General features: G+C 71.4%; 84 protein-coding genes, 1 tRNA gene and 4 pseudogenes (2 of these 89 running past the window's edge). 54 read left to right on the top strand and 35 right to left on the bottom strand.

Features of this window, described 5'->3' with window-relative positions; genetic code table 11:
- A protein-coding gene (locus QK442_RS09010; RefSeq protein ID WP_282693337.1) for a DNRLRE domain-containing protein crosses the window boundary here: on the bottom strand, positions 1-1,608 show its 5' portion. Its footprint begins 1,557 nt before the window's first position; only the first 1,608 of its 3,165 coding nucleotides appear in the window; it begins with the start codon at positions 1,606-1,608; its stop codon lies beyond the left edge, outside the window.
- Positions 1,609-2,252: 644 nt separating this feature from the next.
- Between QK442_RS09010 and QK442_RS09005 the strand changes: the two genes are divergently transcribed.
- Together QK442_RS09005 and QK442_RS09000 are read left to right on the top strand one after the other, a co-directional pair.
- Positions 2,253-10,025, top strand: a complete 7,773-nt coding sequence (locus QK442_RS09005; RefSeq protein WP_282693394.1) for a ricin-type beta-trefoil lectin domain protein — start codon at positions 2,253-2,255, stop codon at positions 10,023-10,025.
- 16 nt (positions 10,026-10,041) lie between these two features.
- On the top strand, positions 10,042-10,467 hold the full coding sequence (locus QK442_RS09000) for a hypothetical protein (RefSeq protein ID WP_282693336.1): 426 nt from the start codon (positions 10,042-10,044) through the stop codon (positions 10,465-10,467).
- A gap of 212 nt (positions 10,468-10,679) precedes the next feature.
- Here QK442_RS09000 and QK442_RS08995 read toward each other — a convergent pair.
- The 3 genes and pseudogenes from QK442_RS08995 to QK442_RS08985 form a co-directional block, all read right to left on the bottom strand.
- Positions 10,680-10,971, bottom strand: a pseudogene (locus QK442_RS08995) (hypothetical protein).
- 17 nt (positions 10,972-10,988) lie between these two features.
- Positions 10,989-11,711 (bottom strand): TetR/AcrR family transcriptional regulator, encoded by a 723-nt coding sequence (locus tag QK442_RS08990; protein WP_282693335.1) that lies wholly within the window; start codon positions 11,709-11,711, stop codon positions 10,989-10,991.
- Between the two features lie 40 nt (positions 11,712-11,751).
- Positions 11,752-12,687: a diiron oxygenase gene (locus tag QK442_RS08985; protein ID WP_282693334.1), complete on the bottom strand. Its 936-nt coding sequence runs from the start codon at positions 12,685-12,687 to the stop codon at positions 11,752-11,754.
- A 159-nt stretch (positions 12,688-12,846) separates the two neighbouring features.
- Between QK442_RS08985 and QK442_RS08980 the strand changes: the two genes are divergently transcribed.
- Positions 12,847-13,962, top strand: a complete 1,116-nt coding sequence (locus QK442_RS08980; RefSeq protein ID WP_282693333.1) for a ferritin-like domain-containing protein — start codon at positions 12,847-12,849, stop codon at positions 13,960-13,962.
- Positions 13,963-13,968: 6 nt separating this feature from the next.
- Here the strand turns inward: QK442_RS08980 and QK442_RS08975 are convergent, their stop codons facing one another.
- The 6 genes from QK442_RS08975 to QK442_RS08950 form a co-directional block, all read right to left on the bottom strand.
- A complete protein-coding gene (locus QK442_RS08975) occupies positions 13,969-14,265 on the bottom strand; it encodes an antibiotic biosynthesis monooxygenase (RefSeq protein ID WP_282693332.1) in 297 nt (98 codons plus the stop codon).
- 13 nt (positions 14,266-14,278) lie between these two features.
- Positions 14,279-15,841: a penicillin-binding transpeptidase domain-containing protein gene (locus tag QK442_RS08970; RefSeq protein ID WP_282693331.1), complete on the bottom strand. Its 1,563-nt coding sequence runs from the start codon at positions 15,839-15,841 to the stop codon at positions 14,279-14,281.
- The gene (locus QK442_RS08965; RefSeq protein ID WP_282693330.1) at positions 15,838-17,250 is read right to left on the bottom strand and encodes an FtsW/RodA/SpoVE family cell cycle protein; all 1,413 of its coding nucleotides are present in this window, start codon (positions 17,248-17,250) and stop codon (positions 15,838-15,840) included. Before QK442_RS08965 ends, QK442_RS08970 begins: the two co-directional genes overlap by 4 nt.
- Positions 17,251-17,337: 87 nt before the next feature.
- A complete protein-coding gene (locus QK442_RS08960; RefSeq protein ID WP_282693329.1) occupies positions 17,338-18,642 on the bottom strand; it encodes a HAMP domain-containing sensor histidine kinase in 1,305 nt (434 codons plus the stop codon).
- Positions 18,639-19,394, bottom strand: a complete 756-nt coding sequence (locus tag QK442_RS08955) for a hypothetical protein (RefSeq protein ID WP_282693328.1) — start codon at positions 19,392-19,394, stop codon at positions 18,639-18,641. The genes QK442_RS08960 and QK442_RS08955 overlap by 4 nt, the downstream gene beginning before the upstream one ends.
- Before the next feature lie 161 nt (positions 19,395-19,555).
- Complete coding sequence (locus tag QK442_RS08950; RefSeq protein ID WP_282693327.1) at positions 19,556-21,703, bottom strand: PBS lyase; 2,148 nt, start codon at positions 21,701-21,703, stop codon at positions 19,556-19,558.
- 622 nt (positions 21,704-22,325) lie between these two features.
- Between QK442_RS08950 and QK442_RS08945 the strand changes: the two genes are divergently transcribed.
- From QK442_RS08945 to QK442_RS08920, 6 genes are all read left to right on the top strand, one after another.
- Positions 22,326-23,813 (top strand): M4 family metallopeptidase, encoded by a 1,488-nt coding sequence (locus tag QK442_RS08945; protein WP_282693393.1) that lies wholly within the window; start codon positions 22,326-22,328, stop codon positions 23,811-23,813.
- 593 nt (positions 23,814-24,406) lie between these two features.
- Positions 24,407-25,909 (top strand): aldehyde dehydrogenase family protein, encoded by a 1,503-nt coding sequence (locus tag QK442_RS08940; RefSeq protein ID WP_282693326.1) that lies wholly within the window; start codon positions 24,407-24,409, stop codon positions 25,907-25,909.
- 126 nt (positions 25,910-26,035) lie between these two features.
- Positions 26,036-27,580 carry a GMC oxidoreductase gene (locus tag QK442_RS08935; RefSeq protein ID WP_282693325.1) on the top strand — a complete coding sequence of 515 codons (1,545 nt, stop codon included), beginning with the start codon at positions 26,036-26,038 and terminating at the stop codon, positions 27,578-27,580.
- Complete coding sequence (locus QK442_RS08930) at positions 27,580-28,881, top strand: glycine betaine/L-proline ABC transporter ATP-binding protein (RefSeq protein ID WP_282693324.1); 1,302 nt, start codon at positions 27,580-27,582, stop codon at positions 28,879-28,881. Before QK442_RS08935 ends, QK442_RS08930 begins: the two co-directional genes overlap by 1 nt.
- A complete protein-coding gene (locus QK442_RS08925; RefSeq protein ID WP_282693323.1) occupies positions 28,878-30,872 on the top strand; it encodes an ABC transporter permease subunit in 1,995 nt (664 codons plus the stop codon). Before QK442_RS08930 ends, QK442_RS08925 begins: the two co-directional genes overlap by 4 nt.
- A 34-nt stretch (positions 30,873-30,906) precedes the next feature.
- Positions 30,907-31,866 (top strand): ABC transporter substrate-binding protein, encoded by a 960-nt coding sequence (locus QK442_RS08920; RefSeq protein WP_282693322.1) that lies wholly within the window; start codon positions 30,907-30,909, stop codon positions 31,864-31,866.
- A gap of 67 nt (positions 31,867-31,933) precedes the next feature.
- Here QK442_RS08920 and QK442_RS08915 read toward each other — a convergent pair whose 3' ends face one another.
- Positions 31,934-32,380: a hypothetical protein gene (locus tag QK442_RS08915; RefSeq protein WP_282693321.1), complete on the bottom strand. Its 447-nt coding sequence runs from the start codon at positions 32,378-32,380 to the stop codon at positions 31,934-31,936.
- Between the two features lie 112 nt (positions 32,381-32,492).
- On the opposite strand from QK442_RS08915, the gene QK442_RS08910 reads away from it, so the two are divergent.
- A complete protein-coding gene (locus QK442_RS08910; RefSeq protein ID WP_282693320.1) occupies positions 32,493-33,053 on the top strand; it encodes a TetR/AcrR family transcriptional regulator in 561 nt (186 codons plus the stop codon).
- A gap of 27 nt (positions 33,054-33,080) precedes the next feature.
- Here QK442_RS08910 and QK442_RS08905 read toward each other — a convergent pair whose 3' ends face one another.
- On the bottom strand, positions 33,081-33,983 hold the full coding sequence (locus QK442_RS08905) for an NADP-dependent oxidoreductase (RefSeq protein WP_282693319.1): 903 nt from the start codon (positions 33,981-33,983) through the stop codon (positions 33,081-33,083).
- A 168-nt stretch (positions 33,984-34,151) separates the two neighbouring features.
- Here QK442_RS08905 and QK442_RS08900 point away from each other — a divergent pair, with 168 nt between their 5' ends.
- The 6 genes from QK442_RS08900 to QK442_RS08875 all read left to right on the top strand — a co-directional run bounded on the left by QK442_RS08900 (position 34,152) and on the right by QK442_RS08875 (position 39,334).
- The gene (locus tag QK442_RS08900; RefSeq protein WP_282693318.1) at positions 34,152-35,093 is read left to right on the top strand and encodes a helix-turn-helix transcriptional regulator; all 942 of its coding nucleotides are present in this window, start codon (positions 34,152-34,154) and stop codon (positions 35,091-35,093) included.
- Between the two features lie 16 nt (positions 35,094-35,109).
- Positions 35,110-35,805, top strand: a complete 696-nt coding sequence (locus QK442_RS08895) for a SapC family protein (protein ID WP_282693317.1) — start codon at positions 35,110-35,112, stop codon at positions 35,803-35,805.
- Between the two features lie 75 nt (positions 35,806-35,880).
- A complete protein-coding gene (locus tag QK442_RS08890; RefSeq protein ID WP_282693316.1) occupies positions 35,881-36,606 on the top strand; it encodes an HNH endonuclease family protein in 726 nt (241 codons plus the stop codon).
- 58 nt (positions 36,607-36,664) lie between these two features.
- Entirely contained in the window at positions 36,665-37,018 is a 354-nt protein-coding gene (locus QK442_RS08885; protein ID WP_282693315.1) for a hypothetical protein, read from the top strand.
- A gap of 265 nt (positions 37,019-37,283) precedes the next feature.
- Positions 37,284-38,945 (top strand): cytochrome c oxidase subunit I, encoded by a 1,662-nt coding sequence (gene ctaD / locus QK442_RS08880; protein WP_282693392.1) that lies wholly within the window; start codon positions 37,284-37,286, stop codon positions 38,943-38,945.
- A complete protein-coding gene (locus QK442_RS08875; RefSeq protein WP_282693314.1) occupies positions 38,942-39,334 on the top strand; it encodes a cytochrome c oxidase subunit 4 in 393 nt (130 codons plus the stop codon). The genes ctaD and QK442_RS08875 overlap by 4 nt, the downstream gene beginning before the upstream one ends.
- A gap of 16 nt (positions 39,335-39,350) precedes the next feature.
- Here the strand turns inward: QK442_RS08875 and QK442_RS08870 are convergent.
- Positions 39,351-40,980, bottom strand: a pseudogene (locus QK442_RS08870) (cytochrome bc complex cytochrome b subunit).
- Between the two features lie 220 nt (positions 40,981-41,200).
- Here QK442_RS08870 and QK442_RS08865 point away from each other — a divergent pair.
- Complete coding sequence (locus QK442_RS08865; protein WP_282693313.1) at positions 41,201-41,785, top strand: hypothetical protein; 585 nt, start codon at positions 41,201-41,203, stop codon at positions 41,783-41,785.
- A gap of 28 nt (positions 41,786-41,813) precedes the next feature.
- On the opposite strand, the gene hpnR is transcribed toward QK442_RS08865, so the two are convergent.
- The 3 genes from hpnR to QK442_RS08850 form a co-directional block, all read right to left on the bottom strand.
- Complete coding sequence (hpnR, locus tag QK442_RS08860) at positions 41,814-43,310, bottom strand: hopanoid C-3 methylase HpnR (RefSeq protein WP_282693312.1); 1,497 nt, start codon at positions 43,308-43,310, stop codon at positions 41,814-41,816.
- A gap of 112 nt (positions 43,311-43,422) precedes the next feature.
- On the bottom strand, positions 43,423-44,562 hold the full coding sequence (locus tag QK442_RS08855; RefSeq protein WP_282693391.1) for an aromatic ring-hydroxylating dioxygenase subunit alpha: 1,140 nt from the start codon (positions 44,560-44,562) through the stop codon (positions 43,423-43,425).
- A gap of 259 nt (positions 44,563-44,821) precedes the next feature.
- Entirely contained in the window at positions 44,822-46,633 is a 1,812-nt protein-coding gene (locus tag QK442_RS08850; RefSeq protein ID WP_282693311.1) for a glycoside hydrolase family 15 protein, read from the bottom strand.
- Positions 46,634-46,770: 137 nt separating this feature from the next.
- On the opposite strand from QK442_RS08850, the gene QK442_RS08845 reads away from it, so the two are divergent.
- Both QK442_RS08845 and QK442_RS08840 read left to right on the top strand, forming a co-directional pair.
- Positions 46,771-47,799: an SDR family oxidoreductase gene (locus QK442_RS08845; protein ID WP_282693390.1), complete on the top strand. Its 1,029-nt coding sequence runs from the start codon at positions 46,771-46,773 to the stop codon at positions 47,797-47,799.
- Between the two features lie 36 nt (positions 47,800-47,835).
- Complete coding sequence (locus QK442_RS08840) at positions 47,836-50,790, top strand: FAD-binding and (Fe-S)-binding domain-containing protein (RefSeq protein WP_282693310.1); 2,955 nt, start codon at positions 47,836-47,838, stop codon at positions 50,788-50,790.
- 29 nt (positions 50,791-50,819) lie between these two features.
- Here QK442_RS08840 and QK442_RS08835 read toward each other — a convergent pair whose 3' ends face one another.
- From QK442_RS08835 to QK442_RS08815, 5 genes and pseudogenes are all read right to left on the bottom strand, one after another.
- Entirely contained in the window at positions 50,820-51,731 is a 912-nt protein-coding gene (locus QK442_RS08835; protein WP_282693309.1) for an enolase C-terminal domain-like protein, read from the bottom strand.
- Positions 51,728-53,548 carry a thiamine pyrophosphate-requiring protein gene (locus QK442_RS08830; protein WP_282693308.1) on the bottom strand — a complete coding sequence of 607 codons (1,821 nt, stop codon included), beginning with the start codon at positions 53,546-53,548 and terminating at the stop codon, positions 51,728-51,730. Before QK442_RS08830 ends, QK442_RS08835 begins: the two co-directional genes overlap by 4 nt.
- A 101-nt stretch (positions 53,549-53,649) precedes the next feature.
- Positions 53,650-54,123 (bottom strand): nuclear transport factor 2 family protein, encoded by a 474-nt coding sequence (locus QK442_RS08825; protein WP_282693307.1) that lies wholly within the window; start codon positions 54,121-54,123, stop codon positions 53,650-53,652.
- Positions 54,120-54,668, bottom strand: a pseudogene (locus QK442_RS08820) (NAD(P)H-dependent oxidoreductase); the annotation flags it as partial. The pseudogene QK442_RS08820 and the gene QK442_RS08825, both read right to left, overlap by 4 nt.
- Before the next feature lie 12 nt (positions 54,669-54,680).
- Positions 54,681-56,324, bottom strand: coding sequence for a transposase (locus QK442_RS08815; protein ID WP_282693305.1), 1,644 nt, complete (start codon positions 56,322-56,324; stop codon positions 54,681-54,683).
- Between the two features lie 246 nt (positions 56,325-56,570).
- Between QK442_RS08815 and QK442_RS08810 the strand changes: the two genes are divergently transcribed.
- Together QK442_RS08810 and QK442_RS08805 are read left to right on the top strand one after the other, a co-directional pair.
- Positions 56,571-57,752, top strand: coding sequence for a tetratricopeptide repeat protein (locus QK442_RS08810; protein WP_282693304.1), 1,182 nt, complete (start codon positions 56,571-56,573; stop codon positions 57,750-57,752).
- 126 nt (positions 57,753-57,878) lie between these two features.
- Positions 57,879-58,577, top strand: a complete 699-nt coding sequence (locus QK442_RS08805; protein ID WP_282693303.1) for a TetR/AcrR family transcriptional regulator — start codon at positions 57,879-57,881, stop codon at positions 58,575-58,577.
- A gap of 144 nt (positions 58,578-58,721) precedes the next feature.
- Here the strand turns inward: QK442_RS08805 and QK442_RS08800 are convergent, their stop codons facing one another.
- The 8 genes from QK442_RS08800 to QK442_RS08765 form a co-directional block, all read right to left on the bottom strand.
- Complete coding sequence (locus QK442_RS08800; protein WP_282693302.1) at positions 58,722-59,486, bottom strand: SDR family oxidoreductase; 765 nt, start codon at positions 59,484-59,486, stop codon at positions 58,722-58,724.
- The gene (locus QK442_RS08795) at positions 59,479-60,684 is read right to left on the bottom strand and encodes an MFS transporter (protein ID WP_282693301.1); all 1,206 of its coding nucleotides are present in this window, start codon (positions 60,682-60,684) and stop codon (positions 59,479-59,481) included. Before QK442_RS08795 ends, QK442_RS08800 begins: the two co-directional genes overlap by 8 nt.
- A 3-nt stretch (positions 60,685-60,687) precedes the next feature.
- Positions 60,688-61,278 carry a quercetin 2,3-dioxygenase gene (locus QK442_RS08790; protein ID WP_282693300.1) on the bottom strand — a complete coding sequence of 197 codons (591 nt, stop codon included), beginning with the start codon at positions 61,276-61,278 and terminating at the stop codon, positions 60,688-60,690.
- 12 nt (positions 61,279-61,290) lie between these two features.
- Positions 61,291-62,343 carry a formyltransferase family protein gene (locus QK442_RS08785; protein WP_282693299.1) on the bottom strand — a complete coding sequence of 351 codons (1,053 nt, stop codon included), beginning with the start codon at positions 62,341-62,343 and terminating at the stop codon, positions 61,291-61,293.
- A 115-nt stretch (positions 62,344-62,458) separates the two neighbouring features.
- Complete coding sequence (locus tag QK442_RS08780; RefSeq protein WP_282693298.1) at positions 62,459-63,652, bottom strand: acyl-CoA dehydrogenase family protein; 1,194 nt, start codon at positions 63,650-63,652, stop codon at positions 62,459-62,461.
- Positions 63,653-63,679: 27 nt separating this feature from the next.
- A complete protein-coding gene (locus QK442_RS08775) occupies positions 63,680-65,164 on the bottom strand; it encodes an FAD-binding oxidoreductase (protein WP_282693297.1) in 1,485 nt (494 codons plus the stop codon).
- A gap of 83 nt (positions 65,165-65,247) precedes the next feature.
- Positions 65,248-65,712: a chorismate mutase gene (locus tag QK442_RS08770; protein WP_282693296.1), complete on the bottom strand. Its 465-nt coding sequence runs from the start codon at positions 65,710-65,712 to the stop codon at positions 65,248-65,250.
- Complete coding sequence (locus tag QK442_RS08765; RefSeq protein ID WP_282693295.1) at positions 65,709-66,242, bottom strand: flavin reductase family protein; 534 nt, start codon at positions 66,240-66,242, stop codon at positions 65,709-65,711. The genes QK442_RS08770 and QK442_RS08765 overlap by 4 nt, the downstream gene beginning before the upstream one ends.
- Positions 66,243-66,386: 144 nt before the next feature.
- Between QK442_RS08765 and QK442_RS08760 the strand changes: the two genes are divergently transcribed.
- Complete coding sequence (locus tag QK442_RS08760) at positions 66,387-67,856, top strand: amino acid permease (protein ID WP_282693294.1); 1,470 nt, start codon at positions 66,387-66,389, stop codon at positions 67,854-67,856.
- A gap of 85 nt (positions 67,857-67,941) precedes the next feature.
- On the opposite strand, the gene QK442_RS08755 is transcribed toward QK442_RS08760, so the two are convergent.
- On the bottom strand, positions 67,942-68,127 hold the full coding sequence (locus QK442_RS08755) for a DUF397 domain-containing protein (RefSeq protein ID WP_282693293.1): 186 nt from the start codon (positions 68,125-68,127) through the stop codon (positions 67,942-67,944).
- Entirely contained in the window at positions 68,124-68,981 is an 858-nt protein-coding gene (locus QK442_RS08750; protein WP_282693389.1) for a helix-turn-helix transcriptional regulator, read from the bottom strand. The genes QK442_RS08755 and QK442_RS08750 overlap by 4 nt, the downstream gene beginning before the upstream one ends.
- Before the next feature lie 188 nt (positions 68,982-69,169).
- On the opposite strand from QK442_RS08750, the gene QK442_RS08745 reads away from it, so the two are divergent.
- From QK442_RS08745 to QK442_RS08700, 10 genes are all read left to right on the top strand, one after another.
- Positions 69,170-69,364, top strand: a complete 195-nt coding sequence (locus QK442_RS08745) for a hypothetical protein (RefSeq protein WP_349239636.1) — start codon at positions 69,170-69,172, stop codon at positions 69,362-69,364.
- 521 nt (positions 69,365-69,885) lie between these two features.
- Positions 69,886-71,697 carry a reverse transcriptase/maturase family protein gene (locus QK442_RS08740; RefSeq protein WP_282693292.1) on the top strand — a complete coding sequence of 604 codons (1,812 nt, stop codon included), beginning with the start codon at positions 69,886-69,888 and terminating at the stop codon, positions 71,695-71,697.
- A gap of 71 nt (positions 71,698-71,768) precedes the next feature.
- Positions 71,769-72,101: an ATP-binding protein gene (locus QK442_RS08735; RefSeq protein ID WP_282693388.1), complete on the top strand. Its 333-nt coding sequence runs from the start codon at positions 71,769-71,771 to the stop codon at positions 72,099-72,101.
- A gap of 89 nt (positions 72,102-72,190) precedes the next feature.
- Positions 72,191-74,317, top strand: coding sequence for an N-6 DNA methylase (locus QK442_RS08730; protein ID WP_282693291.1), 2,127 nt, complete (start codon positions 72,191-72,193; stop codon positions 74,315-74,317).
- Between the two features lie 89 nt (positions 74,318-74,406).
- A complete protein-coding gene (locus QK442_RS08725) occupies positions 74,407-76,401 on the top strand; it encodes a class I SAM-dependent DNA methyltransferase (RefSeq protein ID WP_282693290.1) in 1,995 nt (664 codons plus the stop codon).
- Between the two features lie 29 nt (positions 76,402-76,430).
- Positions 76,431-77,663, top strand: coding sequence for a restriction endonuclease subunit S (locus QK442_RS08720; protein WP_282693289.1), 1,233 nt, complete (start codon positions 76,431-76,433; stop codon positions 77,661-77,663).
- Positions 77,660-80,887, top strand: a complete 3,228-nt coding sequence (locus QK442_RS08715) for a type I restriction endonuclease (protein WP_282693288.1) — start codon at positions 77,660-77,662, stop codon at positions 80,885-80,887. Before QK442_RS08720 ends, QK442_RS08715 begins: the two co-directional genes overlap by 4 nt.
- A gap of 247 nt (positions 80,888-81,134) precedes the next feature.
- A complete protein-coding gene (locus tag QK442_RS08710; RefSeq protein WP_282693287.1) occupies positions 81,135-82,700 on the top strand; it encodes a serine/threonine-protein kinase in 1,566 nt (521 codons plus the stop codon).
- A gap of 72 nt (positions 82,701-82,772) precedes the next feature.
- On the top strand, positions 82,773-84,950 hold the full coding sequence (locus QK442_RS08705; RefSeq protein ID WP_282693286.1) for an AIPR family protein: 2,178 nt from the start codon (positions 82,773-82,775) through the stop codon (positions 84,948-84,950).
- A gap of 22 nt (positions 84,951-84,972) precedes the next feature.
- The gene (locus QK442_RS08700) at positions 84,973-87,105 is read left to right on the top strand and encodes a UvrD-helicase domain-containing protein (protein WP_282693285.1); all 2,133 of its coding nucleotides are present in this window, start codon (positions 84,973-84,975) and stop codon (positions 87,103-87,105) included.
- Positions 87,106-87,211: 106 nt separating this feature from the next.
- Here QK442_RS08700 and QK442_RS08695 read toward each other — a convergent pair whose 3' ends face one another.
- From QK442_RS08695 to QK442_RS08685, 3 genes and pseudogenes are all read right to left on the bottom strand, one after another.
- Positions 87,212-88,633, bottom strand: coding sequence for a hypothetical protein (locus QK442_RS08695; protein WP_282693284.1), 1,422 nt, complete (start codon positions 88,631-88,633; stop codon positions 87,212-87,214).
- Positions 88,634-88,745: 112 nt separating this feature from the next.
- Positions 88,746-89,089, bottom strand: a pseudogene (locus QK442_RS08690) (DNA-binding protein).
- Between the two features lie 593 nt (positions 89,090-89,682).
- Positions 89,683-89,754: transfer RNA gene (locus tag QK442_RS08685), tRNA-Arg, on the bottom strand.
- Between the two features lie 159 nt (positions 89,755-89,913).
- Between QK442_RS08685 and QK442_RS08680 the strand changes: the two genes are divergently transcribed.
- The 14 genes from QK442_RS08680 to QK442_RS08615 all read left to right on the top strand — a co-directional run bounded on the left by QK442_RS08680 (position 89,914) and on the right by QK442_RS08615 (position 105,344).
- On the top strand, positions 89,914-90,387 hold the full coding sequence (locus QK442_RS08680) for a response regulator (protein WP_282693283.1): 474 nt from the start codon (positions 89,914-89,916) through the stop codon (positions 90,385-90,387).
- A 109-nt stretch (positions 90,388-90,496) separates the two neighbouring features.
- The gene (gene nrtL / locus QK442_RS08675; RefSeq protein WP_282693282.1) at positions 90,497-91,459 is read left to right on the top strand and encodes an ArgS-related anticodon-binding protein NrtL; all 963 of its coding nucleotides are present in this window, start codon (positions 90,497-90,499) and stop codon (positions 91,457-91,459) included.
- A 15-nt stretch (positions 91,460-91,474) separates the two neighbouring features.
- Complete coding sequence (lysA, locus tag QK442_RS08670) at positions 91,475-92,866, top strand: diaminopimelate decarboxylase (protein WP_282693281.1); 1,392 nt, start codon at positions 91,475-91,477, stop codon at positions 92,864-92,866.
- 136 nt (positions 92,867-93,002) lie between these two features.
- A complete protein-coding gene (locus QK442_RS08665; RefSeq protein ID WP_282693280.1) occupies positions 93,003-94,295 on the top strand; it encodes a homoserine dehydrogenase in 1,293 nt (430 codons plus the stop codon).
- A 6-nt stretch (positions 94,296-94,301) separates the two neighbouring features.
- Positions 94,302-95,372 carry a threonine synthase gene (thrC, locus tag QK442_RS08660; RefSeq protein WP_282693279.1) on the top strand — a complete coding sequence of 357 codons (1,071 nt, stop codon included), beginning with the start codon at positions 94,302-94,304 and terminating at the stop codon, positions 95,370-95,372.
- Positions 95,373-95,714: 342 nt separating this feature from the next.
- Entirely contained in the window at positions 95,715-96,632 is a 918-nt protein-coding gene (gene thrB / locus QK442_RS08655) for a homoserine kinase (RefSeq protein WP_282693278.1), read from the top strand.
- 427 nt (positions 96,633-97,059) lie between these two features.
- The gene (gene rho, locus QK442_RS08650; RefSeq protein WP_282693277.1) at positions 97,060-99,063 is read left to right on the top strand and encodes a transcription termination factor Rho; all 2,004 of its coding nucleotides are present in this window, start codon (positions 97,060-97,062) and stop codon (positions 99,061-99,063) included.
- 220 nt (positions 99,064-99,283) lie between these two features.
- The gene (locus tag QK442_RS08645; protein ID WP_282693276.1) at positions 99,284-100,372 is read left to right on the top strand and encodes an LCP family protein; all 1,089 of its coding nucleotides are present in this window, start codon (positions 99,284-99,286) and stop codon (positions 100,370-100,372) included.
- A 155-nt stretch (positions 100,373-100,527) separates the two neighbouring features.
- On the top strand, positions 100,528-100,752 hold the full coding sequence (gene rpmE, locus QK442_RS08640) for a 50S ribosomal protein L31 (RefSeq protein WP_030761597.1): 225 nt from the start codon (positions 100,528-100,530) through the stop codon (positions 100,750-100,752).
- A gap of 97 nt (positions 100,753-100,849) precedes the next feature.
- A complete protein-coding gene (gene prfA / locus QK442_RS08635; RefSeq protein ID WP_282693275.1) occupies positions 100,850-101,926 on the top strand; it encodes a peptide chain release factor 1 in 1,077 nt (358 codons plus the stop codon).
- Positions 101,927-102,009: 83 nt separating this feature from the next.
- The gene (gene prmC, locus QK442_RS08630) at positions 102,010-102,855 is read left to right on the top strand and encodes a peptide chain release factor N(5)-glutamine methyltransferase (RefSeq protein WP_031006266.1); all 846 of its coding nucleotides are present in this window, start codon (positions 102,010-102,012) and stop codon (positions 102,853-102,855) included.
- Between the two features lie 37 nt (positions 102,856-102,892).
- Positions 102,893-103,540 (top strand): L-threonylcarbamoyladenylate synthase, encoded by a 648-nt coding sequence (locus QK442_RS08625; RefSeq protein ID WP_282693274.1) that lies wholly within the window; start codon positions 102,893-102,895, stop codon positions 103,538-103,540.
- Entirely contained in the window at positions 103,537-104,181 is a 645-nt protein-coding gene (locus tag QK442_RS08620; RefSeq protein ID WP_282693273.1) for a protein-tyrosine-phosphatase, read from the top strand. The genes QK442_RS08625 and QK442_RS08620 overlap by 4 nt, the downstream gene beginning before the upstream one ends.
- A 357-nt stretch (positions 104,182-104,538) precedes the next feature.
- Positions 104,539-105,344, top strand: a protein-coding gene (locus QK442_RS08615) for an IS5 family transposase (protein ID WP_282693387.1) whose coding sequence is annotated in 2 segments (ribosomal slippage) — positions 104,539-104,884 and positions 104,884-105,344 — 807 coding nt in all. Because the reading frame shifts where the segments join, the coding sequence is not laid out codon by codon here.
- A gap of 899 nt (positions 105,345-106,243) precedes the next feature.
- Here QK442_RS08615 and QK442_RS08610 read toward each other — a convergent pair.
- Positions 106,244-107,608: an IS1380 family transposase gene (locus tag QK442_RS08610; protein WP_282693386.1), complete on the bottom strand. Its 1,365-nt coding sequence runs from the start codon at positions 107,606-107,608 to the stop codon at positions 106,244-106,246.
- A gap of 276 nt (positions 107,609-107,884) precedes the next feature.
- On the opposite strand from QK442_RS08610, the gene glyA reads away from it, so the two are divergent.
- The 8 genes from glyA to atpA form a co-directional block, all read left to right on the top strand.
- Positions 107,885-109,114: a serine hydroxymethyltransferase gene (gene glyA, locus QK442_RS08605; RefSeq protein WP_282693385.1), complete on the top strand. Its 1,230-nt coding sequence runs from the start codon at positions 107,885-107,887 to the stop codon at positions 109,112-109,114.
- Positions 109,115-109,222: 108 nt separating this feature from the next.
- Positions 109,223-110,530, top strand: coding sequence for an MraY family glycosyltransferase (locus tag QK442_RS08600; RefSeq protein WP_282693272.1), 1,308 nt, complete (start codon positions 109,223-109,225; stop codon positions 110,528-110,530).
- Positions 110,531-110,790: 260 nt separating this feature from the next.
- Complete coding sequence (locus QK442_RS08595; protein WP_282693271.1) at positions 110,791-111,204, top strand: hypothetical protein; 414 nt, start codon at positions 110,791-110,793, stop codon at positions 111,202-111,204.
- Between the two features lie 225 nt (positions 111,205-111,429).
- Positions 111,430-112,239 (top strand): F0F1 ATP synthase subunit A, encoded by an 810-nt coding sequence (gene atpB / locus QK442_RS08590; protein WP_282693270.1) that lies wholly within the window; start codon positions 111,430-111,432, stop codon positions 112,237-112,239.
- 91 nt (positions 112,240-112,330) lie between these two features.
- Positions 112,331-112,561, top strand: coding sequence for an ATP synthase F0 subunit C (gene atpE, locus QK442_RS08585; RefSeq protein ID WP_006346597.1), 231 nt, complete (start codon positions 112,331-112,333; stop codon positions 112,559-112,561).
- 44 nt (positions 112,562-112,605) lie between these two features.
- Positions 112,606-113,151, top strand: coding sequence for a F0F1 ATP synthase subunit B (locus tag QK442_RS08580; protein WP_282693269.1), 546 nt, complete (start codon positions 112,606-112,608; stop codon positions 113,149-113,151).
- Positions 113,148-113,963 (top strand): F0F1 ATP synthase subunit delta, encoded by an 816-nt coding sequence (locus QK442_RS08575; protein ID WP_282693268.1) that lies wholly within the window; start codon positions 113,148-113,150, stop codon positions 113,961-113,963. The genes QK442_RS08580 and QK442_RS08575 overlap by 4 nt, the downstream gene beginning before the upstream one ends.
- 134 nt (positions 113,964-114,097) lie before the next feature.
- On the top strand, positions 114,098-115,343 hold the 5' portion of the coding sequence (gene atpA / locus QK442_RS08570) for a F0F1 ATP synthase subunit alpha (protein ID WP_282693267.1). The gene runs 350 nt beyond the window's last position; only the first 1,246 of its 1,596 coding nucleotides appear in the window; it begins with the start codon at positions 114,098-114,100; the stop codon falls past the right edge of the window.

Below are 115,343 nucleotides of genomic sequence, written 5' to 3'. Positions count from 1 at the left end.
GCCGCCGGGGGACGAGGTGCCGTTGGTGGGCTCGTTCGGCTTGCGGTTGTAGTCCACCTCCATCACGGCGGAGGTGGCCTTGAACTTGCGCCAGGTGTAGGTGCTGGTCTCGGTGGTGGCGCGCAGGCCGAAGGTGATGTTCGGCCAGCCGTTGTCGGCGGCCTTCTGCGCGGCGGTCTTGACGTCGATCGACTCGTACGCGTCCGGGCAGGACGAGTTGTAACCGTGTGCGAAGGACCACTTCTTCACCAGCGTCGACCAGGACGGCTGGGCGTTCCAGGTCGTGCCGGAGGAGATCGAACCCGTCAGGTAGAACTGGAACTCACGGGTCTCGCAGGACCACGAGTGGGTGTTGAGCACCTTGAAGTGGGCCTTGGAGACCGTCGCGCCCTTGATGGTCTTGTCGAAGCCCATGCGCCAGAAGGACCGGGCGGTGAGGCCCGTGTCGTTCTCGTGGCCGACGCGGGCCTCGGAGGTGCCGCCGTTGAAGTTGGTGCCGTTGTAGAAGCTGGAGTTGGCGAAGTTCTTGACGACCAGCGACCAGGCCTGGGTGCCCGGGTTGATCGACGGGTCGACGAAGACCGGATAGGCCACGTCCTTGGCGGACAGCAGGCCGGTGCCGGCCACGTCCAGCGAGATGCGGGCCGTGCCGGACTTGTCACCCTCCAGGGAGAAGGGCAGCTGAGCGCTCTTCGCCCCCGGCTCCATGCCGGACAGGCCGGACAGCTTCAGCACGTCCGCCGGGGTGGCGGTGGAGGTGCGGGGCGTGGTGCCCTCGGGGAGCTCGGCGTCGCGCCCGTTCGCGTCCCAGCCGAAGGGCGTCGGGACGGAGGCCACCTCCTGGCCGGCCTTGTTCAGGACGAGGACACGGTTGGCCTCGGGGTCGTTGTGGAAGGTCGCGGTCGCCGACCGGAGTCCGTAGCCGATCCGGGCGAGGGCGGGGTTCTTGGCGGCCTCGGGCGTCTTGACGATCAGGAGCTGACCGAAGCCTCCCTCCTCGCGCGCGACCAGGAGCAGGTCGACGCCGGGCAGCACCTCGGAGTAGAGGGCGCGCGGACCGTCGAGCACCGGCTCGGGCAGGGCGCCGGGCCAGGTGAAGGCGATGGTGTGGCCCTCGAACTCGACCTCCGCCAGGACCGTCTCGCCGGGCTGCGGGGCGCGGACGTACGAGCGGTCCGCTCGCGCACCGTCGGCGTCGCCGCTCGAGAACCGCAGGGGCACGGCCGCGTTGACCGGTGCCACGCCGAGCCCGCGCGGGGCCTTGGCGGAGCGCTTCAGCGTGGTGTCGATCGGAGCCCAGCGGCCTTCGGCGTTCTTCGCCCGCTGCGGCAGCGCGTGCGTCCGGGTGCGGAGTTGGCCGTCGGGCAGCGCCCAGGTCAGGGCCGTGGCCGTGGTGGCCGTTTCGACGAGGACCTGCTTGCCGGTGCGAACGGCCTCGGCCCTCGCCGTGGCCTCGTCCTTCGGGCCGGTCGACGCCTGCTTGGCGTCCACCGCTCCCGAACCGGTGGTCGTGGGCGGGTTCGTGGGCTGCCACCAGGGCAGCAGGGCAGCGGTCAGGGCGGCCAGTACGAGGCCGAGAGTCAGGGACAGCCGTGTGCGCGTGCGCACGAAGGGGCTGAGATATCGGGGCGGCGCGGTCACGGCGGTCTACTCCCGTGGGAACCATGTGGATGGGGACAGCACAGACAGCCCCGGACGGCAGGCCGCGGGGCATAGGGCGCGCACACGATCACACATGCGAAGCACCACGTCCACGCGGGATGCTTTTATGAATTCGTTACGGGGAAGCGAAGTCCGGCCGAGATGGCGTCAACAGCACCCGATTCGGGGCATTCTATGGGCGCATTGTCATGATCAGGAAGAATATCCGATCAATTTGATTGATCATGGTCGGGGATCTTCCGTCCCGATTTCCCTTGTGATCGAAATCACTTTCACTTCGTCGTCGATCTCTGACCGATCTTGAAAAAGGCACCGGACATGACAGATGGTGCGCACGCACGCGCCTGAGGCAGGCGTGTGCCTTTTGGTGTTTCCGCACCTCGATCAGTTGTCTGAATCTGCCAGGGTGGGAGTCGACGCGTATGCGTGCTTCAGGTCCGCTGTCATGGCTGGGGCGGGGACGCCTAGCCTTGACGGAGTCACAACGACGGCGTCGGCGGCGAAGCCGCACGGCGACCGTTCTCCTCTTGTCCTCGACGCTGACGGTGACGAGCCTGGGCGCGGAGGCGCTGGCCGTCCCGGGTCCGGGCATGAGCCGCGAGAAGTCGATCTCCGAGGTCGACCTGCCCGACCTGCCGAAGGCCACGGAGGCCGAAGGCGACGAAACGGCCGACACGAAGCTGAGCCTCGCGCCGCAGGTCCCGATCGACCCCTACACCCCGAAGAACGCGGTCCCGTGGACGGCGGGCGAGGGTTCGGCGACGCTGTCGTCGACCAGCGAGCCGGGCACGACGGTGCCGCTGTCGAACGACCTGCCCATCGCCATCGGCGTGCCGGAGGGCACCGACCCCGCGATGCTCGCCGGTGACTGGACGGTCGACCTCCAGGCCCCCGAGACGTCCCAGGACGCGGGCGTGGCCGGTCTGATCATGAAGGTCACGCCGCCGGCGACCGCCGACCCGCAGGCTCAGCTCGCGCTCACCGTCGACACCACCGGTTTCGAGGACCTCTACGGCCCGCAGGCCGCCCAGCGGTTCGGCCTCGTCCTGCTGCCCGACTGCGTCATCGGCGCCATGGGCGTGGGCGACTGCGAGGTCGACGGCGGCATGCAGGCCATGTCGGGCCCGGACGACTCGGACACCGAGGGCAAGTTCGAACGGCTTCCTTCCACCGTCGAGACGGTGTCGGCCGGGGAAGCGCCCACGCGCGCCAAGGCCGCCAAGACGGCGAAGACCCGTACGGTCGTCACCGGCACCATCCCGCTGGCGAAGCTGCTGGACGAGTCCGCCGAGTCCGCCGAGGCCGGCGACACCGGGGCCGGCGGCGCTTCGGCGCGCAAGGCGTCGTTCAGGACCGCCGGCAGCACGGGTGGTTCGGGCGCGGTCGGCATGCTGGACACCGGTGCGTCGGTGTCCGGTGACTTCACCGCCGCCCCGCTGCTGTCCTCGGGTTCCTGGTCGGCCGGCTCCTCCTCGGGCGCCTTCACCTACTCGTACCAGGTGCAGACGCCGGAGACGGCCGGCGGCCTGATGCCGAAGATCGCCCTGTCGTACTCCTCGCAGTCGGTGGACGGCCGTACCTCCGCCAGCAACAACCAGGCCTCCTGGATCGGTGACGGCTGGGACTACAACGGCGGCTCCATCACCCGTACGTACAACAACTGCCGCCAGGACTCCAAGAAGGCCGGCGCCAACAACACCACCCACCGCACCGCGGACCTGTGCTGGGGCTCGAACAACGCCACCCTCTCCCTCGGCGGCATGACCACCGAGCTGGTGTGGGACGAGGGCAAGAAGCAGTGGTTCACCGCCAACGGTGACGGATCCAAGATCGAGCAGATCAGGGGCCAGGACACCGGCAACGGTGCCAAGGACGGCGAGTACTGGGTCGTCACCACCAAGGACGGCACCAAGTACCACTTCGGCCTGAACAGGCTGCCGGGCTGGACCTCCACCAACCCGACCACCGACTCGGTCCTCACCGTCCCCGTCTACGGCAACCACCCGGGCGAGGACTGCTACCAGGGTCCGACGGTCGAGGACTGGAAGAAGTCCTTCTGCAACCAGGGCTGGCGCTGGGGCCTCGACTACGTCGAGGACGTCCACGGCAACGCCATGTCGCTGTGGTGGAAGAAGGACCAGAACTACTACGCCCGGAACCTGTACTTCAAGGGCCCGGTCGTCTACGACCGCGACGGCTGGCTGGACCACATCGACTACGGTCAGCGCAAGGACAACATCTTCAGCGCGACCGCCCCGGCCCGCGTCGGCTTCACCGTCGCCGAGCGCTGCTACACGGTCGGCTCGGTGAGCTGCACCGAGGCCAACTTCACGTCGAAGGACCCCGGCAACTACCGCATCTGGTTCGACACTCCGGCCGACCTGCGCTGTGAGAAGGGCAAGATGTGCTGGAACGCGGGCCCGACCTTCTGGTCCCGCAAGCGCCTGGACAAGATCACCACCTCGGCCCAGCGCCGCACCGACACCAGCGCCCGCCAGGTCGTCGACGTGTACCAGCTCAAGCAGAGCTTCGCCGAGCTGAGGACCGGCCCGAACACCGCCCTGTGGCTGGAGTCCATCCAGCGCACCGGCTACGCCCGCAACGGCTCGACCGACGCGAGCGTCACGCTCAACCCGGTCCGGTTCGAGCCCAACGCCGAGGACATGCCGAACCGCGTCAAGGCGTACCACCCGGAGCGCCCCGGCTTCTCCCGGCTGCGCGTCGCGCGCGTCATCAACGAGTACGGCGGCGAGACCATCGTCACGTACAAGCCGATCGAGGGCGGCTGTGCCACCGGCAGCCTGCCCGGCAAGACGGACACGGCCGCGCTGAAGTCCAACAACCGTCTCTGCTACCCGACGTACTGGAACCCGGACCCCGACGTCGAGGACATCGACTGGTTCCACAAGTACGTGGTCGAGTCGATCGAGGAGCTTCCGAACGTCGACGGCGCCTACGCCACCAAGACGGCGTACGCGTACAAGAACGCGGGCTGGAAGCTGGCCGAGGCCGAGTTCACCAAGAAGTCCACGCGGACCTACTCGCAGTTCGCGGGCTTCGAGCAGACCACGGTCCTCACCGGCACCGACGACGCGGCCGTCGGCAGCAAGCGCTCCAAGGCCGTGACGCGTTACTTCCGCGGCATGGGCGACACCGTGTCCGTGAAGGACATCACGGGCGCCGAGATCGCCAAGGACGCCGAGCCGTTCGCCGGCCGCATCGCCGAGGAACTCACCTACTCCAACGCGACCGACGCCGACACCGACTGGCTGAGCCGCAGCGTCACCAAGCCCGAGGCGACCGAACTCGCCCGGCGCGACCGCGGCGACGGACTGAGCCCGCTGCGGGCCTGGCGCGTCACGGAGCCCGAGGAGATCGCGTACACCAAGTCGTCCGGCACCAACACCGACGACCCGCGGACCGTGCGCACGGTCAGGACGCTGACGACGTACGAGCCGACGCACGGCCTGCCCGTCCAGGTGGAGTCGTTCGGTGACACCGGCAAGACGGGCGACGAGTCCTGCACCAGGCTGGAGTACCTGCACCAGACGACCAAGAACCTCATCGGTCTGACGAAGCAGGCGCTCACCTCGCCGACCACGTGCGCGAACGCGAACTTCGCCGACCTCGCGTCCCTCGCCGGAGGCGTGCGCACGGCGTACGACGGCACGGCCTACGGCACCGCGCTCGGTGCGAGCAGTCGTGCTCTGGCCACCGAGTCCTGGTCGCTGAACGGTGACGGCACCGGCTTCCAGACCAACGGCACCACGGGCTTCGACGCCATTGGCCGGGTCATCCGGCAGACCGACCCGAATCAGCAGTCGAACACGATCACCTACGACCCCCCGACGGGCCAGGTCTTCAAGGTGATCCAGAAGAACCCGCTGGCGCACGAGACCGTCATCGAGCTGGAGCCGGGCCGCTCGGTCACCCTCAAGACGACAGACCCGAACAACAACGTCAGCCAGGCCGTGTACGACCCGCTGGGTCGCCTGGCCGAAGCCTGGGCCCCCGGCCGCACCCCGGGCTCCGGTGTGCCGGACTTCCGCGCGGTCTACACCGTTCCGAAGGAGGAGACCGACCCCGAGGACGCCAACCTCAAGATCCGCAAGCCTCCGTACGTCACGACCTACTCGCGCGGCTACGAGGACCGGATCGAGACCTCGGTCACGCTGTACGACGGCCTCGGCCGTGAGCGGCAGTCGCTGGAGGAGGCGGACAACGACGCCGGCTGGCTCGTCACCGACACGCTGTACAACAGCTCCGGTGAGGTCTGGCAGACCAACAACGCCTACCTGACCAAGGACGCCAAGCCGGGCGAGTTGTTCACGCCGCTGTCCGACACGACCGTCCCGAACATCACGCGCTACACGTACGACGGTCTGGGCCGCGTGGTCCAGGAGACCCCGTACCTGATGTACGTGGACCCGGCCACCAAGGAGGGCACGTCCAAGGCGTACCCGGAGCGGGCCGTCCGCTACGAGTACGGCGCGGACTGGTCGAAGGTCATCCAGCCGCAGGGCGACTCGTCCTACCGCGTGTGGACCGACGCGCTCGGCCGGACCGTCCGCACGGACACCTTCAACCCGGCGGCGCCCGGCGGCTTCACGTCGACGCGCTACGAACACGACATTCGCGGTCAGGTCGTGAAGGCGACCAGCTCCACCGACCCGACCCACCCGTGGACGTGGACCTACGATCAGCGCGGCCGCATCAAGACGGTCACCGATCCGGACTCGGGCACGACCCAGACCACGTACGACAACATGGACCGCCCGCTGACCATCACCAACGCCCGCGGGGTGAAGGTGTGGAATGGCTATGACGCGCTGTCGCGGCCGATCCAACAGCGTCTGGGCGGTTCCACCGGCACTGTCCTGACCGACTACACGTACGACACCGTGCCCGGTGCCAAGGGCATGCCCGCCACCGCCACTCGCTACACCGACGGCCTGGCGTACACCCAGAAGGTCAACGGCTACACGAAGGACTACCAGCCGACCTCGACCACCCAGTCTCTGCCGCAGTCCATCGTCGACACGTGGGGCTTCGCCAAGGACTACACGTACGACTACGTGTACTCCGACAACGGCATGCTGGAGGGGTCCACGCTTCCGGCGATCGGCAAGTTCGGCGCGGAGAAGCTGGTCGTCCGCTACAACAAGGACGGTAAGCCGCTTTCCGTCTCCGGCAAGGACTGGTACGGCTCTGAGACGGTCTACGACCCGTACGGCCAAGTGCTCCGTTCCACCCTCGGCTCCCAGCCGTACCGGGTGTGGACGCAGAGCTCGTTCGACGAGGGCAGCGGCGCGCTCCTGGAGCAGTCGGTCTACCGCGAGAAGAGCGACGCCAGTCTGGTCGGCGGCAACCTGGTGTCGAACCGGGCGTACACCTACGACCCGGCCGGCAACGTCACCTCGATCCAGGAGAAGTCCGTCGGGATCGCGGAGCGCCAGTGCTTCACCTACGACCCGCTGGGTCAGCTGAAGAAGGCGTGGACCAACAAGTCCCAGACCTCGTGCTCGGCCGACCCGAAGAACACCGACGGCACGGTCAACGTCGCCTCCGGCGCGGACGGCTCCGGCTACTGGCAGGAGTACGAGTACGACCTGCTCGGCAACCGGACCAAGCTGTCCGAGAAGGACCTCTCCGGCAACACCGCCAAGGACGCTGTCAGCACCTACGCCTACGGCAAGACCGATGGCAGTCAGCCGCACACGCTGACCAAGGTGACGAAGGCCTACACCACCCCCGCGGGTGCGCAGATTACGGCCGAGGCCACGCGTCTGTACGAGCTGACCGGTGAGACCAAGTCGATCACCTCGATCCAGAACGGCGACAAGCAGGACCTGACCTGGACCTATGACGGTCAGGTGGACCGGATCACCGGCGCCGGGACCGACGGCAAGACCCCGTACGTGGGTCTCGGCCAGAAGTGCCTCGACCTGAAGTCGGGTCTGGCGGCCGCCGGTCAGCCGATCCAGCTCTACAGCTGTAACGCCACGGTCGCGCAGGCATGGCGCTTCACCCCGGCCCCGGGCCAGGCGAACGCCGACCTGGGCACGCTGTCGGTCTACGACACCTGGTGTCTCCAGCCGGCGGCCAACACCGCGGGCTCCGCGGCCCAGCTGCAGAAGTGCAACGGCACCACCGCTCAGCAGGTCAAGCGCAACGCGGCCGGCCAGCTGACGCACGTTGCCTCGGGCCTGTGCCTCGCGGTGCAGGGTGCGGTGAACGCCAACGCGACACCGATCGTGCTCGCCACCTGTGACGCGGCCCAGGTCGCCCAGCAGTGGCTGCCGCAGAACGACACCCGTCACATCTACGGCCCCGACGGCGCCCGTCTGCTGACCATCCAGGGCAAGCAGGCCACGTTGAACCTGGGCGAGGCGCAGGTCACCGTCCAGCAGGGCGGCGTCCTGGTCCGCACCGAGCGCACCTACGCGACCCCCGGTGGCGCGGTCCTGCGCTACGCCAACGGCACGAGTGGCGACGCGCTCAACGCGCTCACCATGGACCACCAGGGCAGCGTGTACGCGGAGGTCGCGCTCTACTCCGGGATGCCGGTCCGGGTGCGCAAGCAGGACCCGTTCGGCAACCAGCGCGCGGCCGACACGGCGGGTCAGAACCTCCAGACCCACAAGGGGTTCCTGGGCAAGACCAGGGACGACGCCTCCGGCTTCCAGCCGCTGGGCGCCCGTCTCTACGACCCGGTGGTCGGACGCTTCCTGTCCGCCGACCCGCTGCTCGACCTGAACGACCCGCTGCAGGCCAACGGCTATGCCTACGCGCAGAACAATCCGGTCACGTACTCGGACCCGTCCGGTCTCGCCGTCAGCCTGACCGCCTCCGAGAAGGCCGCGGCCCTCGCCGGCGCGGGTCTGTCCGCCGCACAGGTCGCGCAGGCGCAGTCCACCATGGGCAAGTCCCTCTCCTCGGTGATTCTCGCTGTGGCGTGGGAGACGCTGAAGGACTTCATCGGCATCAACGACGCCATGGCCTGCTTCGGCGGTGACATGTGGTCCTGCGGCAGCCTGATCATCGGCGCGATCCCGTGGACCAAGCTCGGCAAGATCCCGTCCGTCATCAAGGCGGTCAACCGCACCATCAGCGCGATCCAGTCGTTCAAGGCGGCGAAGAAGGCCGCCGAGGCCGTCCTCAAGGCAGCCAAGGCCGCCGAGGCGGCAGCCTTGAAGGCCAAGAAGGCCGCCATCGAGAAGGCCAAGAAGGAGGCCGCTCAGAGAGCGAAGAAGAAGGCTGCGGAGGCAGCCAAGAGAAAGGCCGATGCGGCGGCCGCCGCGAAGAAGAAGACGGGTAACCCCACTCAGAAGCAGGCCCAGACCAAGTCCGCGCCCAAGTCCTCCTCCCAGTCCGGTGGCGGCACCAAGGGCGGAGGCAAGAGCTCCGGTGGTGGAGGCGGAGGCAAGAGTTCCGGTGGTGGAGGCGGCGGCAAGTCCGGTGCCTCCGCCCGCAGCAACGGTGGCAGCAGTGGCAGCGGCGGTGCCGGCAAGGCCGACCCGCCCGGCTGCAACAGCTTCGTGCCCGGCACGATGGTCCTGATGGCCGACGGCTCCGCCAAGCCGATCGAGAAGGTCAAGGCCGGCGACAAGGTTCTCGCGACCGACCCGGCAACCGGGGAGACCCGCGTTGAACCGGTCACCGCCGAGATCAAGGGTCAGGGCCTCAAGCACCTGATCAAGATCACCGTCGACACGGACGGCAAGGCAGGCGCGAAGACGGACCGGATCACGGCGACCGCCGAGCATCCGTTCTGGGTTCCCGAGCTGGGCCAGTGGGTCGATGCCACCGATCTCGAGCCTGGTCAGTGGCTCAGGACCAGCGCTGGTACGCACGTCCAGATCACTGGCGTCCAGCGCTGGACGGCGACGGACGCCACGGTCCACAACATGACCGTCGGCGATCTGCACACGTACTACGTGCTGGCGGGTGCGGCGCCTGTCCTGGTCCACAACGACACCTGCCCGGCCAACGGCGGCGCCGACAGCGCTCCGTCCTACGTGGGCACGCCCTCGGACCCCGGAGTTCCTGAGCTCGTCGCCGCTATCGAGGCCCGATACCCTGGCCACGTGAGGGCTGTCGAGATCAAGATCGTCGGCTCCGACGGGAAGCACATCACCGACTTCGACATCGTGACGCGTAACGCGGTGATCCAGGTGAAGACCGGCGGAGGCAACGGCTCCATGAAGGATCACACTCGCTATGAGTCGGCGACCGATTACCCGGTCATCAGCTTCATCTGGCCGAGCAAGAGGTTGAAGCCGTCGGTCGTCCGGGGGCAGGAGCGGGCCGGTCAGATGGTCACGACCGATCTCGAAGAGCTCCTGGCGGTGATCGCCCCATGAGAAGGGGGAGGTAACGGTGTCCTGGCCCTCTGTCGTCCTGCTGGCGAGCACACAGGAGTGTGCTGCCATCGAGACCAAGGTGCGGTCCCTCGGGACCGAGGAGGACCCGCTCAGTGAAGGAGACTTCCTCCACTGGAACGGGAACTCATACGCTCTCGATTTCTCGGGCGATGTCCTCTCGGACTTCGAGCCCGAGGAGATCGAAGAGGCGAGGCGGAGGACCGGGGCGGAACCCCATGCGATCTACGTGTCCTGTCAGTCCATGGACGCGGCGCGCATGTTCTTGTCCTACGTGCTCCGGGGCTTCTCCGGTCTCATCGACACGGACTACGGCGATGTCATCGAGTTCGCCGAGTTCCTCGATCTGATCGAGAAGTATCCTCAATGGGATTGGCGCCGAACCGAGGTCGCCGAGCTTCTCGGGCAGGCGGGCGACGCCTAGAGCCCCGTGAGGCTTCGGGGAAACGAGGAAGGCCCCGCCGAATGGAGACATTCGGCGGGGCCTTCCGGCATGAGGAGGCAGACGAGGGACGACTCGTCAGCCGTTGCCCGTGACTCCGTTGCCCGCGGCGCCCCGATGATCCGGAGCTGCTGCGGGAGGCGGCGGCCGACCTGCTCTGCTTCGGTCCTGACATGGAGGAGAGCGCCGACTGGTCAGGGCTCATCCTGGGGCCGAAGTCGGACTTCGCCCCCAGGATGGCACCCGCAGCGCCGTGTCGTCTTCAGCTCGCGCCGCCCGCGCCCCCCCCGGGGGGCGTACTCGTAGACCCAGCCGCTTGGTGTACCCGGCGGGCTCGCGCCGGTACGCGTACACCATGGGCGGTCGGCCGTCGTGGGCCGGCACCGGCGCCTCGTACCACTTCGGCAGGCGGCCGGTCGGGCCGAGCGGGATCGGCAGGACCCGCCCGTCGAGCGGGCCGCCACGGAAGGGGAGCTCGTTTCTCACCCCCCCACCACGGGAGGTCACAGCAGCCGGGCCGCCTCGCCGACGAGCGGCAGCAGGCGCCGCGCCAGGTCCGCCACGGGCCCGCCGGGTCGCTCCTGGGCGAGCAGCCGCCGCACCACCCCGGCGGTCTCCTCGTCCCCTGCCGCACCCGCGACGAGCACGGCGACGAGCTGGTCGACCAACCCGTCCCGCAGCTCGGAGGCGGAAGGTGACTTCCCCTCGTCGAGCCAGATGAGCGAGGCCGCCTCGACGGCCGCGATCCACGTACGGACCAGCATCCCGAGCCGCCGCCCCGGCCGCTCCGCCCCCAGGTGCAGGAAGATCTGCTCGGCCGCGGCCCGCCGCACCTCGTCCACGATCGCCGTGGTCGCGGAGGTCTCCACGACGCTCCCGCCCCGCAGCAGCGCACTGAACCCAGCGTCGTGCCCGTCCACGAAGTCCAGATACCGGTCGAGCACCCGCCCGAGCCGCACGGTGGGCGGCCCCTCCTGCGGCTCGGCGAAGCACCGGTGCAGCGCGTCGGCGGAGGACCGCAGCGCCGCCTCGTACAGCTGCTGCTTCCCGCCGGGAAAGTACCTGTACACCAACGGCCGCGAGACTCCGGCCGCCTCGGCGACGTCGTCGAGCGACACGTCCTCGGGCGCCCGGTGAGCGAAGAGCCCGAGCGCCGCCTCCAGGAGCTGGCCGCGCCGCTCCTCGACACTGAGCCGTCGGTACGCGGGAGAGGCGGCGCTCGTCATACCGGCAGCGTAGTCCCGGCCCGGGGGCTTTGCGTGTCGCTCAGGCCAGCAGCCCGGACGAGCGCCACAGGCGGCGGCCCGGGCCGCGCAGGACGCCGATGTCGTCGAGGAAGTCCGTCAGGCGTTCGGCGCCGGCCTGCATGACCTCGCGGCGGTGGGCGCTCGTTTGGACCTGGGCCACCGCCTGGCGGCGGTCCAGGCCCACCGCGTCGTAGACGGCCGGGTTGACGAAGCAGGTGGAGAAGACGCGGGCGGCCTCGCCGCAGCTGAGGCGGGTGAACTCCCGCTCCCAGCGCGGTGCCGTCACCATCTGGCGGCGCAGTTCCTCGCGGGCGTAGCGCACGTGACGGGCCTCCTCGACCACGTGGATGCGGGTCACGCCGCGTACCAGGGGCTGGACCCGCTCGTCCGGGAAGGTCAGGCGCTGCATCCAGTCGAGGATCTCCTCGCCGAGGAGGGTGGCGGCGAAGGAGCCGGGGGTGGTGGAGACGGTCTTCAGGACGCGGGCGAGGTTGTGGTAGACGCGGGGGACCGGGTATTCGCCGGTGCCGCTCTTACGGATCAGGCGGGCGAACATCATCGAGTGCCGGCACTCGTCGGCGATCTCGGTGAGGGCGTAGCCCACGTGATGGCTGGTCAGCTGCTTGTCGTAGATGTGCCGGACCAGCAGCTGCATCAGGATGACCTCGAACCAGATGCCGAGCGAGGCGAGCGAGGCGGCCTCGTGGCGGGAGAGGGCGATCCGCTGCTCCTCCGGCATCCGGTCCCACAGGGGGGTGCCGTAGAGGGAGACCAGTTCCGGTGGCCAGTACCACGTGCCATCCTCGAAGGGGGCGTCCCAGTCGAGGGCGGTGTCGGGGTCGTAGGAGTGCTTGCGGGAGGACTCCAGGAGCCGTTCGGCGAGCCGCTCGCGGTCGCGGAGCGGCCCCAGAGCATCCCGCAGGAGGGTGAAGTCGGGCTCGGTGGAGGGGGTCATGGCGGGGACACCTCACTGGGGTTACCTTCGGTCACCTCTTATCAGACTGCCCGTCAGCAAGGCCGTCAATCCCCTGTGCGCGACTTGTTGACGCTTCGTCAAGGAGCGTGTGAGCCTGCTGGGGGCGGCCGGGAGGCCGGCGGCCGGAAGGAGTGGTCGGTGTCGACGCACGAGCTCTACGTGAGGCCCCCGTCCGGGCCCGGCCGGGAGATCCCGGCCACCGGCGAGGCCCGCTTCTCCTGGGAGTACGACATGGCCGGCGCCGGCCGGGAGCGGCTCCTCGCCCTCTACCAGAAGGGGAAGGACAAGCAGTGGGACGGCGCCCGTCGTATCGACTGGGCGCTTGAGGTCGATCCGTACGATCCGCTCGGCACCCCCGACGAGGCGCTCGCCCTGTACGGCACCCGGTACTGGGCCAAGCTCAGCGAGAAGGACAAGGGCGAGCTGCGCCGCCACTACGCCTCCTGGAACTTCAGCCAGTTCCTCCACGGCGAGCAGGGCGCCATGGTCTGCGCGGCCCGGATCGTCGAGTCCGCGCCCGACCTCGACGCCAAGTTCTACTCGGCCACCCAGACCATGGACGAGGCCCGGCACGCCGAGGTCTACTCCCGTTTCCTCCACGAGAAGATCGGGATGCTCTATCCGATCAACGGCGATCTTCAGTCCCTCCTCGACGACACCCTCCGCGACTCCCGCTGGGACATGCCCTACCTGGGCATGCAGGTGCTCATCGAGGGCCTGGCGCTCGCCGCCTTCGGCATGATCCGCGACACCACCGACAAGCCGCTGCCCCGGCAGATCCTCGCGTACGTCATGCAGGACGAGGCCCGGCACGTGGCCTTCGGGCGGATGGCCCTGCGCGACCACTACCGGCAGCTCGGCGACGCCGAACTGCGCGAGCGCGAGGAGTTCGTCATCGAGGGCTGCCACCTGATGCGGGACCGGCTGCGCGGGGTCGAGGTCCTGGAGAACTTCGGCGTCGGGCGGAAGGAGGCCGAGGAGTTCAGCGAGCGGAGCGAGTTCCTGCACCTCTTCCGGAAGCTGCTGTTCAGCCGGATCGTGCCCTGCGTCAAGGACATCGGGCTGTGGGGCGAACGCCTCCAGAAGGCCTACCTCGACATGGGCGTCTTCGACCTCGGCGACTCCCGCCTCGACCTGCTCATGGCCCAGGACGAGGAGATCGCGGAGCGGCTCGACGCCGAACGCTTCGCGGCGGAGGAGCGGGCGCGGGTCGCGGAGGTGGCCGAGGCGATCGCGGAGGGTGGGGTGGAGTAGGAGGGCTCAGTCCAGGGGTGCGACCGTGAAGTGGCGCAGTTCGAGCGGGCCGAGGAGGTACTCCTCCTCGCCGGGCAGGACCACCGGCTCGTCGCGCCAGTTCTTCCCGGCGTACGCCACCAGGTCCTCCTCGGACCGCCAGCGGCTCACGTACAGCAGCGAGTGCGGCGGTGCGACCAGCACCTCGTGGGCGACCAGGCCGGGGTGGCGGGCCGGGAAGCCGCGTACCGCCGAGACGATCGACTCCCTGAACTCCTCGAAGCGTTCGGGACGGACGCGGGCCTCGCTCACTCGGACGATCATGCCCGGCACCCTCTCAGGGTGCCGGGCGCGCCGTCATCCCCGGCGGGCCGGCAGGCCGGGGCGCGGGGCTCTTCCGGGGCCGTTCGCCGCGCGGGCCCGGGGTCCCCCGGGCCTCCGCCTCCAGGCGCAGCGCCTCGCGCATCACGTCGCGGGCGATGGGGGCCGCGCTGCCGCCGCCGCTGATGTCCGTGCGGGACGCTTCCGCGTCCTCCACGACGACCGCCACCGCGACCGCCGGGCGGCCCGAGTCCTCCGCCTGCGCCCAGGCGATGAACCAGGCGTACGGGGTTCCCGTGTTGCCGAAGCCGTGCTGGGCCGTGCCCGTCTTGCCGCCGACCCGGGCGCCGGGGATCGCCGCGTTGGTGCCCGTGCCCTCCTCCACCGCCCGCACCATCAGGCGCTGGAGCTGGAGGGCCGTCGACGGGCTCATCGCCTGCCGGTAGCTGCGGCGCGGGGTGCGGTCCACGGTCGCGCCGCCGGAGGTGGTCGTCCGGTCGACGAGGTACGGCTGCGCGATCTCGCCGGTGTTGGCGACCGCCGCCGCCACCATCGCCATCTGGAGCGGCGTGGCCGTCGTGTCGAACTGGCCGATCGAGGAGAGCGCCAGCTGGTCCGGGCTCATCTCGCGGTCGAAGTGGGACTTCGCCACCCAGGACGGCACCCGCAGCGTGGTGTCGTCGAAGCCGAACCGTTCCGCCGTCTCCACCATCGTCTCCAGGCCGACGTCCACGCCGAGCCCGGCCATCACCGTGTTGCACGACCACTGGAGGGCGTACGCGAGCGAGGCGTCCTCGCAGCCCTTCGCCTCGTTCGGCAGCACCTGCCGGGTGCCGGGCAGCACGAAGGGGTCGGGCGTGTCCGTCGGCGCGTCCACGTCCCGCACCACCTCCGAGTCCAGGGCCGCCGCGGCCGTCACGATCTTGAAGGTGGAGCCGGGTGGATACGTCTGTCGCAGTGCGCGGTTGAGCATCGGCTGGTTCGGGGAGGTCGTCAGCCGGGTCCAGGCGTCCTTCACGTCCGCGCCGGTGCCGGAGAGCACGCCGGGCTCGTACGAGGGGGAGGAGACGAGCGCCAGGATCCGGCCGCTCGACGGCTCAAGTGCCACGACCGCGCCGCGCTTGCCGTCGAGGCCCCGGTAGGCGGCCTCCTGCATCGACGCGCGGATCGTCGTCACCACGTCGCCGCCGGGGGAGCGGCCCCGGGTGAGGTCGTTCCACAGCGGCAGCGGCGCGAGCATCGGGTCGGCGCCGGAGAGGATCGCGTCCTCGGCGTGCTCGACCATCGTGGTGCCGTACGTCTGGGAGGCGTGGCCGGTGACCGGCGCGTACAGCGGGCCCCGGAGGTAGGTCCGCTCCCAGCGCAGCTGCTGTCCGCTGTCCCGGGAGCCGGTGACCGGCTTCCCGTCGACGACGATCTCGCCGCGCGGCTCGGCCCAGCGGGCGATGGAGCCCCGCCGGTTGGCCGGGTTCGCGTCCAGCTCGCCGGCCTCGACCAGCATCACCCGGACCGCGTTGACCAGGAGTGCCGCGAGGAGGACCAGGCAGAGGGCGGCGGCCCGCCGGATGTAGCGGATCACCGGTCGGCCTCCACCTTCGCCAGTTCGCCGGTGTCCGCCGTCTCCGGCCGCGGCGCCCGCGCCGAGTCGCTGACCCTGACGAGGAGCGCGACGATCACCCAGTTGGTCACCACCGACGAGCCGCCCTGCGCCAGGAACGGCATCGCCATGCCCGTCAGCGGGATCAGGCCCATCACCCCGCCCGCGATCACGAAGACCTGGAGCGCCACGATCGACGCGAGTCCGGTCGCGAGCAGCCGGCCGAAGGGGTCGCGCAGGGCGAGGCCGGCCCGGTAGCCGCGCGCCACGAAGAGGGCGTACAGGAGGAAGAGGGCGGTGAGGCCGAGGAGGCCCAGTTCCTCGCCGGCCGTCGCCAGGATGAAGTCCGACTTGGCGGCGAAGCCGATGAGGACCGAGTGGCCGAGGCCGAGGCCGGTGCCGAGCATCCCGCCGGCGGCGAAGGCGAAGAGCGACTGGGCGAGCTGGCCGGGGCCGTGGCCCGCGCGGATGGAGGCGTACGGGTCGAGCCAGTCCTGCACCCTGCTGTGCACGTGCGGTTCGACCGAGCCGATGAGGAAGGCGCCGGCGGCGGCGAGCAGCAGGCCGATCGCGATCCAGCCGGTGCGTCCCGTCGCCACGTACAGCATGATCACGAAGAGGCCGAAGAAGAGCAGCGAGGTGCCGAGGTCCCGCTCCAGGACGAGGACGCCGACGCTCAGCAGCCAGATCGCCACGATCGGCCCGAGCACCCGCCAGGTGGGGAACTGGAACCTCCAGATCCGGCGGCCGGCGTACGCGAGCGCGCTGAGGTTGGCGGAGAGGTACGCGGCGAAGAAGACCGCGAGCAGGATCTTCGCGAACTCGCCCGGCTGGAAGGAGAGCCCGCCGAGCCGGATCCAGATCCGGGCCCCGTTCACCGCGGGGAAGAAGATCGGCAGGATCATCAGGGCGAGCGCGGCGGCGACGGAGACGTACGCGTACCCCTGCAGGGCGCGGTGGTCGCGCAGCACCAGGACCACCACGATGAAGAGCGCGACGCCGAGCGTCGACCACACCAGCTGGGTGGTCGCCGCCTGGTCGTGGGGGGTCTCCAGGTCGAGCCGGTAGATCAGGACCAGGCCGAGGCCGTTGAGCAGGACGGCGATGGGCAGCAGGAGCGGGTCGGCGTACGGGGCCCGGAAGCGTACGGCGAGGTGCGCGAGGAGCGCGAGGAGGCCGAGCCCCGCGCCGTACCGGGCGGCGTCCGGCGGTACGGCCCCGTCGTGGGCGAGGCCCACCTCGGCGTAGCCGCAGACGGAGATGAGGACGGCGCCGAGGAGCAGCACCAGTTCCACCCCGCGCCGCTTCGGGACGCGGGCACCGGGCGGAGGCGCGTCCCGGGCTTCCGTCCGTGCCCCCGCGCGTGCCTCCGTGCGGCGAGGTGCGGTCATGGTCGGCAACGTAGCAAGCCGTATGCCGTATGTCCCTTTTGTGTGACGGTGTGCCGTGAGGGGTGTTCAGCCGTGCGGAGGGGGCGTTCACTCCGCCGGGGCGTCGGCGTCCTCGAACCGTACGTACTCCGGCAGCAGGATCCGCGCCTCGGCCCCGCCGCCCTCGGCCGCGCCGTTTTGGGCATTGGCGAAGACCAGCTCGGCGCCGATCACCTCCGCCTGCCCCACCGCGATGGTCAGGCCCAGGCCGTGCCCCTTGCCGCCGCTCTCGGTGCGGAACCGCTGCGGGCCCGAGGCGAGGAGGTACTCCGGGTAGCCCGGGCCGTGGTCCCGTACCGTCACCGTCGGCCCGTCGACGGTCACCACCACCGGCGGGCGGCCGTGCCGGTGCGCGTTGGCGACCAGGTTGCCGAGGACCCGTTCGAGGCGCCGCCGGTCCGTCTCGACCGTCGCGTCCCGCACGATCCGCACCTCCGTGTCGGTGCCCGAGGCGCGCACCACCCGCTCGACGAGCGGCCCGAGTCCGTGCACGGCCAGGTCGACGGTCTCGTTGCGGGCGTCGAGCCGGGAGATCTCCAGGAGGTCCTCGGTCAGCCCCCGCATGGCCTTCACCCTGTCCCGTACGAGCTCCGCGGGGCGCCCCTCCGGCAGCAGTTCGGCGGCGGCCGAGAGGCCGGTCAGCGGGGTGCGCAGCTCATGGGCCACGTCCGCGGTGAACCGCTGCTCGCTCTGGAGCTTGCGCTGGAGGGTCGAGGCCATGGTGTCCAGGGCCCCGGAGACCGTCGCCACCTCGTCCTGCGGGCGCCGGGGGTCCTTCGTCCTGGGGTCGTCCACGCGCGCGTCCAGGTCTCCGGCGGTGATCCGGCGGGCCACCTGCGCGGTGGCGTGGAGCCGGCGGGTGACCCGGGTGACGGCGGCGGCGCCGACGGCCAGGGTCGCCGCGATCGCGAGGATCGAGGAGCCGACGATCGACCGGTCCAGGGCGTCGATGGTCCCGGCGCCCAGGCTGTGGTCGACCCGGACGGCGAGCGCGTGCCCGTCCGCCGGGCCCGCCGCCCACATGGTGGGCCGCCCCTGGTGGTCGGCGACCATCGTGCCGCGCTCGCCGTGCGCGGTCAGCCGCCGCAGCGGCTCCGGCAGCCCCTCGGGGTCGAGTCCGGCGAACGGCGGCAGCGGTTCGCCCGCCTCGTACAGCCGGGTGACGTCCCCGAGCTGGGCCAGTGCCTTCTCCCGGGCGTCCCGCACGGTCTGCCCGGTCACGGAGACGTGCACCAGGGTGCCGAGCAGCGCGGCGAGCGCGCAGCACATCACGGCGATGAAGACCGCGGCCTTCCAGGTGAGCGTCGCGGTCCAGGCGGGCGCCCGCGGCCGGCGGGCACGGGGCGGCGTCATGCGGCCGGTCCCGGGGGCGTGGGACGGGGAGCGGGGCTCGTGCGCGGCCTGGCGCTCGGACTGACACGTGGCGCCGTGCTCGGGGAGGCCGAGGGCGGGCGTACGGGGACGATCTCGTCCCGCGTCGGCAGTACGGCGTGCTGCCGCTCGTCCCAGGCCCAGACGGTGCGGTACTCGTACCCCGGGATGCCCGCGGAGGCCGCCCGGACGATCAGGTCACGGCCGGCCAGCTCCACGCTGATCACCTGTTCGACGGTGGTCATGACCCGGGTGAGGCCGCCCCGCTCGACGAGGTACACGAGGACGGCGACCTGCTGCTCGGGCATCCGGACGCCGACGATCAGCTCGTCCCGGCCGTCCCCGGTCAGGTCCCGGTAGTACGGCGGGAGCACCGGGCACTTCGCCGGTGCCGTGTCGCAGGCGAGGACCGCCCGGGCGGTCTCCTCGTACGCCTTGCCCTCGCCGGCGTACGCGTCGGGGTGCGCGGCCACCTCGGCCCGGACCACCGCGACCGGGTCCACGGTCCGCACGTCGCCGTTCCGCACGGTGATCCCCGGCACCCGTTCGGTGTCGGTCTCCCCGTAGTCGGCCGGCGGGTCCGAGGCGGGCGGCAGGTCGGGCCACAGCCGTACGGGTCCCACGGCGGCCTTCACGGGCCCGTCGCTCTCCAGGCCGCCCTCGTCGCCGCACCCGGCCGCCGCCACGAGCGCGGTGACGGCGGCGAGGAGGCGGACGGCGCGGGCTGTTCTCACACGGTTCCTCGGTCGGGCGGCGGTGCTCGGGCGGTGGCGGTCTTCGGGCGGTGGCGGTCTTCGGACGGCGGCGGTCCGAGAAAGACAATAGGTCCACTCGGCGCCGCACACCGACCGGGCCGCTCCCGCCCCCCCCGGCTTCTACGCCCGTCCCCCGGCTCCTACGCCCGCCGCTCCATCCGGGCCAGCGCCGCCCGGCACAGGGTCAGGAGCTTCTCGTCCTGGTGGATGTCGTGGCTGCCGGAGGCGCCCTCGCGGGCGTTGTGCCGGCGGCGGCGGGTCAGCTCGGTGAGGACCGGCAGCTGGGCCGCCGCCGCGGCCGGGCCCATCTCGGCCAGGCACTCGGCGATGTCCACGCGCGCGTGCCGGTTCTCCTCCCAGGCCGCGAGCAGCACCGGCAGCGTCCGGTCCGTCTCCCCGGCCACCCGCCACAGCGCCGCCGCGCAGCGGACCCGCTCCCACAGGTCGCGGGAGGTGAGCCCCGGGCGCAGCGCCCGCGCCGCGCCGGCCGCCGCCGGGCCGATCGCGCCGAGCGCCTGGGCCGCCGCGCACCGGTCGGTGCCGGACGTGCCCGGTCGCAGCCACCGCTCCAGGACCGGCACCACCGCGTCCGCGTCGCCCTCGACCGCCCACAGGGCGCGCGCCGCCGTGGTGGCGAGCGTCGCCGTGCGGGCGGCGAGCAGCTCCCGTAGCTCCGGTACGGCCTCCCGGGCGGCGGGGCCGAAGGAGGCGAGGGTACGGGCCGCCGCCTCCCGCACCCACTCGCGCCGGTGCTCCGGCGCCCCGCGCAGCACCCGCAGCACCTCCGGGAGCGCCTGGCCGCCCCGTACCGCCGCCAGGGCGTACAGGAGCGGCGACGACCGGTCGTACAGGTCCTCGTCGAGTCCGACCGCCGCGAGCCGGTGGCGCAGCAGCGGTGCGAGCCCCGCCGCGGCCGGGCCGAGGCCGTCGACCGCGTACAGCAGCTCGCGCCGCACCTCGCCCGGCCCTTCGAGGGCCCGCGCGAGCAGCGGTACGGCGCGGGCGTCGCCGCACCGCGCGAGGGCGAGCAGCGCCCCGTCCCGCGCGGTCCTGCCGGTGAGCTCCGTCGGACCGCCGCGGAGCACCGGCGCCCCGCCCGGCCCTTCGCCGCCGGCGAGGACGGCGGCGAGCCCGTCGGCCGCCGGGGCGCCCAGCTCGAAGAGGCGCTCCAGGAAGGAGGTGGCGGCCTCCCGGAGCCGGGCGTCGGGGTCGGCCAGCTGCGCGCCGACGAGCCGGACGACCTCCTCGTACCGCCCGCGCCAGAGCCGTATCAGACCGCCGCACAGCCAGATCGCGTCCGTCCGCTGGCCCGGGTCGGGGCTGCGCAGCTGAGCGAGGACCAGGGCGATCCGGTCGTCCACGCGGTCGTCGAGGGCGCCGTGCAGGGTCCGCAGCAGCTCCTCCGTGCACGGTGTCCGCTGCCCGGCGACCTGCTCCTCCAGGAGTTCGCGGACCTGGCCCACGAGCGTCACCGGCATCCGCGCGGGGCCGGGTTCCTCGCCCTTGTCGTCGCTCCTGTCGTCCGGTTCGGGCGGGGGCGCCGTCCGGATCTCCTCCAGGAGCTCCGTCACCCGCCGCACGATGTCGTCCGGGATCCGCCCCGGCGCGCAGCGCGCGAGCTGGGCGAGGGAGGCGAGGCGCAGTCCCGGGTCCTGCGCCGCCCGCGCCAGCCAGGCCAGCCAGTCGACGGTCTCGGACCGCAGCGAGGCGTGCCGCAGCGCGATCCGCCCCACCGCCGCGACCAGCGCGAGCCGCACCTCGGTGTCCGGCTCCACGCTCAGCCGCTCCCGCAGCAGGCTCAGCACGCGCGCGGGGTCCGGGTGCAGCGAGGCCAGCGCGACCGGCGCGGCGAGCCGTACCTCGGTGTCGGCGTCGTCGACCAGGCACAGGAAGACGTCGGCGCCCGCGGCGACGGCCGCCGCGGCCATCGCGAAGTTCGCGGCGGGGACGCACTCGGCGCCGTCCGGGTCGAGTCCCGCCGGTCCGTCGAGGTCGTCGTCCTCGTCGTCGAGCTCGATGCCGCCGATGCTGGTGAGCAGTTCGACGATGCCGCCGCGGTCCTGGACGGCGGGGTCGGCGACGAGTTCGAGGAGGAAGGGGATGCAGGCGAGGGTGGAGTCGTAGACGTCCCCCTGGTGGTGCACCGCCCCGTACATGCCGTCGAGGGCGGTCTCCCGCTCGGCGGGGTCGGGCGAGGCGAGTCCGCGCAGCAGGGCCGGCACGTCGTCGGCGGGGCCGTAGGCGTGCCCCAGCGAGGCCCAGTCGACCTCCTCGATCCCCGTCAGCATGTGCGCAGGCCGCCTTCCCCGTGAGCGCTGTACCAGGCAGCAAGTGTGCACCACAGGAAGGACACGGGCGCCGAACCGGCGCCACCCGCGGCGCGCCCGGCCCGAGTTGCGCTCGGTTTGCGCCATGTACGGTGCGCTGCCTGCCCGTTGCGGACAGTACGGGGCCGGGGGCGCGGGCGGCACGCGCGCGTGGGAGACGTTTCCGGGCGGCCCCGGGAGCCGCGCTCACGCCCCTCCCGCCCCGGCGGCGCGCGGACGGGAGGGCCCCGTGCGGGCCGGCGGACGGTCCGGGCTCACCGGGCGCTGTGCCGGGTGGCTCCCCGTACCGCTCCATACGTGGCGTGATGTCGCCCCCGGGGAGGACGGGAGGGGTCCCGAACCGCTCTTCCGCGAAAGCCCGTTCGCCCCGGATAGCGGACGCCTCGCTTCACCCTTCGGACAACAGATGGTCAAATCCTTGTTGCATACCTGTCAAAAAACCGATTCTGCTGGCACGCTCGCCCCTCGCGTCATCCCCCACACCGCCCCCACGCGTTTCAGCGAAGGAGCCCGCGTGATCCGCCAGCAGTCCTCGCACCGCCGCACCGTCGTGCGCACCGCCGCCCTCGCCGCCTCGGCCGCCATGGTCGTCGTCGGATTCCAGACCGGAACCGCCGGCGCCGAGGTCTCCCGGGAGGCCGGGGCCACCGCCCTCGCCCTCAGCGCCCCGCAGCGCGCCGCCGCGATCCAGGAGGCCCAGGCCTCGGCCGTCGCCACCGCCCGGGCGATCGGCCTCGGCGACCGGGAGAAGCTGGTCGTCCGGGACGTCGTCAAGGACGCGGACGGCACCGTCCACACCCGCTACGAGCGCACCTACGAGGGCCTGCCGGTCCTCGGCGGCGACCTGGTCGTCCACCGGAAGAAGAACGGCGCCCGCTCCACCACCAAGGCGACCCCGGCCCGCATAGCCGTCCCGACCACGGCCGCCGAGCGGACGCGCGAGGGCGCCCGCAAGGTGATCTGGGCCGCCACCGGCAAGCCGGTCCTCGCCTGGGAGAGCGTCGTCACCGGCCTTCAGCACGACGGCACGCCGAGCGAGCGCCACGTCATCACGGACGCCACCACCGGCAAGGAGCTCCACTCCTACGAGGCGATCGAGACGGGCGTCGGCAACACCCGGTACAGCGGCCAGGTCACCCTCGGCACCGCGCCCGGCTACTCCCTCACCGACACCGCCCGCGGCGGCCACAAGACGTACGACCTGAACGGCGGCACCAACGGCACCGGCACCCTCTTCACCAACTCCACCGACACCTGGGGCAACGGCCTGGCGAGCCACCGCGAGACCGCGGCCGCCGACGCCCACTACGGCGCGGCCGTGACCTGGGACTTCTACAAGAACGAGCTCGGCCGCAACGGCATCCGCGGCGACGGCGTCGCCGCCTACTCCCGCGTCCACTACGGCAACGCGTACGTCAACGCCTTCTGGTCCGACCAGTGCTTCTGCATGACGTACGGCGACGGCGCCAACAACCTCAAGCCGCTGACCTCCCTCGACGTCGCCGGCCACGAGATGACCCACGGCCTGACCGCCGCCACCGCCGGCCTGCGCTACAGCCGCGAGTCGGGCGGCCTCAACGAGGCCACCTCCGACATCCTCGGCACCTCGGTGGAGTTCTTCGCGAACAACGCCTCCGACGCCGGCGACTACCTCATCGGCGAGAAGATCGACATCCGCGGCAACGGCACCCCGCTGCGCTACATGGACAAGCCGAGCCGGGACGGCAACTCCGCCGACTACTGGTCGAAGAGCCTCGGCCGCCTCGACGTCCACTACTCCTCGGGCCCGGCCAACCACTTCTTCTACCTGCTCGCCGAGGGCAGCGGCGCCAAGACCATCAACGGCGTCAGCTACGACTCCCCGACCTACGACGGCTCCACCGTCACCGGCATCGGCCGCCAGGCCGCCTACAAGATCTGGTACAAGGCCCTCTCGGTCTACATGACCTCCTCCACCGACTACGCCGGCGCCCGCACCGCCACCCTCTCCGCGGCGACCGACCTCTACGGCGCGAACAGCGCCGAGTACCACGCGGTCGACGCCGCCTGGAAGGCCGTCAACGTCAAGTAACCGGCCGCACCCTTCAGTTGCTTTCCTCCGCCCGGCGCTCCCCGCGCCGGGCGGAGGCGTATGTGCCGCGCGCCGTACGCGGCCGGGTCGTCACGGGGGCGCTCGCTAACCAATTCCGGGGAGGTCAAACCACCCGGCCGCCGACAATGGCATAACGTTCGGATTGCGACCGTGGCATGCTGCAAATGTGTTACCTCTTCGTTATCAAGTGACCATTTGCCCTTGGTTGTGCCGTTTTGCTCAAACATCTTGTTGAGCTTGTCACTTTCTGGGGATCGCAGGCGGCTCGGGCGATAACACTCTGAATTGCCCGGCGCAAGGCTCTCGCCTCATGCGATTTCACTTTCTGCTGGGTAACTTCGGCCCGCATGACCACTGCCCGTACTCCGGCCTCCCGCCGGTGGCGGCGGCCTTGGGCGGGTCCTGTCTCGGTGAGCCCCGCGGCCCATGGCCGTACCGCGCCGACGGTCCGCCCCGCGTTCCCGGCCCCTTCCCCCTCCGCCGGCCGCCCCCGCACGGCGGCGGGGCGGCGGGAACGCGGAGACACGGGGACGGCGGAGCTCGTCCGCCCGGAGAAGAAAGCCACTTGACTCTTGTTGACACGAACGACCATTCACACGGGCGGCTCCTGGCGCGGCGCGCTGAGCGGTGAGACGCGCGACGTCCTCGACCCCGCGGACGGCCTGCCCTTCGCCGAGGTGGCCGAGGGGGGCGAGGCGGACGCCGACGCCGCCGTCGCCTCGGCGCGCGCCGCCTTCGACTCCGGTGTCTGGCCGGGCACCCCGGTGGCCGAGCGGGCCGCGCTGCTGCGCCGCACCGCCGACCTGCTGGTCCGCGACCGCGAGGAACTGGCCCTCCTGGAGAGCCGCGACGCCGGGAAGACCGTCGAGGAGGGACGCGTCGACGTCGACTGCGTCGCCGACGCCTTCCGGTACTTCGCCGACCTCGTCGTGGCGGAGGGCGCGGGCCGCGTCGTCGACGCCGGCAGCGACACCGTGCACAGCGTCGTCGTCCACGAGCCGGTGGGCGTCTGCGCCATGATCACCCCCTGGAACTACCCGCTGCTCCAGGCCAGTTGGAAGATCGCCCCGGCGCTCGCCGCCGGAAACACCTTCGTGATCAAGCCGAGCGAGATCACCCCGCTCAGCACCGTGGCCCTCATCGCGCTCCTCGCCGAGGCCGGGCTCCCCGCCGGCGTCGCGAACCTGGTCACAGGACCCGGCCACACCGTCGGCGCCCGCCTCTCCGAGCACCCCGACGTCGACCTCGTCTCCTTCACCGGCGGCCTGACCAGCGGCGTGAAGGTGGCGCAGGCCGCGGCCCCCGGCGTCAAGAAGGTCGCCCTCGAACTCGGCGGCAAGAACCCCAACGTGGTCTTCGCCGACGCCTGCGAGACCGCCGACGGCTTCGACACCGCCGTCGACCAGGCCCTCAACGCCGCCTTCATCCACAGCGGCCAGGTCTGCTCCGCCGGCTCCCGGCTGATCGTCGAGGAGTCGGTGCGCGAGCGGTTCGTCACCGAACTGAGCCGCCGGGCCGCCCGCATCCGGCTGGGCCGCGGCACCGAGAAGGACGTCGAGTGCGGCCCGCTGGTCTCCCGGGCCCAGCTGGAGCGCACCGAGGCGTACGTCGCCTCCGCGCTCGCCGAGGGCGCCGTGCTCCGCACCGGCGGAAGGCGCCCCGCCCCCTCCGCCGCCCGCCCCGACGGCGGCTACTTCTACGAGCCGACGGTCCTCGACCGCTGCCACCGCCGGATGCGCGTGGTCCGCGAGGAGATCTTCGGCCCCGTCCTCACGGTGGAGACCTTCCGGACCGAGGACGAGGCCGTGGCCCTCGCCAACGACACCGAGTACGGCCTCGCCGGAGCCGTCTGGACCACGGACGCCGCCCGCGCCCGCCGGGTCGCGGGCCGGCTGCGCCACGGCACCGTGTGGATCAACGACTTCCACCCCTACCTCCCCCAGGCCGAGTGGGGCGGCTTCGGCAAGTCCGGCGTCGGACGCGAACTCGGCCCCTCGGGCCTCGCCGAGTACCGCGAGACCAAGCACGTCTACCAGAACCTGGCGCCCCGTCCCGTGCGGTGGTTCTCCGGCTGATCCCGCGCGGCGGTGCCCCGCCGGCACCGCCCCCGGAGCCGCCCGTACGGCCTCCGGCAGCCGCCCGTACGGACCCCCGGAAGCCGCCCGTACGGAACCCCCCACGCCCCTTGGAGTGAACACAGCATGTCCGACCGCACCCACGACTACGACTACGTCATCGTCGGCGGCGGCACCGCCGGCTCGGTGATCGCCTCCCGCCTCACCGAGGACCCCGGCGTCACCGTCGCCGTCATCGAGGGCGGCCCGTCCGACGTCGACCGCCCCGACGTCCTCACCCTGCGCCGCTGGATGGGCCTGCTCGGCGGAGAACTGGACTACGACTACCCCACCACCGAACAGCCGCGCGGCAACTCCCACATCCGGCACAGCCGGGCCCGGGTCCTCGGCGGCTGCTCCTCGCACAACACCCTGATCGCGTTCAAGCCGCTGCCGTCCGACTGGGACGAGTGGGCCGGCCTCGGCGCCGCCGGCTGGGACGCCGCCTCGATGGACCCGTACTTCGGCAGGCTCCTCAACAACATCGTCCCGGTGGACGAGAAGGACCGCAACGCCATCGCCCGCGACTTCGTCGACGCCGCGCAGGACGCCCTCGGCGTGCCCCGGATCGAGGGCTTCAACCGCAGGCCCTTCCACGAGGGCGCCGGCTTCTTCGACCTCGCCTACCACCCGGAGGACAACAAGCGCTCCTCCGCCTCCGTCGCCTACCTGCACCCCTTCCTGGACCGCCCCAACCTGCACCTGTTCCTGGAGACCTGGGCGTACCGCCTGGAGTTCGACGGCACCCGCGCCACCGGCGTACGGGCGCGCACCGAGGACGGCGAGGACCTCCTCCTGCGGGCGGCCCGCGAGGTGATCGTCTGCGCCGGCGCGGTGGACACCCCCCGGCTGCTGCTCCACTCCGGCATCGGGCCGCGCGAGCAGCTCACCGAGCTCGGCATCGACGTCCGCCACGACCTGCCGGGCGTCGGCGAGAACCTGCTCGACCACCCGGAGTCGGTGATCGTCTGGGAGACCCACGGGCCCATCCCCGAGAACTCCGCGATGGACAGCGACGCGGGCCTCTTCGTCCGCCGCGACCCCGAGTCGGCCGGACCCGACCTGATGTTCCACTTCTACCAGATCCCCTTCACCGACAACCCCGAGCGGCTGGGCTACGAACGGCCCGCGCACGGCGTGTCGATGACCCCGAACATCCCCAAGCCGCGCAGCCGCGGCCGGCTCTACCTGACCAGCGCCGACCCCGAGGTCAAGCCGGCCCTGGACTTCCGCTACTTCACCGACGAGGAGGACTACGACGCCCGCACCCTCGTCGACGGCATCAGGATCGCCCGCAGGATCGCCGCGACCGAACCGCTGGCGTCCTGGCTCGGCCGCGAGGTCTGCCCGGGCCCCGAGGTCACCGGCGACGAGGAGCTGAGCGAGTACGCCCGCAAGGTCGCCCACACCGTGTACCACCCGGCCGGCACCTGCAGGATCGGCGCCGAGGACGACCGCCTGGCCGTCGTGGCCCCCGACCTGACCGTCCGCGGCCTGGAGAGCATACGGATCGCCGACGCCTCCGTCTTCCCGACCATCCCCGCCGTCAACCCGATGATCGCCGTCCTCATGGTGGGCGAGAAGTGCGCCGACCTGCTTGCCGCGACCACCACCCCGAAGGAGGCCGCCTGATGGACGGTCACGATCCCGTCTTCTCCGTCCGCGGCCTGTGGAAGGTCTTCGGACCCAAGGCCGACCGCGTGCCCGCCGACCCCCGGTACGCCGGCCTGTCCACGGCCGAGATCCGCGAACGCACCGGCTGCACCGCCGCCGTCCGGGACGTCTCCTTCGACGTCCGCCGCGGCGAGGTCTTCGTCGTCATGGGTCTGTCAGGATCCGGCAAGTCCACCCTGGTCCGCTGCCTGACCCGGCTCATCGAGCCCACCTCGGGCGAACTCGCCATGGACGGCGAGGACGTCCTCGCCATGGACCGGACCCGGCTGCGCGAACTGCGCAGGCGCCGCGCCGCGATGGTCTTCCAGCACTTCGGCCTGCTCCCGCACCGCACCGTCCTCGACAACGTCGCGTACGGCCTGGAGATCCAGGGCATGGCGAAGGCCCTGCGGCGGGCGAAGGCCCGCGAGGTCATCGCCAAGGTCGGCCTCGCCGGCCTGGAGGACCGCCGTCCGAACCAGCTCTCCGGCGGCCAGCAGCAGCGCGTGGGCCTGGCCCGCGCCCTCGCCGCCGACCCCGAAGTCCTCCTGTTCGACGAGCCGTTCAGCGCCCTCGACCCGCTGATCCGCCGCGACATGCAGGAGGAGGTGGCCCGGCTCCACCGCGAGGAGGGCCGCACGATGGTCTTCATCACCCACGACCTCGCGGAGGCCCTCAAGCTCGGCGACCGCATCGCCCTGATGCGGGACGGCGCGATCGTGCAGCTCGGCACCCCCGAGGAGATCGTCACCCGGCCCGCCGACGACTACGTCCGCGACTTCGTGCGCGACGTGCCGCGCGAGCAGATCGTCCCGGTCTCCCGCGCGATGCGTCCGGCCACCGCCGAGGAGGCGGACCGGGGCGCGGTCCTCGCCCCCGGGGCCACGGTCGCCGAGGGCATCGCCGCCGTCGCCCGCGACGGCCTTCCGGCCCGGGTCATGGCGGACGGCGCCCTCCTCGGCGTCGTCGACCACGCGCGCCTGCTCGCCGTGGTGGCCGGTGTGGAGCCGGGCGAAGCGGGGCCGCGTACGGGCGGTGACTCCGGTACGCGTACGGGTGCGGGCACGCCCGCCGTCCCGAACATGCGCAAGGGCGCGGACACCGGCCCGGGCACGGACACCGGAACGGACGCTGGTACTGGTACGAGCACCGGCACGGGCACGGACGCCGGCCCGGGTACGAGCACCGGCACGGGCACGGACGCCGGCCCGGGTACGAGCACCGGCCCGGCTACCGACGCCGCCGCGCCGGACACCGACACGGACCCGGTGACCGCATGAGTACCGCCACCAGTCCCACCCCTGCCCCCGCACCCACCCCGAGCCCGCCCGCCGGCGCCGAGCGCTCCCGGAAGCAGGCCGAGGCCACCGCCCCGCGCCGCCCCCGGCGGCTGCCCCGGCCCTCCGCCCCCGCGGTGCTCCTGGTCCTGGCCCTCCTGCTGCCCACCGCCGCCCTGCTCGCGGACGGCGGCTGGCCGCAGGCGCTGCGCGTGGACCTGGTCCCCAACCTGGACTCCTTCGCCGACTGGGTGGTCGACAACCGCGACACCCACCCCGTCTTCCTGTACTTCCTGCTGCACCTGTCCAACGCGGCCACCGACTCCGTCGCCTGGGTCCACGACCTGCTCGGCTCGGTCGGCTGGGCGGGCGTGCTCACCTTCGCCACCGCGCTCGCCTGGTACGCGGGCGGCGCGGGCCGCAGGGGCGCGGGACCGGCCCTCGTCGCCGTCGGCTCGCTGGCCGGCTGCGGGCTCCTCGGGCTGTGGGAGCAGGCGACCGAGACGCTCGCCCTGATGCTGGTGGCCGTCGTCGTCGCCTCCGTGCTCGGCCTGCTGCTCGGCCTGGCCGGCGGGCTCTCCGACACCGCCCAGCGGATCCTGCGCCCGGTGCTCGACACCATGCAGGTGCTGCCGTCCTTCGCGTACCTGCTCCCGCTCGTCCTGATCTTCGGCATCGGCACCCCGTCGGCGCTCATCACCACGGTGATCTACGCCGCGCCCCCGATGGTCCGGATGACCACCCTGGGCCTGCGCGGCGCGGACCCGGCGGTCCTGGAGGCCTCCCGGTCGCTCGGCTCGACCCCGTGGCAGCGGCTGTGGACGGCGCGGCTGCCGATGGCCCGGCCGCAGCTCTTCCTCGGCCTGAACCAGACGATCATGATGGCCCTGTCGATGGTGGTCATCGCCTCCGTCGTGGGCGCCGGCGGTCTCGGCGAGAGCGTCTACCAGGCGCTGAAGACCCGCGACTTCGGCCAGGGCCTCACCGCCGGCCTGGCCATCGTGCTCATCGCCGTCTGGCTCGACCGGACGACCGCCGCCGCCGGAGCCCGGGGCGGCGTCCCGGCCGGCCGCCGGGGCACCGGGATCGCCCTCGTGGTGGCCGGCGCGGGGCTGCTGTTCGGCTCCGCCGTGGGCCGCGACTGGCCCGAGGCGTTCACGGTGGACTTCGCCGCCCCGCTGAACACCGCCGTCGACTGGCTGGTCGGCGCGGTCTACCAGGACGTGCCCGTCCTCGGCGGCACCTCCGTGTGGGCGGGCACCTTCACCAGCTGGGTGCTCAACCCGCTGGACAGCGGCCTCCAGGCCCTGCCGTGGTGGGCCCTGCTGCTGCTCGCCGGTGCCGTGGCCTGGCTGGTCGGCACCTGGCGGGGCGCGCTGACCGCCGTACTGGCCCTGGCCTGCACCGGCGTGCTCGGCATCTGGGGCAAGTCCCTGTACACCCTGTCCCAGGTCCTGGTCGCCGTCGCCCTCACCCTGCTCCTCGGCTTCGCCCTCGGCGTCCTCGCGGCCCGCGTCCAGGCGGTCGAACGGCTGCTGCGCCCGGTCTTCGACGCCATGCAGACGCTGCCGCAGTTCATCTACCTCATCCCGGTCGTCCAGCTCTTCAACGCCGGCCGGGTCGCCGCGATCACCGCCGCGGCCGTGTACGCCCTGCCGGCCGTCGTACGGGTCACCACCCAGGGCCTCAAGCAGGTCAGCCCGGCCACCATGGAGGTCTCCCGCTCCCTGGGCGCCACCACCTGGCAGCAGATCCGCGACGTGCAGTGGCCGCTGGCCCGCCCGGCGCTCCTGGTCGCCGCGAACCAGGGCGTCGTCCTCGTCCTCGCCGTCGTCGTCATCGGCGGTCTGGTCGGCGGCGGAGCGCTCGGCTTCGACGTGGTCAAGGGCCTCACCGCGGGCGAGCTCGGCACCGGCCTGATCGCCGGCGCGGGCATCGTCTGCCTCGGCCTGGCCCTCGACAAGCTCACCCAGCCGGCCGGCGGCCGGCGCTGACCGCCACCTCCCCACACCCGAAAGGCAGTTCACCATGCCCAAGCTCACTCGTAGCCGTCGCGCCCACACGCTCCTCGCCGCGACCGGCGCCGTCACCCTGCTCGCCGTCAGCGCCTGCGGCGCCGCCGACACCGGCGGCTCGGACTCCAAGACGGTCAGCCTGCACACCCCCTCGTGGGTCGGCGCCGAGGTCAACACGGCCGTCGCCGCCTACCTGTTGGAGCACGAGCTCGGCTACAAGGTCAAGACCCAGCAGATGGACGAGACCCCGGCCTGGGACGCCATGAGCCAGGGCAAGATCGACGCGATCCTGGAGGACTGGGGCCACCCCCAGGAGGAGAAGCGTTACGTCCAGGGCAACAAGTCCGTCGTCCCGGCCGGCGAGCTCGGCGTGACGGGCCACATCGGCTGGTTCGTTCCGAAGTACCTGGCGGACCAGCACCCGGACATCACGGACGCCAAGAACCTCAACAAGTACGTGGACGTCCTCAAGACCCCGGAGAGCGGCGACAAGGGCCAGTTCATCAAGGGCGACCCGTCGTACGTCTCGCACGACAACGCCCTCATCAAGAACCTCGGCCTGAACTACAAGCCGATCGAGGCGGGCGCCGAGGCCACCCACCTCGCGCAGCTGGAGCAGCTCTACAAGAACAAGAAGCCGTTCCTCACCTACTGGTGGACCCCGCAGTGGATGAACGCGACCATGGACCTGGTCGAGGTGAAGCTGCCGCCGTACGAGGACGGCTGTGACGCGGACAAGAAGGCCGTCGCCTGCGCCTACCCGGACGTGCCGCTGAAGAAGTGGATGAACGCCGACTTCGCGAAGGAGGACAGCGACGCGGCGAAGTTCCTGAAGAACTTCAACTGGACGACCGAGCAGCAGAACCTCGTCGCCAAGTACGTCGCCGCCGACAAGATGACCGCCGAGAAGGCGGCCGAGAAGTGGGTCAAGGAGAACGAGTCCGTCTGGAAGGCGTGGCTCCCGAAGAAGTGACCGGCGGATCCCGCCACTTCGCGGCCCGGGGCGGCACCGTGTGGTGCCGCCCCGGGCCGCGCCCTTTTCAGGCCGTGACCGGGTTCGACTCCGCCGCGGCAGCCTCGCCGATGGCGGCGGCCAGCCCCTCGCCGGTGTACGCCACACCGCCCATGCCCCAGCCTCCTGCGGGGGCGTTGACGATGTTGACGCGCACGGCGTCGCGTTCGTGCCCGGGCGTCATGAGCGCGAAGGCGATGTCCGTGGCCCTCTCGACGAAGGCGCGGCGCGCCTCGACCGACGGCAGCCCGATGTCGGGCAGCTTCAGCTCGATCAGGACCAGGGACGCCGGGCTTCCCGCCGCGTGGACGTGCTGCGGGTCGAGCAGGTGCAGGACGCCGGCGACCATGGGCGTGAAGAAGGAGTTGCCGGTCAGTCCGCTCACGTCGATGAGGGCCTCGGTGAGGCGGGGGACGATCTCCCGCTCACCGGTCGGCGTGAGGGCTCCGGTGGGTGCGATGACGGCGATGGGCATGGGTGTCTCCTCGATCGTGCGACCTGGAAGTAGCTAGTACGTACGTACTAGAGGACTATGGAGTAGGATGTGCGTCCTAGTCAAGTGGGTGGGACCGGAGGAGCGAGGCGCGATGGCCAAGGAGACCCGGGGTCGGATGGTGGACGCCGCCGTCGGCGCGCTGCGCCGACGGGGCCTGCAGGGCATGTCGTTCACCGACGTCCTCGAACGGAGCGGCGCGGCCCGGGGGGCCATCTACCACCACTTCCCCGGTGGCAAGAGCCAGTTGGCCGCCGAGGCCGCCACGCAGCACGGCCGCGAGGTACGCGACCGGCTCGCCGGCCTGGGCGGCGCCACCCCCCAGGGGGTCGCCGCGGCCTTCGTGGAGTTCGCGCGCCCGGTCGCCGAGGCCGCGGCCCAGGGCTCCGGCTGCGCCGTCGCCGCCGTCACCGTTCCCGCCGACGAGGAGGACGGGGAGCTGTGCCGGGCCGCCGCCGCGGCCTTCGCCTCCTGGACGGAGGCGCTCGCCGGGGCCCTGCGGCAGGCGGGACTCGCCCCGGCCGACGCCGAGGAGAAGGCCGCCCTGCTGGTGGCCCTCCTCGAAGGGGCCCAGGTGCTGTGCCGCGCGAGCGGCGGCACGGAGCCGTTCGAGCGGGCCGTCCGGGCGGCCCTCGGTCTCTTCCCCGAGTCCTGAGGCCGGGGGCCGCTCCCGGAGTCCGTCTCAGAGGCCGAGGACCAGCTTGCCGCGCACCCGGCCCTCCTTGCTGACGCGGTGGGCCTCCGCCGCCTCCTCCAGCGGGAGGACCGCCTGGACCTCGACGTGCACGGCCCCGGAGTCGATGAGCGCGCCGATCCGCCGCAGCGCCTCGCCGTCGGGGGTGACGATCACGCGGCGGGCCGTGATGCCGGGGAGGCGGTGCGCCTCGTCCACGGGCTCCGGCAGGGTGATGAGGGTGCCGCCGGGGCGCAGCAGCCGCCAGGACGCGTGCTGCACCGGCCCGCCGACGGTGTCCAGGACGACATCGAAGGGGGCGGCGGCCAGTTGGGCGGTGGCCCGGTCGATCGGCTCGTCGACGCCGAGGCGGCGCAGGAACTCCAGGTTCCGGGCGGAGGCGGTGGCGGTGACGTGCGCCCCGAGATGGCGGGCGAACTGGACGGCGAAGTGGCCGACGCCGCCGGCTCCCGCGTGCACGAGCACCCGCAGGCCGGGCCCGGTCCCCGCCGCCTCCAGGGCCTGCCACGCCGTCAGTGCGGCCAGGGGCACGGCGGCGGCCTCGGCGTGGGAGAGCCGCGCGGGCCTGGGGGCCACGGCGGAGGCCGGCAGGACGGCCAGTTCCTGGTAGGCGCCGCCGTACGGGAGCGGCAGCATGCCGTACACCTCCTCGCCGACCGCCGGGCCGCCCGGCACCGTGGCCCGGACGACGCCGGCCACGTCCCACCCCATGCCCAGCGGGAACGGCAGGTCGTTGCGGACCGCCCCCTCGCGGTGCTTCCAGTCGACCGGGTTCACCCCGGCCGCCTTCACCTCCACGAGGACGTCCCCGTCGGCCGGCGTCGGTGCCGGCCGGCGGACGAGCTCCAGGACGCTTTCGTCGCCGTACCGGGAGAAGACCACTGCGCGCATGGGGGAGAGACTCCTGTCGTGTCAGGGGGGGCGGTGCGGTCGCACCTCGTCCACCTTCACGGCGCCGTGGCCCCGCAGCCATTACCCCCCGAGTACCGGGCAGGGAACGGCAGGGTGGTACTGACAGGGACAGGCGAAGCGCCGTCGCCGCCGCACATACTGGCGCGCATGAACGCAGCGAACGAGCTCGGCCGGTTCCTCACCTCCCGGCGCTCCCGGATCACCCCCGAGGAGGCCGGGCTCCCCGTCCTCGGCAGGCGCCGGGTCCCGGGGCTGCGGCGCGAGGAGGTGGCCGACCTCGCGGGCGTCAGCGTCGTCTACTACACGCGCCTGGAGCAGGGCCGGGCCCGCAACCCCTCCGACGCCGTGCTCGACGCCCTGGCCCGCGTCCTGCGGCTCGACCCGACCGAGCGCGCCCACCTGCGCGACCTGGCGCAACGGCCCTCCGCCGCGGAGCCGGAGGGGGACGGCGACGCGCCCGTACGGGACGGGCTGCGGCGTCTGCTTGCCGCGGTGGGCGCCGTCCCGGCGTACGTCCTGGACCCCGCGATGGACGTCCTCGACGCCAACGCCCTGGCCCGCGCCCTGTTCGGCGCCCCGGGGAGGGACCCGGGGTGGGAGCGGGACCGGGAGCGGGACCGGGAGCGGGAGGCGGCCCGGCGGTTCAACCTCGCCCGGCACGTCTTCCTCGACGCCGACGCCCGGGAGCTGTACCCCCGGTGGGCGGACGTGGCACGGCAGACCGTCGGCTTCCTGCGCCTGTCGGCCGGACGCCACCCCGGGGACGTCCGGCTGGCCCGGGTCGTCACCGAACTGAGCCGCCGCAGCGAGGACTTCCGGGAGCTGTGGGCGGGTCAGGAGGTGCGGGAGAAGACCCACGGCACCAAGACCTTCCGGCACCCCGTCGTCGGGGACTTCGACCTCGCGTACGAGACGCTCGCACTCCCCGGCGACGAGGGGCGGACCCTGGTCGTCTTCACGGCACCCGACGCCCGCGCCGACTCCGCGCTACGGCTGCTCGGCAGCTGGACGGCCCCCGCCCCGGCGCGCCTCGGCCCGGAGCCTGATAGCGTCACTCACGGATTCAATCTCCAAAAGCGTGAAATCTGATCGAGGGGGAGAGCCCATGCGATGGGTGCCGCTGAACAGGACGGACCACGCCTCGCTGCGCGTGGTCATGCCGCAGAACGCGCGTTTCGCCGCCGACGCCCACATAGCCGTCCTCAGCGCCGGCGAGTTCACCGAGGCCGCCCTGGCCTACCCGATCGTCTTCGCGGACAACGACGGCCATCCCGTGCCCTGCGCCCTGCTCGGCCTCGAACAGGGGAGCAACCAGTACGTCATGCCGGACGGGAACTGGCGCCCCCACACGTACCTCCCGCTCTCGGTCCGCTCCTACCCCTTCACGGCCATGGTCATGGAGGGCGGTGGCTTCGACGTCCTCGTCGACGCCGACTACACCGGCTTCGGCGCGCCGGAGGGCGACCGCCTCTTCGAGGACGACGGCGGCTTCACCCCCTTCCTGACCGGCGTCCTGGAGCTCCTGGGGCACTCCGCCCGCGAGACGGAGGCGACCCGGGGATTCGTCGCGGAGCTGCTCCGCCTCGATCTCCTGGTGCAGGAGACGATCACGCTGACCGACGAGGGCGGCTCCCTCATGGCCCTCGGCTCCTTCCGGTTCGTCGACGACGAGAAGCTGCGCAAGGTCCGCGGCCGCGACCTGAACCGCCTCCACGAGAAGGGCTACCTGGGCCTGATCCACGCCCACCGCGTCTCGGTGCACCACATGAAGAGGCTCATGGGGGAACTCGTCGGCGGCTGACCCCGGACGGCGCATCGGGATCGAACGGATACGCTGCCGGGCGTACGAGACCGTTCGAAGGGAATGCATTGGGTCATGGCGCGTCAGAAGCGGATACGCACAGCGGGTTTGGCGGCCGGACTGGTCCTGTTCGCGGTGGCGGGGTGCTCGGCGGAGGGCGGCGGCGTCCCGTCCCCCGGCGGGGACGCGAAGCCCTCCCCGACGCGCACGGGCGCGGCCGGCGGGGCTCCGGAGACGGACGCCGGGACGCTGCCCGGCGTGCCGACCGCCGAGCAGGCGCGTACGCAGCTCGCCGGGCTGAAGGTCGCCCCGCGCGGTTCGATGTCCGGGTACGACCGGGACAAGTTCCCGCACTGGGCCTCCCAGGGCGAGAGCTGCAACACCCGTGAGACGGTGCTGCACCGCGACGGCGCGGACGTCCGCCAGGACGACGAGTGCCGCGCCGTGTCCGGCACCTGGGTCAGCGTCTACGACGGGAAGACGCTCAAGAGCGCGGCGGGCCTGGACATCGACCACATGGTGCCCCTGGCCAACGCCTGGCGGTCCGGCGCGAACACGTGGACCCAGGAGAAGCGCAAGGAGTTCGCCAACGACCTGACCCACCCGCAGCTCCTCGCCGTCTCGGCCGCCTCCAACCGCTCCAAGGGCGACCAGGGCCCCGACGCGTGGCAGCCGCCGTCCCAGGCGTACTGGTGCACCTACGGCCGGGCCTGGACCTCGGTCAAGGCCACCTACGGGCTGTCGGTGACCACGGCGGAGAAGGACATGCTGGGGCGGATGCTGGACACCTGCTCCTCATGACCCCTCACCCTGCCCGCCCAGTAACGTGGACGGCGAGCACGACGAGCAGGGGGATGCGATGACGGGGATCGAGATCGCGCTGGTGATCCTGGCGAGCGGCTACGTGGCCGGAGGCGCGTACGACCGGTTCAAGAAGGCGCGCAGGGAGCGGCGGCAGGCGCAGGAGAAGGCGCTCAGCGGACCCGAGCCGGTCTGCGGCTGCCGCCACCACCTCGCGTACCACGACACGCGGGACGGCCGGTGCTACGCGGCGGTCAAGGACAAGCGCGCCAAGGGGGACGGCGAGGCCGTGGAGCCGCGGCAGTGCCCCTGCCGCCAGTACGCCGGCCCCGAACCCCTCGCGACGCTGTACGCCCCCGAGCTCGCCGACACGGCCGGCGAGCGGCCGAAGCCCCTGAACGCGGCCGAGTAGCGGGGGACCCGCCCGCCACCGGGTGAACCGGTGAATTCCAGCGCGTGTCGCCCCCGCGTCGGCCGTCCGGCGGCCCGCAGGCACCAGGATCGGTGCACGGGCCCGCAGGACGACGCATTGGGGTGGACGACGCATGAGACGGGACGACGCGGGACCGCCCCCGGCGGCGGAACCGGACGCGGAGCCGGGCGCGGAACCGGTGGCGGACACGACAGCGGACACGGCGCCCGGCGGGACCAGGGCGCTGCGGGTGGGGCACCGGATCATGGGGCTGCTGACCACCACGGACCACAAGGTGATCGGCTACCTCTACATGGTCACCGCCTTCGTGTTCTTCCTCTTCGCCGGCGTCCTGGCCCTGCTGATGCGCGCGGAACTCGCCCGCCCCGGCACGCAGCTCGTGAGCAACGAGCAGTACAACCAGCTGTTCACCGTCCACGGCACGGTGATGATGCTGCTGTTCGCCACCCCGATGTTCGCCGGCCTCGCCAACGCGGTGATGCCCCTGCAGATCGGCGCCCCGGACGTCGCCTTCCCCCGGCTCAACGCCCTCACCTACTGGCTGTTCCTCGTCGGCGGGCTCATCGTCGTGTCCGGCCTCGTCGTCCCGGGCGGCGCCGCCTCCTTCGGCTGGTTCGCGTACGCCCCGCTGAACGGCCCCGTCTTCTCGCCGGGCGCGGGCGGCGACCTGTGGACGATGGGCCTGGTCCTGTCCGGCGTCGGCACCACCCTGACCTCGGTCAACTTAATCGCCACCATCGTGTGCCTGCGGGCGCCGGGCATGACCATGTTCCGGATGCCGATCTTCACCTGGAACGTGCTCTTCACCTCCATCCTGGCCCTGCTCGCCTTCCCCGTGCTCACCGCCGCCCTGCTCGCCCTGGAGGCGGACCGCAAGTTCGGCGCCCACGTCTACGACGCGGCCAACGGCGGCGCTCTGCTCTGGCAGCACCTGTTCTGGTTCTTCGGGCACCCGGAGGTCTACATCGTCGCGCTGCCGTTCTTCGGGGTGATCACCGAGATCATCCCGGTGTTCAGCAGGAAACCGGTCTTCGGCTACCTCGGCATGGTGGGCGCGACCGTCGCCATCACCATGCTCTCCGCCGTCGTCTGGGCCCACCACATGTTCGCGACCGGCGCCGTGCTGCTGCCCTTCTTCTCGGCCATGTCGTTCCTCATCGCCGTGCCCACCGGGGTCAAGTTCTTCAACTGGATCGGCACGATGTGGCACGGCAGCCTCTCCTTCGAGACGCCGATGCTCTGGTCCCTCGGCTTTCTCGTCACCTTCCTGCTCGGCGGCCTCAGCGGCGTCCTGATCGCCTCGCCACCGCTCGACTTCCACCTCACCGACTCGTACTTCATCGTCGCGCACCTGCACTACGTGCTCTTCGGCACCGTGGTCTTCGCGATGTTCGCCGGCTTCTACTTCTGGTGGCCCAAATGGACCGGCCGCCTGCTCGACGAGCGGCTCGGCAGGATCCACTTCTGGACCCTGTTCACCGGCTTCCAGATCACCTTCCTGGTCCAGCACTGGCTGGGGGAGAACGGCATGCCCCGGCGCTACGCCGACTACCTCAGGGCCGACGGCTTCACCCTGCTCAACACGGTGTCCTCGATCGGCGCCTTCCTGCTCGGCCTGTCGACCCTGCCGTTCCTCTACAACGTCTGGCGCACCGCCGTACACGCCCCGCGCGTCGAGGTCGACGACCCCTGGGGGTACGGCAGGTCCCTGGAGTGGGCCACCTCCTGCCCGCCGCCGCGCCACAACTTCACCGCGCTGCCGCGCGTCCGCTCCGACTCGCCCGCCTTCGACCTGAACCACCCGGACTCCGGGGCCCCCACCCCGGACACCTTCCAAGGATCCGGGCCGTTGCAGCCGTCACGACCGTCACGACCGTCACGACCGTCGCACGAGGAGAGACCATGAGAACCGAAGCGGTCGTCTTCGCCGGAGTGGCGGCGTTCTTCCTCGCCACCGACGTCCTGTACGCGGTCTGGTCCCGCGAACCGGCCGGGACGGCCGCGCTGACCGTCTCCTTCCTCATGGCCCTCCTGGTGTGCCTCTTCTTCGCCCGCAACCACCGGGTGAACGGCCTCCGCCCCGAGGACCGCAAGGACGGAGAGGTACGGGAGCGCTCGGGGCCGCTGGACTTCTTCCCGCCGCACAGCGCCTGGCCGGTCCTGACGGCCGTAGGGGCGGGCGTCCTCGCCCTTGGCGTGATCTACGGGCTGTGGCTCGCGCTGATCGGCCTCGGCGCGCTCGCGGCGGGCGTGGCCGGCCTTGTCTTCCAGTACGCGGGTGAGGAGACCGGGTAGAAGGACGGTTCGCGCGTCAGTCGGCCCGCCGGGGCGGCTCCATCCGGCTCCGGACGCTCGCGCGCTCCTCCTCCGACGCCGGGAGCTCGACCCGGTGCCCCCGGAACCAGCGGCTCGCGGCGACCCGCAGGCGCCGGCGGCGGGTGACGGGCCCCTCGTCGGGGAGGGCGAGCGGCTCGGGCTCCTCCCGCATCAGCAGGCGGTACCGCACGGCCGGCTCCACCGGGCGGTGGCCCTCGGTCAGTTCGCCGTGGACGGCCTGCTCCACCCCTCCCGTCTCCTCGCCCTCCGCGAGCCGCCGCCGGTCGCGCTCCTGGAGCGCCAGGCAGAGGCTCCGGGTGATGGCGAAGGCGAGCAGCGGTGCCACGACCAGGGCGACGCGGAGCACCCAGGTGATCGCCTCGACCGACAGGCGGAACACGAAGGCCATGACGTCGTTGCCGCCGGCCAGCAGCAGGACGGCGTAGAAGACGATGCCGGCGACGCCGACGCCGGTGCGGACCGGGCGGTTGCGCGGCCGGTCGCACAGATGGTGCTCGGCGCGGTCGCCGGTCATCCACCGCTCGACGAGCGGGTAGAAGAGGAGGCCGGTGAACAGGACGCCGGGGAGCACCAGGGTGGGCACGAAGACGTTCCACATGACCGTGTGCCCCGCCACGACCGTGTCCCACGGCGGCATGAGCCGCAGCGCGCCCTCCAGGAACCCCACGTACCAGTCGGGCTGCGAGCCGACGGACACCAGGTCCGGCCGGTAGGGGCCGTAGTTCCAGACGGGGTTGATCTGCGCCACCGCCCCGAGGACCGTCAGCGAACCGAAGACGAGCAGGAAGAGGCCGGTGGACTTGGCGACGAACTGGGGGACCATGGGCTGCCCGACCGCGTTGCGGTTGGTCCTGCCCGGCACGGCCCACTGCGTGTGCTTGAGGTAGAAGACAAGCAGCAGGTGCGCCGTCACCAGGGCCACCAGGAGGGCCGGCACAAGGAGGACGTGGAGCACGTACAGGCGCGGGATCACCACCTGGCCGGGGTACTGCCCGCCGAACGCGGCCATCTCCAGGTTCGTGCCCACCACCGGGACCGACCCCAGGATGGTGGCGGCCGTCCGAAGGCCGGTCCCCGACAGCAGGTCGTCCGGCAGGGAGTACCCGGCGAAGCCCTCGAGGAGCGCCAGGATGAACAGGCCGACGCCCAGCGCCCAGTTCACCTCGCGGGGCTTGCGGAACGCGCCGGTGAGGAACACCCGGAGCATGTGCGTCGCGATCGCGGCGACGAACACCAGCGCCGCCCAGTGGTGCACCTGCCGGATGAGCAGCCCCCCCGCGCACCTCGAAGCTGAGCCGCAGCGTCGTGGTGTACGCCTGGGACAGCCGCTCGCCCTGGAGGGGCTCGTACGGGCCCGCGTACACGCTCTCGACCATGCTCGGGTCGAAGAACAGGGTCAGGTACACGCCGGTCAGCAGCAGCACGACCAGGGAGTACAGCGCGAGCTCCCCGAGCAGGAACGACCAGTGGTCGGGGAACGCCTTGCGCACCGCGCCGCGGCTGAGCTCGGACAACGGCAGGCGGGCGTCCGCCGCCGTGAACACCCGCTCCGCCGTCTCCCGGGCGCGGGTCGGCCGGTGGGAGTGACGCCTCCGAGGAAACATGGGCTCTCCTGACGGTCTTCGGTTCGGCATCGGTTCCGGCCGCGGGGTACGGACGCCGGGACGTCTCGGTCGACCCTCGCCCGCCCGGGGCCCCGGCCGTGTCCGGCCACGCCGACATGTGGGCCGCATGGAGGAACGACGAGGGCGCGACCGCCGCCCGCCCGGCGGCGCCGGTCCGTGCCGGACGACTGACGGCCGCTCCATCGGGAAGTCGCCCGGCATGGCCGGCGTACGTCCTCCTGTCCTGCGACTGCTCGCCGACGTGATCCGGGTCCTGGTGCTCGGCAGCGTCGCCTACGTCGTCTTCACCGCGCGCGACGGGGCCGTCATGCTGACGCTGCTGTTCCTGGCCCTGCTCCTGACGCGGGTGGCCCGGCTCCCCGCCCTGCTGGACCTGCTGCTGTGCGCCGCGCTGACCTGGGCGACCTGGTCGTCGGTCTTCCGGTGGTACGGGACGGCCGACTGGTACGACACCGCCGTGCACTCCGTCACCCCGGGTGTCGTGGCGGTCACCCTGCACGTGCTGCTCGCTCGCGGGCGCCTGCTGCCCCCACCGGGCGGCCGTGCCCTGCGCCGTGCCTCCGTCCCCCTGATCACCACCGCTCTGGGCGCCACGGTCGCCTCCGTGTGGGAGATGTACGAGTGGCTGGCCTCCGACGTCTTCGACGCCGCCGTCCGGGTCGGCTACGAGGACACGATCGCCGACCTGGCCGTGGGCTGCGCCGGATCGCTGGTCGCGGGCCTGATCCTCGCCCGGCGAGCCGCCCGCGCCTCCGGACCGGCCGGGGGCGGCGCTTCCCCATGAGCGGGGAGGCCGTCCCGGCGAGGGAGGACTACGGGGCGTCCTGGGCGGCGCTCCGGCCGGTGGCCGAGCGGGCGTGGACGTAGAGCTTGCGGCGGTCGCCGACGTCCAGGTGGCGGGGGAGGGGGAGTTCGTAGCGCACCGGGCGGTCGTGGTCGGCCAGTTGCCGCGCGGGGTTGTAGACGCGGTTGAACTTCCACAGCATGCGGGCGAAGTTCGTCTGGCCGCGGGCGAGGTTGCCGCCCAGGACGCGCAGGGCGCCCAGCGCGGTGCGCAGGCCCAGGTGCTTGCGGTTGATGACGGCCTGGGTCTTGACCAGTTCCCGGTAGAAGACGTCCAGGGGGAGGGTCGTGGGGACCACGGCGTGCTGGATGTCGAAGAGGCGGTAGTCGCGGGTGGTGAGCTTGCGGGACTCGGTGTGCCAGATCTCCGTTCCCGGGTAGGGCGTCATGACGGTCAGGTGCACGATCTCGGGGACGGCGAGGGCGAACTCCCTGATGACGCGGAAGCGCTCCTCGTCCCAGGCCGGGTCCACGATGAGGTTGATCGCCACGTCGATGCCGAGTTTCCGGGCGGCTTCCAGGGCGCGGAAGTTGTCGTCGGGGCTGACGCGCTTGCGGTACAGGTCGAGCCCCTCGGCGTCGATGGCCTCCATGCCCAGGAACATGTAGCTCAGGCCGAGCCGGGCCCAGCGCTGGAAGACCTCGGTGTTGCGCAGCAGGACGTCGCTGCGGGTCTCCAGGTAGTAGCGCTTGCGGATCCCGCGGCGCTCCAGCTCGGCGGCGATGGCGTGGCCGTGCTCGGGCCGGATGAAGGCCACGTCGTCGACGATGAACACGTTGGGCTCGCGGATGCTCGCCATCTCGGCGCCGGCCGCCTCGGGGGAGGCCTTGCGGTAGCTGCGGCCGTAGAAGGTCCAGGCCGAGCAGAAGGAGCAGTCCCACGGGCAGCCCCGGGTGAACTCGATGGAGGCGCAGGGGTCCAGTTCACCGATGAAGTACTTGCGCCGGTGGCGCAGCAGGTCGCGGGCCGGCAGCGGGCTGTCGATGCTGTGGAGCATCTGCGGTGCCGGGCCGCGGCCGGTCGGCGTGACGACGCCGGGGACGCCGTCCACCCCGCCGTCCCGTACGGCCGCGAGCAGGGACACCACGGCGGGCTCCCCTTCGCCGCGCACCACCGCGTCCACCGCCCCTTCGGCCTGGTCGAGCACGTCCTCGGCGACGAAGGACACGCTGTGCCCGCCGAAGAAGACGAAACAGCCCGGCGCCTCGCGCTTGGCGGCGTGGGCGATCCCGATCGCCTCCGGGATGTTCGCCAGGTAGTTCAGGGAGACGCCGAGGGCGTCGGGGCGGAAGGACCGGAACTCGCGGGCGAGTTCCCGCACGCCGCTGGTCTGGAGGTCCACGATCCGCACCTCGTGTCCCGCGTCGCGGGCCGCGCCCGCCACCCGTTCCAGGCCCAGCGGCTCAAGCCGCAGGAAGATCTCCGAGTACATCAGGGCGCTGGGATGGACGAGAAGCAGGCGCATGAACACCTCGGTGACGGCGGCTGAGCGAAACCGGGACGGGCGTTCCCACCGTCCCCCGAAAGGCCCATGGCACGGCGGTGCCGCGCCGACGGGCGTATGCCGACGCGCGGTTTCACCCGCCTGGCGGGGCGGTCGAAGGCCCCGGGCCCCCGGGGCCGTGCGGGTGCCCGGGAAGCGCGCCGTCGCAGGGGGCGGGCCGGGAGCGCAGGGGGACGCCGTTGGCGCGCAGCACCTCGCGGACGTCCAGGATCACCGGGAAGACCTCGTGGTTGCGGTCCTCTCCCTGCTCGTCCCATGCCCGCTGCTCCGCTTCGACGGCCATCCGGTCCTCGGCGAAGACGCGTTCGGCGAAACGGCGGATGAACGGCCAGGCCACGTGAAGGGCGGCGGGAACCGCCGGCTTCTCGATCATGAGCAGGCCGTAGGCGCGGCAGGTGCGCTGCTCGGCGTCCTCGGGGACGTACGCGGCCCAGAGCCGGAAGGCCGGGTGGTCGGCGTTCTCCGGAACCAGGTCGAGCGTCTGGTACGGGTACTGCGTACGGATGGTCATGACGTCGCTGGACGCCGAACCGCCGATGCCCTCGCCGGCCAGCAGTCCGGCGCTGCGGTTCCGCTTCCCCCCGGTGTGCGTGAACAGGTACCGGGCCTCCACCGACCGCCCGTCGGTCCGGTGGCCCAGGAGCTCCGGGTGCAGCTTGCCCACGACGCCGCGGTGGAGGAACTGGTGGTTCATGTCCAGCAGGTTCTCGTGCATGAAGGAGTAGTGACAGCGCACGGTCCGGGTGAAGGTCATGGTCCGGTACTTCGGCGAACCGTGGGCGGGCAGCTCCGGCAGCGCGGTCCTCGCCGCCTTCTCCGGGTCGCCGGGGAAGACGAACACCAGGCCGTACGCCTCGCGGACGGCGTAGCCGCGCACGCCGCGCGGCGGCCGGCCGTCCCCTTTGGCGAGGTAGGGGATCTGGGAGATGCGGCCGTCACCCCGGTAGGCCCAGGCGTGGTAGCAGCAGCGGAGGATCTCTCCCTCCACCACGCCCATGCTCAGGGGGACCTGCCGGTGGGCGCACCGGTCCTCCAGGGCGTGCACGGTGCCGCTCTCGCCGCGGTAGAGCGCGATGCGCTCCCCGGCGAACGCGGTCGCGTACGTCCGCCCCCGCCGCACCTTCCTCGACAGCGCGACCGGGTACCAGTGGTCCGGGTGCGCGCCCACGCGCCGCAGGTCGGGCAGGCCGGACAGGTCGGTGGAGGGCGGCATTGTACGCCACGCCTCCTGGGCGCCGTCGCCGCCGCCAAGCCGCGTCTCGGCCATACGCACTCCCTTTGCTCCGTCGGGTGGGACATCGGGCACACGGGGCTTCCGCGCGCGTGGCGGACCGGATCGGCGCCACCGGCCCGCCGGGCGGCGGACGAGGTCCGGCCCCGCCCATCCTGGCCCCCCGTCGCCGGGGACGCCCTGAGGACGGGGGCCGGGCGGGTGACCCCCTGCCCGCCCCTCCGCGTACCCGCGCGGCACGTCAGCCGGCTCCGCCGCCGTGCTCCCGTCGTCGGTGGGAGGTCTCGGTGCGCTCCCCGCTCAGGAGCCGGGCGGAGTTGATCAGGCCGACCATGCTGAACGCCTGCGGGACGTTGCCGAGGAAGCGGCCCGCGGAGGTGTCGTACTCCTCGCTCAGCAGGCCCACGTCGTTGCGCAGGGACAGGAGGCGTTCGAACAGCTCCTCCGCCTCGCGGCGGCGCCCCGTGGAGTGCAGGGCGTCGACCAGCCAGAAGGCGCAGGCGACGAAGGCCCCTTCCCGGCCGGGCAGCCCGTCGCCGTCGCCGGTGTCCAGGCGGTAGCGCAGCAGCAGCCCGTCCTCGGACAGCTCGCGCCGTACCGCGTCGACGGTGCCGCGGACGCGGGGATCGGTCCAGGGCAGGAAGCCGACGCGGGGGAGGAGGAGCAGGGCCGCGTCGAGCTCCCGGGAGCCGTACGACCGGGTGAAGGTGTTCCGCTCGGCGTCGTAGCCCCGGGAGCAGACCTCCCGGTGGATCTCGTCGCGGACGGACGCCCAGTGGCCGGCGGGGCCGGGCAGCCCGTGGTGCCGCACGGTGCGGACGGCGCGGTCGAAGCCGGTCCAGGCCATGACCTTGGAGTGGACGAAGTCGCGGGGCGGACCCCGCACCTCCCAGATCCCGCGGTCCGGTTCCCGCCAGTTCCCCTCCAGGTGGTCGAGCAGGGCCTTCTGCAGGTCCCAGACGGTCTCGTCGGTGGTGAGGCCGCTGTTCCTGGCCAGGTGGAGGCAGTCCAGGACCTCGCCCAGGACGTCGAGCTGGAACTGGTCGGACGAGCCGTTGCCGATGCGCACCGGGCTCGCTCCGCCGTACCCGGCCAGCCAGTCCGGTTCGAGGTCGGGCAGGCGCCGCCCGCCGTCGAGCGTGTAGACGGCGCGGAGCCGCGTGGGCTCGCCCGCGGCGGCGCGGACGAGCCACTCCCGCCAGGCCCGGGCCTCGTCCAGGTAGCCCGTGGTCAGCAGCGCCTGCAGGGTGAAGGTGGAGTCCCGCAGCCAGCAGTAGCGGTAGTCCCAGTTCCGCTCGCCGCCCGGCCACTCGGGCAGAGAGGCGGTCGCGGCCGCGAGGACGCCGCCGGTGGGCGCGTAGGTGAGCGCCTTCAGGGTGATCAGGGCCCGCCGTACCGCCTCGGGCCGGCGGCCGTCGTAGTCGCACGCCGCGATCCACTCCGACCAGAAGTCCTCCGTCTCCTCCAGGGCCTTCGCCGGGTCGGCGTGCTCCGGCGGCTCCAGGTGCGAGGCCTGGTACGTGAGGACGAAGGGCACGGACCGGCCCGCCTCCACCTCGAACCCGGCCTCCACCGCCTCCGGCGTCGTCCGCAGGTCGACGGGGGTCCACAGCCGGGCCGAGTCCGGTCCCGCCACGGCCCGGAGACCGCCGTCGGACCGGGTACGCATGGGGGTGACCCCGCCGTAGTCGAAGCGCAGCCGCAGCTCCATCGCCATCCGGACCCGGCCCTCCACCCCCTCGACGATCCGGACGACGTCGGGGGCCTCCCCGCGCGGCGGCATGAAGTCCACGACCCGGACGGTGCCGCCGGCCGACCGCCATTCGCTCTCCAGGACGAGGGACTCGCCCCGGTAGCGCCGCGTGGTGCAGGACCCGCCGTCCGCGGGGGCGAGCAGCCACCGGCCCGCCGTCTCGTCGTGCAGCAGCGCCGCGAAACAGGCCGGTGAGTCGAAGCGGGGCAGACACAGCCAGTCGACGGAACCGTCGCGCCCGACAAGGGCGGCGGTGTGGAGATCGCCGATCACGGCGTAGTCCTCGATCGCAGAGGCCATGCCCGCTCCGCTCCCGCTCGGTCGCCGCCCCCACCGTCCCGCTCATGCCCCCTGCCGTCTCCTCCATGCGCGGGTTTCCGGGTGCACGGAGCGGTTACACGCCTCGGCGGGGAACGGAGAGGCAGGGGTTGGTGGAGATGGCCGAGGAGCGGCAGACGGTCGTGGTGACGGGCGCGAGCGCCGGGGTCGGACGGGCCGTGGCCGTCGCCTTCGCCCGCCGGGGCGCCAGGGTGGCGCTGCTCGCCCGGGGCCGGGCGGGACTGGACGGGGCGGCGGACGAGGTCCGCGCGGCCGGCGGACAGGCGCTGCCGATCGTGACGGACATGGCGGAGGAAGAGCAGGTGTCGGCCGCGGCGGCGCGGGTGGGGGAGGAGTTCGGCCCGGTGGACGTCTGGGTGAACAACGCCTTCACCTCGGTGTTCGGCCGGTTCATGGACGTCACCTCCGAAGAGTTCGCTCAGGCGACCCGCGCCACCTACCTCGGCTGCGTCCACGGCACCCGGGCGGCCCTCGCCGGCATGCTGCCCCGCGACCACGGGGTGGTGGTGCAGGTGGGCTCGGCCCTCGCCCACCGCGGCGTCCCCCTCCAGAGCGCCTACTGCGGCGCCAAACACGCCATCGAGGGCTTCACCGAATCGGTGCGCTGCGAGCTGCTGCACGACCGGTCGCACGTCCGGATCACCATGGTCCAGCTGCCCGCCCTGAACACCCCCCAGTTCACCTGGCTGCGGTCCCACCTGGCGAAGCACGCCCAGCCCCTTCCCCCCGTCTACCAGCCGGAAGTCGCCGCCCGCGCGGTGCTGCACGCCGCGGACCACCCCCGGCGGCGGGCCTACTGGGTCGGCGCCTCCACGGTCGCCACGCTGCTGGCCAACGCCGTCGCCCCCGGTCTCCTCGACCGCCGCCTGGCACGGACCGGCTTCCGGTCCCAGCAGACCGACGAACTCCGGCCCCCGGGCGGGGAGGGCAACCTCTGGAAACCGGCGGACGAGACGCGGGACTACGGCACGCACGGCCCCTTCGACGACCGGGCCCACTCCTTCAGCGCGCAGTCCTGGGCCTCCGAGCACCGCCTCGGCCGGGTCGCCGCGCTCGCCGGAGCCGGAGCCGGGGCCGCGGCGGGGGCCTACGCGTGGGGCCGCCGGAAGAATGGCACACCGATGTGAGGGCACGTGCCCTCAGCCGGGAAACGGGAGACAGCCATGGGAAAGGTCGACCTGCCGCCCCCCGTCGTACGCGGGCGGGCCCCCCGGGTGGACGCCCGGGGCCTGGAAGCGGCCCTGCGGGCCCGCGTCGCCGGAGAAGTGCGCTTCGACGACGGCTCCCGCGCCACGTACGCGACCGACGCCTCGAACTACCGGCAGGTGCCCATCGGCGTCGTGCTGCCGCACACGGTGGAGGACGGCGTGGCCGCCGTCGCCGTGTGCCACGAGTTCGGCGCGCCGCTGCTCTCCCGGGGCGGCGGCACCAGTCTGGCCGGCCAGTGCTGCAACACCGCCGTCGTCCTCGACTGGAGCAAGTACTGCCACCGGGTGACCGAGGTCGACCCGGAGCGCCGCCGCTGCCGCGTCGAGCCCGGCATCGTCCTGGACGACCTGAACCGCTCCCTCGCCCCCCACCGGCTGCAGTACGGCCCCCGTCCCTCCACCCACGCCAACTGCACCCTCGGCGGCATGATCGGCAACAACGCCTGCGGGGCGAGCGCCCAGGCGTACGGCAAGGTCGTCGACAACCTCCACGGCCTGGACGTCCTCCTCCACGACGGCACCCGCCTGCGGGTCGGCCCTACGCCCCAACCCGAACTCGAACGGCTCCGCGCCCGCACCGACCGGCAGGGCGAGCTGTACCGCGGGCTGGCCGCGATCCGCGACCGGTACGCCCCCCTCGTACGCGAGCGGTTCCCCGACATCCCCCGCCGCGTCTCCGGCTACAACCTCGACTCCCTCCTCCCGGAGCACGGCTTCGACGTGGCCGGGCTGCTCACCGGCTCGGAATCGACCCTGGTCACCGTCCTGGGCGCGGAACTGGCGCTGGTGCCGGTGCCCCGCCACTCCGTCCTCCTGCTGCTCGGGTACGACGACATCGCCGGGGCCGCCGACCACGTGCCGGCCGTGCTGCGGCACGAGCCGCACGCCCTGGAGGCGATCGACCACCAGCTGCTGCGCTTCGAGAGGCTGCGCCACATGCACGCGGAGGCCCTCGAACTCCTCCCGGACGGCCGGTCCTACCTGATGGTCCGGTTCGCCGCGGACACCGAGGAGGAGGCCCGGGACCGGGCGCGGGCGCTCGCCGAGGACGCCGCCCCGGACGTCGTCTCCCACTCCCTCCACGGGGAGGACGAGGCGGAGCACCTGTGGCTGCTGCGCGAAGCGGCGCTCGGCGCGACCGCGCGCGAACCGGGGGAGGTGGACACCTGGCCGGGCTGGGAGGACGCGGCCGTCCCCGTCCCGAGGCTCGGCGCCTACCTGCGCGATCTGCACGGACTGTACGAGGAGTTCGACTACGGCCGGCCGCCGGTCTACGGCCACTTCGGCCAGGGCTGCGTCCACTCCCGCATCCCCTTCGACCTCGCCTCCGGCCCCGGCGTCGCCCGCATGCGGGAGTTCGTCGAGCGGGCCGCCGACCTCGTCGCGCACTACGGCGGCTCGCTCTCCGGCGAGCACGGCGACGGCCAGGCGCGCGGAGAGCTGCTGCGCCGGATGTACGGCCCCGAACTGGTGGAGGGCTTCGAGCGGCTCAAGGGCCTGTTCGACCCCGGGGACCGCATGAACCCGGGCAAGGTCGTCGCCCCGTACCGCCTCGACGAACACCTCAGACTGGGACCGGGGTACGCGGCCCCCGCCCCGCCGGTGGCCTTCTCGTACCCCGAGGACGACGGCTCCTTCGGCAGGGCGGCGGCCCGCTGCGTCGGGGTGGGCAAGTGCCGGGCGACCCGGGGCGGGGTGATGTGCCCCAGCTACCGGGCCACCCGCGAGGAGGAGCACTCCACCCGCGGCCGGGCCCGGCTGCTCTTCGAGATGATGCGCGGCGACTCCCCGGCCGGCGAGGGCTGGCGGTCCACGGAGGTCCGGGACGCCCTCGACCTCTGCCTCGCCTGCAAGGGCTGCAAGAAGGACTGCCCGGTCAGCGTGGACATGGCCACGTACAAGGCGGAGTTCCTCCACCACCACTACGCCGGACGGCTCCGGCCCCCCGCCCACTACTCCATGGGCTGGCTGCCCCTCTGGGCCGCCCTGGCCTCCACCGCTCCCCGTACGGTGAACACGCTGACCGGCAGTCAGCCCGTGGCCCGGCTGCTCAAGGCGGCCGGCGGCATCGCACCGGAGCGCGACCTCCCGGTCTTCGCCCCGCAGCCCTTCTCCGCCTGGTGGCGGACGCGCGGGCCCGCCGGGGGCACCGGGGAGCGGGGTGACGTGGTGCTCTGGCCGGACACCTTCACGCAGCGCTTCCACCCGGAGATCGGCCGGGCCGCCGTCACCGTCCTGGAAGCGGCCGGATTCCGGGTCAGGGTGCCCCCGACGCCCGCGTGCTGCGCCCTCACCTGGATCTCCACCGGACAGCTCGGCATCGCCCGGCGCGTCCTCGGCCGCACCCTCCGCCTCCTGCGCGAGGCGCTGCGCCGGGGCCTCCCCGTCGTGGTCCTCGAACCGAGCTGCACCGCCGTCTTCCGCTCCGACGCCCCCGAACTCCTCGACGACGAGCCGGACGCGCACACCCTGGCGGAGCTCACCCGCACCCCCGCCGAACTGCTCCGGGAACGCGCCGAGGACTGGCCGCTCCCGCGGGCCGGCGGGTCGGCGCTGGTGCAGCGGCACTGCCACCAGTACGCGGTCCTGGGCTTCGACGCGGACCGGTCCGTGCTCGCCCGTGCCGGGGTCGAGGCCGAGGTCCTCGACGCCGGATGCTGCGGCCTCGCCGGCGACTTCGGCTTCACCCGGGGGCACTACGACGTCTCCATGGCCTGCGCCGAACTGGGCCTGCTGCCCGCCGTCCGGGCGGCGGACCAGGACACCCTCGTCCTGGCGGACGGCTTCAGCTGCCGTACGCAGATCGAACAGGCCGGTACGGGCCGGGTCCCGCTCCACCTCGTCGAGGTCCTGGCGGCGGCGGTGGAGGGCAGGGAACCCGAGGCGCGGCGGCCCCGGCGGCACGGATAGCGGGGCCCTTCGGCTCGGGACCCTTCAGCTCAGCGGACCCGGAACGGCCGGGCCGCCGCGCGGTCGAACTCCATCCCGTGCCCCGGCCGCCCGTCGGCGCCGGGAGCGACCGTCCCTCCGGCGGGGTCGAGCGCCCCGTGGAAGAGGGTGCTCTCGATCCGTACGTGGTCGTGGAACCACTCCAGGTGCCGTGCGTTCGGGATCGCGGCCGCCGCGTGCGCGTGCAGGTGCGGAGCGGTGTGGGCGGAGAGTTCGAGGCCCAGCGCCTCGGCGAGGGCCGCCGCCCGCAGCCACACCGTGATCCCGCCGCACCGGCTCGCGTCGGCCTGGAGGCAGTCCACGACCGGGGCCATCCGCGCGAAGTACGGCAGGTCGTAGCCGTACTCCCCGGCGGCGACGTCGGCGGCCACCGCGTCCCGGACCAGCCGGAGCCCGTCCGGGTCGTCCGAGGAGACCGGCTCCTCGAACCAGGTGACGCCGAGGCCGGAGAGCGCGCCCGCGACCCGTACGGCCTGCTTGCGCGTGTAGCCGCCGTTGGCGTCCACGTACAGCTCGCAGCCGTCCCCGGCGACCCGCCGCGCGAGCGCCGTGCGCCGCAGGTCGCGGGCCTCCTCCCGGCCCCACGACTCACCGATCTTGATCTTCACGCGGGCCAGCCCGAGGTCCTCGGTCCAGCGCCGCAGCTGCCGCTCCAGCTCCCGGTCGTCGTAGACCGGCGCCAGCTCGTCCGCGACCACGGCGGCGGTGGCCGGCGCGCCGTACGTCCAGCCCAGGCCCGTCGTACCGCCGGCGGCCGCCTCCACGAGGACGAGGGTCGTCGAGTCCCACGTCAGCGTGGCGTCCCCACCGGGCAGGTCGGTGGGGACGGTGTACGCCGACGCGGTCACGCGCTCCACGCCGGGCCCGCCGGAGCGGTCCCGGGAGCTCGCGGCGGAACTCACGACCGCTTTCCGGAATCGCCGCGGTGGTGGTGGCCGACGGGCATGAGCTCCTGGACCTTCGCCAGGAAGCCCTGCCGGACCATCGAGGCCCGGTCGCTGTCGCCCTTGAGGACGGAGGCGGCGGCCGCCTGGATCTGGTCGAGGGTGGCGTGCGGCGGGATCGGCGGCACGGCCGGATCCGTACGGAAGTCGATGACGAACGGCCGGTCCGCCGCGAGCGCCTGCCGCCACGCCCCCTCGACGTGCTTGGTCTTCTCCACCCGTACGCCGGCGAGCCCGAGGCACCGGGCGATGTCGGCGTACGGCAGGTCGGGGATGGCCTGCGACTCCTCGAACCGGGGGGCGCCCGACATGGCCCGCATCTCCCAGGTGACCTGGTTGAGGTCGTGGTTGTTGAGCACCGCCACCACGAGACCGGGATCCGACCACTCGGAGTGGTACTTGGCCGCCGTCACCAGCTCCATCATGCCGTTCATCTGCATGGCACCGTCCCCGGCCAGGGCGATCACGGGCCGGTCGGGGTGGGCGAACTTGGCGCCGATGGCGTACGGCACGGCCGGGCCCATGGTGGCCAGCGTCCCGGACAGCGAGCCGCGCATCGTGCCGCGCATCCGCAGGTGCCGGGCGTACCAGTTGGCGGCGGACCCCGAATCCGCGGTGATGATCGCGTCGTCCGGCAGGAGGGCGTCGAGGGCGTGGAAGACGTACTCCGGGTTGATCGGGTCGGCCCCCACCGAGGCCCGCCGCCCCATCACCTCCCACCACCGGGCGGTGTTCTTCTCGACCGTCTCCCGCCACTCCCGGCCGCTCTTGCGGTGCAGGCGCGGCAGGAGCCGCCGCAGGGTCTCCCGAGCGTCCCCGACCAGCTGCACCTCGAAGGGGTACCGCAGGCCGATCATGTGCGGGTCGATGTCGATCTGCACCGCCCGCGCCTGGTCGAACTCGGGCATGAACTGGGTGTACGGGAAGCTGGAGCCGATCACGAGCAGGGTGTCGCAGTCCCGCATCAGCTCGTACGAGGGCCGGGTGCCGAGCAGGCCGATCGCCCCGGTCACGTACGGCAGGTCGTCCGGCAGGACGTCCTTGCCGAGCAGCGCCTTGGCCACCCCCGCGCCGAGCATGTCGGCGAGGTGCTCGACCTCCGCCCGCGCCCCCCTGGCGCCCTGTCCGACGAGGACGGCGACCCGCTCGCCCGCGTTGAGCACCTCGGCCGCCCGCTCCAGCTCCGCGTCCTCGGGCACCGGCGCGTAACCGCCCATGCCCAGACTGGAGGGCACCATCTTGAAGGCGTGCTCCGGCGGGCTGTACTCCAGCTCCTGCACGTCGGCCGGGACGATCACCGCGGCCACGCCGCGCCGGCTGTACGCGGTGCGCACGGCCCGGTCGACGACGTTCGGGAACTGCTCGGGGACGGTCGCCGTCACGCAGTAGTCCGAGGCGACGTCCTTGAACAGCGAGGCGAGGTCCACCTCCTGCTGGTACGAGCCCCCCATGGCGCTGCGGTCGGTCTGGCCGACCAGGGCGACGACCGGGACGTGGTCGAGCTTGGCGTCGTACAGCCCGTTCAGGAGGTGGATCGCGCCGGGCCCCGAGGTGGCCGCGCAGACCCCGACCCGGCCGGAGAACTTGGCGTACCCCACCGCCTGGAACGCGGACATCTCCTCGTGCCGCGACTGCACGAACCGCGGCCGGTCCCCGGCCCGCCCCCAGGCGGCGAGCAGGCCGTTGATGCCGTCGCCGGGGTAGGCGAAGACGTACTCGACGTCCCATTCCCGCAGACGTTCGAGGATGCGATCGGAGACCTTGGTACCGGTCATGAGCTGCCACCTCTCTCGCTCTCCGCTCCGCACGTAGGGCCCCTCGGAGGCGCCTACCCGGGCGGCGGCCGGGTACGCGGCGGCCGGGTACGCGGCGCACGTCAGCTGTCGCGCGGCCCGAAGATCGACCGGTCGGCCTCCGCGATGGGCAGGTCGTTGATGCTCGCCTCGCGGCGCCGCATCAGGCCGTCGGGGGCGAACTCCCACAGCTCGTTGCCGTGGCTGCGCCACCACTGCCCCGCCGCGTCGCGCCACTCGTAGGTGAAGCGGACGGCGATCCGGTCGTCGGTGAACGCCCACAGCTCCTTGCGGAGCGCGTAGTCGAGCTCCTTGTCCCACTTGCGGCGGAGGAAGGCGCGGATCTCCTCGCGGCCGGTGAGGAACTCGTCCCGGTTCCGCCAGACCGAGTCCGGGGTGTAGGCGAGGGAGACCTTCTCGGGGTCGCGGGTGTTCCAGGCGTCCTCGGCGGCGCGCACCTTGAGGGCCGCCGTCTCGGCGGTGAACGGGGGCAGCGGGGGACGGACGGGGGCGGTGGTCGTCGCGGGTGCGGTGCTCGGGACGGGTGCGGTGGTCATGCGGAAGAAGCTCCTCGGTGGGGTGGTGCGGAGGGCGGCCCCGGGGCCCTGTCGGCCTTGGTCGGGATCGCCTCGGTCAGGAGGGTGAGGCAGGTCAGGAGGCCGGTCCGCAGGGCCTGGTCGTGGACGAGTCCGTCGGGCCCGACGAGCTGCCGGGGCACGGGGAGGTGCAGGCACGCCTCCGGCACGATCCGGGCCCCGGTGTAGGCCAGCACCCGGCGCAGCGAGTCGTGCGCGTGCCGTGCTCGGGTGACGGCGGTGGAGACGTTGATCCAGGCGACCGGCTTGTCGTTGATCTCCGTGCCGCCGACCGTCCAGTCCAGCAGGTTCTTGAACGAACCGGGCAGGGCGCCGGCGTACTCGGGCGTGCAGAACAGCACCGCGTCCGCCGCGGCGATCCGCCCGCGCAGGTCGGCGACGGGGGGAGGGAGCGGCTCGTGGTCGTGGTCGGGGTCGAAGTGGGGCAGGGCGTCGGGGGGAGGGGCCGGCCGTGAGGTCACGCCGTCCGGTGCGAGGGCGCGCACCGTCCGCAGCGTCGCCTCGTTGACCGACCGTTTCTAAAGACTGAGCGGGAGTGGGTCCTGTCGCCAGGACTCGTGCTCAGCCGGACGCCCCGAACGGTGTTGGGTGTCCTGGTCGACCGCTTTCCTGCCGTGTCCGGCACGCACGGATCGTGTCCGTGGTCCGGGGACACGAGGGCGGTGTCCCTCACGTCCCCGGTCACGCGGTCCGGCCTGGACGGTCCGATGCCCGCGACAATCACTCTGGTCGTCGCGGGGCGGTGCCACCCGTCGCCTGATCCGGTGCCCGAGGGCGCGCCTTCCGATCGCCACCGCAGCGGCGGCGTGCCGGGAAGTCCTGCGGTTCTTCGTGGTGAGGGGCTTCTGCCAGTGCTCGGCGCCCCACCTGCTGGTGTAGGCGGGGTCGACGGCGATGACGCCGATACCGGCCTCTGCGCACATGCTGACCAGGCGTGCGCGGAGCTTCGCGGTGGGGATGCCGGAGACCAGCTGCCGGAACTTCTTGCGTCGACCGTGCTTTTCGCGGCTGGTGGAGTCGGTGAAGTCGAGGTCCTCGATCGCCACTGCCGTAACACCCGTGTGCTTGGCCCAGTGCAGGAGGCGGGTGAGGGTGTGGCGGAGCTGGGCGTCACGGTGTCCGGCCGAACCGCTGAGGTCGTAGTCGAAGCGGCGCGGTGCGCCGACCGGGTTGCCGTGCTCGTCCAGCCGCCAGGCGGCGAGGTGGTCGGCGTTCATGTCCACGCCGGCCACTCCGCCCGCCCGCAGGGCGTCCAGCGGGATCACGGGGAGGTTCTTCCGGGTCCAACTGGCGTCCAGGTACCAGCAGCCGCGTTCCGTGTCGAGGTGAATGCGGTAGGCCACGGCCCGGTTGCCGGTGACACGGTCACGCCACTCCTCGCCCCGATAGGGAAACGACACGCGGGCGGTGAGCACGTACCGGCCGTGCTTCGCATTGGCCAGCCTGGCCAGCGGGGCGGGGAGCTTGATGCTGATCTCGCCGTCGGGGCTGACGCGGATGGTCTCGTTCCCGAACCGCTTGCCGGACTCGCCGTCGGCGGTCAGGAACCAGCGCACCGCCTCCCACTTCGCCCGCCACTGTTCGGTCGTCCTGCCGGCGGTGGCAAGGTGGTGGCGCTGGTGGAGCAGCCGCCTGCCGCCCCGCACCACGGACACCCGACCGGCCTCCTGCTCGGCCCGCACCTTCTCGTAGCGGTCTTCGAGGACCGCCAGACGGCGGGACTTGGCGAACCACTCACTCCTGGACCGGTAACCGCCGGGGTTACCCCGGGCCCCCTTCTCCCCGAGTGGCAGTGACAACCGATGCCGGATCGTCCGGATCCCGGCGTCCAGGGACTGCAGATGCGCATGCTGGGCACGCCGAGACAGACCCCACTGGTCGTGTGTGCTCGCCGTGACCGAACCCGCCCACCGCGACGACGACACGGCGGTCAGCTCCCGCTTACGAACCGCCCACGTCTCGGCGGAATGCTGCAGCCCGTCACGCACACGGCGGGCCAGATCCTGGGAAGCGAGACGTCCCATGTGGATGCCCACGGCGCGCAGGACTTCCTCGTCCCGGGCGGTCAGGCCCTTGAGCCGGTCGCGGATGCTGACGCCGGACGGGCCGTCGACGACGAACGGACGCGCGATCTCCCGCAGCCGCTTCTTCTCCTCCGCCACGCCCCCATCCCCCGCCCGCCGGACACCGACACCACGAACCTAACCGACACCACCGACAACCAAGCAAGAAACGAACGAAAGAGACGCATCCGCGCATGATCCTGCGCGCTTCTGCGTACTTCGGAACGAATAGTTCCACACCTCGGCACCTGCCTGGACGCCTACGCCGCACTCGCCGACCCGCCCCTGGACCGGGCCGAGACGCTCCTCGAAGACCTCCTGGACGCCCACGTCCTCACCCAGCACGTGCCCGGCCGCTACACCTTCCACGACCTGCTGCGCGAGCACGCCCGCACGACGGCGGAGGCCGAGGAGACCGAGGAGACCCGGCACACGGCCCTCACCCGGCTCCTCGACCACTTCCTCCGCACCACCTGCGCCGCGATGGACGTGCTCCTCCCCGAAGGCAGGCGACGGCGCCCGCAGCCACCCCCGCCCGCCACCGCCCCCGTCCCCCTCACCACCGCCGCCCAGGCCACCCACTGGCTGGAGGCCGAACGCCCCAACCTGGTGGCGACCGCCGTCCACGCGGCCGAGCGGGGCATCCCCGCCTACACCGCCCGGCTCGCCACCGCCCTGCACCACTACCTGGACGTCCACGCCCACCACCAGGACGCCAGGACCCTGCACACCCACGCCGCGGAGGCCTGCCGGCGCGCCGGCGACACCTCCGGCGAGGCGAGGGCGCTCACCGACCTGGGCCGACTCCACGCCCACCAGGGCCGCCACCCGGAAGCGCTGGCCGCCCTCGGCCGCGCCCTGGCCCACTACCGCGAGACCGGCGAACGGGCGGGCGAGGCACGGGTGCTGAACCACCTGGGCGACCTCCACCGCCGTCAGGGCCGCCCCGAGGAGGCCGACCGCCACTACCGCGGCGCGCTCGCGCTCTTCCGCGAGGCCGGCGTCGAGGTCGGCGAGGCCGCGAGCCTCGCCGGGATCGGCCTGGTCCTCGAACAGCAAGCCCGTTACGAGGACGCCCTGGCCCACCTGGACCAGGCCCTCCGGCTCTACCGCACCCTCGGCTACCACCGCGGCGAGGCCACCACCCTGGACCGCCTGGGCGTGGTCCACCGCCGCCTCGGCCACCACGAGGCCGCCCTGGCCCACCACCGCCAGGCCCTCCGCCTCCACCAGGAGCACAACCACCGGGCCTACGACTGCGAGACCCACAACGGCCTCGGCGAAGCCGCCCGTTCCCTCGGCGAACCCGCCCTGGCCCTCGCCTCCCACACCACCGCCCTCACCCTGGCCGCGGAGGTGGGCAACCGCCCCGAAGAAGCCCGCGCCGCCCAGGGCCTGGCCCACGCCCACCACGCCCTCGGCGACCCCGCCCAGGCCCGCCACCACGCCCGCCGGGCCCTGGCCCACTACACCGCCCTCGGCCTCCAGGCCCCGCCCGAACTCGAAGAACTCCACGAGCTTCTGTGAAGAACCACGGGCGCGGGAAAAGCGGTGACTGATCGGCAATCAGTTTATTAACGGCGTTTATTGTACCGGGGGTACGCTGCGAACCGAACGCCGTATGGTTCTGCCCCCGACCTGGAGGACGACAGCATGGAAACCAAGCCCACCCGTCGCGCGCGGCTCCGCCAGCAGACGATCGCGGAGATCAAGGAAGCCGCCCTGAAGGCGTTGGCGGAGTCGGGCCCCGCGGGCATCACGCTGCGTGGGATCGCCCGCGAGCTGGGCATGACGGCGGCGGCGCTGTACGGCTACTTCGACACCCGTGACCAGCTGATCTCCACCCTCGCGGCGGACGCCTACAACGAGCTGGCCGACTCCCACGAGGCCGCCCTGGCCGCGCTCCCGCCCGAGGAGGCGGGCCGCCGGGTGCGCGCGGTCTGCGACACGTTCCGCACCTGGTCGGTGGCGAACCCGGAGGCGTTCCGGCTGATCTACGGCGACGGCCTGCCCGGCTTCAGCCCGCCGGCGGACGTCACGGAGGCGGCGCGGAGATGCTGCATGGCGCTGCTCGACGTGGTGGCCGGCGCCTGGGACCACGTGCCGGCGGCGATCCGCGAGGACGAGGCGCGGTGGTCCGACTTCCAGGAGTCCCTGGCCGCCCCGGCCCGGGAGCGGTTCCCGCACCTGCCGCCGCAGGCGCTCGGCGTGACCCTGCGGATCTGGGGGCGGATGTACGGACCGGTGATGCTGGAGGTGTTCGGCCACCTCGGCCAGCAGATCGTCGACCCGTCCCAGGTGTATCGCCGCGAAGTCGAAGCGATCATCGAAATGCTGGGTCTTGGCGAGTAATTCCCTGCGAATTACTGCCAGACATTCCGTGATGGGCGGTAATTCGTTGACGGTTTACGCCGTGCACCCCGCTACCCGACCTCCGCACGGGGAAGGGGCCGGGCCGTCCCGCGACGGCCCGGCCCCTTCGCGGGAGCGCGTACGTCAGGCGGTGGCCCCGCCGTCCACCGCGAGGGTGGCGCCGGTGACGAACGCGGCGCCGGGCGAGACGAGATAGGCGACCGCCTCGGCGATGTCGGCCGGGGCGCCGTAGCGGCCGAGCGCGGTGCCGGCCCGCTGGAAGTCGGCCGAGGGGCCGTCGGCCGGGTTCATGTCGGTGTCGACGGGACCGGGGCTGACCTGGTTGACGGTGATCCCGCGCGGCCCCAGGTCCCGTGCGAGACCCCGGGTCAGGCCCAGGATCGCGGCCTTGCTGACCGCGTACGGGGTCATCCCGCCGCCCGGCACCCGCTCGCCGACGCAGGAGCCGATGTTCACGATCCGGCCGCCCTCGGGCAGGTGCCGGGCCGCGGCCTGCGCGGTGAGCAGCGCGCCGCGCACGTTGACGTGCAGGGTGCGGTCGACCACCTCGGGGGCCACGTCGGTCAGTTCGGCCCCGCTGAGGTCCATGTACCCGGCGTTGTTGACCAGGATGTCGAGGCGGCCGAAGTGCGCGACGGCGGCCTCCACGGCGGCGGCCGGGCCCTCGTGTCCTGCGGCGTCGGCCCGGATCGCGAGGGCCTCGCCGCCCGCCCGCCCGATCGCGGCGACCACCTCGTCGGCGGCCGCGGCGCCCCGGGTGTAGGTGAGGGCCACCCGGATCCCGTCGGCGGCCAGCCGGCGGGCGATTCCGGCGCCGATGCCACGGCTGGCGCCGGTCACCAGGGCGACCCGGTCCTGCGCGGGGGACGGCGTGGTGGGGTCAGACACGGCTCGGCCTTTCGGTGGTCGGGAGCGGGGAGTCCGCGGCGGGCGCGGAAGGGGCGGTCCGGCGCAGGGCCTCGGGCAGCAGCGTCAGCAGCCCGAGCACGGCCATGGCCGCGCCCGTCCACAGCGGGGCGCGCAGGCCCCAGTGCGCGACGCCGATGCCACCCACCCAGGACCCGACGACCACGCCGAGGGTGATGAAGGAGGTGTGGACGGTGTTGACGAGCGGGCGGTCGTTGGCGGTGCGCATCACCCGGGTCACCATCGCCGGGTTCATGGTCACGCCGACGAGCCCGATGCCCGTCATCGCGAGGAGCGCCGTCGCCGCGCTGCCCGCTCCGAGCGCGAACACCGTCAGGAACACGGTGTTCAGCGCCAGGCCGGTGCCGAGCACCGCCAGGGTGTGGCGGTCGGCGAGCCGGCCCACGACGGCGTTGCCGACGACGGTGGCGGCGCCGTAGAGCACAAGCAGCAGCGGGACGGTGCCCGCGGCGAAGCCGGTGACGTCGGTGAGGATCGGCACGAAGTAGGAGAAGGCGGCGAAGGTGGCGCCGATGATCAGCATGCTGGTGGCGAAGGCGGCCCACAGCCGGGCGTTGCGGAACGCGCCCAGTTCGGCCCGGACGGAGCCGCCGGCGCCGCCGGTCTCCTCCTTGGCCAGGGCCGGCACCGCGCCGCAGGTGACGGCGAGGGCCAGCGCGGCCAGGGCGGCCACCGCCCAGAAGGCGAACCGCCAGCCGTACCGCTCCCCGGCCAGCTGCGAGAGCGGCAGGCCGAGCACGGTGCCGACCATCAGGCCGCCGAGCACGATGGAGGTGGCCCGGCCGCGCACCTCGGGCCCCGTGACGCGTACGCAGACGGCGAGCGCGACGCCGAAGAACGCGCCGGAGGCGGCTCCGGTGACCAGACGGGCGGCGACCATGAGGGCGTAGTCGGTGGCGAGGGCGCCGAGCGCCTGGCCGGCGAGGAAGACGACGTACAGGAAGAGCAGGGCGGTCTTCTGGCGCAGCTTCAGCAGGAGCGCGGTCAGCAGGGGCCCGCCCACGGCCATGGCGGCGGCGTAGACGGAGACCAGGTAGCCGATCTGCGGGATGCCGGCGCCCAGGTCCTCGGAGAGCTGGGGCATGAGCCCGGCCACCAGGAACTCGCTGGTGACCATGGTGAAGATGCCCAGGCCCAGGACGTAGATCGCGAAGGGCACGGCTCAGACCCCGTCCGTGAGATCCGTGAGATCCGTGAGATCCGTGAGATCCGTGAGGGCCGGACCGGACACCGGCGGCCGGGGCGACTCGGCGATCTGGTACGAGCCGAGCGCCTCGGCGATCTCCTTGGCCCGGGGGTTGTCGGCCGGGTCGAAGACCGGGATGGGCTCGCCGGGGCGGGCCTCGGTGCCGGCTTGGAGGAAGAACTCCTCGAAGCCGCTCGGGGTGAAGATCAGCAACTGCTTGGCGGCGTGCAGGCCCTTGTTGCGGAAGCGGTGCACGGTGCCCTTGGGAACGAAGACGAAGTCGCCGGCCCGGACGTCGTAGGTCCGCCCGTCGGCGTAGAACTCCAGCTCGCCTTCGAGGAGGTAGAAGGCCTCGTCCTCGTTGCGGTGGTCGTGGGCGGGCGGGCCGCCGCCGGGCGGGACGGATGCCTCCAGGAGCGTGATGGTCCCGCCGGACTGCGCGGTGTCGACCTTGACGGTGTAGACGTCGCCGTTGAGCCAGACCGAGGGGCCCTGGCCGGCGGGGATGTGCAGCACCTTGCCGAGCGTCGGCGGGTGCTCGCCGTGGAGCTGTTCGTTCAGCGACATGGGGTACGGACCTCAGGGAGCGGGGACGGGTACGGGAGCCGGGGCGGGCACGGGGACCCGGCCGGCCGGGGCGGGGGTGTGCGGCGGGAGCAGACGGGTGCCGTCGGGCAGCTGGCCGGTGCCGCCGGCCGCGGCCTCACGGCCGTCGCACTCGGTGGTGAGCACCTCCAGCCAGCCGTCGGCGCAGCCGGCGAAGACCCGGCCTTCCGCGCCGTGCACGACGAGGCCAGGCACCGGCGGCCGGCCGGGCGCGTCGGCGGGCGCCGGCTCGGCGGACAGGATCCGCACCCGGCGCCCGGCCTCGTCGGCGGTCCAGGCGCCGGGCGAGCGGTAGCCGGCCCGGACGTGCCGCGCCACGACGGCGGCCGGCAGACGGAAGTCCAGGCGCAGGTCGGAGTCCGTGGGGCGGCCGAAGTACGAGCGCAGCGACGGGTCCTGGGGGATCGGCCGGTAATCGCGGTCGACGAGCCGCGGGATGAGCTCAAGGAGCATCAGGACGTTGGCCCGCTCCTGGGCGGTGCGCAGCTCGATCGCGGTCTCTCGGCCGGTCAGCGGCACCTGGTGCTGCATGATCAGGTCGCCGCTGTCGAGGACGGGCGCCATCTCGATGGCGGAGACCGCGGACTCGGTCGCGCCCTCGCGGATCATCCAGTAGAAGGGCGAGAGGCCGGCGAAGGCGGGCAGCGGGGAGGGGTGGAAGTTGACCGCCGTGACCCGGGGGACCGAGAGGAGCCGCTCGCGCAGGATCTGCTGGAAGTTGGCGACGAGGAAGTAGTCCGCGCCGTAGCCCTCCAACTCATCGACGAAGGCGGGCCGGTTGACCGAGGCGGGCCGCAGCACCGGCACGCCGAGCGCGGCGCCCTGGGTGACCAGGTCGACCTGCTCGGGGTCGTCGGTGAAGTACGAGCAGCGCTTGCCCTGCGGGGAGGTGACCACCGCGGCCAGGTCGACCTGCGGGTGGCCGTGGAGCATGCTCAGGAACGGCGAGCCGAGCTTGGAGTTGACCTCCGAGAACAGCACGACGCGTATGCGGCCCGCGGGATCCGTGGGAGCCGTGGGAGCCATGGGTCGGGAAACCTTTCTCTGGAACGGACGGGAACGGGCCGGTCGGGAAGCACGGGCCGGTCGGGAAGGACGGGCCGGTCGGGAAGGACGGGCCGGTCGGGAAGGACGGGCCGGCCTAGAAGAAGGGGCTGGTCGACTTCCCGCCGAGCAGCACGTTGCCGGTGAGCTGGAGGATCGAGTCCTGGGCGACCGCGTGCTGGTTCATGGTCCAGGCGTCGCGCAGCCAGCGGTCCAGCGGCGAGGGCTTGTAGACGGAGGCGCCGCCGACCAGGTCGAAGAGGGTCTGGACGATGTCGCGGGCGGTGCGGAAGGCGTGCCGGCGGGCGATGGCGGTGGCCACCCGGGCGTCGTCGGTCAGCTCGGTGCCGCCGGCCAGCGCGTCCCACTGGCGGGTCAGGCTGGCGTACACCCCGGAGCGGGCGGCGAGCAGCTCGCCCTCCAGCCGGGCGATGGTGCTCTGCACGCGGTGGTCCCGCGCCCAGGGGGTGCCGGTCTCGCGGTCGGTGCGGTGCGCGGCCAGCTCGCGTACGTGGTCGAGGGCGGCGCGGGCCACGCCGAGCGGGATGCCGGGCATCTTGCGCAGGATCGCGTCGGGGCTGCTGTGCAGGGGGCCGGTGCGGCGCGGGTCCGAGAAGCTGAAGGAGCGCTCCTCGGGGACGAACAGGTCCTCGCAGGAGTAGTCCTGGCTGCCGGAGCCGGCCAGGCCCGTGGTGTGCCAGGTGTCGTGGAAGGTGTAGGCGTCGGGCCGCGAGATCAGCACCCGCCAGTGGGTGGGCTCGCCGGAGACCGGGTCGGGCTCGGGGTTGCCGTCCTCGTCCACGATCAGGCAGCCGGCGCCGAGCCAGTCGCAGTGGGCGGAGCCGGAGCCGAACTTCCAGCGGCCGGTGAGCCGGTAGCCGCCCTCGGTGCGCACGGCGCGGCCCTGCGGGTAGATCCAGCCGGAGTTGGCCAGGTCGAGCGAGGGGTACATCCGGCGGGCGACCTCGTCGTCGAGGTAGCCGGAGTAGATGCCGGAGTCCATGCCGATCATCGCGCACCAGGCGGTGGAGGCGTCGCCGGTGGCGAGGGTCTCGATCAGCTCGCACTGCTGCATGGAGGTGAGCTCCGGGCCGCCCCACGTCTTGGGCATGGCGGCGCGGAAGACACCGCCCCCGCGCAGCAGGGCGACGATGTCCTCGGGCAGGGTGCGGTTGGCCTCGATGCGGGGGCCGGCCTCGCGCAGCAGCGGGACCAGGGTGCGGGCGTGCGCGAGGATCGCCTCCGCGGTGTCGGGGACGTGCGCGGGGGTGGCTTCGGTGGTCGTGGTCATGGCTGGGTCCTTCGGTGAGGGGGGTGGTCAGAGGTAGCGGCCGGGCGCGAACGTGCGGTGGGGGTCGACGAGGTCGGCGATGTCACGGACCAGCCCGGCGCCGGCGGCGTCCGGGGCGTGGGCGCGGCCCCAGCCGCCGTGCGCGGAGTCCAGCCGGTACGGCGCCCAGCCGGAGTCGGCGAAGAGCGCGTACGCCCGGTCGAGCGCGCGGTGCGCGGCCTCGGCCCGGGTGGCCCGGTCGAAGGGGAAGGAGACGACCAGGTCGATGACGTCGGCGTCGAGGGCGTTGACGGTGGCGCCGGGCCGGATGCCGGTCTCGGCGTGGACGGTGTCGAGCAGGGCCAGGGCGCGGGAGACGTCGGTGCCGGTGAAGGGGATCAGCGGCAGGAAGAACAGCCAGCCGTTGCCCTCGGTGTCGACGAGGTCGGCGGAGGTGCCGGTGGCGGAGGCGAGCATGGATTCGTTGAACTCGACCGAGCCCGCGTAGGCGGCCTGGACGACCTTGGAGACGGTGTCGTCGGCGGCGGGCTCCTCACCGGCCGCGATCCGGTCGAACAGGCCGGTGGCGCGGGCCTCTTCGACGAGGGCGCCGGCCAGGGCGTCGAGGGTGCCGGCGGTGGCGTCCACGCACAGGTGGGCGAGGTAGCCGTGGCCGCGCTCGCCGCCGTAGGTGGCGGTGGAGGCGGTGTCGTAGATCTTCACGACGCCGGAGACCACGTTCCCGGCCCGCCAGCGGCGGATCAGGTCCACGGCCTCGGACAGCCGCTCGCGGCCGAAGGAGAGCCGGACCACGCGCTGCGCCTCGGGGCGCGGCAGCAGCCGGACCACGGCGGCGGTGACCACGGCCAGCGGGGACTGCGTGAACAGGTGCAGGGTGCTGGGGCCCAGGCCGTACGGGTTGGCGGCGGCGCCCGCGGTGGTGCCCGGCCACCAGCCGGTGCGCACCAGGCGGCCGTCGGGGAGCACGGCCTCCAGGCCGAGCAGGTCCTCGGTGCGCTGGCGGCGCAGGCCCACGCCCCGGTCGACGAGGTTGCCGACGAGGGAGGTGTGGCCGGAGGAGGCGGTGACGTTGAGCATGCGGCCGGTGCCGGCGAGCCGGGCGGCGAGGGCGGCCTGGGTGACGCCGGGTTCGACGACGGCGTACCCGGCGTCGGTGTCGAGGGCGCGGACGGCGTCGAGCCGGTCGAGTTCGAGGCGGACCACGGGCCCCGCGGCCGGTTCCTTCGAACCCAGGCCCCAGTTGCGGCCGGTGGAGACGGCGTGCAGACCGGGCAGGCCGGCGCGGCTGCCGCCGTGCGCGTCGAAGGCGCGGACGACGAGCCGTACGTCCTCGGTGCTGCCGGGGCGCAGGACGGCGTGCAGCGGGCGGGCGGCGAAGGCGGAGACGTTGGCCTCGGCGGGCAGCGGCCCGGCGGCACCGCCGGCGGAGCGGATCACGTGATCGGGGCCGAGGGCGGCCGCGACGGTGTCGAGGACCGCGTCGAGGACGGGGCGGGTGGCGGTTTCTGGCATGGCGAATCCTCGGAGGGTGCGTACGCGGACGACGGCGTACGGGGCGTGCGGGGAGGGAAGAAGGCGCCGGGCTCGGGCTCGGCTCAGGCGCCGGGACGGGTCGGTGCCGCGCCCGCGAGGTAGGCGGGGACGGGCCGGCCGGGCCGGTCCCAGCGGAGGTGGGCGAGCACCCGCAGGGTGCGGGCGGGCGCCCCGGCGAAGGCGGCGTCCTGCGCGCAGAGCGCGGGCAGGTCCCAGCCCGCCTCGTGCAGGGCGAGCGCGGGGTTGGTGGCCGTGAGGTCCGGCGTCTGGGTGAACACCAGACTGACCAGGTCGGCGCGTTCGAGGCGGTTGGCGGCCAGCAGCGCGGCGAGCAGTTCGTGGGTGGCGCGGGCGATGGCCGGCGCGGTGTCGGCGTCCACGGCGACGGCACCGCGGACGGCGGCGAGACCGGTGACGGGACCGGTGACGGGACCGGCGGCCGTGGGCGTGTGGTCGGGCGTACGGGTCTCCGCGGGCGTGCCGCCGGCCGTACGGGTCCCCCTGCCCGCGCCCGCGTCCGGGCTCAACTCCGGCCCGCGGCAGCGCGGGTGAAGCGCCCCTGGTGGAACACCAGGGCGTCGTACGGCTCTTCGGAGCACGTGGTGTGCAGGACCCGGGCGAGGAAGAGGCTGTGGTCCCCGCCGGGGTAGGTGTCCTCGACCTCGCAGGCGAGCGAGGCCAGGGCGCCGGGCAGCACGTCGTGCCCCTCTGCCGAGCGGTCGAGGAAGGCCCCCAGGGTGCGCCCGGACGGTTTCTCGCGGGAGGCGAACAGGCGCGCCACGTCGCCCTGGTGGGCGGCGAGCAGATGGATCCCGAGCCGGCCGCTGGCGGTGATGACGGGGTGCGCGCGGGCGGTCTTCATGACGGAGACCAGGACGCGCGGCGGGTCGAGCGAGACCGAGGTGAACGCGTTGACGGTCATGGCCACCGCGGACTCTTCGCTGCCGCTGCTGAGGACGGTGACACCGGTGGGATAGCGGCGCATGACGTCCCGCAGATCCGCGGGCGCGCGGCCCGCGGTCGTGCCGCGGGCATGGGTGATGGACGGTGCAGGCATGGTTCCCCCTTCGCACTGTAGTGCGAATCTTGTTGCTGCCTAAACGCTAGCGCGACTTGTGAACGCTGATAGCTTTTCTAACACAGATTGATCCACGCTGGTCAACCGAGACCCCGCCAACAAACCCCTTGCACAAGGAAACCCGTGACGCCACCGCCCTCCCGCACCGCCCAAGCAGCGCTCCGCTCCCGCCACTTGGCGATGCTCGCCCTCGGCGGCGTGATAGGCGCCGGCCTTTTCGTCGGCACCGGCGCCGGGCTCGCCGCGGCCGGCCCCGCGGTGCTCGTCTCGTACCTGCTGGCCGCCGTGCTCGCCCTCGCAATCATGCGCATGCTGGGCGAACTGGCCGCGGCCCTGCCGGAGTCGGGATCCTTCTCGGTCTACGCGCACCGGGCCCTGGGGCCGTGGGCCGGGTTCACGACCGGCTGGCTGTACACGTGGGTCACCGCGGTCGCCATCGCGGTGGAGGCCCTCGCAGGAGCGGCGATCCTGCACGCCTGGTGGCCGTCCGTGCCCTCCTGGGTCTTCACGCTCGCCGCGATGACGGTCTTCACCATGGTGAACATGACGGATGTGCGCACCTTCGGCGAGGCCGAGTTCTGGTTCGCCTCGCTGAAGGTCCTGGCGGTCCTCGCCTTCATCGCACTGGGCGCCGCGGCCCTCCTCGGCCTGTTGCCCGGCACCCCCTCACCGGGTCTGGCGCACCTCGCGGGCGACGGCGGCTTCGCCCCGCACGGCCTCTCCGGCATCGTGACGGCGCTCCTGGGAGTGGTCTTCGCCTTCGGCGGCATGGAGGTCATCGGCATGGCGGCGGCCGAGTCGCACGACCCGGGCCGCAGCATCCGCACCGCGGTCCGTACCGCGATCTGGCGCATCGCCCTCTTCTACCTGGGCTCGGTGCTCGTCCTCGTGCTGCTCCTGCCCTGGCGGTCGGCGCGCCCCGGCGAGAGCCCGTACGTCGCCGCGCTCGTCCGCCTCGGCATCCCGCACGCGGACGTGATCACCCAGGCGGTGATCCTCGTGGCCCTGCTCTCCGCCCTCAACGCCAACCTGTACGGCACCTCGCGCATGCTGCACTCCCTAGCCGAACGCGGCGAGGCACCCCGCCCCCTGACCCGCCGCACCCGGCGCCGGATACCGGCCCGCGCGGTGGCCGCCGCCTCGGCCGTCGGCTTCGCCGCGGTCGTCCCGGAGGCCGTGGCCCCGGGCGCGGCCCTCCCGCTCCTGGCCAAGGTGATGGGCGCGGCGATGCTGTTCATGTGGCTGGCACTGGCCTGCTCCCACCTGGTCCTGCGCCGCTCCCTGGAACGCGCCGGCACCCTGGTGCTCCGCACCCGCGGCTTCCCGGCCACCACGCGCGCGGTGATCGCCGCCATCACCGTCCTGATGGTCCTGATGGCCCTGTCCCCCACCACCCGCCCCCAGCTCCTCACCTCCGGAGCCCTGACCGCGGCCCTGGCCCTGACCGGCCTCCACCTCGACCGCCGCCGCCGTTCGCACCCCGGCCGCCGGACCACGCCCCCGGCCCCTTCCGCTCCACCGAGGGCGGCGGAGCGGAAGGGGCCGGGTGAGGCCGTGGATCCCCGCACGGACCCGGCAGAGGCGCGCGGATGAATCCCGGCCGTGAGCAACAGCGTGACCGTACGGCCCTGGAGGCGGGGGAGGGGCGGCGCCGGCCGCTTCGGGGGCCGTGGGCGGCTCAGCCCTCCGAGGCGAACGACACGAACCGCGCCCAGCCCTCGCGTCCGACCGCGAAGGGCCGGCGCTCCACGTCCTTGGAGTCCCGGACGTGGACGGCCCGCGAAGTGACGGCGACCTCGACGCAGTCGTCGCCCTGGGTTCCGCTGTAGCTGGACTTGAACCAGGCGAGTTCGGTCGTACTCATAGCTCTCCTCGCAGACGCTCCAACGGGCCCCGCGACTCCTTGGGGTTGAGGGCCTGTGAGCGCAGTGTGTCATAGCGCTGGTGGAGCAGACGCACCTCTTTCGCCTCGGAGATCAGCCTCCCGTTCTGCTGCCCTTCCGAGTACCCGAGCCGCCGCCCGTCCGGAGTCTCAAGGAGTCGCACCGACCCGTCCAGGCACCCGTGGAACTCGGCCTCCACGGGCACCACCTGCAAGGTCACGTTGCGCGGTGCGCTCAACTCAAGGACGAGGTCCAGCATGCTCCGCTGCACCTCGGCCCCGCCCAGCCTGCGCCGGAAGACATGCTCCTCCACGATGAAGTGGAACGGGACGGTCGGCCGCTCGTGCAACATCTTCTGCCGCTTCAGACGCGCGGCGAGCTGGGTCTCCAACTGCCGTTCCGTCAGCAGCGGGATGCTGTTGTCGAACACCGCCCGCGCGTACGCCTCCGACTGCAGAAGCCCCGGCACGAGCCGGCACTCGTACGTGTACAGGCTCACCGCCACCTTCTCAAGGCGGGCCCACCGCCGGAACCACACCGCGAGCCCGGCCTCGGCCCGGCTGAGGAACGGTGCGGACCTCCGCAGGGCCCCTGTGTTCCCGAGCGCCGAGTCCCCCCGGTCGACGAACGCCTCGTCCGGCATCCGCCGCCCCAACTCCACCGACTCCACGGTGTGTTTGGAGAACCGTACGAGCTCCGCGAACTCGGCCCTGCTGAGCCCCGCGTGCTCCCGCAGGGCCTGGACGACGGCCCCGAAGGTCCGCAGACTGTCCGACGGATCAGGCTCCCGCCCCTGCTCGTCGGCCTCGTCGGCCTCCTCCACCCCGTCCGTCACGCTCTCGACGTCCTCCGCCACCGCGGCCACCTCCCGACGCGCCCGTACGCCGACCCCGTACCCACGGTCGGCAGCACTCAGCGTGACGCGTACGCCGCCCCGCCGTCCACCGCACGTGCCCGTACGCTGACGCAGCGTACGGGCCTCGCTCCTGGAGCGGGCCACCGTGCGCCCGCCACGCTGGCCCCATGCACACGACTGCGCCCCACCAGGCTTCTACCGTACGGGTGTTCGCCCAGCAGCTGTCCTCCACCCGCCGAGGCGCCCGCCTCGCCCGCCTGCTCGTCGCCGAGCGGCTGACCGCCTGGCAGGTGTCACCCAGCGTGTCCGAACGAGCGGTGCAGATCACCGCCGAACTCGCCGCCAACGCCGGTGCGCCATGAGGCGCTCTGTTGTATCCCCGGTTCAACCGGGAGGAACTGAAGGGAGGTTTCTGGGTCTGATGGCTTACCTGGACCCGAAAGGTGAAGGGGACAGCAGCATGCCAGGAAATCAACGATCACGTTCAGGTATGGAAGTGATGCGTTGAGGGACCCGCGCGATATGGCGAAAGCTGTACTGCCTGAACCCCAATCTCCAAGGGATGAAATGGCTGGCATCCATCGGAAACATACCTGACACCGATGTCGTGCCTTGCGGTGGAGTGATTGCGTATCCATCGCAACCTTCGAGGCGCGGACTGATTCCCAGTGAGGGAATTCAAGGAGATGAGTGGGGCGCCTAAGTCGCGCTAGATACGTACAACAGAGACGAACATGGGATCACCTAAAGGGCGTGAGCCCCAAGGTGACGGAGGCCCCGTAGTAGTCGCAGGAGTCACGACCTGCCAAGGAGGACGGGAAAGCCGTCCGCAGGGCGAAGGGGGCCAGGTGATCGGACATCACGATGCTGGGAGGTATGCGTAATGCAGAACGCCGAAACGGTGCTTGATGTCCTGCGTGAACGCGGCAGGCGGAGCCTGCCGTGTGATGAACTGTATCGACAGTTGTTCAATCCGAACCTGTATCTACTGGCCTACGGGCGCATCTACGCCAACCGTGGCGCGATGACACCCGGAGCCTGCGGGGAAACCGCGGATGGCATGTCCGAAGCCAAGATCGGGCGCATCGTCGAAGCCATGCGCCACGAGCGTTACCGCTTCCGCCCGGTGCGGCGCGTCCATATTCCGAAATCCAACGGGAAAACGCGTCCGCTCGGCCTGCCGTCCTGGTCGGACAAAATCGTCGGCGAAGTGATCCGCCTTCTGTTGGAGGCGTATTACGAGCCGCGTTTCTCCGGCCGCTCCCACGGTTTCCGCCCCGGTCGGGGCTGTCACACGGCACTGTCCGAGGTGACATACAACTGGACCGGGACAACCTGGTTCATCGAAGGAGACATCTCCGACTGCTTCGGCTCGCTGGACCACGAGATCCTGCTGGCCATCCTGTCGGAGAAGATCCACGACAACCGGTTCCTCCGCCTCATCCGACAGATGCTGAAGGCGGGATACCTGGAGGACTGGAGATGGCACGCCACACTGTCGGGATCCCCGCAAGGCGGTGTGCTTTCCCCACTCCTGTCCAACATCTACATGGACCGGCTGGACACATTCGTCGAGACAGTTCTCATCCCGGAATACACCCGAGGGAAAACCCGCCGAAAGAACCCGGCTTACAAGGAGCTGGAGAATGCGATCGGGGCTGCCAGGAAGCGGCTCGCCTACAGGAAGGAGAACACCGAGTCCGCTCAAGTCCGCCAATGGCGAAAGGAGTTACGCCGTCATCCGGCCGGAGATCCACATGACCCGGGCTACCGGAGGCTGCGCTACATCCGCTACGCGGACGACCACCTCCTCGGGTTCACCGGACCCAAGGCCGAAGCCGAGACGATCAAACAGCGCCTGGCCGCGTTCCTGCGCGACGACCTCAAGCTGGAACTGAACCAGGAAAAGACGCTGATCACCCACGGCCGCACCCAGGCGGCCCGCTTTCTCGGCTACGAGATCACCGTCCAGCACGCGGACGAAAAGGTCTCCCGGGGCGGTCGCGTCAATCGCGGCCTCCGCTCCATCAACGGGAAGATCCAACTCCGCGTTCCCAAGGACGTGATCAAGGCCAAATGCGCCCCGTTTCTCCGCCGTGGAAAACCCACACACCTGCTCCTGCTGACGAGTTGCACACCCTTCGACATCATCGGCATCTACGGAGCGCAGTACCGGGGCATCGTTCAGTACTACCTGCTGGCCGGCGACGTCTGGAGACTCGACCGACTCAAGGGGGTCATGCTGACCTCCATGCTCAAGACCCTGGCCGCCCGGCACCGGTCACGGGTGACCACGATGGCCAACCGCTACAAAACAACCATCAGGACACCCCAGGGACCACGCAGGTGCTTCGAGGCCAGGATCGAACGCGAGGGCAGGAAACCACTGATCGCACGGTTCGGTGGCATTCCCCTCACCCGGAAACGGACGGCCGTCCTCGACGACCTCCCGTCCACCTTGTTCACACCACGCAGCCGCCCGCGCGGCAGCCAACTCATCGACCGGCTGCGACGCGGACAGTGCGAACTCTGCGAGAGTCGAACTGAGGTGCAAGTACACCAAGTTCGCTCCCTCGCAGAGCTGAGAAGCGCAGGAGAACAGCCCGCATGGGCGCAACTGATGCTCAAGAAGCGACGCAGAACCCTCGTGGTCTGCCCGCCTTGTCACGGAAGCATCCATACACAACCCGGGTGAACAGCACGCAGTAGTCACTGGAGAGCCCGCTGCACCGAAAGGGTGCACGGCGGGTTCGGGCCGGGGGGCCACTGGAAAAGGGACCGCACAGCGGAAACCTCGCCAGTGGCCTACCGGTACTCTTCCACGGCCGCGTCCAGGGCCGCGACTTCCGGATCGCCCTCACCTGCGAGCCCGCCTCCGGCGGCATCCGCGTCGAGGTCACCGACCCGCGCGGCGAACGCCTCCCCACCCCGCCACCGGACCCCGAAGCCCTGCCGCCCGGCACCGAGTCGGGCCGCGGACTCCTCCTGGTCGCCGCCCTCGCCGACCGCTGGGGCACGGAACCGTTCCCGCCGGGCGGCAAGACGGTGTGGGCGGAGATCGGACCATGGAGGATGCCGCTGACGACCCCCGTTACATGAATGCGTGAAAGCACTGTCAAACACGCATTGGCGGTTGGGTCGTGATGTAAGGTGTGGGCAGCCTGCCAGAGGAGAGGTGCCGCCCGGCCATGCCCGAGACCACAGCCCACGTGACAGCGGCGGAGATCTCCCGCATCGCCGGCGTCACCCGGGCCACCGTCAGCAACTGGCGCCGACGGCACGCCGACTTCCCCGCACCATCCGGCGGCACCGAGAGCAGTCCTCTCTACGACCTCGGAGCGGTCCGGACCTGGCTCGGCTCCCGGGGCCACACCCAGGACGCCGACCCCCGGGAGGAACTGCGCACCGCGGTCCGCTTCCGGGCCGCCGACCCGGAAGGGACGGCCGCCCGCATGGCCTTCGTCCTCATGCTCGCCCGCTGTTCCCCCGGCGAGACGGCGGCGGTCGCGGCCCTTACGGACGACGAACTCGCGGCTCGCGCCTCCGAGGGCGTGGCCGGACTCCTGGACCCGGCACCCGGCCCGACGCCCGCGAGCCCCCTGTTCACCGAGGTCGACGCCGCCACCCTGCGGGCCCTCGTCCGCTGCGTACGCGAGGAAGGCGGTCCGGCCGCGCTCGCGGTGCTCGCGGAAAGGGAACTGGAGGACGGCGCGGCGGCCGGCGTCTACGGAACCCCCGAACCCCTGGCGCGGCTGGTCGCGGAGTTGCTCCCGACCGGGGCCGAACGGGTACTGGACCCGGCCTGCGGCAGCGGCACGCTCCTGGCGGCCGCCGCCGGGCGCGGCGCCACCACCCTCCTCGGCCAGGACTCCGTACCCGTACAGGCCCAGCGCGCCGCCGTCGGGCTGCGCCTCGCCGCGCCACGGGCCGAGGTCACCGTACGTGTAGGGGACAGCCTGCGCGCGGATGCCTTCGACGGGCTGACGGCGGACGCGGTGGTGTGCAACCCGCCGTACGGAGACCGCGACTGGGGCCACGACGAGCTCGCCTACGACCCGCGCTGGGCATACGGCGTACCCGGACGCTCCGAATCCGAACTCGCCTGGGTGCAGCACTGCCTCGCCCACCTCGCCCCGGGCGGCTGGGCCGTCCTGCTCCTGCCGCCCGCCACCGCCTCCCGCCCCTCCGGGCGCCGGATCCGGGCGGAGCTGGTGCGCGGCGGCGCCGTGCGGGCGGTGCTGGCCCTCCCGGCCGGGGCCGCGCCGCCGCTCCACGTCGGCCTGCAGCTCTGGGTCCTGCGCAGCCCCGAGCCGGGCGGCCCGGAGCGGAAGTCGGTCCTGTTCGTCGACACGGCCGGATCGCCCGCGCCGGGCGCCGGGGAGCAGGCGCCAGGCCCGTCGCGTACGGGCTCCTCCCGCCCCCCGGTCGACTGGACCGGCCTGACGGCCCGGACACTCGCCCACTGGAAGGCCTTCACCGACGACCCGGACCGGTTCGCGGCCGAGCCCGGCACCGCGCGCGCGGTACCGGTCGTCGACCTCCTCGACGACCTCGTCGACCTCACCCCGGCCCGCCAGGTCCGTGCCTCCCGCGCGGACGTGGACCCGGCCGAGCTGTCGACGCGTACGGAGACGGGCCGCCGCGAGCTGACCGAGGCCACCCGCTCCCTCCTCGACACGGCGGACATCACCGGCTGGACCACACCGGGCGGCCCGGCCCGGCCCTGGCGTACGGCCACCGCCTCCGACCTGGCCCGGGGCGGGGCGCTGACCCTGCTCCGTACCGTGCCGGACGCCAAAGACAGGGGTGTCTCCACGGCGGCACCGGTCCTCACCGGAGCCGACATTGCGCGCGGCACGGGCCCGTCCGGCGACCCGGCGGAGCTCCGGGCCGAGGCCGCGCCCGTGATCGCCGCCGGAGACGTCCTCGTACGGGCGATCGCGGGCGGCACCGGCCCGATGGCCCGAGTGGCCGACGAGCAGGACGCGGGCGCGCTCCTCGGCCCCCAGGTCCACCTCCTGCGCCCCGACCCGGCCCGCCTGGACTCCTGGTTCCTCGCCGGATTCGTAGGCTCGGAGGAGAACGTGGCGGGGGCCTCCACCGGCAGCACCGTCCTGCACGTGACACCGGGCCGGCTACGGGTCCCGCTGCTGCCGTTGGACCAGCAGCGCCGCTACGGCGAGGCGTTCCGGCACGTCCACGAACTACGCGCACGGGCACGCCGGGCCGCGCGGCTGGCGGAGGAGACGGCGGCCTTGCTGACGGCCGGCCTCACGGCCGGCGCGCTCCTCCCGACCGAGAGCGCCTCGGCCTGAACCGCACCTGAACTTCGCGACCATCCACCACACTTGTCCGCACCCGCTCCGGTTGGGCGGGACGGTCCGGAAGGAAACCGGGGAACCCCTTGAACAGCAGTAAGCACACGGAACTTGCGAACCACGCATGGTCCGTCGCCGACCTCCTGCGCGGTGACTACAAGCAGTCCGACTACGGCAAGGTCATCCTTCCGTTCACAGTGCTGCGCCGGCTGGAATGCGTCCTGGAGCCGACCCGGAAGGAGGTCGCCGAGACCGCTGCCCGGTACGAGGACCAGGAGGACATCGACCCGGGCTACTGGCTGCGCAAGGCCTCGGGCCACTCCTTCTACAACCGGAGCGACCTGACCCTGAAGAAGATCGCGGCGGACCCGCAGAACGCGGCGAAGAACCTTCAGATCTACGTCGCCGCCTTCTCGGACAACGCCCGCGAGGTCCTCGACAAGTACGAGTTCGCGCAGCAGATCAAGCGGCTCGCCAGCGCCGACCTCCTGTACAAGGTCATCGGCAGGTTCACGGACCTGGACCTCCACCCGGAGACCGTGCCCAACCACAACATGGGCTACATCTTCGAGGAGCTCATCCGCCGCTTCGCGGAACAGTCGAACGAGACGGCGGGTGAGCACTTCACCCCCCGCGAGGTCATCAAGCTGATGGTCAACCTCCTGATCGCACCGGACGGCGACGCGCTGACGGTGCCCGGCGCGGTCCGTACGGTCATGGACCCGGCCTGCGGCACGGGCGGCATGCTGTCGGCGGCGGAAGAACACATCCGGTCCCTCAACCCGGACGCCACGGTGGAGGTCTACGGCCAGGAGCTCAACCCCGAGTCCTGGGCGATCTGCCGGTCAGACCTGATGATCAAGGGCCAGGACCCGGAGCACATCGCCTTCGGCAACTCCTTCAGCGACCCCGCCCACCGCCGCGAGAAGTTCGACTACCTCTTGGCCAACCCGCCGTTCGGCGTGGAGTGGAAGAAGGTCAAGGAGGAGGTGGAGTACGAACACAAGCACATGGGCGAGGCAGGCCGCTTCGCCGCGGGCCTGCCGCGCATCAACGACGGCTCGCTCCTCTTCCTCCAGCACATGATCTCGATGATGAAGCCGGTGGACACGAAGGGCGGCGGCGGCTCCCGCATCGCCATCGTCTTCAACGGCTCCCCGCTGTTCACCGGCGCGGCCGGCTCGGGCGAGTCCGAGATCCGCCGCTGGATCCTGGAGAACGACTGGCTGGAAGCGATCGTCGCCCTCCCGGACCAGCTCTTCTACAACACGGGCATCTCCACGTACTTCTGGATCCTCACCAACCGCAAGTCCCCGGACCACAAGGGGAAGGTCGTCCTGCTCGACGCGCGCGACCAGTTCCAGAAGATGCGGAAGTCGCTCGGCGACAAGCGCAAGGAGCTGGGCAAGCAGCACATCGCGACCGTGACGCGCCTGTACGCGGAGGCGATCCAGGCGGCGGCGGACCCGAACCACGAACTCCATGCCAAGGTCAAGGTCTTCGAGAACTCGGCCTTCGGCTACCAGCGCATCACGGTGGAGCGCCCCCTGAAGCTCCGCTTCGAGGTCACGGAAGAGACGCTGGTGGCTTTGGCGGCGGCGAAGCCGGTCCAGAAGCTGGCGGAGGCGGAGCCGTTCGTGGCGGCCGTCCGCACGCTGCTGGGCTCGTCCTGGACGACCAAGTCCGAGGCGTTGGTGGCCCTGAAGGACGCGGTGGTGGCGGCCGGCCTGCTGTGGCCGACGGGCGCGCCCTTCGTCAAGGCGGTACGGGACACGATCGGCGTCCGCGACCCCGAGGGCGAGGTCCAGAAGCTCAAGGGCGAGCCGGAACCCGACGCGGAGCTGCGGGACTACGAGAACGTCCCGCTGGGCGAGGACGTCGAGGAGTACCTGAAGCGCGAGGTCCACCCGCACGTCCCCGACGCGTGGATCGATTACACGAAGACGAAGATCGGCTACGAGATCCCCGTTACACGGCACTTCTACGTGTACGAGCCGCCGAGGCCGCTGGCGGAGATCGACGCGGAGCTGAAGGCTCTGGAGGCGGAGATCCAGACGCTGTTGGGGGAGGTGACGGAGTGACCAGTACAAGAGTTTCCCTCCATGACCTCATGCCGCTCAGGAGATTCATCACCGAGATCACTGACGGGCCGTTTGGTAGCGCGCTGACGAGCAGTCACTATTCTGACGAAGGAGCGCGAGTAGTTCGCCTGGGGAATATCGGGCCGGCGGCCTTTCGAGAAGAGGATGTAGCGTTCATTCCGCTCGACTACTTCGAGGACCTTCAACGCCACGAAGTGAAGCCGGGTGACCTGCTGATTGCTGGGCTCGGAGATGAAAACCATCCAGTGGGGCGGGCATGTGTTGCTCCTGCGGGAATCGGCCCTGCTATCGTAAAGGCCGACTGTTTTCGTGCGCGTCTGGACGAAGACCGGCTGACCCATCGCTACGCGGCTTGGGCGCTGAGTTCTGCGTTCGTAGCACAGCAGGTGCAGGCTATGACGCGTGGTTCCACGCGAGCGCGAATCAACCTTGACGTGGCGCGCGAGATCAGGATTCCAGTACCGGATATCGAGGAACAGCGTCGCATCACCGACTTCCTCGGCGCCGAGACGGGGAAGATCGACCACCTTGTTTCCAAGAAACGGCGCCTGGTCGAGCTCCTGGAAGAGCGCAACGACAGCAGAATTCTGAGGCACGTAGGCGCGAGCGCCCTCGTGGCCGGATCGACTGGCGTACCTGTCCAGCCTGTCAGGCGCCTTCTGGCGAAGACGGTGAGGCCGTCAGTCGCTGGTGTCGGCACTGTCACGGCATACCGGGACGGGCACGTGACGGAACGCTCCCTGCGTCGGGCGGAGGGCTACACGCTCTCCGGATCAACCGAACCTCAGGGGCAATACGTTGTGCCGGGTGATGTGGTTATCCACGGACTCGACGGATTCGCTGGCGCCATCGGAGTGTCCGAGGCGTTCGGGAATTGTAGCCCGGTGTACCACGTGTGCCAGCCCCAGGGCGGTGGGGACCCGCATTTCTTCGGGCGCCTGCTTCGCCTGCTGGCCCTCCAGGGGTATCTGGGAAACTTCGCGACGAGCACGCGCGAGCGAGCCGTTGATTTTCGGAACTGGGAGCTCTTCGGACGGATCCCTCTCCCGGACGTGCCGGTCGAGGAGCAGCGCGAGATCGGAGCCGCCATCAGGAGGATCCGTCCTCTCAGGGAACTGGTTGAGCGATCCGCAGCGCTGGCGGCCGAGCGCCGCCAAGCCCTCATCACCGCCGCCGTAACCGGCCAGTTCGACGTATCCACCGCCAGCGGACGCAACGTAACGGAGGGAATCACCGCATGAGCAACGGCCCCGTCCACCACGAGTCCGCCTTCGGTGACGCCATAGTCGCTGCCATGACCGAGCGCGGCTGGCGCGAGGCGAGCCCCACCGCCTACCAGCCCGACCTCGGCCTGGACCCCCAGGAACTCTTCGGCTTCCTCGACAAGACCCAGGCCGAGGAGTGGCACCAGCTCCGCACCCTCTACGGTGACCCCGCCGAGGCCGAGCGCGGTTTCGCCCGCCGCCTCGACCAGGCCATCGCCACCGACGGCCTGCTCCACGTCCTCCGCAACGGCGTCAAGGACCGGGGCGTACTCCTCCGCGTCGCCTACTTCAAGCCAAACCTGATCGCCGACGACTCCGTCCTCGACGGCTACCGTGCCAACCGCCTCACCGTCGTCCGCGAGCTCCCCTACGCCACCAAGCAGGCCGACTGGAACAACCGCCTCGACCTGACCCTGTTCCTCAACGGCATCCCCGTCGCCACCGCCGAGCTCAAGAACCCGCTCACCGGCCAGGGCGTCGAGCACGCCAAGGAGCAGTACCGCACCGACCGCGACCCCACCGAGCTCATCTTCACCCGCCGGGTCGTCGCGAACTTCGCGGTTGACCCGGACCTGGTCTTCGTCGCCACGCAGCTCAAGGGCAAGAACACCCGCTTCCTCCCCTTCAACACCGGCTCCGAGGGCCCCGGCCGCCCCGGCGGCGCCGGCAACCCCGCCCCCAGGGCCTTCGGCCAGTACGCGACCTCCTACCTCTGGGAGCAGGTCTGGGAGCGGGACAACTGGCTGGACCTCCTCCAGCGGTTCGTGCACCAGCACAGGACCAAGACGCCCGGCGGCGGCACCACCCGCACCACGATCTTCCCGCGCTACCACCAATGGGACGTGGTCAAGAAGCTGACGGCCCGCGCCGCCACCCACGGCGCCGGACAGAACTACCTGATCATGGCCTCGGCCGGCTCCGGCAAGTCCAACACCATCGGCTGGCTCGTCCACCGCCTCTCCGACCTGCACGCGGACAACGACCCCCGCACGCTGGACACCGAGGCCCTGTCCGCCGGGTTCATCAAGCCGGGGGCGCCCGTCTTCGACAAGGTCATCGTCATCACCGACCGCCGGAACCTGGACGCCCAGCTCCGCGAGACGGTCGGCAGCTTCTCGCAGACCGACGGCCTGGTCGTCAAGATCGACGAGAAGCACGGGGCCAAGAGCGAGCAGCTCGCCCGTGCCCTCTCCCGCGACACCGGCAAGATCGTCACGGTCACCCTGCACTCGTTCCCGGCGCTGCTCGACTACCTCAAGCGCAACCCGACCGAGATCAAGGGCACCACCTTCGCGATCGTCATCGACGAGGCCCACTCCTCCCAGTCCGGCGACGCCGCGACCTCCGTCCGTGCCGCGCTCCGCGAGCTCGGCCTCGACTCCGACTCCGAGGACGCGGGCGCCACCAGCGCCCCCGTCACCGCCGCTACCACCGCCACGGCCACCGCCACCGTCACGGACAAGCTCAAGAAGAAGGCCCTCGAACGGTCCCGCGCCGCCAACCTCTCCTACTTCGCCTTCACCGCCACCCCCAAGGCGAAGACCCTCGAACTCTTCGGCACACCGGACACGATCGACGGCAAGGCCGCGTACCGCCCCTTCCACACGTACTCCATGCGCCAGGCCATCGAGGAAGGGTTCATCCTCGACCCGCTGCGCAACTACGTCACGTACAACACGTACTGGAAGCTGGTGAACCAGAACCGCGACGAGATCGAGGTCGACCCCGCCAAGGCGAACTCGCTCCTCGCCCGGTACGTGCTCACCCACGACTCCACCGTCTCCCAGCACGCCCAGGTGATCGTCGAGCACTTCGTCGCCCACACCCGGGGCCGGCTCGGCGGGCGCGCCAAGGCCATGGTGGTGACCGCCTCCCGGCACTCCGCCGTCCAGATGGCCCGCGCCGTCAAGAGCTACATCGAGGACCGCGACTACCACACCAGGTACCCGGACCTGGGCGTCCTGGTCGCCTTCTCCGGCTCCCTCACCATCGACGGCGAGGAGACCACCGAGCCGAAGGAGAACGGCGGCCTCTCCGAGACCGCCCTGCCCAAGGCGTTCGCCTACACGCGTGCCGACGACAAGGCGGTCAAGGCCGGGGCGAAGGGGCAGCCGGAGTACCGGATCCTGGTCGTCGCGGAGAAGTACCAGACCGGCTTCGACCAGCCCTTGTTGACGACGATGTACGTCAACAAGACGCTGACCGGCATCGCGGCCGTCCAGACCCTCTCCCGCCTGAACCGCACCGCCGAACGCAAGACGCAGGCCGACCTCGCCGTCCTGGACTTCACCAACGAGGCCGAGGACATCAAGGAGGCGTTCCGCCCGTACTTCGAGGAGGCGAACACCCTCCCCTCGGACCCCAACCTGCTCTACACCGCCCAGAGCCGGGTCATGTCCGCGCCGATCGTCTCCGAGCCGGAGATGGACGAGTTCGCCGCCGCCTGGTTCGACGCGAAGGAGAAGGCCGCCGGCTCACCGGCCAAGTGGGAGAAGCTGCACGCCGAGCTCTACCGGCTCCTCTCCCCGGCCGTCACGCGCTACGAGGCCCTGCGCGACAACGACGAGGACGAGGACGACGTCAGGACGGCCGAGGACTTCCGCGCCGACCTCAACGACTACGTACGCAAGTACGGTTTCCTCGCCCAGATCGTGCCCTACCACGATCCCGACCTGGAGCGCCTCCACCTCTACGGCCGCTACCTCCTCACCCGGCTGCGCGGGCGGGCGGACGGCGGAGTGGACATCGGTGACGTGGACCTCAGTCACCTGCGCGTGCAGAAGACCGGCGAGCACGACGTCTCCCTCAGCCCGGAAGGGCCCGCGACGATGCCGGGCTTCGGCGAGGGGCCGGGCGGCGCCAAGGAGGCCGAGAAGTCGCTCCTGTCCGAGCTGATCGAGAAGTTCAACGCCAAGTTCGGCACGGACTTCACCGACAAGGACATCATCCGGCCCTTCGAGGAGGCCAGGGCCGACCCCAAGGTCCGGGCGGCGGCCGTCGTCAACGACGAGGACAACTTCGGCAAGGTCTGGGACAAGGTCTTCGAGGACAAGATGGCCGACCACATCGAGTCCATCGCCGGCCTCGGCCGCCGGTACTTCGGTGCCGACCGGGGCTTCAAGTCCAGCCTGGACCGCAGCGCCCGCCGCGCCGCGTGGCGGATGATCCGCCGCGAGGAGGGCCTCGACGACGCCGCGTAGCCCCCTCGGGGCACACGCGCGGGCCCTCGTGCACCTCACCACCGGTGCACGAGGGCCGCGTCACAGCAGGCGACATCACGACGCACGGACGGTTATCGGCCAGATGTGACAGACCTTCCCCGTCTCCCTGGACGGAAGATCGCCGCCCCCACCACACTGGTCCCGACATGTCGGGCCGGCCGACACCACCTCGGTTCACACGTCGGCGCCAGCAACACGACGGGGCGGGGGCACGGTGCCGCAGCGGATGATCGCCGGACGCTACGAACTCCTGGAGGAGCTCGACCACGGCGGCATGGGCCACGTCTGGCGCGGCTACGACTCCGTGCTCGACCGGCCGGTCGCGGTGAAGCGCATCCGGCCCCAGGCCGTCACCTCGCCGCAGCTGGCGGACGAGCTGGCCAAGCGGTTCCGGCGCGAGGCCCGGATCACGGCCCGCATCCAGCATCCCGGCGTGCCGCAGGTCTACGACGCCGTCCTCGACGACACCCACGAGCACCTGTTCCTCGTCATGGAGCTGGTCGACGGAGTCCCGCTGTCCGCCTACGTGGACCCGGCCCGCCCGCTGCCGGTCAGCTGGGCGGTGGCCGTGGCCGCGCAGGTGGCCACCGTGCTGTCGCACGCCCACGAGATCCCCGTGATCCACCGCGACCTCAAGCCGGGCAACGTCCTCGTCGCCCGTGACGGGACCGTCAAAGTCCTGGACTTCGGCATCGCGGCGATCCTGCGCACCGACGCGACCAAGCTGACCGCGACCGGGAGCCCGATCGGAACGTCCCAGTACATGGCGCCTGAGCAGGTCCGCGGCGCTCGTGTCACCCCGCAGACGGATCTCTACGCCCTCGGATGCGTGCTCCACGAGCTGCTCGCCGGCCGGGTCCTGTTCCACGCGGACAGCGAGCTGGCGCTCATGTACCAGCACGTCACCGAGGACCCCACTCCGCTCCGGCAGCTGCGCCCCGAGGTTCCGGGAGCGCTGGAGGAACTCGTACTGCACCTGCTCCGCAAGACCCCGGAGGCGAGGCCCGCCGACGTCCAGGAGGTGTACGAGCGGCTGCGGCCCTTCCTCCCGCAGGCCGGCCAGGAACCGGCGCCCGGCGAGAGCGGCCCGGCCGGAACCCCGGACCCGACAGGGCTGTTCCGCCACCCGTACGCGCCCCGCTCCCGGCCCCGGCCGACGGCCGCCCCGACGCCTCCGGGAGAGCCGGCCCCCGGGCCCGTCCCCGTACCGGCCGACCTCAAGGTGCACATCAAGGAGGCGTACGCGCACTCCGACGCCCTCCTGGAAGAGGAGCGGTTCGCGCAGGCCGCGGAGGTCCTGAGCGAGATCATCGAACCGGCCGCCCGCGCCCTGGGCACCGAGAACGGGCAGGTGCTCGAACTGCGCACCCAGCGGGCGGCGATCCGGCTGCTCGGCGGGGACTACCGGGCGGCCCTGCCCGAGTTCACGGCGCTCGCCGACGCCTACGGGCGCATCGCGGGCCCCACCAGCGAACGGGCCCGCGCCTGCCGCGCCCAGGCCGCCCGCTGCCGCGCCGAACTCGGCCAGGTGACGGAGGCGCTCACGGCGCTGGAGTCCGTACTCGCGGTCGTCCGGGCCGTGGACAGCAACGTCAGCGAGGAAGCCATCGAACTGCGCCGGGACATCGGCATGCTGCTGCTCGGCAAGGGCCGCGCCGCCGACGCCCTGGTCGTCCTCGAACCCCTCCACGCCGACCTGAACGTCGTCTACGGCCCCGCGGACGAACTGACCGCCGAGGTCGCCGAGGCGCTGGCGCTGATACGGCTGGATCTGGACGGGTCGACCGGCTGAGCCCGCCACGCCCCCGCATGCCAGGAAGCAAGGCGGTCGGACACGTCCCGGCCGTGGGAGGGAACCAGGAACATGGACGCACACCACACCCCCGAGAACGCACCGAACGTGACCACGATGGTGCGTCAGGTGGGCAACGGTCTGAAGCAGCTCTACGGCGAGCTGCTGGACGTCAGCGACCTGGACGGCATGCCGGACAAGGAGCGTGAACCCCGTCTGCTCTCCCGGGCCCTGACCGCCCAGGCCGTGCGCATCGTCACCGGCTTCAGCCATGAGGACGCAGCCGCCACGGTCATCGACGGGCATGCGGACCAGGGCATCGACGCGATCGCCGTCGTGGACGGATCGAACCCTCACGTGTACCTGGTCCAGGGCAAGTGGAGCAAGGACGGCAAGGCCAAGGGCGAGCGGGACGCGGTGCTTGAGCTCCTGGCCGGGCTGCGCCTGATCGACGACGAGGACTTCGCCCCGTTCAACCCGCGCGGGCGGCAACTGGCCGAATACGCCAAGACCGTCATGGACCGCGGCCCTGTGCCCGTCACCCAGGTCGTCGTCCTCATGCGACCCGACAGCCCCGGCATCGGCTTCCAGCAGGCCATCGTCACCGGTGAGAAGGAGTTCAACCGCTACGGCGACATCCTCGACCACAAGATCATCCTGGCGTCCGAGGTGTGGTCGTCCGTCCGCCGTGACCTCACTCCCGAGCCGGTGCGTCTGTCGGCCACCCTGTTCCCCTGGTTCGGCATCAGCTCTCCGTACGAGTCGTACCAGGGTGTCGTCGCCGCCGAAGAGGTGGCACAGTGGGCGAAGAGCGGCTCCGGCCTTTTCAACCTGAACATCCGGAATCCTCTGGGCAGGACCTCGATCAACAATGAGCTGATCACGACGCTCAGCCAGGAACCGGCGCTGTTCTGGTACTTCAACAACGGCATCACCGTGCTCTGCGACTCCGTCGAGAAAGCCCAGCAGAACATGCGTGCGCCCCAACACCACCCCCTGACCCTGACCCTGCACCATGCCAGCGTCGTCAACGGAGCTCAGACCGTCCGGTCGGTCGCCGAAGCGCTCGCCGCCGATGACATCGCCGCCGAGGCCCAGATCGGCGTACGGATCATCGTCACGGGCAAGGCGGAGGACTTCGCCAAGGAGACGACCAAGGCGACCAACCGGCAGAACAGCGTCGGTGCCCGCGACTTCATCGCGCTGGATCCGGTCCAGGCCGCGATCATGGAGGAGATGAGGGCAGAACTCGGCCTGGAGTACAGCGTCAGGCGCAGCGAGCTGGATCCGCCGGAGGAGTCGGGCTGCTCCGTGGTCGAGGCCGCTTGCGCCCTCGCCTGCGCCCGCGCCGACAGCCAGTACGCGGCCCGCATCGCCCTTTCCCTGGAACCGCTCTGGGAGCGTGGCTCACAGGGCGTGTACGACGTTCTCTTCCGGCCTCAGCCCGGTGTCTTCCTGCTCTGGAACGCGGTGCAGGTGTTGCGTCAGGTGCGGCGCAGCCTGCTCGAACTCCGCAAGCGCTACGAGGGGCGTGGCGCTGCCTTGACGGAACACGGCACCTACCTGCTGACCCATCTGGTGTTCCGCCTGCTGGACACCGACGCGATCGGGGAGCCCGACCAGGATCTCGCCTGGGCGGCGGACGCGAAGGAGAAGACGAAGACGCTCGTCGAGCGGCTGCTGCCCGTCACCGCGGCGGCGATCGACGAACTCTTCACCGAGCGTTCTGTCATCCGTGCCGTGTGCTCCGACATCACCCGCTGCCGGGAGCTCGTCGAGCACGTGCTCGCCATCATGTCGGAGGAGTCCGGCGGTACCGTGCCCGACACGTATCGCCGCGTCCGTCCGTCGCGCAAGCGGCGCCGCCCCAACGCCGTACATGTTCTCGTCGACAAGGGAATCCTGCGCAACGGGGAACCGCTCACACTGAGCAGCGGCTACCCGCTCGAAGCGGCGGCGCTGCGGGACTGGCTCGCCGAAGACGAGCGGCGCAGCCGGGCCACCTGGGTCAACCACCGTACGAAGCCGGTTCTGTGGGCGGCCGACGGCAAGCAGTACTCGCCCACCGGCCTGATCACACGTATGTGGGAAGAGGCCGGCTGGGCGGACCGGCCCGTGGCGAACCAGGGAACCGCCCGCTGGGTGATCGGGTCGGGGGAGACCCTTGCCGATCTGGCGTGGAGTGTCCTGGACGCTTTGGAGGAGTCGGACGAGCCGGTCGGGCCGGCAGACGGCCAGACCGACCGGTAGGACCACGGGAGAGACGCCCACCATGCCCCGCCTCGCCTTCGACATCGCCTTCTGCGCCCAGCTCCCCAAACTCCAGGGCACGGTCCGCAAAGGGGTCTTCGACGCCTGGGAGAAGTTCGAGAAGCTCACCCTGGACCAGCTGTTCAAGGACCCGGGGCTGAAGCTGGAGTCGCTCAAGAACGCCCGGGACCCGCACATCCGGACGATCCGGATCGACCGCGGCACCCGAGGAGTCGTGCTGGCACCCGACAGCGGGGACACGTACGTCCTGCTGCGGGTGCTGCCGCACGACGAGGCCAACGCATGGGCCGTCAAGCAGAAGGCGAGCATCAACACGGTCACCCGGGCCGTCGAGATCCGGGACATCACCGTCCTGGAGGAGCTCACCCCCGCGTACGAACGGACCGCCCCCGCCCCCGAGCAGCGACTCTTCGCCAGGTTCTCCGACGGAGACCTGGCCGCCCTCGGCGTCGACGGCACGACCCTGCGCCAGGCCCGGGTCCTGACCACCCTGGAGCAGCTGGAGGCCTTCGCGCCGTTCTTCCCCCAGGACCAGCGGGAGGTCCTGGAGTACCTGGCCGCGGGCTTCACCGTGGAGGACGTGTGGCGCGAGGTGGTCGCCGTCAACCTGGCCGCCGCCGACAGCGCCGGGCCCGTGAACCCCACCGACTACGAGACCGCCATCCGCCACACCCGCACCCGCATCGCGCTGGTCACCGGATCGGACGAGCTCCGCGAGATCCTCGACAAGCCCTTCGCCGCATGGCGGGTCTTCCTGCACCCGTCCCAGCACAAGGTGGCCTACCGGCCCTCCTACTCCGGCCCGGCCCAGGTCACCGGTGGCCCCGGCACGGGCAAGACGGTCGTCGCCCTGCACCGCGTACGCCACCTGCTCGGCCACCTGCGCGACGGCGACCGCATTCTGCTCACCACCTACACCAACGCACTGGTGGCCGCCCTGCGCGCGGGCCTCGCCGAACTCGTCGACGACGCGGCGCTCCGGGACCGGGTGGACGTCATGACCGTCGACGCGTTCGCCGGACGGGTGCTGTCCACGTCACGCCGTCCCCTGCGCGCCGACGAGGAGCCGGCCCGCTGGCAGCAGGCCGCCAGGGCCGCGGGCTTCTCCGGCAGCCCGCAGTTCCTCGCCCAGGAGTACAAACACGTCGTCCTCGCCCAGAACCTGCGCACGTACGAGCAGTACGAGGCCGCCGAGCGTAAAGGGCGCGGCAGCGCGCTGCCCGCGGCGGCCCGGCCGCCGGTGTGGGGCGCCGTCGAGGAGTTCACCGCCCGGCTCGCCTCCGACGGGCTGCGGACCTACCTCGGCACCTGCGCGGAGGCCGCGGACCTGCTGGAGCGGACCGGACCGCGCTACCGGCACGTCGTCGTCGACGAGGCCCAGGACCTGCACCCCGCCCAGTGGCGCCTCCTGCGCGCCGCCGCCCCGGCGCGCCCGGACGACCTGTTCATCGCGGGTGACCCGCACCAGCGGATCTACGACAGCAAGGTCTCCCTGAAGGCGGTCGGGATCAAGGTCGCGGGGCGGTCGACGAAGCTGCGCAGGAACTACCGCTCCACGCACGAGATCCTGAGCTGGTCCACCGCACTCCTCGTCGGTCGCCCCTTCGCGGAGCTGGAGGACGACGCCCGCCACGAAACCCTGCTCGGCTACCGTTCGGCCCTGCACGGGAGCGGCCCCGAGACCCACGCCTCCTCCTCCTTGGAGGCGGAGCTGACGGCGCTCGTCGCGCGCGTACGCGGTTGGCTGGAGGACGGTATCGCCCCGGGGGACATCGGAGTGAGTGCCCGCTTCAACCGGATCTGCGACCAGGTGACGGAGCACCTCTTGGCGGCGGGCATCCCCGCTCAGCGGCTGCGGGCGGACCGTCCGTCGGCCGCCGACGCGGTGAGCGTCGGCACCATGCACTCCTTCAAGGGCCTGGAGTACCGGTGCGTCGCGGTGGTCGGCGTCCGCGACGGCGCCGTGCCCCACCCCAAGGCGCTGACACCGGTGGACGTCGACCGCCTCCAGCACGAGGCCGATCTGCTGGCGGAACGCTGCCTGCTGTTCGTCGCCTGCACCCGGGCCCGCGACGGCCTGTACGTGTCCTGGGCGGGGGAGCCCAGTCCTTTCCTGCCTGCGACCGAAGTGTGAACCGGAGCTGATGCCTGCAGCAGGCGACAAGACCCCGTCCTCGTCGTTTCCGCTGACGACGGGGTCGCTGCCTTCGGTGTTCGGCACGGAAGTGGTGCAGCGGCTCTCAGCCGGCCGGAGGGTTCTGCTTGTAGGTGCGGTGGAGATAGGTCCGACGCTTGGCACCCCGATCACGTGTACGTGTCTGGCGGGCACGCACGGACTCTTCGCTCGACTCCGTAGCCACGACAACGCTGTGGCCGGAATCGACACGTCGCTTGACCAAGGCGTACAGCTGCTCCCTGGTGGTGCCGACAGTTCCGACGAGCCCGTGCTTGACAAGATCGATGAACTGGGTGCCAGTGAGGTGACGTTCGACTTGGTCGTATCCGAGGATCCGTGCGGTGCCGCCCTCCCGCCTGCCGCGTGTGCAGTCGTCATCGAGGAGGAGTCGAATGTACGAGATGGGCAGGTACATGCCCGGGGCGAGCTCTTGAGTCGGCCGCCTACTGGTGCTCTGAGGCCAATGAGCGAGTTTCACGAAGCAAGGGTCGTCACCGAGACGCCACTCGCTCGGCTGCGTCGGAGGCCTGCTCAGCTCGGCTGCTTCTTCGAGCCGGTCGAGTTGGCTTCTCAGGCGTGCGTCCACATAGATCGAGCGACCGTCCGGACCGAGCCGCTTGTACTGGACGAAGACGAAGCTCTTAGTCGGTTCGTGGTAGTAGAGCATGTCAGTGCCGAGGCGTGATTCCACCGGCGTGGCGTTGACGTTGACGACCTCGAGTCGCCGCCCTGATGCGTCGTGGAGTACGTGAATGTCGCAGCGGACCGTGCTGCCCTGCTGCCATTCGCTGAACATTCCGAACGCCTCGCCCGCGACGCGGACGTCATAGTCGATGAGGCTGTGCTCCACAGGCTGCGGAATCAGCCCGGCGGTGTAAGGGGCGTCGTCTGATGACGGACGCCGCCATGCGGCGAGTGCGGCAAGCGGGAAGTCGGCCATGCGCAGCAGGCTGCCTGTCGCGTCGCGCTGCTCCTGCCATGAGAGGTCGGCATGGCTGTCTCCGAAGACAGGCGGGTCGGCTTGGGCTATCAGCCAGTCAAGAAGAGGGCCAAGTCCGGGCGACCTCGCGCGTAGTGCGCTTTCCAGTGACTGCCATACGGCGTTGCTGCACGCGCCGACTGTGCCCAACAGTGAAGCTCGGTCGAACGCCTGGCGCAGAGAAGGCGGCAGATCACGGAGTATGCCTTCAGGGCCATCGAGCGGAACGGTCGCCAAGCATTCTCGAAGCGGATCGACGGTGATGCTCTTGTCGACGGCCCCCACAGTGCCGTGCCGAGCCACGATGCCTATCCATGCGAGCCACCGCGATCGTTCGTGGCCGGGCTGGGACGGGACTTCACCGATCAAGAGCGCGATGGGTGGCCCATCGAGAGCCGCGTCGATGTTCAGGCTCTTTGGACGGGACTTGGTCAGGCGCTGCTCAATTCTGAACTTGCCCTGATTTGCGTCGAGTTCTTCCGAACTCAGAGTCACGATGAAGGCCACGCCCGCACCCTATCCCAGCGGCTTCGACCATGTTTCCGACCGGAACGGCCCTTTGCGGTCGGCGGCCCTGGGGCGGATGCCGAGGGAATGGTGTCGTGCTGGGAGCTGATGTTCAGACCTTGATGGTGGTGACGCGGGTGCCGCGCAGGCGGTGAGGTCTCCGGGGCTGAGATCAGGATGGTGCCCGGTGCCGGGGCGGGCATGGCGTCGATGGCATACCCCTGGCCGTGCAGGACGGCGTCGGTGAGCAGGGTGGCGGTGTGGCGAGCGATCGGCTCGGTGATCGGTTCGATGATGAGGGGGGGAGAGAGGGGCCACTCCCGGGCCGGGCGGTTGATGCACGGGTGGATCACTCCGGCAAGGGTGGCCACGGAGGTAATCGCCCGGCAGGTCTTCGGTGCGGGCAATGGTGAGCCAGGCGGTGCCCGCACGGTCGCGGAGGACGGCTTTGGCCAGCCCTGGGCGGGCTCCGCATAGATCCTCCTGACCGACGTCAGCCGGCGTATCGCCGAGACCGTCCAGCAGGTCGACCCTTGGGCGGTCGTCAACCAGTGCAGGCGCGGGTCGGAGGATGGGCGGTCTTCGCCGGGAGGCGAACGAGAAGGGCCGCCTCGGGGCTCCACCGCGCACGACCGCGTCCGACACGAGGCTCGCGAACCCCCAGCGGTCCTGAGGGCGTCACTTTCGCTGCCCGCCCTCCCACCTGCGGCAACTCGGTCCTGTCCACCTGGTTTCCGTACGCGAAGTGCCTCTGCGGGCGTCAGGACCTAGCGAACAGGCAGATCGTCGAGCCACGGCACGTATGCGACTGAGGGCCCGTCGCACTCGTGGTGGCGAGCGGAGCGGTCCACGTTGGACCTTGCTGCCCGCACGACCCGGTTTCGAGGTGCCGGGTACACCCCATCTTGGGCACGCGTCTAGGTGAAAGTGCAGGTCAGAGCCGTGTAGACGTGCAGATGACGGCTGCGTGGGCCATGCTTCCTCTGACGACAAAAAGGTCCTGGTCAACATTTCTGTTGGCCAGGACCTCAATGACACTTCCTGTGAAGTGCCCCCGGCAGGATTCGAACCTGCGCACACGGCTCCGGAGGCCGTTGCTCTATCCCCTGAGCTACGGGGGCTTTCGTCGCGCTCGGTGGCGACGGGTAGAACCCTACCAGCTCTCCGGGGGTGCCTGTGAACAGGTATTTCCGGGGCGTCACCAGGGGGTGTTCGCTCGCGTGGGTCGGAAGTGGGCAAAACCCGGACGCAGCCCCTCGGGGCGGCCTACTCTCGTTCACGTGTCAGGCGTGTCCGGGCGGGTGCTCGTTGTCGACGACAACAAGGTCATCCGGCAGTTGATCAGGGTCAATCTCGAACTCGAGGGGTTCGAGGTCGTGACCGCGGCCGATGGTGCCGAGTGTCTGGACGTCGTGCACAGCGTGCGGCCCGACGTCGTCACCCTCGACGTCGTCATGCCCCGGCTCGACGGGATCAAGACCGCCCAGCGGCTGCGGGAGGATCCGCGGACCCGGCACCTGCCCGTCGCGATCATCAGCGCCTGCGGGGAGGGCGAGGGCGCTCCGGCGGCGGACGCCTTCCTCGCCAAGCCCTTCGAGCCGGCCGAGCTCGTACGGGTCGTCCGGCAGCTGCTGCACCGGGAGCCCCGGGAGCGGCGGCAGGCCGGTGGGCCCGACGCGGGAGAGGAGCCGTCCGCAGGGGACGGGAGCCGGCAGGGCAGACCGGCGGCCGGGAGCGCGCGCCCCGGGCGGTGAGGCCCCGCGCGTCCTCCGGGGACCCCTTTCGACCTGGGGCGCTCCGGCGGGTGCCCGGATGGCGAAACCGGTTCGCGTTCCGACCCCCCTCCTCCCCTAGGCTGGGAGCGTGACCCCCGCGGACCTCTCCCTCACCGTGCAGCACGCCGTGCGCCGTGCGGTCGACGACGGTGCGCTGCGGGTCGACGTCCCCCCGCGGGTCAAGGTCGAGAAGGCCCGGCCCGGAGGGGTGGGGGAGTACGCGAGCAGTGTCGCCCTCTCCCTCGCCCGGCCCGCCGGGCGGCCCGCGCTCGACGTCGCCTCCGTCCTGAAGGAGCGGCTCGAAGGCGCCGCCGGGATCCTCGCGGTGGACATCACCGGGCCCGGTTTCCTGAACTTCACCCTGCGGCGCGAGAGCGTCGCGGAGCTCGTCCGGGCCGTCCGCGCCGCCGGGCTCTCGTACGGGCACGGGGACGCCCTCGCCGGGGAGACCGTCCGGTTCGAGCCCCCGGCCGAGGCCCGCGCCCGGATCGTCGTCGAGTGCCTGGTGGGGCTGGTGCTCGGGCAGGGGGCCGACGCCGCCGTCGAGAGCGGCGGCGAGCGGCCGTACGTCCATCCGGGCGCGTACGAGCCCGAGCGGCTCGGGACCGACGCCGCGCGCTGGCGGCTGCTCCGCGCCGCGCCCCACGACCGGCCCCTCGACGGGCCCCCGCTCCTCGTACGGCACGAGCGCAATCCGCTCTTCCGCGTCCAGTACGCCCACTCCCGCGCCCGGCGGCTCCTCGTCAACGGGACGCAGCTCGGTGTCCTCCCCCGGTATGAAACCGACATCGACGATCCGCTGGTCCAGCTCCTCCGCGACCACCCCGGTGTCCTCCTCGCCGCCGCCCGCCACCGCGCCCCCGACCGGGTCGCCCGGCACCTCGAAGCCGTCGCCGACGCGCTGCTCGGCTTCCAGCACACCGTTCTGCCGCTCGGCGACGAGAAACCCTCGGCCGCCCACCGCTCCCGGCTCGCGCTCGCCGAAGCCGCCGGGACGGTGCTCGCCGGTGGCCTCTCCGTGCTCGGCATCAGCGCACCCGACCGGATCTGAAAGAGCAGACCAGACATGAGCCGTTCCGCCCATCCCGCAGGCCCCCGCCACGCCGACGTCCTCCCCGAGGGGCACTACACCGCCCCGCCCGCCGACCTGAACACGCTCGACCCCAAGGTGTGGGCGCGGACCGTGGACCGGGACGAGCAGGGGATCGCGACCGTCGGCGGGCTGCGCGTCACCGACCTCGCCGAGGAGTTCGGAACCCCCGCCTACTTCCTCGACGAGACCGACTTCCGCACCCGCTGCCGCGCCTGGGCCGACGCCTTCGGGCCCGACGCCGACGTCTTCTACGCCGGCAAGGCGTTCCTGTCCCGGGCCGTCGTGCGCTGGCTCCACGAGGAGGGGCTCAACCTCGACGTCTGCTCCGGCGGCGAGCTCGCCACCGCGCTGCTCGCCGGGATGCCCGCCGAGCGGATCGCCTTCCACGGCAACAACAAGAGCGAGGACGAGATCCGGCGGGCCGTCGAGGCCGGTGTCGGGCGGATCGTCCTCGACTCCTTCCAGGAGATCGTCCGGGTCGCCCACATCGCCCACTCCCTCGGCAAGCGGCAGCGCGTCCAGATCCGGGTGACCGTGGGTGTGGAGGCGCACACGCACGAGTTCATCGCCACCGCCCACGAGGACCAGAAGTTCGGCATCGCGCTCGCCGGCGGACAGGCCGCCGAGGCCGTGCGCCGGGCGCTGAAGCTCGACGGCCTGGAGCTCATCGGCATCCATTCCCACATCGGCTCGCAGATCTTCGACATGGCCGGCTTCGAGGTCTCCGCCCGCCGCGTCGTCCAGCTCCTCGCCGAGGTGCGCGACGAGCACGGCGTCGAGCTTCCCGAGATCGACCTCGGCGGCGGCCTCGGCATCGCGTACACCTCCGAGGACGACCCCCGCGAGCCGCACGAGATCGCCAAGGCGCTGAGCGAGATCGTCACCCGCGAGTGCGAGGCCGCCGGGCTTCGCACCCCCCGCATCTCCGTCGAGCCGGGCCGCGCCATCGTCGGGCCGACCGCCTTCACCCTCTACCGGGTCGGCACCATCAAGCCGCTCGACGGGCTGCGCACGTACGTGAGCGTGGACGGCGGCATGTCCGACAACATCCGCACCGCCCTCTACGACGCCGAGTACAGCGTCAGCCTGGTCTCGCGGACCAGCGACGCCGAGCCGATGCTCTCCCGGGTGGTCGGCAAGCACTGCGAGAGCGGCGACATCGTCGTACGGGACGCCTTCCTCCCCGCCGACCTGGCCCCCGGCGACCTGCTCGCCGTGCCCGCCACCGGCGCCTACTGCCGCTCCATGGCGAGCAACTACAACCACGCCCTCCGGCCGCCCGTCGTGGCGGTCCGGGAGGGCGAAGCAAGGGTCATCGTGCGGCGCGAGACGGAGGAAGATCTCCTGCGTCTCGACGTCGGCTGATGAAATAACCGGGTGACGGAATCGATGTCTCAGGATCCGGACGCAGGGCGGAAACCTCCGTCCGGTGAGTGAGACTTGTTCCCATCCCCGCCAGAACCGTAGAGATACGAATCAGAAGTACGAGAGACGAGGTCGGATGATGCGTACGCGTCCGCTGAAGGTGGCGCTGCTGGGCTGTGGAGTTGTCGGCTCCGAGGTGGCGCGCATCATGACGACGCACGCCGACGACCTCGCCGCGCGCATCGGCGCGCCGGTCGAGCTCGCCGGCGTGGCCGTCCGCCGGCCCGACAAGGTCCGCGGGGGAGTGCCCGCCGAACTGATCACCACCGACGCGACCGCCCTCGTCAAACGCGGGGACATCGACGTCGTCGTCGAGGTCATCGGCGGGATCGAGCCGGCCCGCACCCTCATCACCACCGCCTTCGAGTACGGCGCCTCGGTGGTCTCCGCCAACAAGGCGCTGCTCGCCCAGGACGGCGCGACCCTGTACGCCGCCGCCGGGCAGCACGGGCGGGACCTGTACTACGAGGCCGCCGTCGCCGGCGCCATCCCGCTGCTCCGCCCGCTGCGCGAGTCCCTCGCCGGCGACAAGATCAACCGCGTGATGGGCATCGTCAACGGCACCACGAACTTCATCCTCGACAAGATGGACTCGACCGGCGCCGGCTACCAGGAGGCCCTGGACGAGGCCACCGCGCTCGGGTACGCCGAGGCCGACCCGACCGCCGACGTCGAGGGCTTCGACGCCGCCGCCAAGGCCGCCATCCTCGCCGGGATCGCCTTCCACACGCGCGTGCGCCTCGACGACGTCTACCGCGAGGGCATGACCGAGGTCACCGCCGCCGACTTCGCTTCCGCGAAGCGGATGGGCTGCACCATCAAGCTGCTCGCGATCTGCGAGCGGGCCGCCGACGGCGAGTCCGTCACCGCGCGCGTGCACCCGGCGATGATCCCGCTGAGCCACCCGCTGGCCTCCGTCCGCGAGGCGTACAACGCGGTCTTCGTCGAGGCGGAGGCCGCCGGCCGGCTCATGTTCTACGGCCCCGGGGCGGGCGGCGCGCCGACCGCCTCGGCCGTTCTCGGCGACATCGTCGCCGTCTGCCGCAACCGTCTCAACGAGGCGACGGGTCCCGGCGAGTCCGCGTACACCCAGCTGCCCGTGAGCCCCATGGGCGAGGTCGTCACGCGGTACCACATCAGTCTCGACGTGGCCGACAAGCCGGGCGTCCTCGCCCAGGTCGCTACGGTCTTCGCCGAGCACGGGGTGTCGATCGACACCGTTCGCCAGCAGGGCAAGGACGGCGAGGCATCGCTCGTCGTCGTCACCCACCGCGCGCCCGACGCCGCCCTCTCCGGGACCGTCGAGGCGCTGCGCAAGCTCGACACCGTGCGCGGTGTCGCCAGCATCATGCGTGTTGAAGGGGAGTAAGGACCCATGACCACCAAGGGCACCCACCAGTGGCGCGGCATCATCGAGGAGTACCGGGACCGCCTCCCGGTCACGGACACGACGCCGGTCGTCACGCTCCGTGAGGGCGGTACGCCGCTCGTCCCCGCTCAGGTCCTCTCCGAGCGCACGGGCTGCGAGGTGCACCTCAAGGTCGAGGGCGCCAACCCCACCGGCTCCTTCAAGGACCGGGGCATGACCATGGCCATCACCCGGGCCAAGGAGGAGGGCGCCAAGGCGGTCATCTGCGCCTCCACCGGCAACACCTCCGCCTCCGCCGCCGCCTACGCGGTGCGGGCCGGGATGGTCTCCGCGGTGCTCGTGCCCCAGGGCAAGATCGCGCTCGGCAAGATGGGCCAGGCCCTCGTGCACGGCGCGAAGATCCTCCAGGTCGACGGCAACTTCGACGACTGCCTGACGCTGGCCCGCTCGCTCTCCGAGAACTACCCGGTGGCGCTGGTCAATTCGGTCAACCCGGTCCGCATCGAGGGCCAGAAGACCGCCGCGTTCGAGATCGTGGACATGCTGGGCGACGCGCCCGACATCCACGTCCTCCCGGTGGGCAACGCGGGCAACATCACCGCGTACTGGAAGGGCTACACCGAGTACGCCGCCGACGGCATGGCCGCCCGCCGGCCCCGCATGTGGGGCTTCCAGGCCTCCGGTTCGGCCCCGCTGGTGCGCGGCGAGGTCGTCAAGGACCCGTCGACCATCGCCACCGCCATTCGCATCGGCAACCCGGCCTCCTGGCAGTACGCGATCGCCGCGCGCGACGAGTCGGGCGGCTTCATCGACGAGGTGACGGACCGTGAGATCCTGCGCGCCTACCGCCTGTTGGCCGCGCAGGAGGGCGTCTTCGTGGAGCCCGCGTCGGCCGCCTCGGTCGCCGGTCTGCTGAAGGCCGCCGAGCAGGGCAAGGTCGACCCGGGCCAGCGGATCGTCTGCACGGTCACCGGAAACGGCCTGAAGGACCCCGACTGGGCCGTCGCCGGCGCCCCGCAGCCCGTCACCGTCCCCGTGGACGCCGCGGCCGCCGCCGAACGGCTCGGACTGGCCTGAACCCGATGCCACGGACGGGGGAGGCGGCCGCTCGGAAGCGAGCGGAACATCCCCCGTCCGGGTGAGGGTCCTGGTCGAAACCCGATCAGGAACGTACATAGGCGCACAGGTTGGCGCGCGACACGCATCGTGCGCCTCCCGTGCGCCCTATGTCGCCACAGAACCTTCCTTCGATAGGCTGTACCGAACCCGCCCCGGCGCATATGCGCGGTGTCGTGGTCGTCGTCGCCGTTGTCGCCCCGTCGCGATGGAACGCGATCGAAACGGCCGAAACGGTACCCCGGGTTCTCCAGCACTTCTCTTGAACACCCCGTTGCCGCAGTCAAGGAGAGTCATCGAGCGATGGCCGGTCCCGCGTTCCGCGCCGCCGCCGTACGGGTGCGCGTCCCCGCCACCAGCGCCAACCTCGGCCCGGGCTTCGACGCCTTCGGCCTGTCGCTGGGCCTCTACGACGACGTCGTCGTCCGGGTCGCCGACTCCGGGCTGCACGTCGACATCGCCGGAGAGGGCGCCGAGACCCTCCCGCGCGACGAGAGCCACCTGCTCGTACGCTCCCTGCGCACGGCCTTCGACCTGCTCGGCGGACAGCCGCGCGGCCTGGAGGTCGTCTGCGCCAACCGCATCCCGCACGGCCGCGGCCTCGGCTCCTCCTCCGCCGCCATCTGCGCCGGCATCGTCGCCGCCCGCGCCGTGACCATAGGCGGGGACGCCAAGCTCGACGAGGCCGCCCTCCTGGAGCTGGCCACCGAGATCGAGGGCCACCCCGACAACGTCGCCGCCTGTCTGCTCGGCGGCTTCACCCTCGCGTGGACCGAGGCCGGCGGCGCGCGGGCGATCAGGATGGACCCCTCGGATTCCATCGTTCCGGTGGTTTTCGTCCCCGGGAAGCCGGTGCTGACCGAGACCGCCCGCGGACTCCTGCCGCGCACCGTCCCGCACGTGGACGCCGCCGCCAACGCCGGCCGTGCCGCCCTCCTCGTCGAGGCCCTGACCCGCCGCCCCGAGCTGCTGCTCGCGGCCACCGAGGACCGGCTGCACCAGGAGTACCGCGCCCCGGCGATGCCGGAGAGCATCGCACTTGTGAACAGGCTGCGGGCCGACGGAGTGCCCGCCGTCATCTCCGGCGCGGGCCCCACGGTCCTCGCGCTGGCCGACAACGGGACGGCCGACAAGGTCGCCCTGCTCGCGGGCGAGGGCTGGGCCGCCAACCGGCTCGACCTCGACGCGTCCGGAGCGAGCGTGCTGCCGCTGGCGCCCTAGGGGCGCGGCGGCGGACGCCGTACGGGACGCCGGGCAGCGTCCTGAACACGCGATTGCCGGTGAGAGAGAGGGGGAATGTTTGTTGGAGCCGGTAGTGTTAACCTCAAGTCTGCACCCGACCTTTTTGTGGAGCGGTGCGGAGTGTCCCCTCAGGGACCACCCATTCTTCCGAGAGCCTCCCCAACTGCCTGAGCAGCCTGCCTGAGCAGTTTCGAGCACGCTCCGGAACCGGCACGACACCCCTCGCTCCCGGTCTGCGAGGGCCGAGCAGGGGGCGCTCGGGCCGGACACAGCACGTTTCTCTCCTCTCGCCGCATCCCGGCGGGACCACCGCCCCGGACACGGTCCGCCACTCAGGACCGCTGCCGGACAGCACAACCGGTCGCCGAGCCACAGGGCCGACGTCCGCTCCAGGGAAGGACCCTTCGTGAGCGACACCACCGATCTGATGGGCGTGACTGCCGACAGCACTGTCGACACCACCGCGCCCGCCGCAGGTGCTGCCAGTGGCGGCACCACACGGCGCCGCCGCTCCGGCACCGGCCTCGAGGGCATGGTCCTGGCCGAGCTGCAGCAGGTCGCGTCCGGCCTCGGCATCAGGGGCACCGCGCGGATGCGCAAGAGCCAGCTGATCGAGGTCATCAAGGAGGCGCAGGCCGGGGGAGGCTCCGCCGCGCCCGCCAAGACCGAGGCCGCCGCCGAGGCCAAGCCGAAGCGCCGCGCCACCTCCAAGGCCCGCACGGGCGAGACCGCCGAGGCCGCCGAGCCTAAGGCGGAGAAGGCCGAGCAGGCCCCCGCCCAGCAGCAGATCGACATCCCGGGCCAGCCGTCGAAGTCGCCCGCCGCCGAGCAGGGCGACGAGCAGCCGTCCGGCGAGCGCCGCCGCCGCCGGGCCACCGCCCCCGCCGGTTCGCCGGAGGGCGCCGAGGCCCCGCAGGCCGTCAAGACCGAGGCTCGTACCGAGACCAAGGGCGAGCCGCAGGGCGACCGGGCCGAGGCCGGGGACGGCGCCGAGGGCCGCGGCCGCCGGGACCGCCGCGACCGCCGCGACCGCCAGCGCGAGCGCGGCAAAGGCGACGACAAGGAGCAGGGCGGCGGCCAGCGCAAGGACCAGCAGCGCCAGGGCCAGGGCCAGCAGCAGGGCCAGGGCGGCGGCCAGCAGGGCGGCTTCCAGGACGACGGCTACGACGACGAGGCTGGCGGCCGTCGCGGCCGTCGCGGCCGCTACCGCGACCGCCGGGGCCGTCGCGGCCGTGACGAGTTCGCCGTCGGCGAGCCGCAGGTCTCCGAGGACGACGTCCTGATCCCCGTCGCGGGCATCCTCGACATCCTCGACAACTACGCGTTCATCCGGACCTCCGGCTACCTGCCGGGACCGAACGACGTGTACGTCTCCCTCGCCCAGGTCCGCAAGAGCGGCCTGCGCAAGGGCGACCACATCACCGGCGCGGTCCGCCAGCCGAAGGAGGGCGAGCGCCGCGAGAAGTTCAACGCGCTCGTCCGCCTCGACTCGGTCAACGGCATGGCGCCGGACTCCGGCCGCGGCCGCCCCGAGTTCAACAAGCTGACCCCGCTCTACCCGCAGGACCGGCTCCGTCTGGAGACCGACCCGGGCGTGCTGACCACGCGGATCATCGACCTCGTGTCGCCGATCGGCAAGGGCCAGCGCGGTCTGATCGTGGCCCCGCCGAAGACCGGCAAGACCATGATCATGCAGGCGATCGCCAACGCGATCACCCACAACAACCCCGAGTGCCACCTGATGGTCGTCCTCGTCGACGAGCGTCCGGAAGAGGTCACCGACATGCAGCGGTCGGTGAAGGGCGAGGTCATCTCCTCGACCTTCGACCGCCCCGCCGAGGACCACACCACCGTCGCCGAGCTGGCCATCGAGCGCGCCAAGCGCCTCGTGGAGCTGGGTCACGACGTGGTCGTCCTGCTCGACTCCATCACCCGCCTGGGCCGCGCGTACAACCTCGCGGCGCCCGCCTCCGGCCGCATCCTGTCCGGTGGTGTCGACTCGACCGCGCTCTACCCGCCGAAGCGCTTCTTCGGTGCCGCGCGCAACATCGAGGACGGCGGCTCGCTGACCATCCTGGCCACCGCGCTCGTCGACACCGGCTCGCGCATGGACGAGGTGATCTTCGAGGAGTTCAAGGGCACCGGCAACATGGAGCTCAAGCTCGACCGGAAGCTCGCCGACAAGCGGATCTTCCCGGCCGTCGACGTCGACGCCTCGGGCACCCGCAAGGAGGAGATCCTCCTCGGCAGCGACGAGCTCGCCATCACCTGGAAGCTCCGCCGCGTGCTGCACGCGCTCGACCAGCAGCAGGCCATCGAGCTGCTCCTGGACAAGCTCAAGCAGACGAAGTCGAACGGCGAGTTCCTGCTGCAGATCCAGAAGACGACGCCGGGCGCCAACAACGACTGACGCCGCCAGGAGATCCGCGAGATCCGCGTCACACCGCGGGAACAGGGCACCGACCTTGTAACCCGTTCGTGACCTGCGCAGATGCCGTGCCCGCCGCTCCCCGAGCGGCGGGCACGGTGCGTTCCGGGCGGATCGCCCACCGAAACCCCACAGCTCCGCGCGCAACCCTTCCGGACGCCCCGCCGTCACACCAGGTGAACCCGAGGCCCGAGGGAAGACGATGACCGAGCAGAGCAGGAACGCCCGCACGGGCGCCGGCGGACGCCGCCGCAAGCCGTCCGCCCGGCGCCGCCGCGCCGCCATAGCCGTGTCCGGCGCCGCGGCCGTGCTCGTCCTGGCCGGCGCCGGACTCGGCTACGTGTACCTCCGGCTCGACGAGAACATCCAGGGCGTCGACATCAACGCCCAGCTGGGCACCGACCGCCCCAAGAACCTCGACGACGGCTCGATGGACATCCTCGTCCTCGGCTCCGACTCCCGCTCCGGCGACAACGGCGCCTACGGCAGGGACGAGGGCGGCGCCCGCTCCGACACCGCGATGGTCGTCCACGTCTACGAGGGCCGCAAGAAGGCGAGCGTCGTCTCCATCCCCCGCGACACCCTGATCACCCGCCCCGCCTGCACCGACCGGCAGGGCGCCGAGGTCCCCGGCCGGGAACGGGCCATGTTCAACACCGCGTACGAGGTCGGCGGCCCCGCCTGCGCCGTCAAGACCGTCGAGACCATGTCCGGCATCCGCATGGACCACTACATCGAGGTCGACTTCACCGGCTTCAAGAAGCTCATCGACACCCTCGGCGGCGTCGAGATCACCACCACCCGGCCCATCAAGGACTCCAAGAGCCACCTCGACCTGGAACCCGGCACCCACACCCTCGACGGCGAGCAGTCCCTCGGCCTGGTCCGCACCCGCAAGAGCGTCGGCGACGGCAGCGACCTCGGCCGCATCCAGCTCCAGCAGGCCTTCATGAAGGCCTTCATCGAGCAGGTCAAGGACGTCGGCCTCATGACCGACCCCAAGAAGCTCCTCGACCTCGCCGACGCCGCCACCAAGGCCGTCACGCCCGACTCCGAGCTCGACTCCGTCCAGGAGCTGATGGGCTTCGCCCGGGGCCTCACCGGCATCTCCGCCCAGAACGTCCACATGGTGACCCTCCCCGTCCGGTACGACCTCCGGGACCCCAACAGGGTCGTCCCCGTCGAGGAGCAGGCGGAGCAGGTCTGGACGGCCCTGAAGAAGGACCTCCCCATCCCCGCCTCGGCCACCGCGGACACCGCCACCGGCAGCGCCGAAGGCGTCGTGCGATAGCCCCGGAACATCCGCCACGCCCCCGGGAATACCGGCGGCCCCACCCCGGTTTGGGGAGATGCGGCCGGTCCTGGCAGACTGGTACGTCGGCCCCGGTTCACGTCCGCCGCAACCCGCGGCGACGACCCGGTGCCCTCCCGGAACTAGGAGACACCTTGAAGCGCGAGATCCACCCCGAGTACGTCGAGACCCAGGTCAGCTGCACCTGTGGCGCGTCGTTCACCACCCGTAGCACCCTGACCGAGGGCACCATCCGTGCCGAGGTCTGCTCCGAGTGCCACCCGTTCTACACGGGCAAGCAGAAGATCCTCGACACGGGTGGCCGCGTCGCCCGCTTCGAGGCCCGCTTCGGCAAGGCCGCCGGCTCCGCCAAGAAGTAGCGAGCCCCCGCGCCGGTCATCGGCCGCCCCTGCGAGGGGCGGCCGGGACCGGCGCTTTGGCGTCCCCGTAGCAACTGACGAAACCAGGAGCCCGAAGATGTTCGAGGCGGTCGAGGAACTGGTCGGCGAGCACGCCGACCTCGAGAAGAAGCTCGCCGACCCGTCGGTCCACGCCGACCAGGCCAACGCGCGCAAGCTGAACAAGCGCTATGCCGAGCTGACCCCGATCGTCGGCACGTACCGCTCCTGGAAGCAGACCGGGGACGACATCGAGACGGCCCGCGAGCTCGCCCAGGACGACCCGGACTTCGCCGCCGAGGTCAAGGAGCTGGAGAAGCAGCGCGAGGAGCTGACGGAGAAGCTGCGGCTCCTCCTCGTCCCGCGCGACCCCAGCGACGACAAGGACGTCATCCTGGAGATCAAGGCCGGCGCCGGCGGCGACGAGTCCGCCCTCTTCGCCGGCGACCTGCTCCGCATGTACCTCCGGTACGCCGAGCGCGTCGGCTGGAAGACCGAGATCATCGACGCCACCGAGTCCGAGCTCGGCGGCTACAAGGACGTCCAGGTCGCCGTGAAGACCAAGGGCGGCAACGGCGCCACCGAGCCCGGCCAGGGCGTCTGGGCCCGGCTCAAGTACGAGGGCGGCGTCCACCGCGTCCAGCGCGTGCCCGCCACCGAGTCCCAGGGCCGCATCCACACCTCCGCCGCAGGCGTGCTCGTCACCCCGGAGGCCGAGGAGGTCGACGTCGAGATCCACGCCAACGACCTGCGCATCGACGTCTACCGCTCCTCCGGCCCCGGCGGCCAGTCGGTCAACACCACCGACTCCGCGGTCCGCATCACCCACCTGCCGACCGGCATCGTCGCCTCCTGCCAGAACGAGAAGAGCCAGCTCCAGAACAAGGAGCAGGCCATGCGCATCCTGCGCTCCCGGCTCCTCGCCGCCGCCCAGGAGAAGGCCGAGGCCGAGGCCGCCGACGCCCGCCGCAGCCAGGTCCGCACCGTCGACCGCTCCGAGAAGATCCGCACGTACAACTTCCCGGAGAACCGCATCTCCGACCACCGCGTCGGCTTCAAGGCGTACAACCTCGACCAGGTCCTCGACGGCGAGCTCGACGCCGTCATCCAGGCCTGCGTCGACGCCGACTCCGCGGCCAAGCTCGCCGCGGCCTGAGCCACCCCCGTCAGGCCGCCCCGTGCAAGGCCACCCCGCGTAAGGCCACTCCCCAGCCCCACCCCGCACCACGGAGGACCCCCGTGAACCTGCTGCTCGCCGAGGTGGCCCAGGCCACCCAGCGGCTGGCCGACGCCGGCGTTCCCTCACCGCGTTTCGACGCCGAGGAGCTCGCCGCCTTCGTGCACGGCGTCAAGCGGGGGGAGCTGCACAACGTCAAGGACGCCGACTTCGACGCCCGCTACTGGGAGGCCATCGCCCGCCGGGAGGCGCGCGAGCCCCTCCAGCACATCACCGGCCGGGCCTTCTTCCGCTACCTGGAGCTCCAGGTCGGCCCCGGCGTCTTCGTGCCCCGGCCGGAGACCGAGTCCGTGGTCGGCTGGGCCATAGACGCCGTCCGCGCGATGGACGTCGTCGAGCCGCTCATCGTCGACCTCTGCACCGGCTCCGGCGCCATCGCCCTCGCCATGGCGCAGGAGGTGCCCCGCTCGCGGGTCCACGCCGTGGAACTCTCCGAGGACGCCCTCGTCTGGACCCGGAAGAACGCCGAGGGCTCCCGCGTCACCGTCCATCAGGGCGACGCGCTCACCGCCCTGCCGGAGCTGAACGGCCAGGTCGACCTGGTCATCTCCAACCCGCCGTACATCCCCCTCACCGAGTGGGAGTACGTCGCCCCCGAGGCCCGCGACCACGACCCCGAGATGGCCCTCTTCTCCGGCGAGGACGGCCTCGACACCATCCGCGGCATCGAGCGCACCGCCCACCGCCTCCTCCGCCCCGGCGGCCTCGTCGTCATCGAGCACGCCGACACCCAGGGCGGGCAGGTGCCGTGGATCTTCAACGAGGAGGCCGGCTGGGCGGACGCCGCCGACCACCCCGACCTCAACAACCGGCCGCGCTTCGCGACCGCCCGCAAGGCGATGCCGTGAGCCGGCACCGCCCCACCACCGAGGAGGAGCGCGACTGATGGCACGCCGATACGACTGCAACGAGGCGACCGACCGCGCGACCGGCCTGCGCGAAGCCGCGTCGGCCGTCCGCCGCGGCGAGCTCGTCGTGCTCCCCACCGACACCGTGTACGGGATCGGCGCGGACGCCTTCGGCAGCGAGGCCGTCGCGGACCTGCTCGCCGCCAAGGGCCGGGGGCGCACCATGCCCACCCCCGTCCTCATCGGCTCCCCGAACACCCTCCACGGCCTCGTCACCGACTTCTCCGAGCACGCGTGGGAGCTCGTCGACGCCTTCTGGCCCGGAGCGCTCACCCTCGTCGCCCGGCACCAGCCGTCCCTCCAGTGGGACCTCGGCGACACCCGCGGCACCGTCGCCATCCGCATGCCGCTGCACCCGGTCGCCATCGAGCTGCTCACCGAGGTCGGCCCGATGGCCGTCACCTCGGCCAACCTCACCGGGCACCCCGCGCCGGAGGACTGCGACGCCGCCCAGCAGATGCTCGGCGACTCCGTCTCCGTCTACCTCGACGGCGGTCCGACGCCCGGCATCGTCCCCTCCTCCATCGTCGACGTCACGGGCAAGGTCCCGGTGCTGCTGCGCGAGGGCGCGCTGTCACCGGAGGAGCTCCGCAAGGTCGTACCCGACCTCGAGGTGGCCAGTTGACCGCCCCTGAGGGGCGTGGCATAGCGGGGTACCAGAACGGCGACACCTTCCGCATCCTCCACGTCAGCACCGGCAACGTCTGCCGCTCGCCCATCACCGAGCGGCTGACCCGCCACGCCCTGGGCCAGCGGCTCGGCGACGGCCTCGGCCGGGGCCTCATCGTGGAGAGCGCCGGCACCTGGGGCCACGAGGGCGCCCCCATGGAGACCAACGCCGAGCTGGTCCTCGCCGACTTCGGCGCCGACCACAGCGGCTTCGTCGGCCGCGAGCTCCTCGACGAGCACGTCATCCGCGCCGACCTCGTCCTCACCGCGACCCGCGACCACCGCGCGCAGGTCATCTCGATGGGCCACTCGGCGGGCCTGCGCACCTTCACCCTGAAGGAGTTCACCCGCCTGGTCCGCGCCATCGACCCGGCCACCCTCCCCGACCCCCGCGACGGCGTGGCCGAACGCGCACGCGCCCTGGTCCGCGCCGCCGCCGCTCTACGCGGGTGGCTCCTGGCCCCCTCCGCCGAAGCCGACGAGGTCAACGACCCCTACGGCGCCCCCATCACCGTCTTCCGCTCCATCGGCGACGAGATCCAGGAGGCCCTGGACCCGGTCGTCACGGCCCTGACGGGCGTCCCGGCCCGCCGCTGACGGGCTCCCGGCGCCGGTGGTGAGTGTGCCTCCGTGTAGTGCCGTTGCAACGCGGCGACAAGAGTCCGGGAGGGGCGGCTGCCTCGTGCCGTCGGTTGTGGCACGCGCGGCGTAATCCGTGGCCCTGGGGCCGGCCATGCCGGGTGTCGCATTTCGAGCCACCGGGCAACGGACAGGGGACGAACGGACACTGGCCACCCCAGAAAGACAAGACTGCACCGAACCACCCAGAGTGTCCCGAACCCCCAACAGCCCTGTCCCCGGAACCTCAAGATCCCCGACAGAGTCGCTCAGTCTAAGAGGGTGTCTCACGTGGCGTGACGTCTGTGCGGCATGATGGTGGTCGTGGGTGCTGATTTGTCGCAGCGGCTGGTTCCTGATGGTCTGTGGGATCTGGTTGCCCCGTTGATGCCGTCGTTCACGTCCCGCCCGCAGGGCGGTGGGACTGCCCCGTTGGACGAGCGGGCCGTGTTCACGGCGGTGGTGTACGTCCTGACCAGCGGGTGCGCATGGCGGCATCTGCCGGAGACGTTCGGTGTCTCGCCCGCCACCGCGCACCGCCGGTTCACCGTGTGGACGAGGGCGGGGCTGTGGCGTCGTCTGCACCGGGCGGTCCTGGACGAGCTCGGCGCCCGTGGCGAGCTGGACTGGACCTCCGCGATCGTCGACGCGGCGTCGGTGCGGGCGAAAAGGGGGGGTCGCTGACTGGGCCGAACCCGGTCGATCGCGGCAAGAAGGGCAGCAAACTGCACGTGCTGTCCGAGGCCCGGGGCATACCCCTGGCCGTCGCCGGGTCCGCCGCGAACACCCATGACAGCCTCGCCCTCAAGCCGCTGATCCGCGGCATACCCGCCATCCGCTCCCGCCGCGGGCCACGCCGGCGCAGGCCGGTCAAGCTCCGCGCGGACAAGGCGTACTTCTCCGCCCACCACCTCACCTGGCTACGTGAACGCGGAATCATCCCGCGTATCGCCCGCCCGGGCATCGAGTCGGGCGAACGGCTCGGCCGGCATCGCTGGAAGATCGAGAGGTCCATCGCCTGGCTGTTCGGCTACCGCCGCCTCACCGTCCGATACGAGCGAAAGGGCTCCCACTTCCTCGCCTTCCTCGGCCTGGCCGCCGCCCTGACCTGCTACAAGAAGCTCGCGAAACTCGTCACGTGAGACACCCTCTAAAAAAGAGGAACGGGTGGTCCGCAGGTTCTCTGCGGACCACCCGTTGTGAGCTCATACGGCCACGCGCCAGCGCGTAGGCGGGATCAAGCTATAGCTGTGCCTGTGCTGCAATAGCGGAGGGGGCCTGTCGGTCCGTCGCGAAGGCAGACCTTAAGGAAAACCCGGGTGCCCTCCGGTACGTCGAAGTTGGTGTTCGAGTGGCAATTTCCGTTACTGCCGTCTGCGTCCTGGACGTACGCGTATTTCCTGTTCTTGTTGGCGTCCCAGTATTCCAATTGCGCCCAAGCGCGCAGCCCGTCCGCCTGGATGTCGCAAACATAGATAGTGTCGCCCTTGTGGTAGAAGAGCGCTTTACCGCCCTTAGGGCCCGAGTCCGTGGTGTAGATGGACCCAATGCTGGTTCCCGCATAGGCTGGAGTGGTTCCCGCGATGCTGAAGCCCACGGCGAGAGCCGTGGCTGCGCTAAACCCAGCCAGTGTTCGCTTGAAGAAAGTCTTGCCTCGCATGTATGGAGGCCCCCCCTCGATTGTGAAGTTGAAACGAGAACGGTCTCGCCGATCGCGAATGCCATTGGTCGGATGGCAGGCGACCGAAGATCTGATTTTCATATTACAGGATGCATCCGGGGGCTTGTGGCTTTCGGATGTCGATCGAATCAGCGTCTATATCCAAATGTCTATAATTATCTGATATTTACGGGTGGGTGTGGAACCGAACCAGGTCACTAACCTCGATCTTTCGTGACGGTCCGTCGGTTCTTCGGCGGGCCGTTTCGGCTGTTCGGGCTGTTGGTGGCCAGGGTGATAGCCCGGCTGTCGCGTCGGGTGGGCGCCGGGTTCTACGGCTCCGGTGGGATGTTGCTGCTCGCAGGGACGGGAACGTGCTGGTCAGCCGGGGTTCGGGAGAGCTTCGAGCCGTGCCGCGGCGTCGGTGATCACATCGGTCCAGGGCCAGTGGTGCGTGAATCTCAGGTGCCGGCGGCGGGCAGTCGTGACGATCTGGGCGGCGGCGGAGAAGAGGCGGAGCCGGAGACGGCGGGGCTCCCACCTGCGGGTCTTGTCGGTCAGGGCGAGCATGGGCATCCAGGCCAGCAGGTCGAGGGCGATCTGGACGATCTCCAGCCAGATCCCGTTCTGGCTGGTGGCGTGAAGAGGGAGATTACGCAGGCTGGTGTCACGGGCAGCCCGGATGCGGTCCTCGGCTCTTGCGCGCTGGTGGTGCCGCAGTTCCAGTTGTGCGATCGGGGTGCTCTTGGTGTTGATGGCGAAGCAGGTGATCCGCATCCCGTCCGCGTCGGTGATCCGCAGCTGGGCGCCCGGGTGCGGCCGTTCCTTGCGGACGATCAGCCGCATCCCCTTCGGCCAGCCGGTCAGGCAGTCGCCGGTGAGCTCGGCGACCCAGGCTCCGTCGCGGATCTCGCCGTCCGGCTCGACCGCGGGGGTCCAGGCCGAGGCCGGCACCTTCAGCACGGCCTGGTGGATGGCGTCGGTGATGACCATGCCGACGGAATAGGACAGCCACCGTCCACGTGCGGTGATCCAGTTGACGAACTCGTGAGTGCCGCCGCCGGAGTCTGTGCGGATCAGGGTCTGCCGCCCGCGCCGGTACGCTTTCGGCAGCTGGGCCAGCGCCAGGCGGGCGGCTTCGATGTGGTCGGCGGCGGTGTTGCTGCCCGCGTTCCCCGGCCGCAGTAAGCTGGCGACCGGCTCCCCGGTGCCCTCGCGGCCGTGGTCGACGAACGCGAACAGCGGGTGATGCCCGAAGGTCTTCTTCCAGGTCGCGGTGGCATCTTGCTTCTCGGAGTGCGCCAGGACGAGCACCCCGTCGATGTCCACGATCACCTCGCCTTCCTTGTCCGGGGCGTTCTGCCCGGCCCACCGCCAGACGTGCTGGCGGACTTCGGCGCGAGCCAGGCGGATCGCCTTGAGCGCACGCGGCCCGGCCCCGGCGAGGGGGTCGATCAGCCGGGAGACGGTCGGATCAGACGCCACCGGTCCGAACACGCCCGGCTCGGCCCGCAGCATCGCCACGTCCGCCAGGTAGTCGCCGCCCAGCGCGACCGCCAGCGCCACGTCCAGCAGGATCTTGCCCGGATCGTGCACTGCCCTGGGCTTGCGCCACGGCCCCAGTGCCGCCGATATCGCCTGATCCAGCCCGGTCTTGCGGACGGTCTCCACCAGCAGCACCCCACCGGCCTGCGAGACCACTCCGCGACCATGGCCCTCGACGCGGACACGCGGGTATGACCCGATACGCTTACTCGCCTGGGAAGTGCCTCCGACGGGCGCGGGAACGAGGGCCTAGACAATCCTCATTCTCGCTGGTCAGAGGCACTTTTCGCTTACCTGATCACCTGTCGGACGGCCCCCTCCGTGAAAGCGCGAGGCTGACCGTCAGGTAGGACTCATCGCCTGGCCGACCAATGGCCCGACAGATGAAGGGTGAGGCGGTAGTAGAACCGGCGGGAACCGCAGGCGCGACCTACAGTTGGAGGCGTGGAGGTAGCCAGAGCGGTCAACAGTGCAGTCATGGGGGCAGGTGCCGATGTGTTGTGGCAGCAGGACCCAGAGATCGCGGACATCCTGGACGGGGAGGCTCGACGGCAGGCGGACAGTCTGCAGCTGATTGCCGCTGAGAACTTCACCTCGCTTGCCGTCCTTGCCGTGCTTGGCTCATCGCTCGCCAACAAGTACGCCGAGGGCTATCCCGGCGCACGCCACCACGGCGGCTGCGAGTACGTCGACGCCGCCGAACGGATTGCCGTTGACCGTGCGACCGCTCTATTTGGCGCCGAGCACGCTAACGTGCAGCCACACTCTGGCTCCTCGGCCGTCCTGGCGGCCTACGCGGCCCTTCTCAGGCCCGGTGACACGGTCCTCGCCATGGGCCTGGACCACGGCGGGCACCTCACGCACGGTTCGCCGGCGAACTTCTCCGGGCGCTGGTTCGACTTCGTCCCGTACGGCGTCGACGCCGAGACCGGGCTCATCGACTACGAGCAGCTCGCCGCGCTCGCCCGCCACCACCGGCCCAAGGCGATCGTCTGCGGCTCGATCTCCTACCCCCGCCACCCCGACTACGCGCTCTTCCGGGCCGTCGCCGACGAGGTCGGCGCCTATCTGATCGCCGACGCGGCCCACCCCATCGGACTCGTCGCCGGGGGAGCGGCGCCGAACCCGGTCCCGTACGCGGACGTCGTCTGCGCCACCACCCACAAGGTGCTGCGCGGCCCGCGCGGCGGGATGCTGCTGTGCACGGCGGAGCTGGCCGAGCGGGTCGACCGGGCGGTCTTCCCGTTCACCCAGGGCGGCGCCCAGATGCACACCATCGCGGCGAAGGCGGTGGCCCTCGGGGAGGCGTCCACCCCGGCCTTCACCGCGTACGCCCATCGAGTGGTGGAGCACGCGCGCGTGCTGGCCGCCGCGCTCTCCGCCGAGGGCTTCGCGCTGACCACCGGCGGCACCGACACCCACCTGATCACCGCCGACCCCTCACCCCTCGGCGTGGAGGGCAGGACCGCGCGGGCCCGGCTCGCCGCCGCCGGGATCGTCCTGGACACCTGCGCCCTGCCGCACGGGGACGGGCGCGGGATCCGGCTCGGCACCGCCGCCGTCACCACCCAGGGGATGGGCACTCCGGAGATGGCCAGGATCGCCGCCCTCTTCACCGCGGCGCTGCGCGAGGAACCGGAGGAGGCGGCTCGGGTACGGGCCGAAGTACGGAAGCTGACCAGGAGTTTTCCCCCGTATGGGCGGTGACCCGGAAGCGGCCGCAACCGTTCTGGGGCCCCAGGTGTCTCCAAGCACATGAACGGCACGGCTAGGGTGTGGGGCTGAGATGGCCAGCGATTCCTGTGGGGACAGCCCGTGCGTGATTACCTGCTGACGCTCTGTGTCACGGCCGCGGTGACCTATCTGCTGACCGGTCCGGTGCGGAAGTTCGCCATCGCGACCGGCGCGATGCCGGAGATCCGCGCGCGCGACGTGCACCGAGAACCGACTCCGCGGCTCGGTGGCATCGCCATGTTCTTCGGGCTGTGCGCGGGCCTGCTCGTCGCCGACCACCTGCGGAATCTCGGCAACGTTTACGACCAGTCGAACGAGCCCCGCGCGCTGCTCTCCGGCGCCGCCCTGATCTGGCTGATCGGCGTCCTGGACGACAAGTTCGAGCTGGACGCGCTGATCAAGCTGGGCGCTCAGATGATCTCGGCCGGCGTGATGGTGGCGCAGGGGCTGACGATCCTGTGGCTGCCGATCCCGGGTGTCGGCGTGGTGGCTCTCACCCAGTGGCAAGGGACGTTGCTGACTGTCGCCCTGGTCGTTTTGACGATCAACGCGGTGAACTTCGTGGACGGCCTGGACGGCCTTGCCGCAGGCATGGTCTGCGTCGCCGCCAGCGCCTTCTTCCTGTACGCGTACAGAATCTGGTACGGGTACGGGATCGAGGCTGCCGCGCCCGCCACGCTCTTCGCGGCGGTTCTCATCGGCATGTGTCTGGGTTTCTTGCCGCATAACATTCATCCCGCGCGGATCTTCATGGGTGACTCGGGATCCATGCTGATCGGACTGGTGCTGGCCGCGTCCGCGATTTCGATCACGGGCCAGGTCGACCCGGACCGTCTGGGACTCTTCGAGGGCTCGACCCGTCAGGCGACCCACGCGGCGCTGCCGGTCTTCATCCCGCTGATCCTGCCGCTGACCATCATCGCGATCCCGATGACCGACCTGGTCCTGGCGATCGTGCGGCGCACCTGGAAGGGCCAGTCGCCCTTCGCCGCCGACCGCGGCCACCTGCACCACCGGCTCCTGGAGATCGGCCACTCGCACAGCCGGGCCGTGCTGATCATGTACTTCTGGTCGGCGCTGATCGCCTTCGGGACGCTCGCGTACTCGGTCCACTCGGCCTCGATGTGGATCGTCCTGGCCGTCACCGTGCTGAGCGCCCTCGGTCTGGTGCTGCTCCTGCTGCCGCGCTTCTCGCCGCGGGCGCCCCGTTGGGCCGAGGGCGTCGTCCCGCCGCGCTACCGGCGCAAGAGGGTGCTCCCCGAGCCGGAGCCGGAGCACGAGGCGGCCGGGGAGGAGCGGATGCCGGTGCCGGCGGGGCTGCACGGCTCGACGGCCATCGGTCATCGTTCGCGCTTCTCCGACCGGAGGAAGGCCGGAACGCCCAGTTGACGAAAGCCTCAGCGGGGCCCAATACCAGACAAGGTGCCCGGCTGTCGCGCACAACCGCGCGTCGTCACCCTCATGTGTGAGAGTTGGCACACCTTAGGGTAAAGACCTATTCAAATAGTTTGTGATACCGTTCACGAGACCCGGCGCCAGTGCCGAAAGACCGTAGTGCGACGGTCTGTTGGCCCCGAGACCCACCTCGGACCGGGCTTACGCTCGTCCCTGACGACACCATCGCCCCTCCAGCAAGCGGAGACACCGCCATGCCTTCCAACGACGCACGCCTCCTTCTCTCGGCCGTCGTACCCACTGCCGCCGTCGGCGTCATCGCCACGGTGATCAGCGGCATCGTCGCCGGCGGGAAGGGGGCCATCGGCGCCGTCCTCGGCACGCTGGTCGTGATCCTCTTCATGGGCATCGGGATGCTGGTGCTCCAGCGGACGGCAAAGAACCACCCGCAGCTGTTCCAGGCCATGGGGCTCATGCTCTACACGGCCCAGCTGCTGGTCCTCTTCGTTTTCCTGGCCTTGCTGAAGAACACCACGGTGTTCGACTTCAAGGCCTTCGCCTTCACGCTGCTCGCGGCGACCGTGGTGTGGGTCGCGGCCCAGGCCCGTGCCTACATGAAGGCCAAGATCGCGTACGTCGAGCCCGAGAAACCGGGCCCGAAGTCGTGAAGGGTAGGGCCGGGATAAAGGCGCGTTCGGCTTCCTGCTATCGTCCGGTGCCAACTGCGGCACTGCGGGCGCGGGCATCCGAAGCGGCGCCTGTCCCAGCGCGAGGCTCGATGCCGAACCGCCGCCCCCTTATCCGTAAGACCAGTCCAGTGCCGACCCGCGGCTGCGTGCCGCGCCGACACAACGAGGTTGCCGTACCTATGCGCCACGCTGAAGGAGCCCGCGGTGAGTGCTGACCAGACGCTTGCCTTCGACCCGGATTGCCACATCTTCACCGGATGCGGCTTCCCGGCTCCGGGCCTGCACACGTTCATCTACGAGCCGATCGCCACGTGGGGCAGCTTCGAGCTGACCAAGCCCATGCTGCTCGCGATCCTGAGCTCCGTCGTGGTGGTCGGTTTCTTCTGGGCGGCCTTCCGCAAGCCGAAGCTGGTCCCCGGCAAGATGCAGATGGTCGGCGAGGCCGGCTACGACTTCGTGCGCCGCGGCATCGTCTACGAGATCATCGGCAAGAAGGACGGCGAGAAGTACGTCCCCTTCATGGTCTCGATGTTCTTCCTCGTCTGGATGATGAACCTCTGGTCGATCATCCCGCTCGCCCAGTTCCCGGTCACCTCGCTGATCGCCTTCCCGGCGGCCATGGCGCTGATCGTCTACGTCGTCTGGGTCTCGCTGACGTTCAAGAAGCACGGCTTCGTCGGCGGCTGGAAGAACATCGTCGGCTACGACAAGTCGCTCGGCCCGATCCTCCCGCTGGTCGTCGTCCTCGAGTTCTTCTCGAACCTGATCATCCGGCCCTTCACGCACGCGGTCCGACTGTTCGCGAACATGTTCGCCGGTCACCTGCTCATCGTGATGTTCTCGCTGGCCTCCTGGTACCTGCTCAACGGCCTCGGAATCATCTACGCCGGCACGTCCTTCGTGATGGTCATCGTGATGACCGCCTTCGAGCTCTTCATCCAGGCCGTCCAGGCGTACGTCTTCGTCCTCCTGGCCTGCAGCTACGTCCAGGGCGCGCTCTCCGAGCACCACTGAGCCCCCTGCCACGGACCAGCTCCACCACCCCACCCCGCAGTCTCCGGTGGCCAACCCCCACCGGGTCCTTGAAAGAGAAGGAAGAACCGGCATGTCCGCTCTCCAGACCCTTGCTGCTGTCGAAGGCAACGTCGCCGCCATCGGTTACGGCCTCGCCGCGATCGGCCCCGGCGTCGGCGTCGGCATCATCTTCGGTAACGGCACCCAGGCCCTCGCCCGCCAGCCCGAGGCGGCCGGCCTGATCCGCACCAACCAGATCATGGGTTTCGCCTTCTGTGAGGCGCTCGCCCTCATCGGCATCGTCATGGGCTTCGTCTACTAAGCCTGCCCCTCGACGACAGCCACATTTTCACGGAAGGCACTGATGTGAACGCTCTGCTTCTTGCGGCCGAGGGGGAGCCCCAGCCCCCCCTCCTCCCGCATCTTGACGAGCTCGTCATCGGCCTGATCGCCTTCGTCATCGTCTTCGGCTTCCTCGCCAAGAAGCTCCTCCCGAACATCAACAAGGTTCTGGTCGAGCGCCGCGAGGCCATCGAGGGCGGCATCGAGAAGGCCGAGTCGGCCCAGATCGAGGCTCAGAGTGTGCTGGAGCAGTACAAGGCACAGCTTGCCGAGGCCCGCCACGAGGCCGCGCGTCTCCGCCAGGAGGCGACGGAGCAGGGCACCGCGATCATCCAGGAGATGAAGGCGGAGGGCCAGCGCCAGCGCGAGGAGATCATCGCCGCCGGCCACGCGCAGATCGAGGCCGACCGCAAGGCCGCGTCCGCCTCGCTCCGCCAGGACGTCGGCAAGCTCGCCACCGACCTGGCCGGCAAGCTGGTCGGCGAGTCCCTTGAGGACGCCGCCCGCCAGAGCCGCACGATCGACCGCTTCCTCGAAGAGCTCGAGGAGAAGGCGGAGGCCGTCCGATGAACGGAGCGAGCCGTGAGGCACTGGCCGCCGCCCGCGAGTCCCTCGACGCGCTGACCGACAACACCCCGGTCGACGCGGCGAAGCTGGCGGACGAGCTGGCCTCGGTCACCGCACTGCTTGACCGCGAGGTGTCGCTGCGCCGGGTCCTGACCGACCCCGCGCAGGCGGGTGAGGCCAAGGCCGAACTCGCGCAGCGACTCCTGACCGGCCAGGTGGGCGGCGAGACCGTCGACCTCGTGTCCGGCATGGTCCGTTCCCGCTGGTCGCGCTCGCGCGACCTGGTCGACTCGGTCGAGGAGCTGGCGAACACCGCCGACCTCACCGCGGCCCAGAAGGCGGGAACGCTCGACGACGTCGAGGACGAGCTGTTCCGGTTCGGCCGGATCGTGTCCTCCAGCACCGAGCTCCGCTCGGCGCTGACGGACAAGACCGCGAAGGCCACCGCCAAGGGCGAGCTGCTCCGCAGCCTGCTCGGCGGCAAGGCCCACACCACCACCGAGCGCCTGGTCGTCCGTCTGGTGACCCAGCCCCGGGGACGTAGCCTGGAAGCGGGACTCGAGTCCCTGTCCAAGCTCGCCGCGGCGCGCCGGGACCGCATGGTCGCCGTCGTCACCTCGGCGGTGCCGCTGACCGACCAGCAGAAGCAGCGCCTCGGCGCCGTACTCGCGAAGCTGTACGGCCGCCCGATGCACCTGAACCTGGACGTGGACCCCACGGTCCTCGGCGGGATCTCGGTGCGGGTCGGCGACGAGGTCATCAACGGCACGGTCGCCGAGCGCCTCGACGAGGCGAAGCGGCGCCTGGCCGGCTGACGGCAGCAGCCACCAACTCAATACGCATCACAGCGGCCCGGTTGGGCCGTGCAGAGATTGCAGAAGATTCCTGGGGGTCGGCCCCCAGACCCCTTAAGAAACTTCGGGCCCAACAAGGAGAGCAGGGAACCCAGATGGCGGAGCTCACGATCCGGCCGGAGGAGATCCGGGACGCGCTGGAGACCTTTGTCCAGTCGTACCAGCCGGACGCGGCCTCGCGCGAGGAGGTCGGCACGGTCAGCCTGGCCGGCGACGGCATCGCGAAGGTCGAGGGTCTTCCCTCGGCCATGGCGAACGAGCTGCTGAAGTTCGAGGACGGCACCCTCGGTCTCGCGCTGAACCTCGAAGAGCGCGAGATCGGTGCGATCGTCCTCGGCGAGTTCAGCGGCATCGAGGAGGGTCAGTCGGTGCAGCGCACCGGCGAGGTCCTCTCTGTCGGCGTCGGCGAGGGCTACCTGGGTCGCGTCGTCGACCCGCTCGGTAACCCGATCGACGGTCTCGGCGAGATCGCGACCGAGGGCCGCCGCGCCCTCGAGCTGCAGGCCCCGGGCGTCATGGCCCGTAAGTCGGTCCACGAGCCGATGGAGACCGGCTACAAGGCCGTCGACGCCATGACCCCGGTCGGCCGCGGTCAGCGCCAGCTGATCATCGGCGACCGCCAGACCGGCAAGACCGCCCTGGCCGTCGACACGATCATCAACCAGCGCGACAACTGGCGCTCGGGCGACGTGAACAAGCAGGTCCGCTGCATCTACGTCGCCGTGGGCCAGAAGGGCTCCACCATCGCCGCCGTCCGCGGCGCCCTGGAGGAGGCCGGCGCGCTCGAGTACACGACGATCGTCGCCGCCCCGGCGTCCGACCCGGCCGGCTTCAAGTACCTCGCCCCGTACACCGGCTCGGCCATCGGCCAGCACTGGATGTACCAGGGCAAGCACGTCCTCATCGTCTTCGACGACCTGTCGAAGCAGGCCGACGCCTACCGCGCCGTGTCGCTGCTGCTGCGCCGCCCGCCGGGCCGCGAGGCCTACCCGGGTGACGTCTTCTACCTGCACTCCCGTCTCCTCGAGCGCTGCGCCAAGCTCTCGGACGAGCTGGGTGCCGGTTCGATGACCGGTCTGCCGATCGTCGAGACCAAGGCCAACGACGTCTCGGCGTTCATCCCGACCAACGTCATCTCCATCACCGACGGCCAGTGCTTCCTGGAGTCCGACCTGTTCAACGCCGGTCAGCGCCCGGCTCTGAACGTCGGTATCTCGGTCTCCCGTGTCGGTGGCTCCGCCCAGCACCCGGCCATGAAGCAGATCGCCGGTCGCCTCCGCGTGGACCTCGCCCAGTTCCGTGAGCTGGAGGCCTTCGCGGCCTTCGGTTCCGACCTGGACG

This window comes from Streptomyces sp. CC208A (genome assembly GCF_030010625.1).
Classification (GTDB): Bacteria; Actinomycetota; Actinomycetes; order Streptomycetales; family Streptomycetaceae; genus Streptomyces.
The sequence above is the reverse complement of the archived record's forward strand: the minus strand, read 5'-3'. Positions and strand labels throughout refer to the sequence as shown.

Bases quoted from the DNA above. Each gene is read 5' to 3' on its own strand.
- QK442_RS09005 (WP_282693394.1), top strand. From the start codon at position 2,253: ATGAGCCGCGAGAAGTCGATCTCCGAGGTCGACCTGCCCGACCTGCCG.
- QK442_RS08990 (WP_282693335.1), bottom strand. From the start codon at position 11,711: ATGACGAGCGCCGCCTCTCCCGCGTACCGACGGCTCAGTGTCGAGGAG.
- QK442_RS08985 (WP_282693334.1), bottom strand. From the start codon at position 12,687: ATGACCCCCTCCACCGAGCCCGACTTCACCCTCCTGCGGGATGCTCTG.
- QK442_RS08975 (WP_282693332.1), bottom strand. From the start codon at position 14,265: ATGATCGTCCGAGTGAGCGAGGCCCGCGTCCGTCCCGAACGCTTCGAG.
- QK442_RS08965 (WP_282693330.1), bottom strand. From the start codon at position 17,250: ATGACCGCACCTCGCCGCACGGAGGCACGCGCGGGGGCACGGACGGAA.
- QK442_RS08960 (WP_282693329.1), bottom strand. From the start codon at position 18,642: ATGACGCCGCCCCGTGCCCGCCGGCCGCGGGCGCCCGCCTGGACCGCG.
- QK442_RS08950 (WP_282693327.1), bottom strand. From the start codon at position 21,703: ATGCTGACGGGGATCGAGGAGGTCGACTGGGCCTCGCTGGGGCACGCC.
- QK442_RS08945 (WP_282693393.1), top strand. From the start codon at position 22,326: ATGGTCGTCGTCGGATTCCAGACCGGAACCGCCGGCGCCGAGGTCTCC.
- QK442_RS08935 (WP_282693325.1), top strand. From the start codon at position 26,036: ATGTCCGACCGCACCCACGACTACGACTACGTCATCGTCGGCGGCGGC.
- QK442_RS08930 (WP_282693324.1), top strand. From the start codon at position 27,580: ATGGACGGTCACGATCCCGTCTTCTCCGTCCGCGGCCTGTGGAAGGTC.
- QK442_RS08925 (WP_282693323.1), top strand. From the start codon at position 28,878: ATGAGTACCGCCACCAGTCCCACCCCTGCCCCCGCACCCACCCCGAGC.
- QK442_RS08920 (WP_282693322.1), top strand. From the start codon at position 30,907: ATGCCCAAGCTCACTCGTAGCCGTCGCGCCCACACGCTCCTCGCCGCG.
- QK442_RS08915 (WP_282693321.1), bottom strand. From the start codon at position 32,380: ATGCCCATCGCCGTCATCGCACCCACCGGAGCCCTCACGCCGACCGGT.
- QK442_RS08910 (WP_282693320.1), top strand. From the start codon at position 32,493: ATGGCCAAGGAGACCCGGGGTCGGATGGTGGACGCCGCCGTCGGCGCG.
- QK442_RS08905 (WP_282693319.1), bottom strand. From the start codon at position 33,983: ATGCGCGCAGTGGTCTTCTCCCGGTACGGCGACGAAAGCGTCCTGGAG.
- QK442_RS08900 (WP_282693318.1), top strand. From the start codon at position 34,152: ATGAACGCAGCGAACGAGCTCGGCCGGTTCCTCACCTCCCGGCGCTCC.
- QK442_RS08895 (WP_282693317.1), top strand. From the start codon at position 35,110: ATGCGATGGGTGCCGCTGAACAGGACGGACCACGCCTCGCTGCGCGTG.
- QK442_RS08890 (WP_282693316.1), top strand. From the start codon at position 35,881: ATGGCGCGTCAGAAGCGGATACGCACAGCGGGTTTGGCGGCCGGACTG.
- QK442_RS08885 (WP_282693315.1), top strand. From the start codon at position 36,665: ATGACGGGGATCGAGATCGCGCTGGTGATCCTGGCGAGCGGCTACGTG.
- ctaD (WP_282693392.1), top strand. From the start codon at position 37,284: ATGGGGCTGCTGACCACCACGGACCACAAGGTGATCGGCTACCTCTAC.
- QK442_RS08875 (WP_282693314.1), top strand. From the start codon at position 38,942: ATGAGAACCGAAGCGGTCGTCTTCGCCGGAGTGGCGGCGTTCTTCCTC.
- QK442_RS08865 (WP_282693313.1), top strand. From the start codon at position 41,201: ATGGCCGGCGTACGTCCTCCTGTCCTGCGACTGCTCGCCGACGTGATC.
- hpnR (WP_282693312.1), bottom strand. From the start codon at position 43,310: ATGCGCCTGCTTCTCGTCCATCCCAGCGCCCTGATGTACTCGGAGATC.
- QK442_RS08855 (WP_282693391.1), bottom strand. From the start codon at position 44,562: ATGCCGCCCTCCACCGACCTGTCCGGCCTGCCCGACCTGCGGCGCGTG.
- QK442_RS08850 (WP_282693311.1), bottom strand. From the start codon at position 46,633: ATGGCCTCTGCGATCGAGGACTACGCCGTGATCGGCGATCTCCACACC.
- QK442_RS08845 (WP_282693390.1), top strand. From the start codon at position 46,771: ATGGCCGAGGAGCGGCAGACGGTCGTGGTGACGGGCGCGAGCGCCGGG.
- QK442_RS08840 (WP_282693310.1), top strand. From the start codon at position 47,836: ATGGGAAAGGTCGACCTGCCGCCCCCCGTCGTACGCGGGCGGGCCCCC.
- QK442_RS08830 (WP_282693308.1), bottom strand. From the start codon at position 53,548: ATGACCGGTACCAAGGTCTCCGATCGCATCCTCGAACGTCTGCGGGAA.
- QK442_RS08825 (WP_282693307.1), bottom strand. From the start codon at position 54,123: ATGACCACCGCACCCGTCCCGAGCACCGCACCCGCGACGACCACCGCC.
- QK442_RS08805 (WP_282693303.1), top strand. From the start codon at position 57,879: ATGGAAACCAAGCCCACCCGTCGCGCGCGGCTCCGCCAGCAGACGATC.
- QK442_RS08790 (WP_282693300.1), bottom strand. From the start codon at position 61,278: ATGTCGCTGAACGAACAGCTCCACGGCGAGCACCCGCCGACGCTCGGC.
- QK442_RS08785 (WP_282693299.1), bottom strand. From the start codon at position 62,343: ATGGCTCCCACGGCTCCCACGGATCCCGCGGGCCGCATACGCGTCGTG.
- QK442_RS08780 (WP_282693298.1), bottom strand. From the start codon at position 63,652: ATGACCACGACCACCGAAGCCACCCCCGCGCACGTCCCCGACACCGCG.
- QK442_RS08775 (WP_282693297.1), bottom strand. From the start codon at position 65,164: ATGCCAGAAACCGCCACCCGCCCCGTCCTCGACGCGGTCCTCGACACC.
- QK442_RS08765 (WP_282693295.1), bottom strand. From the start codon at position 66,242: ATGCCTGCACCGTCCATCACCCATGCCCGCGGCACGACCGCGGGCCGC.
- QK442_RS08755 (WP_282693293.1), bottom strand. From the start codon at position 68,127: ATGAGTACGACCGAACTCGCCTGGTTCAAGTCCAGCTACAGCGGAACC.
- QK442_RS08745 (WP_349239636.1), top strand. From the start codon at position 69,170: ATGCACACGACTGCGCCCCACCAGGCTTCTACCGTACGGGTGTTCGCC.
- QK442_RS08740 (WP_282693292.1), top strand. From the start codon at position 69,886: ATGCAGAACGCCGAAACGGTGCTTGATGTCCTGCGTGAACGCGGCAGG.
- QK442_RS08730 (WP_282693291.1), top strand. From the start codon at position 72,191: ATGCCCGAGACCACAGCCCACGTGACAGCGGCGGAGATCTCCCGCATC.
- QK442_RS08720 (WP_282693289.1), top strand. From the start codon at position 76,431: ATGCCGCTCAGGAGATTCATCACCGAGATCACTGACGGGCCGTTTGGT.
- QK442_RS08715 (WP_282693288.1), top strand. From the start codon at position 77,660: ATGAGCAACGGCCCCGTCCACCACGAGTCCGCCTTCGGTGACGCCATA.
- QK442_RS08710 (WP_282693287.1), top strand. From the start codon at position 81,135: ATGATCGCCGGACGCTACGAACTCCTGGAGGAGCTCGACCACGGCGGC.
- QK442_RS08705 (WP_282693286.1), top strand. From the start codon at position 82,773: ATGGACGCACACCACACCCCCGAGAACGCACCGAACGTGACCACGATG.
- QK442_RS08700 (WP_282693285.1), top strand. From the start codon at position 84,973: ATGCCCCGCCTCGCCTTCGACATCGCCTTCTGCGCCCAGCTCCCCAAA.
- lysA (WP_282693281.1), top strand. From the start codon at position 91,475: ATGAGCCGTTCCGCCCATCCCGCAGGCCCCCGCCACGCCGACGTCCTC.
- QK442_RS08665 (WP_282693280.1), top strand. From the start codon at position 93,003: ATGATGCGTACGCGTCCGCTGAAGGTGGCGCTGCTGGGCTGTGGAGTT.
- thrC (WP_282693279.1), top strand. From the start codon at position 94,302: ATGACCACCAAGGGCACCCACCAGTGGCGCGGCATCATCGAGGAGTAC.
- thrB (WP_282693278.1), top strand. From the start codon at position 95,715: ATGGCCGGTCCCGCGTTCCGCGCCGCCGCCGTACGGGTGCGCGTCCCC.
- QK442_RS08645 (WP_282693276.1), top strand. From the start codon at position 99,284: ATGACCGAGCAGAGCAGGAACGCCCGCACGGGCGCCGGCGGACGCCGC.
- prfA (WP_282693275.1), top strand. From the start codon at position 100,850: ATGTTCGAGGCGGTCGAGGAACTGGTCGGCGAGCACGCCGACCTCGAG.
- QK442_RS08625 (WP_282693274.1), top strand. From the start codon at position 102,893: ATGGCACGCCGATACGACTGCAACGAGGCGACCGACCGCGCGACCGGC.
- glyA (WP_282693385.1), top strand. From the start codon at position 107,885: ATGGGGGCAGGTGCCGATGTGTTGTGGCAGCAGGACCCAGAGATCGCG.
- QK442_RS08595 (WP_282693271.1), top strand. From the start codon at position 110,791: ATGCCTTCCAACGACGCACGCCTCCTTCTCTCGGCCGTCGTACCCACT.
- atpE (WP_006346597.1), top strand. From the start codon at position 112,331: ATGTCCGCTCTCCAGACCCTTGCTGCTGTCGAAGGCAACGTCGCCGCC.
- QK442_RS08575 (WP_282693268.1), top strand. From the start codon at position 113,148: ATGAACGGAGCGAGCCGTGAGGCACTGGCCGCCGCCCGCGAGTCCCTC.